This is a genomic window from Hafnia sp. (assembly GCF_036648275.1).
GTDB lineage: Bacteria > Pseudomonadota > Gammaproteobacteria > Enterobacterales > Enterobacteriaceae > Hafnia > Hafnia alvei.
On sequence record NZ_JAVXIQ010000009.1, the window covers coordinates 1 to 115,343 of the forward strand.

The following is a 115,343-nucleotide window of genomic DNA, read 5'->3' on the forward strand; positions in this document are numbered from 1 at the left end:
GCCCCGCGGTGTGCTAGCCCCGTGTATCTCGATCTCATAAACGATCGGCATTACCCTATTGAGCCTTTTTCACATCATAAAACTCAGAAAAAAAGATAAAACGCTTTGGTTAATTCGTGGAAATCGTCCGAGTAAGCATTGCGCTCATCACGAATAACCAATCGGTCTGACTGCGGTGAGGCAGGCTCCACGCCAAATAGCATCAGAGCACGATGTGGCGCTCTATTAGAAAACTCCGCAACTTCCGTATGCTGCAATAAAATCCATCCCTCGCTTGCCGCCAGTTGAATAAAATCAACGCTGATATCGCAAGGCAGAACTACCGCCATTTTTCCCTTATCAGAAGCTAACATGCGCGCATGTTTGAGCAACGTTTGATGACTCAGCTCAGAAGTATAACGGGCGGTGCCTCGGCTCGCGTTACGGCATTCTACGCCGGGCTGATAATAAGGTGGATTGGTGATAATCAGGTCATAACGTGAGGGCGTCTGTGCGGCAAAAGATTGCAGTGCGCAGTGATGTAGCGCCATTCTGCCCGCCCATGGCGACTGCGCGAAATTATCCGTCGCCTGCAACGCAGCATTATCATCGAGTTCAACCGCATCAATTTGCACTGAATCTGTGGTACGCTGCGCCAACATTAACGCTAAAAGGCCGCTACCGCTGCCGATATCCAGTATCTTTCCAGTGATATCGCTGACATCTGCCCATGCGCCCAGCAAAATACTGTCTGTACCAACCTTCATCTCACAGCGATCGTGAGCAACAAAAAATTGCTTAAATGTGAATCCGTTACGACGTAATGGCGCTGATTCTGATGGGCATTGAACCACGGTAACTCCTTATTTTTGGCCGCATAGCATAAAATATCCGCATAAATTCGCCAAGGTTGGATCGGAGTAAACATGCTAATTCCCCCGCTTTAATGGGTGAACATCTGCTCCAACCCGTCTATAATCGGCGCCCCAAGTAGAGGTAGACCATGACAGCAAGCAATTTTTCCGAACTCGAACTCGATGAACGCCTACTCGACGCACTGCGCGACAAAGGCTATGACCGCCCGACAGCTATCCAAGCTGCCGCCATTCCTCCGGCAATGGACGGTCGCGACGTTCTGGGCTCCGCGCCTACCGGAACCGGGAAAACCGTCGCCTATTTGCTGCCAGTGTTGCAGCACCTGCTCGACTTCCCGCGTAAGAAATCCGGCCCACCGCGTATTTTGGTGTTGACCCCAACGCGTGAACTGGCAATGCAGGTTGCCGAGCAAGCCATTGAATTGGCAAAACACACAAATTTAGACATTGCGACCATCACCGGTGGCGTTGCCTATATGAACCACGCTGAAGTATTCAGCGAAAATCAGGACATCGTGGTAGCAACCACCGGTCGTCTGCTGCAATACATCAAAGAAGAAAACTTCGATTGCCGCGCGGTTGAAACCCTGATCCTTGATGAAGCAGACCGCATGCTAGACATGGGCTTTGCACAAGATATCGAAACTATCGCAGCAGAAACTCGCTGGCGCAAACAAACCATGCTGTTCTCGGCAACGCTGGAAGGCGATGCCATTAAAGAGTTCTCTGAGCGTCTGTTGCAGGAGCCGGTTGAAATTGAAGCCGATCCATCGCGCCGCGAACGTAAAAAGATCCAGCAATGGTACTACCGTGCCGATACCCTTGAGCATAAGACCAAGCTGCTGTGTCATCTGCTAAAAGAGCCCGAAGTCACCAAATCCGTGATTTTCGTACGCAAGCGTGAACGTGTTCATGAGCTGGTAAGCTGGCTGCGCGAAGCAGGCATCAACTCCTGCTACCTAGAAGGTGAAATGGTACAGGCCAAACGTAACGAAGCCATGAAGCGTATGCTCGATGGCCGCGTAAACGTTCTGGTTGCCACCGACGTTGCCGCGCGTGGCTTGGATATCCCTGATATCAGCCACGTGTTCAACTTCGACATGCCGCGCACCGCAGATACCTATCTGCACCGTATTGGCCGTACTGGCCGTGCGGGTCGCAAAGGCATTGCGATTTCTTTAGTCGAAGCGCACGACCATTTGCTGTTGGGCAAAATTAGCCGCTACGTTGAAGAGCAGATTAAGTCACGCGTCGTTGACGATCTTCGCCCGACAACCAAAACGCCTAGCGAAAAGAACAAAGGCAAGCCTTCTAAAAAGACGCTGCTCAAGCGCCAAGAGAAAAAGGCTGAAGAGAAGAAAGATAAAAAGGTAAAAGTGCGCCATCGCGACAGCAAAAATGTCGGGAAACGCCGTAAGTCTAAAGAAGCTGAACAGCCGACCAAGACCGAAGAATAAATCAGCACACCGACAAAAAAACCGCCTTTATCGGCGGTTTTTTTTCGTCTTAAGCTTAGGGAATATCCCGCTCATCTACAAAAAGCACACAGCATTATGATATTTCCATTTTTTATTTCAGGCGCTTAACTTATTTATCGCCATATAATGCTAACATCATGAAATAGAATGATAATAATACCGATTATGAGATTGCTACTCATGATGATATTTTGCACCACTAAGCAAGAATCGCTTCGCTATCAGACGTAAAAAAGGAGCCTTTCGGCTCCTTTTTGCTATTTCTTTACGCCTTTAGCCTAAAATTACAGGCTTTCGGTAAAGGTACGAGCAATAACATCACGCTGCTGTTCTGGAGTCAGTGAGTTGAAACGCACTGCATAGCCAGACACACGAATAGTCAGCTGTGGATATTTTTCTGGGTGCTTAACAGCATCTTCCAGAGTTTCACGGCGCAGAACGTTAACGTTCAGATGCTGACCGCCTTCCACACGTACAGTTGGTTTGATATCCAAAGGTACTTCGCGATATTCAATTTTTCCCAGTTCGCTTACTGCAACGATCTGGTCTTCTGCGTAGCCTGCTTTTGCACATACACAACGTGCTTCGTTTTTATCTGTATCGAGCAGCCAGAAAGAGTTCATCAGGTCTGCATTATCAGCTTTAGTGATCTGAATACCTTGAATCATTTGTTGCCTCCGTCAATAGAGCAAAAAAATCTGGGATTAATTTCTTAGTTTACGGCCTTAACTTCGGCCATTTGGTAAAACCAATGTTGTCTTGATGTTTTATATACCAGTATAGAGTGGGGTTTTCTTTGATTTAAATCAATTTTTTAAAGGTGTCAATTTTACCAATTTGGGCAAATTTATGTTTTACATCAAATTTAACCCTCTTGGGATGCTTTTTCTATTTTTGTAAATTTTCAAAAAAAATTTAATTTACGCACAAAAAAACACCAGTTTGGATTGTTTTCTGAAATGGCTAAATTTTCATCACGGTTTAAATTCATCACCTGAAACGGTAAGCTACGACAAAATAATTTCCGTATAAACAAAGAGGAAGTGCAGATGACTTCTCCACAAAACTGGCACGACGTCATCGGTGCCGAGAAAGAAAAACCCTACTTTCACGACACGCTCGCTTTTGTCGCCGCAGAGCGCCAAGCCGGTAAGACCATTTATCCACCGCAAAAAGACGTGTTTAATGCCTTCCGTTTTACGGAATTTAACGATGTGAAAGTCGTGATCTTAGGCCAAGACCCCTATCACGGCCCCAATCAGGCTCACGGTCTCTCCTTCTCGGTGCGTCCTGGCATCCCTGCGCCGCCTTCGCTGATGAATATGTATAAAGAACTGAAAACCGATATCGAAGGTTTCGAAATTCCTCAGCATGGCTATCTAAAAAGCTGGGCTGAACAAGGGGTTTTACTGCTTAATACGGTATTAACCGTTGAACGTGGTCAAGCACATTCACACGCGAAGCTAGGCTGGGAAACCTTCACCGACAAAGTGGTCGCTGCGCTAAATGAACATCGCTCAGGCATTGTCTTCCTGCTATGGGGAGCGCACGCGCAAAAGAAAGGCAGCATTATTGATATCCAGCGCCACCGAGTTTTAAAAGCCCCGCACCCTTCACCACTGTCGGCCCATCGCGGCTTTTTAGGCTGCCATCACTTCTCACAAACCAATCAATTGTTGATTGAACAAGGTTTAGCTCCCATTGATTGGCAGCCACGTTTGCCAGAGAACGGCAGCGAAGAGTAAGTTTCAGGCGAAAAAAAACCAGTCAATCGACTGGTTTTTTATTTTCGGAAAAGACGTCAGGATCACGCTTTCGCTTTAGATACCGCAACCATCGCTGGACGAATCAAACGACCGTTCAAGGTATAACCTTTCTGCATAACCATCATGACGTGGTTAGGCTCGTGTTGTTCAGACTCCATTAGCGTCATCGCCTGATGCACTTCTGGATTAAACGGAACGTTTACTTCACCTACCTGCTCTACGCCGAATTTACGCACCACATCCAGCATGGATTTCAGCGTTAATTCGATACCTTCAATCATAGAGGTCAGTTCTGGGTTAGATTTATCAGCCAGATCCAGCGCACGCTCCAGATTATCAATCACTGGCAGCAGTTCGTTAGAGAACTTTTCTAAGGCGAACTTATGCGCTTTTTCAACGTCTTGCTCAGCACGACGGCGAATATTATCCGCTTCTGCACGGGCACGCATGACAGAATCACGCTCACGCTGAGCGGCTTCCTGCAACTGAGCTTCTAATTCGGCAATACGCTCATCGCGCGTATCAACGACGTCCGCCGCATCGACCTGAGCCTGTTCGTGCTGCTCTTGTCCGTTTTCCATTTCTTGTGAGGCTTGCTCATTCGACATGTTCTGTTCTTTACTACTCATGAAATTCTCCGCGGTTTGGCATTAATCTCGCTACTTGGCTTATTATGGGGATGAAAGCTGGCGATTCAAGAGAACCGCGCATAATGAGAGCCATTAAATTGCGCTCGGTAGGAAAACCACCGTATGAATAAAAAATTTGAATGTATCGGTCTGGTCGGTCACCCGCGTCATCCTGCCGCGCTGGCCACGCACGAAATGCTATTTCACTGGCTTGTCAGCAAAGGCTATCCGGTGATCGTTGAGCATCAAATTGCGCACGATCTAAAACTCGAAAACGCCGAAACAGGCAGCTTGGCGGATATAGGCCAAAAAGCCGATCTCGCGGTCGTGGTCGGCGGCGATGGAAATATGCTCGGGGCAGCCCGCATTCTGGCGCGTTATGATATCAAAGTGATTGGCGTAAACCGTGGAAATCTTGGTTTTCTTACCGATTTAGATCCCGATAATGCTAAACAACAGCTCTCAGACGTTCTGGACGGCGAGTATTTTAGTGAACAGCGTTTTTTACTTGAGGTGCAAGTTTGCCGCGAGCAACAACAAAGACGCATGAGCACCGCCATCAATGAAGTGGTTTTGCATCCAGGCAAAGTCGCGCATATGATTGAATTTGAAGTTTATATCAATGAAAACTTTGCATTCTCTCAGCGTTCCGATGGGCTGATAATCTCCACGCCGACGGGGTCTACCGCATATTCATTATCTGCGGGAGGGCCTATCCTGACGCCAACACTGGACGCCATTGCGCTGGTTCCCATGTTCCCGCACACCCTCTCAGCTCGCCCGCTGGTTATTGATAGCAACAGCAAAATTCACCTGCGGTTTAGCCATTTCAGCAACGATCTAGAAATCAGCTGCGACAGCCAGATTGCGCTACCGATCCAGCAAGGTGAAGAGGTCATGATTCAGCGAAGTCAATTCCACCTGAATCTTATTCACCCAAAAGACTACAACTATTTCAATACATTAAGCACGAAACTAGGATGGTCGAAAAAACTTTTCTGAACAGAATAATTTTTTGCGTTAGCTACTTTACTGTATAAAAAACCAGTTTATACTGTAGTTAAATACAGTTATGTAATTCCGTACAGGGGAATTTCGAATGCTGACGCAGCTGACCATTTCTAACTTTGCTATTGTTCGTGAACTTGAAATTGACTTCCAGCGTGGAATGACCGCCATCACCGGCGAAACAGGCGCGGGTAAGTCGATTGCTATTGATGCGCTCGGTTTATGCCTTGGAGGGCGCTCAGAGGCCGCTATGGTGCGTTTAAACACGCCTAGAGCCGATATCTGCGCACGCTTCTCTCTGGCAGACACGCCATCAGCACGACAGTGGCTTGAACAAAATCAGCTAGATGACAGCAATGAGTGCCTGCTACGACGCGTTATCAGCGCCGACGGGCGTTCCCGCGGATTTATCAATGGCACCGCAGTTCCTCTTTCACAGCTACGCGAGCTCGGCCAACATCTGATTCAGATTCATGGCCAGCATGCGCATCAGTTACTGCTCAAGTCCGAGCACCAAAAACACCTGCTCGATGCCTATAGCAACCAATCTGAGCTATTAGTAGAAATGCAAGCCGCCTATCGCCAATGGCATCACAGCTGCCGCCTGCTGGCTCATCATCAAAAGCAGGTTGCCGAGCGTGAATCGCGCAAACAGCTACTGCAATATCAGCTCAAGGAACTCAATGAGTTTGCTCCACAGCTTGGAGAGTATGAGCAGATCGATGAAGAGTATAAGCGACAAGCCAATAGCGGCCAGCTTCTGACCATCAGCCAGCGTGCATTAAACATGCTGTCTGACGCCGACGATGGCAATATTCTCAGCCTGCTGCACAGCGCAAAACAAAACGTGTCTGAGCTGATTAGCTACGACAGCCAGTTTTCGCCTCTGCTAGATATGCTGGAAGAAGCTTCAATTCAAATATCAGAAGCCAGCAACGAACTACGCCATTACGGCGATATGATTGATATGGATCCTGCTCGGCTTTATGAGTTAGAACAGCGGATATCCCGCCAAATTGCGCTAGCACGTAAACATCATGTTGCGCCGGAAGAACTGCCTCAGTTTTATCAGCAGCTTTTGGACGAGCAGCAGTCACTCAGCCAACAGGAGAGCGATCAAGAACAGCTGGCTGAGAACGTACACAAACATCATGAGTACGCACTTTCGCTTGCTCAACAACTGCACCAACAGCGGGTGAGTTTCGCTCAAGAGCTTTCTCAGCTAATTACACACAGCATGCATGAACTCTCTATGCCTCATGGTCAGTTTGCAATTGACGTTAACTTCATGCCAGAAGCACTCACCGCCGATGGCGCAGACCGCATTGAATTTAGCGTAACTACCAACCCAGGCCAACCACTCCAAGCGTTAGCTAAAGTGGCTTCCGGTGGTGAGCTCTCACGTATTGCGTTAGCTATTCAAGTCATTACCGCGCAGAAAATGGATACACCTGCGCTTATTTTTGATGAAGTGGATGTGGGGATCAGTGGGCCAACTGCCGCTATCGTTGGAAAAATGCTGCGCCAGCTTGGCGAATCAACGCAGGTTATGTGTGTCACCCACTTACCTCAGGTAGCCGGATGTGGGCACCAACATTTTTATGTCAGCAAACACACCGATGGTTCTGAAACTGAAACAACCATGCAATCACTGGATAAAAAAGCCCGTTTACAAGAGCTGGCGCGGCTGTTAGGCGGAAGTGAAGTCACGCGCAATACGCTGGCAAATGCAAAAGAGCTACTTGCCGCATAAAAAACATCAACTTTTTTTGATTCCTGAGGTCATATTGGGGTCTGTTGAGGTTTCCAACTGTTGCAAGGTCGATTATCATCGGCAACCTATGTCCAAAAGGAATGAGATTACTATGCGTTGTAAAATGCTGACTGCCGCTGCTGTGGTTATGGTTACGCTAACCGCAGGCTGTTCAACCTTTGAAAAAGTGGTATACCGTCCTGACATCAATCAGGGAAACTACCTGACTGCTGCTGACGTAGCCAAAATTCACAGAGGGATGACGCAGCAACAAGTCGCCTACACGCTAGGTACGCCAATGCTGCAAGATCCGTTTGGAACCAGCACATGGTTCTACGTGTTCCGCCAACAGCCAGGGCATGAGGCCGTGTCTCAAGAGACGCTAACCCTAACCTTTGATGGCAGTGGTCTTCTGACCGGAATTGAAAACACCAAGAAGCTTCCTGAAAGCAAAGAAGACTGATCAGCGCCGTGAATACGGCTGGTGTAAGAAGTTCTTAAAAAATAAGGCGCCTACGCGCCTTATTTTTTTGCTCGTTCAGCACGTAAACGGCGTAGCTCTTTAGGATCGGCGAGCAATGGACGATAGATCTCTACCCTATCACCTTCATGCACCTTATCTGATAATTTGACCGTGCGGCTATAAATTCCAACCTTGTTTTTCGTTAGGTCAATTTCAGTACGCAATGCTAACAAGCCAGATTGTTGAATCGCCTGCTCGACATTGGCACCTTCAGATAACTTAATACGACGAAGATATTGGCGCTCAGGCAAGGCATACACCACCTCCACATTGATATCAGGCACTGTAGACCTCTTTCGCGCGTGAAGTAAAAGCCTGAACCATATTCCCCGCTAGCTCTTTAAATACCTTACCAAACGCCAGTTCAACCAGCTTATTAGTAAACTCAAAGTCGAGATGCAGCTCAACTTTACACGCATCATCACTTAACGGGATAAAATGCCAGCCACCCAGTAACTTACGGAATGGTCCATCGACAAGCTGCATTTTAATGCTACTGCTATCAGCCAACGTGTTATGAGTCGTAAAAGTTTTGCTTATCCCTGCTTTTGAGACATCAACAGCAGCTGTCATTGAGTTTGGCCCTGATTCTAAAACACGACTTCCTACACAACCGGGTAAAAACGCCGGATAGGCAGAAACATCGTTGACCAATTGGTACATTTGCTTGGCGCTAAAAGGCACCAAAGCAGAACGGCTAATCTGTGGCATATCAATTCCTGAGTAACATAAAACGCACAAATAATACCATTTATCTGTGGACAGAGAGAAACGCGTTAAGCACACTGAGCTAATGTATTAAAAAACAACGACAGCTTAGGGTGAAAGGATGTTCATCCCATGACTGGTTCAGTATAATGGCAGCACTATGACAAAGAAAAAAGCACACAAACCCGGTTCAGCAACGATTGCTATGAACAAACGCGCTCGCCACGAATACTTCATCGAAGAAGAGATCGAGGCGGGGTTGGCGCTGCAAGGTTGGGAAGTTAAGTCGCTGCGCGCAGGTAAAGCTAATATCGCCGATAGCTACGTAACTTTCCGCGACGGCGAAGCATACCTCTTTGGCGCGACTATTCAGCCTCTTAATGTGGCATCTACGCACGTGGTATGCGACCCAACACGTACTCGCAAACTGCTACTGAAAAAGCGTGAGTTAGAAACGCTGTTCGGAAAAGTTAGCCGAGATGGTTTTACCGTTGTCGCGCTGTCTCTTTACTGGAAAAATGCTTGGTCCAAAGTCAAAATTGGGCTCGCAAAAGGTAAAAAAGAGCACGACAAACGCGATGACATTAAAGATCGTGAGTGGAAATTAGACAAAGCACGTATTATGAAGAACTCAAACCGCTAAGCTACTGGCTTTACGGATATATTTTCTGATACAATGCACGATAGTACTTGGGGCTGATTCTGGATTCGACGGGATTTGCGAAGCCCAAGGAGCATGCCGAGGGGCGGTTGGCCTCGTAAAAAGCCGCAAAAAAATAGTCGCAAACGACGAAAACTACGCACTAGCAGCTTAATACCCTGCTTAGAGCCTTCTCTCCCTAGCTTCCGCTCTTAAGACGGGGATCAAGAGAAGTCAAACCCAAAAGAGATCGTGTGGATACCTAGCTTGGGGTTGAAGCATTAAATCTAATCAAGCTAGTTTATTAGTAGCGTGTCTGTCCGCAGCTGGTAGGCGAATGTAAAGACTAGACTAAGCATGTAGTGCCGACGGTGTAGTAATTTCGGACGGGGGTTCAAATCCCCCCAGCTCCACCAAATTCTTGGTTGATGGTTACCAGAGCCATTCAACGAAGTCCTAGAAGCCCGCATAGCGTAAGCCCTGCGGGTTTTTTTGTATCCTTACGATCATCAGGTGAAAGCCGATATCACTTTATGTTAGTCAAACTGAATCTTTTGGGCTTATAGGTCGTTTCAGCGTAAGGTTCTATTATCTCAGCTGAATCTAGTCAAAAATATTCGCAGTTCTTATATGCAAATATTTCCACCAAAACCGCCCATGATCGTATAGAAAAATAGACGAATTTTTAATATTAAAAACCATTACAATCAAATCGTTACGTAAACCCCGCTTTAAAAAGCACAAAAAACATGTGCTGCCGATAGGCTTCGGTTTATGTTAGGATAACTAAGAATTTTGCACGCAACAAAATAAACTACAAAAATAACGAATTTGTAAATATTAACTTTTTTCAGGTAGTGTAGTGGTTATAAAATGATAATAGTTTCAGTATTAAGACAAAGCAAAGATTTCACCGCCAAACATGCTCAATGGCTAAGCAAACAAATTAAGGGACATCGCTTTATTTGCTTAACTGATGCTAAACACATCCCTGGCGTGGAAACAGCCCCCCTTTTGTACGACTGGCCGGGATGGTGGGCCAAAATTGAATTATTTAATCCTAACCACCCTATTATCGGTAAGGAAGATATTTTATATTTTGATATTGATACTGTTATTACAGGTGACATATCAGAGCTCGCAAAAGTCAAAAATTTCACTATGCTGAATGACTTTTCAGAGGCTAATTCAGAATGCCCAGCCCCGGCATCAGGCGTAATGTTCATTCCTGCCGATAAAAAGCACTTAGCATGGGAGAAATTTAATTCAGACCCCGATGCTATCATCAATAGTAATTGCCCTCCGCCATATCACGGCGATCAAGGTTTCATAGGATCTGTATATAAAAATGCCGATCGGTGGCAAAACATACTCCCTAGAAAAATAATTAGCTACAAAGTTGATATTGCAACCAAAGATATGATTGGATTCAACCCAAGTCTGTCATTCGGATCTAGTGCAGGAAAAGTTCCCCTAGATGCTGTTGTTGTTTGCTTTCACGGTAATCCACGCCCGTGGAAAACAGGCTTTAGTTGGGTTCCAACATTTAGCTTAAAAGAAAAAGTCTGCGGAAAATTAAAAGGCCTTAAGCTTAAATTAAAATCATTGAGTTTAAAAAATGACCCTATACGATAATTTAAAAGAATGTTTAACTGCTGAAATTTTAAAAAATAGAAATAAATTTTCTTGGTTTAGGGTTATTAGACGCTGCCTGTCGGAACCCAAAAAACGGTACCTATTCTGGTGGAGAATAGCAAATTACCTCTATCTAAAAGGTGGAAAAATAAATAAAAAATTATCTGCAAAAATAAACAGAAAATTAATTATAAAATATAATACCGAGATTGAACTTGGTACAAAAATCGGCGTTGGTTTGTATATTGGCCACCATGGTGGAATTGTCATATCGAATAAATCAATAATTGGTGATAATTTTACCATTAGACAATGCACGACAATAGGTATAAAAGAAGAAAATGGTAAATTTATACAAATTGGAGACAATGTCAATATAGGTGCTCATACTTGTATTATTAGCGATGGGCTCACTATCGGTAATAATGTTACAATTGGCGCAATGTCGTTTATCAATAAAGATATTCCTTCAGACGTAACTGTGTACACAGAGAAAACTAACCGCATTATATCAAAAGCATAGATTATATTTACTTGAACATATCAAACCATTCAAATAAATTTATCCACAGCAAGAGATTCACATAAAAACAGAAGGTGATTATTTCTCTTAGCCCTTCGTTTTCTTATGCTTATACAGCAACTCATCAGCTATAATTTGTGCATCGCTCAGCGTATCACCGGATTTCATCTGGTAACAGCCATATGAAAAGTTAACAATAGCATCTGTATCTACCACTTTTAATTTCTGTTTGATTAAGTCAATAGTGATAAAAGCACGCTCTACATCGCAATCGATAAGAATAATACAGAACTCATCACCGCCGAGCCTAATACCATAATCACTCTTTCTTATAGAGGTTTGTATCGCGTCTCCCAATAAAGTGATTGCCTTATCCCCCATGTGATGACCTAAAGTATCATTGATGGTTTTTAATTTATCGCAATCAAGAGCAATAATAGTGACTGGCGTATTTTTTTCAGTTAATGACTTTAAACGAGCATCAAGAGTTTGTGTCAGTATTTTTCTATTATATAACCCCGTCATTGAATCTGTTATGTTTTCCAATGAAAGAACTTCATTCTTTGATATCTGATATTTTAAATACCTGCAGAGAGCATACGTTATAAATATATATAAAATAAAAAGAAACGCGTTATTTAAAATAAAATATTGAACATCTAATTTAAGATGAACAGTATAATATCGAGTAATATCTTTATCGTAATTTAAAATATCAAATAATTGTTTATCTGGTTGATTGAAATTGATCTCTTCAGATGAATTTCTATCTATAACTGAAAGCGTAAGATACTTCCATAAGAAAGGGCGATCAAATGTATAGAATGCCTTTGCTAGCTCATTGATACTTACGTCAGTTACAATTATACCTTTAAGATTCCCACCAAAAAACAACGGCGTGATCATGCTAATTATTTTCTCACCGGTATAACCGTCATCATATATATGTGAAGTCACACTTTGCCCATCGTGTAAACTTCTCAATGCTTCATCATCAATTTTGATGCTTCTGGCATTGCTATCTACATCAATAAACTTTCCATTATATCGCAACCAATTATTGAATGCATATCGAGAGCTATCAACTAGCTTATTGATGTATATGTATTGATTTTCAAAGTCAATATAGTATCTAATGCTATCTTGCACTTTCCAATGGTAATTAGAAAAACTGTACTCTTGAGAGATTGCTTCTTCTTGACTATTAAACTTCGCAAGATATTTTATATCTCTAGCCCAATCTTCGCAGGATGAATTTTTAGTTTGTAACGTTCCAGCTAGTTTAGGATATTTATATCCAGTTAAATTCAAACCATAAATATCATTTATACTCTCCATACGGTTACAGATACTCAGCACACTTGAGTCTGCTTTTTTATTTTTATATTCAGAAATTGAAAATGACTTTATTAAATTAAGTGCTATTTTTTGATTTATATATTCTTCAGCAAATATAGCAGAACGGCCTTTATCTACCGTGTAACCTAGATAATTTTTTAAGCCTTGGTAGTCATTCCACAAAAAGAATGCCAGAACCATCGTTGTTAATGACATAGTAATAAAAATTCCCTTTTTATAACTTTTTGTCAGCAACATATTAAAACCCCTTAAGATTATTCTACAAACAATGCAACTTTGTACAAACTAACAGCCATGCACAATATATTAGCAATGATAAGAAATTTAATCTCTCTGATAGTGAAATTGTTATATAAGCATAGCGTTTTCTTTTGTCTGTGATGGCTAAATAATCACAATCGTAACAAGACTATACTTATAGCATGCAAATTATTATTTTTTTTCATTGGGATTTATTGCCCTGATTGTGTTTAAACCTTTTAAATATAATTAGATATGCAGGGGTTTAACGCTCACGTTTTGAGTAAAGAACACACCTAACATTAGGTTCACCATTTATCTACACGATGCTATTCATTGTAATCCTTACTATTTCCTCTTGAAATACGAATGAAAAAGGTTAGTGTAGCTATGTTAACTTACGCTTCGAACGATAGATATTTTCTGTCTTTGCACTTCTAGGAAGGTTCCTTTGCCCAGCCCCACGTTAAAACAGCGCAGCCTCGCCCTCTTCGTTTTCTTTTTCTTACCTGGCGTATCAATGGCGTCATGGGTAACACGAACTCCCGCAATACGCGACAAACTTGGCGCATCGACCGCAGAGATGGGCCTTGTTCTTTTTGGTCTGTCGATTGGGTCAATGGCTGGAATTCTCTGTTCTGGTTATTTAGTGCAGCGCTTTAGCACTAAACCCGTTATTGCTGCAGGAACGGGCTTAGTGATCGCCGGTATTTTGCTGGTTGCCCTCGGAGCATTTTTCTCATCGGCGATCACCGTTTCATCTGGGTTATGCTTATTTGGGGCAGGTATGGGCTCTGCTGAAATAGCCATTAACGTTGAGGGCGCAGATGTAGAACGCATATCACATCGCCCCCTTCTTCCTATGTTGCATGGCTGTTTTAGCTTAGGGACACTGGTTGGCGCTGGGGTTGGTAATGGGCTTACCTCGGTAAATTTCCCCATACAGTGGCATCTTTTATTAATTGGTGTTATTTGCGTTCCGGCAACATTGTGGGCACTAAAATCCGTACCTAAGGGGAATGGCCTGCGTCCAGTAGAACATGCGCAGAATGGTAACCAGACTACACAGGCTAAAACAACTGTTTGGCGAGATAGGCGATTGTTGCTTATTGGCTTAATTGTCCTTGCAATGGCTCTTGCCGAAGGCTCAGCCAACGACTGGTTGCCGTTATTAATGGTAGACGGTCATGGATTCAGCCCTACGTCAGGCTCGTTAATCTATACAGGCTTTGCCTTAGGAATGACCATTGGGCGCTTCTGCGGGGGATATTTCCTGCGTCGATTTGGCCGCGTTAATGTCGTTCGGGGCAGCGCTATATTCGGCGTTATCGGCTTAGGGTTAATTATTTTTGCTGAAAATACATTTTTAGTCAGCGCTTCAGTTTTATTTTGGGGCGTAGGCGCTTCACTCGGTTTCCCTCTTACCTTATCAGCCGCCAGTGACACTGGGCCAAATCCAGCGGCTCGCGTTAGTGCCGTGGCAACCACCGGTTATATTGCATTTTTGGTTGGGCCTCCCATGCTAGGTTTTTTAGGTGAGCATTGGGGATTGCGCTCCGCCATGATCGTGGTGTTAGCGTTGGTCGCTTTTGCAATTTGGCTAGCACCTGCCGTTGGCGAACCGCCAAAATCTGACGCCTAATATACCGACATCTCACCCATCAATTTCTGGCGGGTGAGAACTTAATTCCATTATATTTATTGCATTACACGTCAGATTCAATCTGTTTGGAACCACCTTCTCATTTCTCATTATCTTCGTTTGTTGTGTTTATTTAACGCTATATGCTCAACATCAAGCCTATAGCTCGCGTTGGCAATTCGATTCTACTCAGACTCAAATAACGAAACTAAGCCCTCTGGCATACTCAGGAGTGAGTCATGAAAGACTCGACCATACAGATCCTACAAAACAACATGTCATGCCTGCATCAGGTAATTAGTACTAATACTCAAAGCGGGCTACACGGTAATTTACTCGATGTACTGGCACTAAGTTTTAATCTGTTAAATATGAGCAACAATGAATTAATCCAGCTACAGCAGCAACAAGATTCACTTTCATGCCATTCAGTGGGTTTAGTTATTCAGCAGTGTAGTGCCCTATTGTGGATGGTGCTCGAATATGCCAGCGCTCAGATGGAACAATCTAGCGTGGATAAGTTAGCCGATATATATCTACATACGCATTATCTTGCGCGGTCAATATCCGGCACTCCGTGCCCATCATAAGCAAAGCTCCAGTCACTCAGTGGCTGGAGCCTTTTTGCGAGTCTGCCTCTATATTTTTATTTGCGTGATTTATAAAAACAGCGCCCAAATAAAACAAACAATAAAGAGCACCAAAGCAGCAGCAGGAACCCAAAAAGCCTGATCGGACGTTTTCACTACGTTTTTCCTTAAACTCATTTATTTCACCATGCCTTGATGAACATTCAATCTCTGCGGCAGCAGGTAGTTATGAATAAACCTTACGGAGACATAGCCAATAACTAACGTCGCAATCACTGCTTCTACCGTCGCCATCATATGCAGTTGGTGCGCATACTCCGCCGCTTGCGGGTAACTGCCCACGAGGTTTGCCATTTTATAAAGTGCGGTAGCGCCAATCGCCATAGGGAACGTAAAAGCGGCATAGCCTGGGCTAAACGGCAAGCGCATTAGGCGGAAGAAAGCACAATAAATAACTATGGTCATCAACAGTGCGATACCGAGCAACACCGCACAAATCAGCATTGAAGGCTCTTTGACAACGCTCAGATAGCCCGCTAATGACAAACTGGCCGGTGCCGCCATAATGGCAATCGTTGGTTTTGCTGCATCGGGCACTTCATCGCGAAACATGAAGCGGTAGATCATCATTGGCAGCATCAGCAGGTAACTCACCATCCCAATTGCCAATAAAATCAGTGCAAACTCAGTGTAGGCCTCACTTGGGCAAGTCACATCTGCCACAATAATGCCCACTGGCGGCACAAACCAGCTAGGAACTAGATGATGTAGCTTAGGTTCTTTCGCGCGGTGATAAATGAAAAGCGACAGCGAGACCAGATGAACAATAACAGCCCCCAGCCAAAGCATCTGGCCCGCCGTCGGCATAAAGTTACCCAGCGCCTTAGAAACCACCATTGCAGCCATTGCAAAGGTAGGAACAATGCTTCCCACCACCGGATGTTTAAGATCTTGAGTCAGCGTATCGGGATGAAAAATAAAACGAATAGCGAGAACGGCAAGCAATAGCCCAGCAATCAATGCGCCCACGTTTTGTCCCACACCGTGAAGCGGCAAAGCATTCTCTAAACACCATCCCAAACTTGCGATCCCCAGCGCTAAACCCGCTACGGGAGTTGGCAATCCGCGAACCTTATGATGTAGGTATCTCAACATGTCATCACCTCGATTTTTTCATTCTTCTGCGGTAAAAACTATAGCCATCCGCTATCATTTAAAAAATCGAGTTATTTTTTACATTAGGTTTAGAGAAACTAAACGATGAATATTACCTTCAAACAACTTTCCGTCTTTGTCGCCATCGTCCGCAGCGGCAGCATGACGCTCGCCGCAGAAAACCTGTTTATGACGAAAGGGGCCATTTCACAGACATTGGCTGAATTAGAGAGTCAGCTAGGAGTACGGCTCTTTGATCGTCAACATGCACGCTTATATATTAATCATGAAGGACAAAAGTTACTGCCTGTCGCCGACGAGCTTTTGTCTCGAATGCAGGGGGTTGAACAATTATTCGGAGAGAATAGCCAAGATACCCAGCTCAAGTTGGGATGTACCAAGACTATCGGCAGCTATCTTCTGCCTGACATGCTGAAGGGGTTTAAAGAACATCAAGGTTGGTTGCCACAATGTACTATCGCCAACACGCAAAAAATCAGCACTATGGTCAGCCATTTTGAAATTGATGTGGCGTTACTGGAAGGGCCAGCTAGCGAACCTAACCTTATTTGCGAGCCGTGGTTAGAAGATGAAATGGTCATTATCGCCGGTAAAAACCATCCGCTCGCCACGCAAGAAACGGTTTCATATCAGGTACTGAGTCAAGAACGCTGGCTGCTACGCGAGCAAGGCTCCAGCAGCCGTGCCTTTTTTGACAATCAGTTGGCACTACATTTAAGCAATCCACAAATCGCTCTTTCACTGAACGCTTTTGACGCCATTCTTTCTTGCGTTGCTCATCACTTAGGCATCACTTTTATTTCAAAGCGCATGCTACATAGCTCATTTTATACGGGGCATTTTGTGCAATTGCATACCGAGCAGCGGTTTATGCGGAAGTTCACACTCTGCTACCACAAAAGTAAGTTTATCTCGCCAACATTAGCAAGCTGGCTGAGCTTCAGTCGCTCATGGCCTCACTCCTAACTAGCTTGGCTTGTCATATTTAAATAACGACTGAACAGCGCAAATGATCGTAACAAACTGTTTTTAAATGAAAATATTTACAAAAGAGAGAAAGCTAGGCATCAGAGTGCTTTAATAGGTTTTTATGCTAATTTAGCATGATAAATTAGGCTATTTGGTCGCAAAATAAATATCAGATCATCCATACGATAAATTACCTCGCATTTTATTTCACGCCATAAAGTTAGTTTTTACCGGCATATGAATACGTTACCCTTACTGCGCTCAATATATCTCCCAACGTCATTTGAGCAGAGCTAAACGCAGGAGATAAATCCCGTTTTATGTGGTAACGAGTTAATAAAATGAAAATACGCCTTTGCGACGTAAAATTATTTCTTCTGGGAGTTTTGCTCTCGATTAATGGCTCTGCATTTGCAGCTTTAGCCCCGGTGAGTGGCGGTCAGGCAAAAGATGACTCCAAAAGCACCCTATACATTCGCGGTAATATATTTGAACCCGCCGCCTGCAAAATTAACCAAAACAATAATCTCGATGTGGACTTCAAACGCATCGCACTGAAAAAAATTGACGGCGTTGCTTTCGCCAGCGTAACTCCTGTCGATATTGTATGCAGCATCACAACGGGAGCAGCCGTGCAGCTAGAATTTCAGGGCACATCATCAGGTAAAAGCAACTACCTGACCACAACCCTCGATAATCTGGCCATTGCCCTCTCAGACGATGCGACAGGCAAAAATATCGATCTGAATACGTTCTTTACCATTCAGAAAACGCAGACTATTCAACTACGCGCGGTGCCAATAAAAATATCTGATGCGGTGGAATTAAAAGAAGGCGAATTCAAAGCCACATCCACGCTGATTACACGCTATCTCTAACAGGTGATAAATGAAACACGCTTTATTTTCAAAACTTGATGCAAAACGCCTGCTACCACTTGCGGGATTATTGTTCGCATCGTTTCATGCTTCTGCTTTTGATTGCGTTGAATACGGCACCAATGTTGTCGATAAACCCGCTATTGATATTGGCGAATTAGCTATCCCCGCTAACGTTCCCGATAAAACCAAAGTGTGGGAGTCTAATCCGATTACGGTTACCGCCTACTGCGACAATAACGTTGAGTCAAACGTAAGAGACTATGTCACTTTCTATTTCAACCCAAAATCTATGTCTCTCGGTCAAGGACTGAGGCTTGGGGTGACTTATGAAGGAAAAGATCTTGAGCAAAACGGACAAGGATTGCAGGTGCCTGGTGGCGGTCCTGTTTATAAACCCGGCTACGGTACTCCGACCTCTAAGATCGTGACCGTTACTTTCCGCCTTTATATTCGTGTAGACGGTAAACCGCCAGCTTCAGGCCACTATCAGGGAGCCGATCAATTTGTCGTATTCCAGCTCGATGGCGCCGGTGGGATAAACTTTCAGCCTAAGGCTAAAAATCTCAAATACTCTTTATCAGGTTTAACCGGAACACGTTTTTTAAGCTGCGGTGCGCAAATAAAGCTCTATCCAGAAAATCAGAATCTCGACTTTGGTGATATTGACCGAACAACGCTCAGCAGCGGTAGCGTACTCTCAAAAGAATTTAGCGTAAAAGCGGTAAAGGAAGGCGGATGCCTAGAAGATTTCTCCTTAACCTCTGAGTTCTCAACAACTGAACCCCTGCTGGATAGCACACATATTAATTTAAATAACGGCGTAAAACTCAGTTTCACGGATCAAGATAGTAAAGCCGTCGAGTTCAATAAATATACTAATTTTGGCAGTATGAAAGGTATTACTGAGTTGAGTAAAAATTACAAAGCCAGTATTTCAGTGATACCAGGACAAACGATCAAAACAGGGCCTTTCGTGGCAACGACGATCGTTAAAGTCAATTACTATTAACTGCATTTAGAAAAATCCTAATATTCTATTTTACTAAATGATATTTTTAGATTAATAAGTAGAAACGCAGACGAGGTTCCCCTCATCTGCGCTATTATTAAAACATATATTAAATTCATCTGCTGATTATTAGGATTTTTCCATTGCAAAATGCCGCAAAAATACTCCGTACATAAATATGTTCGGAGAAATGGAAATGCGACAGTCTACCCGCTAAAGGAATAAGTGCAAAAGTTAATAATCAACGATGGGGTCTAGCTCTAAATTAGCGGGTTGGAATACACCAGCGTAGAGAATTGCTACGACCAGCTCCTCCTTGATAGCAATTTACCTTGCCTTCACCGACAAGCTGCAATAGCCAGTGGCGTGTAACATAAATGCTTTCACCACTTTCTTCTGCAACTTCTCTGGTTTTTGGCCAACATGATTCAGGTAGATAAGGGTCTGTACTGCGAGTTTCCCCCATTCTGATTGAACATATTTTACCCAGGTTCATGTAGATTCTTTCTTTCTTCGTTAATTTATCCATTTCCAACTCCATTGACTCGTTATCGTTGAACGTTATGTGTCTTTGTTGTTGCTACCGCATGTGCGGCAATTCTACCGTCCCTGGCGGATACTTCTCTCATCGAGGATGAGGGTCCAAACTCAATTCCATTAAAGCGCGACAGTATGAATTAATTCCTCTTGCATACGATGTTTATTATTCAACTCAATCGCCGGCGTGTTTAAATAAAAAAGGCGGCGACGGCCAGAGACATAAGTGAGTCTCTCTTCGTAAAGTTTCATCAAAGCCAAAAGCTCTGCATCGCTATTCAAATTAAATTTATGCATAACAGAGCGTTTATGACTGCTGATGGTTTTAATATTTAATGAAAGTATCCATGCGATGCGTTCAACGCTAAAACCTAGGCATATATAACGCACTACCTTCTCTTCCTGAGGAGAAAAATAAAGCGCTTGGCATTCTTGGCAGTTGCGCACTCTTTCTTCCCCTAGTTGTGCATGCTTCCATGCCTGTAACAGTTTGAGACTCAACGAATTCAAAGTCTCTTTACGGCTGATAAACAGCACGCTTTTCAAACAATCAGGTAGCCGTGACAACGGTGGCTGCGCTGCTTCACTGCATACACCAACCAACAACGAATTTGCCTTTCGATGTAATAACTCATGGTGACAAACTTGAGCACCACCATTTTGGAATATCTTTACTACAATATCGGAAGCAACCAAGTTCTCTTGACTGGTTTCGAGTAATTCAAGCGTTCCATAATCACTTGAAGCAAAGTTTTTCTTTATAAAATGCCACAGCCCTTCACGGTAGAAGGCATTATCATCATCAATCAAAACTCTAATCATCTTGTCACCCGGAAGCTTATTATTGGATTATTGTTTCTGGCCAAAGATAGCCTTGTAAATGGCTAGCACCTGAGCGAGCAGCAATATCCCTATGCTGTAAAGTTTCAATACCTTCAATTAATACGTTAGATGTTATTTGATAACACCTTTTAACTAGTTGATTGAGCTCGAGTGGTGAAAATTGAGTACGCCAAAAGGCGTACTTATCAATCTTGATGCCATCAAAGCAAAAATTAAGCTCACACACCGTAGATAATAATGGTTCATCAAGATCGTCGAGCCAAACGGCTATATCACGTTCACGCAATCGCTCAAGGTTATTGACTAGCTGTGCTTTGTCTACATCATTCAGCCCAACTAAATTCTCTGGATCCTGTAGTTCAATCACTAACTTTTGTTCTGGAGATATCTGAATTTTATTTTCTAACTCCGAGCCCAACAGATCGCGAACAGATAAGTTTATAAAATAATGGTATTCCGCAGGATTACTCGCCACCTGTTTAACCTGTTGGTTGAAAATCGAAATTAATATATTTTCTGGTGCATGCTGAAAGTAATATTCAGAATCAACATCCTCGGTAAAATAGCTAAGCACTTCATACCCAATAATCGAGTCTGTTTTCAATTCAACGATAGGCTGAAGTTTAATTCCTGCTGGCGACTGATGGTCAAACATAGTCATTCCACCTCCCTTGACGTAATGGCTATCGAGTTTTGAAAACGAGGATCATGAGAAAATATTAGGCTAGCCTCATGGCGTTGTTTTTCTGCCTCATCTGCTTTATTGCTAAAATTCAATATGGCAATACGATAGGCATATACATTTTGATCAACATGGTGTGAAAGATAGTGCTGCGACCACGTGATATAGCTCTGTAATATCTTAGGGTCACGGCTGACGTTATATTGCAAAAGCTGGTTCACCTGACGATCATATTCAATGCGTTCTTGAAATATCCAAGGCTGCCAAAACTGTTGCTCTAATCGAGGAAAATCAATATTTACCTGTCTTAACTGTAGCTGTTCCGCCTTAGTCAACAGCACTTGGGTTTGTAATGTTGAAAGCATGATTCCAAGACCACCACACGCCCCGATCAGGGATACTGCTCGAATGGTCCCCGCAATCTTGGGTTTCGTTATCACACGCGGCTTAGAAAGCGCCGAATCCGTTAGACTCAACAACAATAAGAAAATCAGCCAGTGCCCTGTGGACATATAAAACGGATATTCCAACTGGGTATGCACCGCGAAAGGCAACATCAGAAGCCATAGCGTAAACAGGCTTTTATCCGTTTGCCGCCAAGCCAATACCATTAAGCGAAAATAGGCGATAGCCAGAAAAATATATCCCACCAGTGCCGCAACACCGCCCTCAACCCAGCCAAATAACAGCTCGTTATGTGGGTGGGTAATAACGCCCATTCCGGTTATCGGTGGCGTCATGCCAAGGGCGAAATGGGCAAAGCTGTACTCGAAACTGCCATATCCCCACCCAAGAATCGGATGGTTCATAATCATCGCCAGTGTAATCTGTAAGATTTTCCAGCGTTCCAGATTTGAACCATCATGAGAGACGGGTATAACCAGCTCAGCACCGACTAACAGCGTATAACCAAGCAAAATACCGCTGATAATTAAGCCGATAAATGCAGTCGTCCGACGTGGCTGATTCCTTACGCGTAATAAAAAGTTGATCAGCACAACGGCTATCGCACCGATATAGCCGGCACGCGACTGAAGCAAAACGAGCATCGCGGGCAACAAAACCAGCGCAGCCAACTGCTGTAGATGTATTAGCCGATGAACAACTGAACTTACTTTGCTTCTGATGTTCAGCGATTGGGGCAAATAAAGCAGATGCAACGAGCAGGCCAGCCCCGTGGCCATAAACGAAGCCATCACATTGACCTGACGAAACACGCCGGTTGGCCTAACGCCCTCATCACCCAACGCCATCAAACCTGAGAGTGGAGGCAGCAGAGTGAGCTGAATAAACCCGATGACGCTCTGCACCAACGTCGCAAACAGCAAGAAATTAAGCAGCAAGATGCGCCAGCGAGAGCTAAAGCGACATTGTAATAAGGTGAAATAAAAAATTAGCCCTGCCACTACACCTGCCATTTGCAGAAGTGCCTCTTTCAGCCATTTTTCTGATGTATAAAACAGAGGAAGTAACAGCAATAAAATGCCGATAACAATTAAATTGGATGTGGTTGTCGTAATAATGGATTGATGGCGATTAAACAGCCAATAGGCAAGAACAGATAGCGCAATAAACACCCAAGCAACAATATTTCCCGGCACTCGTAATCCGCTTCCACCCATACTTGGAATAAAGACGTGCATCGCCAATGCTAAGTAAATTAGCAGCATGACTGAAATGGCTTTTCGGTTAATCACTTGCATTCTTTACTCTTAATAACGCTTTACGCTATATCGATTGGAAACACCTTTCGATAAATATATCGACTAGGGATATTCAAGATGAAATTCTGCCGTAGTATTAAAGTCCCCTTCTGTAATGCTGTGGTCGGCAATACTTTTTGGTGACGCCTGTAAAAATGCAGCGAACTTAAAGGAGTTGGCGCCTTGAGTCAGGCTGTACTTAGCCGAACCCGTATTCAGTGGGATAAGCGTAGATGGGTTTTGAACATCACCAGATATCGACTCTATGCCGATTGCCAAACCTTTAACCTGAGCACTTTTTAAAGAGAGATACCCTTTTTGATCGCTATCTTCTGCGCCAATAAAAGACACCAACACCGTTTTCGAAATTGAAACGTCACAATTTTTAAGACCAATGCTGAAAGGTTTAGAGTCAGAGCGACCTGCTGAATAAAATGTCTTAATCGCAGTAACACCAAAATCCACACTCTGCCCATCAGAGTTTATGTCAACCTCACAAGGCTCACTGACGACTTCACCATGAAAGTTAATATCTATCGTTGCCCATGAAGTGCTTGAAAATAGCGCTAAACATAGCAAGGCTAAAAACTTCATATTTATTTTCCTCAGCATAACTACGAGCGCATATTTCTGATTAAAATGCTTTACTGGTACGAAATATTTAAATTAACCGTGGTATGAAATTCACCTTCGATCAGTTCTTCAGGAATTCGCTCCAGCATGGCATGCATCACTAAATCCATATTTCCTTGAGACATGATCAACGGCTCGCTATGTTCGCCGGGGATCAACTGACGATGTCTGTCATCTTCCAATCGCAAACCAACCCCTCGTGCTGAGCCAAATATCTTCATCAGATATTTATTATTGTCACTCTCCACGCCATTCACGGTGATATAGGAAACCAACTGTCCAGGAAGATAGGTGATATTGCCGCCGTGCATATTGTCTCGCGGTGAGTTGCCCACTACGCCGCAGTCTTTCAGTCGGATATGCACCGCTACGGGATCGGTTCGATTTCCCACCCGATTCAAACTCACACGGGAAATCGTTCCTAAATTCACCGATTGTTCTTTCGATTCCATTTCCAGTACGCAGGTCGGTTCCGTTAATGCGCCCTGTACTAGGAGCTCGCCATGCATACCAAAAACATCCCAGCCATCAATGTCTTCTGCATTAGCCAATCGCAGATCCACTGCGGTGATACTCCCTGAAAACAGGAAGAGCCACAGCGTTGTGCGAGCAAACTTTAGACATGAAGTACGCATAGCATTCACCACTAGCCTTGGTTGGCAACGGCACGGCACTCGCTACCATTACAGGTAAATTTCAGTTCAGGACGACCGCCAAAATCGTTGATATAGGTGACATATGGCGTGGCATAAACTGGGGAAACCGCCTTAAGCGTCGATTTTGGCGGCACCATCACAGGACGAAAATCATTTGCTGAATCCGACTTCGCCTGCCCAGAGATACCAATCACGGTGAGGTAATAAGGCGTTGGGTTGTGGATCTGATATCCATCACCGACTTTAGTCAGCACAACTTTTTCCTGCCAAATCACATCTGAATCGATCGCGATCGGCGCTGGTCGATAAAACAGTTTGATCTTGGTTTGCAACGCAATCTGCATCACGTTTTGTTTAGTACTACGCGGCGGGATTTCACGTACGTTGAAATAGAATACAGACTCGCGATCCTGTGGAAGTTTGGCAACCCCAGCCATAGCATTGATTCGGATCTGGCTCTTAGCACCAGGTTCAACGCGTTGAACAGGCGGCACAACCACCAGCGGGTCGGTGATCTTCTGACCATTACTATCTTCCAACCATGACTGTGCCAAATAAGGCAACTGAGTATTATCGTTGCGAATATTCAGGCTGATCGACTTTTGGCTACCGTCAAAAATAGCGCGAGTACGATCGAGAGCAATGGCTGCATCGGCTGCCTGAGCAGCCAGTAACAAGACGAAGCCTAATGATAAAGTTTGTTTTAATTTCATAATGTTATTGCTCTTCATGGATGTTATTTGTCGGTTCTAAAGCAGCGCTATCTTTCGCTACCGTGGATGTTTGGCTTTGCGCTACCGCATGACACGGCAAAAGCAGTTGCTCCTGATCTCGCAAGGTTTTAGGAATGGATATTGCGCACTGTGCTGCGCCATCCCATAACACGTCGAGTGACTCCCCGCCCTGTAGGCCGGTTAACCAGGCTATGCCGCCATCACCTACGATCGCCAATTCCTTGCCTTCACTATTTCTTATGCTGGCACCAAACGGTGGGTGGCTCCCATCTGCCAGTGCCAGTACCGCCAGCGCTTTCGCACCTTTGATTACGCCAAATTTACGGTAACCAATTGCCCCGTCGGTCAGCGCTGAGTCCACTACGGAGCGGCTAGAATCCACGTCGTCGGCCATTTTGGTTAAATCAATGCTGGTTGAATTACGGTAATAGCTGTTCATATCCGTAATCACCCCAATGCCGTAACCGTTGGTATGCACGCGGCCACCGTTAATCGGAACGCCACCAACGCCTTCGGTATCCACCATCAAACGCGTACCTCCGCTGATCCCGCCCGAATGTAACGCGGCACCTTTCGCCGTAATCGTGGCACCACCCTGCATCGTCATCCCCGCCGAGCTATAGTTGCCCTGCGAATAGGCGGCGTTGGCGCTCATATCAGCGAAATCGCCGCGATGGCTGTAGTAGCCATTAAATTGTGTACGGGTGCTCTCATCGCCGCCGCTGCTTATCCCTGTTGATACTCGGTAGTTATTGTTGTTATCAACACGGTCGTAATAGCTCACGTTCTGGCTATATCGATTGTTGCTGTACTGGCCGTCATAGCCGATTGATGCAGAATTCCCCATCGGAATAGATAGGCTCACAAATACCGCATCGTCGTTGCGTTCGTTAATCTTGCTGCGCGTGGCTGAAACGTTGAGAGACACATTTTTCAGTGAAAATAGGCTCACATACGTGCTTCCAGACAGGCTATACCGGTCATCCGTTGGCTGATCCCAATAGGTCTGGTGGCTATAGCTGAAGTAAAAACTCAGTCCCACTTCGGAGAAGTTTTTGTTCGCCGTGATGGTATAAAGCTCTTTATCGTGGCCTGAGTTTTCCTCGTGATAGCGCGCATCCAAGAATTCGCCCATCGACATATAGTCACGCTCGGAGAAGCGATAGCCCGCAAAGGTCACTTCACTATCGTACTCATCAAAACGTTTGGAATAGCTCAGACGCCATGACTTTCCTTGACGTTTCTCTTCTCCGGGTAAGCGCGCAAAAGACTGCGTCACGTCAGCAGAAACAGCCCCGAGCAAGAACAAGTCGCGCCCAATACCCATCGACGCCGAATTGTAATCACCTGCAAGAATGCTACCGCCATACAAAGACCAACTATTGGCAATCCCCCATGAAAACTCACCGGTTGCAAAAGTTGGACCTTGTATATGATGTTCGTAGGTTGACGGACGCCCCATCGCAAACTTATAACGCACCATTCCGGGGCGGGTCAGATAAGGGATCGTCGCGGTATCAACCTGAAATGTTTGAACCGTCCCATCCTGTTCCTCAACCTTTACGTCAAGCTTACCGGTCACTGCGCTACTCAAATCTTGAATACGAAATGGACCCGATGGCACCGTGGTTTCGTACAGCACACGTCCTTGCTGAGTCACCACAACCTTAGCGTTCGTTTTAGCAATCCCTGAAACTTCCGGTGCATAGCCACGCAATGCAGGAGGCAGCATTCGGTCATCGCTGCTTAAAGACATCCCGGTATAGCGCCAAGAGTCGAAAATACTGGATGAGAGATAGTTCTCCCCCACCGATAGCGTTGAACGTAGCGCCGGCAGCGCGCGATACATATAAACGCGGCTCCAATCCATATTGTGCTGGCTGCTCTGTGATGAGCCTGAAGCACGGCTATAGCTGCCCTGATAGTCACCACGTAAACGCCAAGCACCTGCGTTAGCCCCCACGGTTCCGCTTATGCTGGCATTTTGGCTATTGCTACCTTCATTAGGGCGACTCATCGAAGCATTCAGGTTGTAGTCCAGCAGCAAACCGGGGATGCCTTCATCCCAACGTGACGATGGCACCCAGTTCGGATCGCTGTACTCGATCCATGCCTGTGGAACAGAAAGCTGCAAACTTGAGTTCGATAAATCGCCACGAACTGTTGTGCCATCCAACTGACTGAAATCCGCACACTCCCCTTGATGCCAGTAGGTCACTTTATTTAAGGCGGCAGGCTTCAATCCCAATTCACTGACTATTTGCGGTGAAACGCAGGCTTCGCTGCTGTCTGCCTCGTTATCACGCGGGTAGTAATTAAAAGGATACTCACCCACGTTTTGGTCATTTACTCTCAGCGCTAACTGATACAGACCAGGCAAGATATAGTTGGCTTTTGAGAAACGAGAAAAGTCGATATTTGCCTTATCTGCGGTATCTAGCATATCCGTATTAAATTCCACGGCCTTGCTGGACATACTGGTGCTAGCCAATGCAAACGCCATGGCCAAACTGATTTTATTGATATGGAATGTAGACATTACCGTCTCTATTATTTTCTAGCCCAGATGTACCAAACAAAAACAGTTCTTACAGAAAACCATTCACCAAATGTGCGCATAACATGAAGATAAAAATCTGCCTGAAATTCGTTTTTATGCGCAAACTCCCCTTACCCAATATGAGGTAACGATGAGGAGAGTAATTATTTTTCTATAAAATCTTTTTTTATAAATATTCCACTTTGAACTTCACAATAACGCTGTAACTCCCAGCGCGTAATTCGTGCTTATTTCGCTGAATCGCCAGCTTATAATTCAAATCCATCGACCCCACATTCAGTGGAATATCCGGTAAGGCTTTCCCCGGCACAATAGTATTGCCAGCCTCATCTTTTAGTATCAGACCAATCCCGCTGGCCTCTCCATGAATACTGAGTAAATTGGCCGTATCGTCTCTCACCCCATCAAACGTGAGGTGTACGCTTTTAAAATCAGGACGCAAATTATCCTGAGAAGTCAGTTCACAGTTTTCCAATTTGATGACAAATGCTTTTTCAGGACCTTGCCCAGTACGTGCAAGCTCGCTAACGGGCAGAGTACCCAAATCAATAACCTGCTCTAATGATCCAGAAGATATGCTGCATGCGGTTGCCACTAAGGTGCCGCCCATTCTGACGCGCCCTTGCTGAACATCCATAGCTCCCGCCGTTGTTACAACTAAAACCATAAAGGCACAGAGCGTACGGACCACCATGCTATCTCTCCTGCTAAACCACTCTCTGGAAATAAGGGCGTTGTCATCAACGCCCTCATCCATGACCACAACATAATTTTTAAATAATCTTTCCTGTAATCAAGCACTCAGCATTCTCAGTGCAGTTACAGTTCCAATCATTCAAGAACAATTAGTTGTAAGTAATCACGAAGTCAGTCTGGCTGGTGAAATCACCTGCGGTGATAGCAGAACCTGAAGCACCTGTTGCCTGCACGTAGGCAGCAAAGTCAAGTGAGTTATCGCCTTGAATCAAGGTCTTAACTTCAGTTTCTTTACCCAGTTCGAAATCTTTACCGTTAGCATCGGTAATACCAACACCCACGCCTGATGCTGTGCTGCTGACAATACCTAACAGGTTGCTTGAACCCTTAGCGCTAGTACCGTTGAAAGTAATAGAAGCTTTAGGTGCAGCACCGCCGCTAACGTCGCAGCCAGTCAGCTTGATGTGGAAATCAGATGGAGTTGATTTAGCACCGTCTTTCAAGGCTTTAATTGCAATGGAACCCAGATCGATAGTCTGGTCGCTGTTATTAGGCGCGATTGAACATGCAGCATCAACAATAGAACCGTTGAATTTAATAACACCGTTGCCGCCTACTGTGCCTGCTGCATTAGCCGCCGCAGACGCAATACCCATAGTCATAACCAATGCCACAGCTAATTTATTCATTTTCATTTTTGTTTCCATAATTTAGATAATAAGAGATCCTTCGCCAGTAAAGGCGAAAATATCCATAATGTATTTATTCCCTGTGAAATTTTATTTTGTGGTTTTCAGATAAATATATTTATTAATTTATCTTATGCAAACAGGAGATTAAGCCATAACACCAGTTAAAAATTTCACTTCCCAGATAAAAATTGTGTAATCCGTACTCATATCTGGCTCCGGAAATAATAATTCCGACATTGTCATAAAAAAACAAAAATTTACACTAATAGGTTAATACGACAGTTTCACCTAAATAGGATAATTCCTATGACTTATGCGAGCTACTTTGTCGCACATTGAAAAGTTGCGATATATAATCTTTTAAAGAAAGATATTATAAAAAGTTAAATTTTATAAAGTGTAAAAATCCGGTGTTTAAAGCTAAAAACCACTGTTTTTGATCAAATCAAAAACAATAATTAAACATAAATGCAACAATGGGAGATGAAATACATATGTTGCAATAGGATTAATACCAAATAATAAATTTTATTGTTTTTAATAAACGTTCCTAATTCTGCAAATAGTTTTTTTACTTCCCGAAAAATACATTGATTTTCCTGCCAATTAGGCCTATTCGCGCTAGTAGCATGATTATTATTTTATGGAAATATATCTCTCAGGATTTGCGATGTTATAACAAAAATAATGTTGTGAAATGGTGGTGAAGCGGTAAGGAATTTACGAAGGGAAAGTGCGGCAGAGCCCCTGTACCAGAGGGATACAGGGGAAAGTGAATGTTGAGAGGAACGTTAAGCGGGAAGAACTATGTTGCTATCAGCCAAGCTGCCAATCTCGTTATAGGCTGCACATGCGGCGTCTACGATATGCATGGCAACAGCCGCGCCGCTGCCTTCGCCCAAACGCATTTCTAGCTGAAGATAAGGTTCAAGTTTCAGCTGTTCTAACGCAATACGGGCGCCTTTTTCTGCAGAAAAGTGAGAAGGGATCAGATAATCGTGAACCTGCGGTGCAATCTGGCAAGCAACCAGCGCCGAGGCGTAAGAGAGGAAGCCATCAAGCACCACCGGAAGCCCCGCTGCCGCAGCACCTAACATCAGCCCTGTCATACCCGCCAAATCGAAGCCTCCAACTTTAGCTAACACATCAATTCCATCGTCTGCGTTTGGCTGATTGCAGGCAATAGCACGGCGCACCACGCTAACTTTGTGCTGAAGTTGGTCGCTCGGGAAATTGGCTCCAATGCCGACAACGCGTTCCGGGTCGTTATCCGTCATCACACTAACAATCGCGGCGGCAGGGGTGGTATTCGCTATTCCCAATTCGCCGACACCGAGCAAGCGCACGCCACTCTCTGCCTGTTGCATCGCCAGCATTGCCGATTTAACTAATAGAGTTTCTGCCTGCTCACGGCTCATCGCGGCAGTTTGGGCAATGTTTCCACACCCTCTCCCCATACGCATATCAACCGCGCCAGGGATCGGATCGCAGTCAATGCCCGCGTCAACAATCACCACTTCGGCACCGGCATGTTTTGCCAATACGCAAACGCCCGTCACGCCATGCACCATATTCTGGGCTTGAATCGCCGTCACCGCGCGCGGAGAAACCGCCACGCCTTCTTCAAAAACGCCATGATCTGCCGCCATCACAATAATTTTCTTCTGCTCTACATTCACCGAATCTTCACCGAAAATACCGGCTAGCTGCACGGCTAACTTCTCCAGACGCCCCAAGCTGCCTGTTGGCTTTAACAGACCATCGAGTTTTATCTGGGCTTTACGCATCGCGTCTTGGTTCAGTGGTTTAATCTGAGCAATAATTTGTTCTAATGTTTGCATGGTTGTCTCTGTTGAAATGTAAACGACCGGAGTTATCAGCCTTTTATTTTTACTTCAATTCCTGAAATGACGAGGTAAACCTGCTGCGCCTGAGCTGCCAGCCGTTGATTGACGCGCCCGGCAATATCCCTAAAACGTCGCGCAAGCAGGTTATCCGGCACAATGCCCATCCCAAGTTCGTTGGTAACGATATAAATGGGAATATCACTTTTGCTACATGCCAATATCAGCGCGTCGATTTGCTGATGTATGCCTTGCTCAAGCGCGGTGAAATCCATCTCTTCAGCGGCCACGTTGCCCGCCTGTTCAAACAGCAAATTGGTGATCATCGTCGTGATGCACTCAAGCATAATGGCGTTACAGCCTTCGCCTTTCTCACTCACAACGGCGTCCAGATCGCGATAGCCTTCGTGCGTTATCCACTGTACCGGACGCGTTTGCCGATGGTTCTCAACCCGCTGAGCCATCTCGTCATCGGTTATCACCGAAGTCGCGATATATAGCACCCTTTCGCCACGTTGAGCGGCCAGTTTTTCCGCCAGCGTACTTTTCCCACTGCGCGCCCCGCCGGTAATCAAAATCATCATTGGCCCACCTGCTCAGCAACGTGTTCACGCATGATGCGATACACTGCGTCGATATCAATATTCTGGCGCATTGCCGCAGCCAGCAGATCAAACTGTTGATCCCTAAAAGCCTGATACTGGAATGCTTCTCCCACGAGCGGCGCTAAACCTTTGCGTTCTCGCAGCGCGTTCAACAAACTACGCGTGAAGTCGTCTGAATCGAAAATGCCGTGAATGTAAGTGCCGGCCACCGAACCATCGGGGCTTATTGCCCCCTCACATTGATTGATTTCTTCGCCGTTACGTTGCTGTAATAACGTCAATGGTGACGCCTGCTCACCGAGCTCGGTGTGCCCCATATGAATTTCATAGCCCGCTAACGTATGGTCTTGGCAGGCAGCAAAAATACCGCTTAACACAGGCTGAACCTTGCCAATTACGCGGGTAGTCATTTTTTGGTGTGAAAATTTAGTTTCGCAATCCAACAGCCCAAGCCCCGCCATCTGGTCAACGCCGGATTCCACGCCATCAACAATATGCCGTCCTAACATCTGAAAACCACCACAGATGCCTAGCACCGGCGTGCCTTGCTGATGCGCAAGCAAGATTTGATGCGTCAGGCCGCTATCGTGTAAATAGCGGAGATCGCTTAAGGTGTTTTTACTACCGGGTAAAATCAACAAATCGGGTGCGCCCAGTTCATCACGATGCGTGACATAGCGCAGCCGCACATCCGACTGTGCATTGAGCGCATTAAAATCGGTGAAGTTAGAAATATACGGCGTTTGGATCACCGCGATGTCCAACACATTCTCATTTTGCTGACGATATTTGCCTTTTTGCAGCGCAACGCCGTCTTCATCTTCCAACTGCACATCGATCCATGGCATCACACCGATCACGGGCACGTGAGTCAGCTCTTCTATCTGACGCAAACCCGAAGTTAATAAACTCACATCGCCGCGGAATTTATTAATAATGACGCCTTTTACCCGCGCCCGTTCAGCAGGTTCCAGCAAGGCCAAGGTGCCATAGATGGAGGCGAACACCCCGCCACGGTCGATATCGGCCACCAGAATAACGGGAACATTCACTTTCTCGGCCATCCCCATATTCACAATATCGCGATCGCGCAGATTGATTTCCGCGGGGCTGCCCGCGCCCTCCAGAACCATGATATCCACTTCATCCGCAAGGCTGTGATAGACCTGAGCAATCTGCTCCAGCAGTTGTGGTTTGAATTCGTGATAGGTCACAGCGTCCATCTGATCGGCCACTTTTCCCATCAGCACCACCTGCGCACGACAGTCGCTGGTTGGCTTGAGTAAAACCGGATTCATACGCACATCGGGCTCGATACCCGCCGCTTCGGCCTGAAAAATTTGTGCTCGGCCCATCTCGCCGCCATCAGCGGTAATCCCTGAATTCAGCGCCATATTTTGAGATTTGAACGGTGCTACACGATAACCGTCTTGATGGAAAATACGACACAGCCCAGCAACCAGAACACTTTTACCTACGTCCGATGCGGTGCCTTGCACCATGATGGATAAACCCATGATATTTTCCTATTTAACCTGTTCTGGCATGAATTCCGGCTTGAAAGCAAACAGCTCATGCTCGGTTTTAAACAACGGCAATCCCAGCTGCTGATGCATTTTCACCAGCCATGGTTGGACTAATCCCGCACGTTGTAACATCTCGCGCTGCAGGAAAACCTCATTCTCGCGGCCTTCACTCAGCAGTTTTCCCTGTGCGAGAACATACAGGTAATCGCAAACTTCATAAATTAAATCAATATCGTGGCTGGAGATCACCACGCGTTTACCCTGAGCTACAATCTTCTGAATAATATGAATCATCTGCTGACGGCCTGAAGGGTCAAGTCCGGCGGTCGGTTCATCCAACAGCAGATAATCCGCATTCATTACCAAAGCGCCTGCAATCGCCACGCGTTTTTTCTGCCCGTGACTTAAATACTGCACCGGTTTATGGCGAAAGCCGAGCGCGTCCACCAGCGTTAGAGCCTGCTCGGTGCGATGACGAATGGTGTCTTCATCAACGCCAAGATTGCGCAGGCTGAAGGCAATATCGCTGTCGATATCGGTATAAAAAATTTGCTGGTCTGGCTCTTGAAAAACCATCGCTACCTGCTGACGCAGTGCACGAAGGCTCCGTTTGTCGTAGCTCAGTTTTTCACCCTGCCACATCACATAGCCCTGCTTTGGCTGTAATATTCCCAGCAGGTTCATGAACAACGTAGACTTCCCGCAGCCGTTGGCACCTAATAAACCGGTTACCTGACCGCGATTAAAATCCAACGAGAGATCGTGCAGCACGGTCTCCCCGTCCTGATACTGAAAACTGAGGTGCTGAGTGACAAGTCCAGAAGTGCTCACAGATGAAAATCTCCGTTGTACAATTTAACTTCTAACGCGATGCTCATCTGCTTATGACGCTCCATCACGCGTGCCAGCAACATGCCGACTAACATCGACAACGAACGGTAGCCCGTGCGCAACGACACATAGCCAAAACGCAGTGACTGAGCGCGATGAATAGCAGCGGCTTCCTCAATAAAAATGAAGATAAAGCGGTAGGTCAGCAGCACTTGTTCAATCAATACCAGCGGAAGATGGCTGCGCTTGAGCAGACGCACCCACTGGCTGAAAGGCGTGGTTAGTACGAAGAGGTACGTCGCCGATAACGCCGCCAAGCTGCGACACAGCGTATTCATCCCCGTGATTAATCCACTGCGCTCAACGCCCAAGGTCAAATGGCCGATGTGAACGCTATACAACAGCGTATCCGCCTGCCACGAGAACGACAGCACCACGCCCAGTAGCCCAGTGAACAAAAATGCCAACGGTACCGCCAGCCAGCGGAGATAACGCCGTACACCCACACGCAATAAATAACAGGTGAGTCCGGCGCAAAACAGCAGCACGCACAGTTGGACCCACGGGGAACCCAACAGTGCGGTCAGCAGTAAAACCAGATACAAGGCAAACTTATGCTCTGGTTTTTTTTGGCTCCAGCGGCTGCCGTAAGAAAGCTTATCAATCTCCAGCATGAACGGTGCGACGCCCTCGGTAATAGCCCAAGATATAGAAAATCACCGCGGCACCGAAGGAGCCTTGCAGCGTGAACAATAGGCTTTCTATTTCACCGCTTGCAGGTTCATACAGCGGCTCAAACCACGGTTTATAGCTAGGTGCCATTTGAGCAATCACGCCTTCGGCCTGATCGTCTGAACCACCATATTCGCCGCCGTGATTAATGAAGAAAGGCAAAACGGCCAAAGCAATCACCAGAAAGATCAAAATCAGCGTTTTTTTCATTTTAAAGGCTCCTTGCAGCAATCAGTTGGCGCTTGCATAGTTGGTCATAAATCAGCACGGTTAACAGCCCTTCAGCAATAGCGATAGGCACCTGCGTCAGGCAGAAAATGGCCATAAATTTGGTTACCGATGCCATAACGCCTAGTTGAGGATCGGGGAAAGCTAACCCCAACTGTACCGACGTCACAAAATAGGTCACTAAATCAGCTAATGCCGCACACAGGAATACCGCTACATCACGTCGCATTCCTGCTCGAGTCGCTAATTTCCATACCACGTAGCCCGCCATCGGCCCGATAACCGCCATCGACATTCCATTCGCGCCAAGCGTAGTCAAACCGCCATGCGCCAAGAACAGGGCTTGGAATAGCAAAACAATAGCGCCGAGCACCGAAACCACCCACGGGCCAAACAAAATCACGGCTAAACCCACGCCGGTTGGATGCGAACAGCTGCCTGTTACCGAAGGAATTTTTAGCGCCGACAGCACAAAAATGAAAGCCGCACATAACGCCAGCAGAACTTTTTTATCGCTGTCATCGCGTACGATGGCTTTAAGACGCGTTGCCCCAATCACTAAACAAGGCAAGAACATCAGCCACCATGCCAAGGCCCAAAAAGGCGGTAAAAAGCCTTCCATGATGTGCATAGCAAATGCGTCTTGTGGCGCGAGCGTCAGCAGAACCGCCAGCGCCATGCCGTAGAGCGGGAGTTGTTGGAGGTTTTTCATTTTTTATCCTTAGTTAAAGACCCCACCCCAACCCTCCCCTTCGCAGGGGAGGGAGCTGTACAGAGTTAATAGCAACCTCGGAGTGCTCCTCCCCCTGCGAAGGGGGAGGCTGGGAGGGGGTTAATCACCCATAGGGGCATTCAGCTTGCCCGATTCACCAAAATCGTCGAAAAGTACGGGAGTTTGGTGTCTTCGTGGATCTCATCGAGATGATGGAAACATTGCTCATTCGGCAGCGATGCTTCAGCCATCAAAATTGCATGGTCGAGCAATCCCAGACGACGCAGCATTTCGCGTATCTGAATAACTCGGCCATACACTTTCATCATCACCACGCATTCATGGTTAAGCAGCGCTTGTTCAAGCTCATCTTCAGGTGCAGTACAGGCCACCACCGCCATAGACTGCTGCTCCATCGCCAAAGGAAACTGGGCGCGGGCGGCAATGCAGGCAAACGAGGTCACGCCGGGTATAATTTCGATATCCACGTACCCGCGTAGGCGTTCCAGCAAAAACACCCATGTGCTGAACAGCATGGCGTCACCCAGCGTAATAAAACCGACCTGAAGCCCTTGCTCTGCGTCCGTTTGCATCTCCTGCGCAACGGCGTCCCATGCGGCGCTTTTTTCTCCTTGATCGGCGCTCATCGGGAAATGGCGCTCTTTGATGTTGAGCGTAGGAGATAAAAATTCACGCACGATAGACAGCGCAAGACTATCGCCCCCTTTGCGCCCCGCGGGGGCATACAGCACATCCAGTTCACCGAGTTGCCGCGCGGCACGAACGGTAATCAAGTCGCTGCTGCCAGGACCGGTGGCAATCGCCCACACTTTTCCCTTTTTCACATGGCTCATCAGGCCGCCTCCTCTGCTTGGTGTAAAACATCGTGTAAGTGCTCAACAAACATTTGTTGGATAAGTGGATTTTCGCCCAGCCCTTGCAGCCACGGCGTGGCTTCAATACCGGCCTGAGCAAGCTGGGTTTTCCACGAATCTTCATCGTCAGAGGCCATATCGTTAATGGCGTGATCGCCAGCCACCAGCATTAGCGGCATCAAATGCACACGGCGCACGTTTTGTTGCTGTAAACGCGTCACCACATGGTGAATTTCGGGATAGCTCTCTACGGCCCCCACCATCGCGGGGATCTGGTGGATCATCAGCATATGATCGAGGCAGGCGTAAGCCGCAAAGGCATGATGCGTCGCACCATGACCCATAAATACCACGCGCTCATCTTCAGCTAGAGCAGGCATCTGTGATTTCATAGCCGCAATCAACTGCTCAAAATCGTCATGGCTACTCAGTAACGGCACGCCGATACGCAGCCGTTTAAACATCCCTGCATGAGCGCGTACCTGAGTCACAACCTTTTCATATTCATCGCCGTTGATGATGTGCAATGACTGAATGACAACGTCCTGATAGCCCTGCTCGGCCAAACGCTGCAGCGCCTGATTTGGGTTATCGATTTGCATTGCATCTCGCTTCGCCAACTTGCGAATAATCATCTCAGACGTGAAGGCGCGGAACGCATCGCGATCGGGACAGGATTCCGCTAAACGACGCTCGCAGGCATCAATGGTTTTCGCTCGTGTCTCGTGATAGCTGGTACCAAAACTGATAATTAAAATGGCTTTTTTCATAGGTATTGGCTCTTTTTATTCTGTAACCAGTCGGCTAGATAGGGTTCAAGTTCAGCCAGAGAACTCACTCGAATCTGCCCTTCAGTCATAGGCTCTGAAGGGCGACAAATCACGATGCAGGGAATATTCAGCGCCAAACAAGGAACGACTTTTTGCTGATATCCCCCTTCTGCACCAGACTCTTTGGTGATCACCACGTCAGCCTGACAATGCTGATAAGTTGCCTGATTCATCTCGGCGCTAAATGGCCCCTTCAGCGCCAGCACGTTATCTACGCCCAGCCCTAAATCCTGACACTGCAACAGGACGTCCGGCGTCGGTAATACGCGCGCAAAAAGGGTTTTGCCCGCCAGCAAACGCACAAAGTCAGTCAGCTGTTTGCTGCCGGTGGTCAATAGAACCCGCTCACCCAAACGATGTGCAACCACGCAGGCCTCTTCCACGCTCGCCACTTTGTGCAGCAAAGGATGTTCTAAAACATCAATTTCGCTAGGGCGTAAATAGCGCAACAGCGCAATGTTCTGAGTGGCGCAGGCGTGTGCGATATTGGCGCTTAACACGCCCGCGTAAGGATGTGAGGCATCAATAACCTGCGTAACCCTGCGCGCTTGCAACCATTCGCTCATCTGCGCGGCATCCATGCGCCCTACGATAATTTCACCGTTGATATTTCCCGCCAGTTCGCGCCCCGCCTCGGTTGCCACGGAAAGGCTGTAACTCAGCCCCATCTCATCAAGACGCTGACAAATATGGCGCGCATCTGACGTACCGCCAAAAACGTGCAGCATGGGTTTGCCTGCCGCTGTGGCCATATTGGCCTCGGGCGCATTGCTGCTCGAAATAGCGTTATAAAACATAGCCGCGCGGCGTAATCATCAAGCCGTCCTGACAGTAGGTGGTTTTATTGCCGACGATCACCAGACTGGTCATATCGACATTTTCAAAGTCCATCTCACCGAAGGTTGTTAGCCACTTCTCCTGCTTTTTACGCCCCGCTGCTTTGACCACTCCCACCGGCGTGCTGGCGGCGGTGTAAGGACGCATCAGGTCGAAGGCGCGAGCAAGATGATCAGCGCGGCCACGGCTGCGCGGATTGTAGAAACAGATAACAAAATCGGCCTGCGCAGCGGCAATCACGCGTTGTTCAATCACCGGCCACGGAGTAAGCAGATCGCTCAGGCTGATATGACAGAAATCGTGCATCAGCGGCGCACCCAGCAGCGATGCCGCAGCGGTACTGGCGGTTACGCCAGCAATCAGCTTGACTTCAACGTCCAGCTTTTGCTTCGTCACCAGCTCAAGGATCAGTCCAGCCATGCCATAAATGCCCGCATCGCCGCTGCTGATCAACGCAACTTTTTTGCCTTGTACCGCAAGATTCAACGCTTCCTGACAGCGCTCAATCTCTTTACACATGCCCGTTTTGATCACCTCTTTATCGGTGGTCAGGGCTTTTACTAAGTGGGTGTAAGTTTTGTAGCCCACGATAATATCTGCGTCACGAATAGCTTCGATGGCTTCCAGCGTCATCATGGACTGACTACCTGGACCAATGCCGATTACATATAACATCAGAGAGTTTCCTGAAGGGTTAGAGCCAAAGTAAGGGTGACTCCCTGCTCTCGCAGCGTCTCCCCAATGATTTCTCCGCCGCCGTACTCTTCGAGTAGCAGACATGCAGCAGGTTGAGATACGCAGCCCACGCCGACGGTTTGACGCACAAAATCCGAACACGGGAAGCGATGCTCATGCACGCGCAGCGCTTCAGGCGTAAACAGATGGAAAGGTACGCGATAGCAATGCGCCAGCTGTTGTAGCGCGGCTTCATCCTGTTTCAACGTAATGCTACCGATGGCGCGGAGCGCGAGTGGATCGATATGAAGCTCGGCAAATTTCTGCAATAGCAGCGGATGTAGCGTGGCAAACGGCGTATCTCTACGACACCCCACGCCGAGTACCACGCGCTTAGGCACCAGTTGGTAAACCGGAATCGCCGTTGGTGGCAGATCCGAGTGATAGCTAATGCATACCAGCGCAGAAAGATCGGGCAATGAATGAAGATCGGCTACGGGAATAAATCCACGTTGATCGTACTCGGTGAGTTGCACGTTAACGCGCGGATCAAGCCATAGCCCGACGCGATCGCCACTCACCAGCATTTGATTCACGCTCTTCACCGCATGCCGAAAATCCGCGATCTCCGCATCGAGCTTTTGTGCTAATAGATCCAGCGCCGCAACGCCGTTTACGTCGGTTGAGGTGGTGATCACCGGATCGGCGTTAATCAACTCGGCGATCTGCTGAGTGAGCCGATTCGCGCCGCCCATATGCCCTGAAAGCAAACTGATTGCATGTTCGCCGCGCTCATCAAGCACCACCACCGCAGGATCGATGAATTTGTCCTGTAACAGCGGCGCAATCACCCGCACTACGATCCCCGTTGCGCCGATCACCATCAGCACATCAAAGCGTTTGAACGCCTGCGCCATCGTTTCGGCAAAGGATCCGCTAAACGGTGTGAAACCGGGCGATAGCAGCTTTTCGCTGGTAAAGCATTCGCTGATGGTGGATAGCTGTGGTAGCAAAGGACGCAGGCGTTGTGCCAAGCGAACGCCACCCGGCGTCAGGCAAAACAACGCCAGCGATTCCACCTTCATCGGCTCAGGCCTGACGGTATTCATGGCTAAAGCCTGCGTCATACAACTTGGAGTAGTGGTATTCATCACCAAGGAACGCGCCCACCAGAATTAGCGCCGTTTTTCGAATACCTGCGTTGCGCACTAAGGGCGCAATGGTTTCCAAGGTGCCGCGTACCGTTTGGTGATCTGGCCAAGTGGCTTTGTAGACCACCGCCACCGGCGTGGTTGCCGGATAGCCGCCGCTCAGCAGGCGCTCCACAACATCACCAATATCTTGTACCGAAAGGAAAATCGCCATCGAGGTTTGGTGCGCAGCAAAGGATTCTAATGACTCACGCTCAGGCGTTGGCGTGCGTCCAGACATGCGGGTGATCACCAGACTTTGAGAAACTTCAGGCACCGTATATTCCACGCCAAGCTGTGAAGCGGCTCCTAAGAACGAACTCACACCCGGGACCGAGCTAAAACCAATACCCAGCTTGCCCAACTCTTCGCCTTGCTCACGGATAGATCCGTACAACGACAGATCGCCGGTTTGTAACCGCACCACCAGTTTTCCTGCACGAATGCCTTTATCCATCAGATCGATAATCTGCTGAAGGTTGAGCCCTGCGCTATCGTGGCATTCTGCCTGCGGTTTGCAGTAATTCAGCAAATCGTGATTTATCAGCGATCCCGCAAAAATCACCACATCAGCCTGCGATAAAATTCGATGGCCTTTCAACGTAATAAGCTCAGGATCGCCCGGCCCTGCACCGATGAAATAGACCTGTGCGCGATCGATAGACTCAGCCATGCGTTTGCTCCTTACGGCAGGAAATCAGATAAGTAGGATTGTTAGGTTTGAAATAGTGACCGCTGCCCAGCGCGGTAAGGCGAGAGATCTGAATCAGGCTACTTTCCAGTTCAACCACCGCACGGTTTTGCAGTTGATTGAACGCCTGCTGGTAGTTTTCCAGCAGAATGAAATTCATCACTAGGCTGCCGCCGTCGTTAAGTAATGCCAGCGCCCAATCAATGATGTCGGGGAGATTGCCACCGCTGCCGCCGATAAATACCGCATCGGCGCGCACGTCTAACGCCAGCGGCGCATCTGCCGCCACAATATCAATATTCTGACAGCCAAAATGACGGCAGTTTTCCTCAATCAGCGCCAGTGCCGCAGGATTGCGCTCGATGGCGGTGATATGCAGATCGGGATAGCGGAGTGCGGCTTCCAAAGAGACGCTTCCCGTTCCTGCACCGACGTCGATCAGACGTTTGGCAGTACGCAGATTGAGCCGCTCTAATGCCGCAAGGCGCACTTCCTCTTTGGTCATCGGCACTTTATGGCCGCGTAGAAACAGATCATCTTTCATTGAGGATCGCCACCACGTTCATTGCGTAAGCCTGCTGTACCTGCTGAGGTGGCAAAATATGAATGCGTTCATCGGGATAAGAGAGGTTTTCGCCAATCACCAGCGTCCGTTTTGCCCCACGACGTAGAATTTGCTGGGCGATTTGATACGGCCCCATGTGGTGGTCGGTCACCATCGCTACTTTTTCGTGCTGCAAAATAAAATCGAAATCAGGCTGTTTGCCGTGACAGCTGGTGATGTAGATATCGTTCATATCCACGGCGATGCGCGAGAACAGATACTGTATTGAGCTAATGCCCGACACGATATTGAGTTTTTCCAGCGGAAGATCTTGTATCAAGCGCTTGCCGATGCCGTACAGCATCGGCTCACCTGAAGCGAGAACCACGATATTGCGGTCAGCGTTATCCTGTAGCCACAACGCCATCTGAGTCAGATCGCTGCCGATGGCCAGTTTTTCACCATGAAATTCGTGGTAGGCACTTAAATGACGTGACCAGCCCACCAGCACGTCAGCCTGTGAAATTAATCTTTTTGCCAGCGGCGTGATGTAATCCTGATGCCCCGGCCCCATGCCAACAACGTGAATCATGAAGACTCCTTTTCGCAGAGAATTTCTTGGGAAATTTCGGTACGTAAATCGGCAACAATGTCGTTAACCGGGCGATTACTGCCGAGCACAATATTGTCGAATGAAAACAGCACCGCATCGCATTGCAGCGGCTGTACCGCAAAGCGCAGCATTTGATTGATACGCGCGCAAATTGCCTGCGCGATATCGTTATACACAGCCTGCAAGCCGTGCTGCTCTATCAGCTCCATCGCGGCTTCCGTCGTGCTGCATTCAAACACCGCTTGCAGTAATTCATGCGGAGCGCCCATCAGCGCGAGCCGCGTGACCAGCGTTTCCATGCGACCATCGGCAATATGGCTATGGGTATGAAAAATGCCGGCGGCCACTTTGATAAGTTTCCCTAAGTGCCCCACCAGCACCACGCGGCGAAAACCTAGGCGCTGAGTTTCTTGCAGCATATAGCCGACAAAATTACTCATAGTGACTACGCGGTCACCGCTTAACTGCATCTGTTCTTGTACAAAGCGTTCGCCGTGATTGCCCGGCACGAGGATCACGCTGGTCATCCCCTGAGCGCGCTTCATTTCAAGTTCTAAGGCCAGCGAACGTTTCCAGCTCTCTTCAGACATCGGGGTCACAATGCCGGTGGTGCCGATAATCGAGATCCCACCTAAAATGCCCAGTCGTCCGTTATAGGTTTTTTGCGCCCGCTCTTCGCCTTCTGGAGCAAAAATAACAATCTCGGCGCCGCGTTCAGGCCCGATAACTTCACGCACCGCTTCTTCAATGGTATGCAACGGCGTGCGGTTGATGGCTGAACTTCCCACCGGTAAACCAATGCCTTTACGCGTTACGGTTCCGACGCCTTCACCGCCGACAATGCTGATGCTGCCACTGTCGTTGAGCGCTACCTGAGCAAAAATCAGCATTCCATGCGTGGCATCCACGTCGTCACCGCCGTCTTTACGAATCGCCGCGCTGGCCTGCTGACCGCAAATCAAAGGCTGTTCAACGTTCAGCCGCAGCGTAACGCCCGATGGTGTAACGATAGAAACCTGATTGATCACCTGCTGGCGCAGCACCATCAGCGCAGCGACTTTCGCCGCCGCGGTGGCACAAGAACCGGTGGTGTAACCCTTACGATAGCTTTTGCCGTTATGCCACAGCGTATCCAGCCCGGTGTCACTCATTGCGCATCTCGCATGTGGTATAGAATGGCGTTAACAATAGCCGCGGCAATATTGCTGCCGCCCTTACGCCCTAAGGCTGCAATGCCGGGCAAATCGCTTTCTACCAGCGCTTGTTTGGATTCCGCTGCGCCAACAAAACCGACCGGAACACCAATGACCGCAGCGGGCGTCATCACGCCTTGTTGATGCAGTTCTAATAAGCGGAATAACGCGGTCGGCGCGTTGCCAAACACAAACAGCTTTTCTCCCTGATCCTGCGCGGCGAGATCCACCGCCGCCATCGAGCGGGTAATCCCCTGAGACTTAGCGATTGCGACCGCTCGCGGATCTGAGATATAGCACTGCCATTGGCACCCTAACTGCTCGAGCTGGGTTTTATTGATGCCTGAAAGCGCCATGGTGGTATCGGTGTAAATCGTGCAGCCACGGCGCAGAGCCTGCGTAATACGGGATAAAACATCAGGCGAAAAATGCAGGATATCCAGCCATTCGAAATCAGCGCTGGTGTGAACTGCACGTTTGATAATTTTTTCTTGCAGCTCATCGGCAAAACGGTAATCAGGGCGCTCGTCGGCGATGATCTGAGAAATGATCTCAAAGCTTTGCTGCTCAATGTTCTGGGGATTTTTGTTGTAGTTCATTGTTCATCCTGTGTGGTTGATCCAGCGTGACTTTCATATCTCTTTCTTTAAGGGCAATACCCCCTCCCGACCAAAAGGAGGGGGATATAGGTGAATTACCCCCTCCCAGCCCCCCCTTCTCAGGGGGAGGGGTATAACGGCGCCACCGGCGGCTTCCCTTTATCTCCTTGGCAAACTCAACGCCGAGCGGCTCCCTCCCCTGCCAAGGGGAGGGTTGGGGTGGGGTCAAGTTGGTCAGGTCAAAACACCACTGCCCATCTGGCGAATGCAAAAAGTGCCAACGCCAGCGCGGAAGCCGTCATCATGAGTCGAATACTGAGGCGAATGTCTTGAATGCTAATCTCGCGCTCTTCGTCGCCAATCCACGGTTTCTCAACCCATTCACCGAAGTATTTATTCGGCCCACCGAGGCGAACACCGAGCGCGCCAGCCACGGTGGCTTCAGACCACGCGCAGTTGGGGCTTTTATGCAGATAGCGATCGCGCCAGCCGATTTTGAGTGCCTGCTTGCTGTTAAGGCACAGCAGGCGAGCGGCAACGCTCAGCAGCAGCCAGCTCAAACGAGCTGGAATGAGATTGGCAAGATCGTCCATTCGCGCCGAAACACAGCCGATAGCACGGTACTTTTCCGTCCGATATCCGACCATTGAATCGAGGGTATTCACCGCTTTGTAGGCCACCATCAAAGGCACACCGCCGATGAAAAGAAAGAAAAGCGGCGCAATCACGCCATCCACGCTGTTTTCCGCCACCGTTTCAACCACTGCTCGGGTAATCTGTGGGCGATCGAGCTCAGACGTGTCGCGACCAACAATGTATGAAAGCTGACGTCGGCACTCTTCAAGCGATCCATTTTGCAGTGCCACGTACACTCCCATCGCCGCGTCACTCAGGCAACGTCCTGCCAGCAGTGTGTAAATAATCCACACCTGCGCCAGCCAGTTGAGCCATGGGTTTAGCTGCGACAAAAGCTCAAGCAGTGCGTAGGTCGCTCCCCAGCACACACCGACCACAATCAGCCATAAAAAAGCACCGCCGACATACAGCGCACCTTCCGTGCGACAAAGCGTGCGGATACCTCTCTGAACCCAAGTAATAAAATTGCCGATCCAGCGCACCGGATGCGGCCACGTTGGCGGATCACCCAAGCGTAAATCCAAGAGATAGGCCACCAGACAAGCAGAGAAACTGATCACAGCGCCTGCCCTCTTTTGAGCCAGTGGCTCAGCATTTCTGGGTGCTGGTAAAAATGAAGATGGAGATAGCTGGCGAGGGTATTCCCCATTTGATATCCCCCCAGCCAACGCTGCTGCGTCACGCCGTCGCGTTGTTTTTCAAACTGGAAAACAGGCGGGAAATCGGTATGAAAATCTGAATAGTGGAACTCATGGCCGCGAAGGGTTTCCCCTTCTGCCGCCAGTAACGTGTCATGCATCGCGGTGGCTTGGCAGTAACCAAAACGCTTTAAACGCCCTTCCATGCGGCTTTCTCCTGGGAAAATACCGGCCATCGCGTGCGTGTTTCCAGACTGATCTTTTAACGTAGTACCCAAATACATCAGCCCGCCGCACTCGGCATAAATAGCTACGCCGCGCTGATGCGCATCACGCAGCGATTGACGCATGCTGCTGTTTTTCGCCAGCGTTTCTCCGTGTAACTCGGGATAACCGCCGCCGATATAAACCATCTGACATGCAGGCAGCGCTGCATCGCGTAATGGACTGAAGCGCACGATGTTGATACCCAGCTGTTCAAGCAGCTGCAAATTATCGGGATAGTAAAAGTGGAAAGCTTCATCGTCGGCGAGCGCAAGGGTTAAGCCTCGGCCAGATTCGGGCGCAGGTAACGCAGGTGCACAGGCATTCGGCGCGGGTTGTACGTCGCTCAACGCCAACAAACGATCGAGGTCGATATGCTGTTCGAGACTATCCGCTAAGGTGTCCCATATCGCATCCATGCCCTGTTGTTCATGAGCAGTAATCAAACCGAGATGGCGCTCAGGCAAACTCACGCTGGGTAGTGTAGGCATTCGCCCGAGTACGGGAATTTTAGTGTAGGTTTCAATGGCTTGTTTCAGCAGTTGGTAATGAGTTTCGCTATTGACGCGATTCATAATGACGCCCGCGATACGCACCGCCGGATCAAAATGGCAAAATCCCATCACGGTGGCTGCCGCTGAAGTTGAAACCGCTTTTCCGTCGATGACTAAAATAACCGGACAGCCAATCTGCTTGGCCATACCGGCGCTGCTGCAATAGCTGGGGTCCGTACCATAGCCATCGTATAGCCCCATCACGCCTTCAATAACGGCTACATCGGCGGCTTGAGCACGTTGGTTATAGAGCCAATTTAAGGTGGGCTGAGGCAGCATAAAGGCATCGAGGTTACGCGACGCAACGCCAGAAACGGCGCTGTGCCAGCCGGTATCAATATAGTCGGGGCCCACTTTGTAGGGTTGCACTCGTAAACCGCGCCGCGTTAAAGCTCGGAGCAGCCCAAGTGTTAGCGTTGTTTTACCGCATCCGCTACCGGTTCCACCAATAAGAAATGCCTTCATTCATCCGCCTGCCAAACAAAAAAGCCCGTCCTTGCGGGCGGGCTTTGCGTTGTCATAGCAGATCGATGCACGGCAGCAAAAGCGCAGCATGCAGGGAAATAATGACAACTCACTTCCCACCGAAGGAGCTGAAATAGATGTTGATACCCCAATATTGGTTTTTTACAGGCTGGTCTTCTGGCTTAGCGTCATCCTTACCCACACCTTCCCGATGTTCATCAGTGGCGTCTTGTGGGCTCGTCGGCATCACAGCAGCGGGGGCTGCGGAGGAATTGTATTTTCACAATACGCACCTCCTTCCTGACGCCCTTACGGCGCGTCAAAAACCTGTATTTATACTTTTCTATATATGATCTGGGTACATAAGTTAAAGCATTCATCACAGATATACCCATTGTGAGATCAACAAAAGCCTAGAATGGAGTGTGAATGAGTTAACATATCTCAACTTTTTAGGGACCAGTGAGAATACCTATGGCCATCAGCAGTCAGCACGGCGGCAACGTGCTAGAAACCGCGCTTACTTTGGGCGTTTCTCCGCACGACATCATTGATTTCAGCGCCAACATTAATCCGCTCGGCATGCCCGAGTCGCTTAAGCACGCCATCATCGAGCAAATGTCGGTGGCTGAAAAATATCCCGATGTGGAGTATCGAAAGCTGCACGCGGCGCTGGCTCAGCACCATGGTTGCCCAGAGTCTTGGGTGATGGCAGGCAATGGCGAAACCGAGTTGATCTTTGCTTTAATTAACCAACTGAATCCAGCCAAAGCACTGCTATTAACGCCCGGTTTTGCCGAGTATCGCCGTGCGCTAACGCGGATAAACTGCGATATCGTTGATTATGCGTTGGATGAGGACGACGGATTTCAGCCTGATGCTCGTATTCTTGATGCACTGACGCCCGATCTCGATTGCCTATTTTTATGCACACCCAATAATCCCACGGGATTGCTGCCGGATAAAAACCTGCTTTTAGCTATCGCCGACCGCTGCCGCGCGCTGAATATTGCCCTAATACTTGATGAAGCCTTTCTGGATTTCGTCCCTGCAGAAACCGGCTTTATTCCTTTATTAGCGCAGTATCCTCAGCTGTATGTGCTGCGCTCATTGACCAAGTTTTTCGCCATTCCGGGATTACGGTTGGGCTATTTAGTTAGCGCAAATACCGCGTTGGTGACGCAAATGAAGCAGCAACGAGAGCCTTGGACGATCAATGCTTTTGCCGCGCTGGCGGGCGAAATTATCTTGCAGGACACCGATTACATTGAAGCGACCCATCGCTGGTTGGCACAGGAGCAACCTCGCATGTTCTCCGCACTAGCAGCATTGCCACGGCTGAAAGTATGGCGTCCCGTCGCTAACTATATCTTTATACGCTGTACCGACAGCCAGCTCGCATTGCAGCAGGCGCTATTGAAACACCATATTTTGATCCGACACTGCGCCAACTATCCGGGGCTAAACGCCAATTATTATCGCGTGGCAATTAAAAGCCAGCAGGACAACGATCGCCTGCTCGCCGCCTTAACCCAGATTCTGCATCATGGCTGAAGCTCGCTGTCCCGCGTCGTGCGGTGAGTTAATTCAAGGCTGGATCCAAGGCGGCGAAAAGCTGGTCTCTTGTCCTGTGAATTGGTTTAGCACGGTGGCGGTGAGTGATGGGGCACCGTTACCTACCGAGCGCACGCGAATGCGCTTGGTATTGCGCGCGGTATTACAGCATTTGTCGCTGCCCCCTTCGCTTGAAGCTGGGTTACGCATTGAGTTTGAATCGTCTATTCCCGTAGCCAAAGGGATGGCCAGCAGCACAGCAGACATCGCTGCCTGTGCGATAGCGACCGCGCGTCACTTTGGTATGCAACTGACTGAAAAAGAATTAGCGTCGCTGTGCGTTGGCATCGAACCGACCGACAGCACGATTTTTCAAGCGCCGACGCTGTTCGATCATCAACAGGCACTAACGCAAACGCCGTTGCATGAACGATGCCCTGAATGGGACATATTGTTGTTGGAAAGCCCGGATTGTTTGCGCACCGAAGACTATCATCGCCGCCCACGCCAAGCGCTGTTGCAGGAAAATGCGCCGCAGTTGAAACAGGCGCATCGGTTGCTCACCGAAGGAATGCGGGAAAACAACCGCCATAAAATCGGCGCAGCCACCACGCTAAGCGCCCAAGCCAGCCAAGCTTTGCTGCCCAAACCGGCATTTAATGACATTGTAGAAATTGTTGAGCAGCACGATTTATTCGGTTTGAACGTCGCGCACAGCGGCAGCGTGGTAGGTTTGTTACTCGATACGCACCTTCATGACCCAGAAAAAATAATTCACGCGATGCGCGTAAACAATATTCTTGTTTTTTATCCTCACGTTAGGCTGCTGCATACCACCTTAGGGGGTGTGTGCTGATCGGCAGAGCTGCCAAAAGCGTACACATTCACGTACATGATAAGCAACAATTGTCATACATATAAAACTCTAATTTTGTGAGGATGATCTATACTGACTCGGTACTAAACAGTTACTAGACGGCAATTTGTGAATCTATCAAGACCTTTAGGAGATGATAAAGATGAGCACACCAAAACTGGAAAAAAGCAAAGTCGGTGACGCAAAAAAACGTCAGTTCACTCCTCTAGCCACCCCAAGTGATTTGGGCGCTGAGGCCACCAAAGACATTAGCGGTGCAATGAACGCCATCCTTGCTGATATCTATGCGCTTTATTTAAAAACTAAAAACTTCCACTGGCACATGAGCGGTCCACACTTCCGTGACTATCATTTGCTATTGGACGAACAAGGCGCAGAGCTATTCGCAATGACCGATGAAATTGCTGAACGTGTACGTAAAGTCGGTGGCATGACCCTGCACTCTATCGGCCAGATCTCTAAAATGCAGCGCATTAAAGATAACAACGCCGAGTACGTTGAGCCGCTGGATATGCTGGCTGAACTGTGTGAAGACAACAAGCTGCTGGCCGCAGAACTGCGTGCAGCGCATGTGGTGTGTAGCGAACATAATGATGTTTCAACCACCAGCCTGATTGAAAACTGGGTAGATCAAACCGAACGCCGCGTGTGGTTCCTGTTTGAAGCTTGTCGCCAATCACAAACTTCTGGTCACTAGTTTTTCCTTTTGATAAATGCAAAAGCAGGCCTTTGGTCTGCTTTTTTATTTTCAGCACGTCTAATTCCGCTATAGTTACTACTCATCCCTCGCTCATTACCATCGTCTGTAGACCAGAGACTGTTTATGCACGGCGTTCCAGCCCAATTTATTGATGATAGAGATCGCGCCCAGTTTAAACACTTCGCCCACTTGCCCGGCGTTGAGGTGTATCGAGCGCATATTGAGCATCATGAATTTGAGCCGCATACGCATGAGGCCTATGGCATTGGCGCGATTGAGTACGGTGCCGAGCGTTTTCGTTATCGGGGTGTGAACCACGTTGCGCCAGCGGACTCGTTGGTATTGATGAACCCAGACGAACTGCATACCGGCCAATCAGGTACCGAAGGTGGCTGGCGCTATAGGATGATTTATCTCACGCCCGAAATTTTGGCTGAAGTGAGCGGTGAATCTGGCTGGTGGTTTAACGACGCGGTGAATCATCATCCTCAGTTTGCCCGAACCACCACTTCGCTGATAAACGCCCTATGGCAAAACGATGAACCCCTTGCACAATCAAGCTTACTGAGTGAACTGCTGACATTAACGCGCCATTGGGCCAAGGCACCACAGACACTTAAACTTGATGCTCCGCAGCGTTTTACACCGGTAAAAGAATATCTCCGTGCCCATTTAGATCAGCGTATGACCTTGCCCGAATTGGCACAGTTGGTCGATCTCAGCCCCTATCATTTTTTGCGTCAGTTTAAGGCGCAGTACCATGTCACTCCGCAGCAAATGCTAATGGCTTATCGACTGTATGAGGCTAAAAATTTGTTGACCCGAGGCTTACCGCCCGCACAGGTCGCCGCCGCCGTTGGCCTTACCGATCAAGCTCATCTTACCCGTGCTTTTAACCGCTTTTACGGCGTCACACCCGCTCGTTATCAAAAACAGGTACGCTAATTTCTTTACTGTTTTTACCTAAACAGCAATCTGCTACAAGACGCTTTTCCTTTCGCCTTCTAGACTTGCTGCATAATCCCTTTTAAGAGTTATGAAAGATGTTAATAGGCGTGCTATACGCGCTGACCGCAGGGCTGATGTGGGGGCTGATTTTCGTGGGGCCGCTTATCGTGCCGGAATACCCTGCCAGTTTGCAATCCGTTGGACGCTATCTGGCCTTCGGCCTGATTGCGCTGCCGCTGGCGTGGCACGATCGCCACCGCCTACGTCAGCTGGTACGCAGCGATTGGATTGAAGCTCTGAAGCTCACCATCGTGGGGAATTTCATTTATTACCTGTGCTTAGCCAGTGCGATCCAACGCACGGGCGCACCGGTCAGCACCATGATTATAGGCACCTTACCAGTAGTGATTTCCGTAAGCGCAAACTTGAAATATAGCCATCGGGACGGGAAATTATCGTGGCGGCATCTGGCCCCTTCGCTGCTGTTAATTGCTTTAGGATTGGGATGCGTCAACGTGGCTGAATTACAGAGCGCGCACGCACCCACTGATATGTTCCGTTACATCACCGGCTTGATCTTGGCCTTTATCGGCGTGGTGTGCTGGACGTGGTATCCGATGCGTAATGCAAGCTGGCTACGCACGCATCCCGATAAAAGCCCTACGACGTGGGCCACCGCGCAGGGATTAGTGACGCTGCCGCTGGCTGTGGTGGGATATTTGCTGGTTTGGGGGCATTCCGCCATAACCGCCGATGATTTCCCTATGCCATTTGGCCCACGTCCGGCGGTATTTATTGGCCTAATGCTAACTATCGGTTTGCTGTGCTCATGGCTGGGAACACTCTGTTGGAATCAAGCTAGCCAACGTCTGCCAACCGCTAAAGTCGGGCCGTTAATCGTTTTTGAAACCCTTGCGGGTCTGAGCTATGCCTTTATCTGGCGACACGAATGGCCTCCGCTGCTGACGCTGGCCGGTGTGGTGTGCTTGGTCATCGGCGTGATGAGCGCCATGAAAGTGAAACCCACGCCGGTGGTAATCGTTCCGCTGCACACGTCGAATGAGAGATAGCAAAGAACATTAGGCTTGTTTGTTGCCAGATGATATCGCTAGCACAACAAGCCTATCCTTCCTCATATTTATACCTAAAACCCATTACCGCCCCTAAACATTAGCCCGACTTATTTTTAAATTTAAAAACAAATTAAACCATAAAATACAGTTAGTTAAACTTAAATAACCTACAAAAAATTATCCCATTTCGTCAGTTCCAACAGTTATATTAATCCATCAAAAAAACGCCCTCGCTTTTAAAAACTTAGCTACCGATGGATAGGGATAGCTACGTAATTTTCAGCACTGGCTGGGCATGGATGTAATTTAAGAAATACAGGTCTGTGATATGCAAGGAAAGCCGCAGGATCCTCACGTCGACGTCGCTGAATGGATAGCCAACACCTCAACCAGTAGCTCGCGTCTTTATGCCGTGCTGGCTAGCACCAACGGCACCGCAGGATTAAAAGCCTATTACAAACTCGACGGGCGGCGTACCCCCGATGGATTGTATGCAGGTACGCCTTATGCCAACTGGTATCCCGTGATGCCTATGCTGGTTGAGCTTTCTCCCTACAGCGCTTTTTTATCATGGGTTAAAAATCAGGCTGAACCGGGCTGGGGCTGGTTAGCGCTTTCTCCTTTGCCTGAAGAAACCATCGTGCAGCATCTAACTGGCCTGACGCAGGTGTTCATGCCGAATGGCCAAACGGTTTTTTTCCGCTATTGGGATGAGCGTTATTTTCGCCCGCATCTTGAGTTTTTAGGCGATGACTGGCGCTACGTGTTGCCGGTTTTCTCCAACTACTGGGTGGCTGGAAAAACGTTTACCTTTACGCTGCCTGCGGACTATCCGCTGCATTCCTCTCCATGGTGGCACGTCCCCCAGCCTTTGCTCAGCCAGATACTCGCACAAAACCCAGCGCCATTGGTGCACAACCTCATGCAGTTGCTGCGCGAAAACCACCCTGAAATATACAGCGCAGTGCCAGAGCCACTGCTGCGCCGCAAAGCCGAGCAGCTATGTCGCTACAGCGATCTGCATTCAGGACAAATCGACCAGTTAATGGCCGCGCTATTAGCTTCACTGACCTCTTAACTACATGCTTTGATTGATTTCACGGACGATACACATGGACTTACTGACTGAATACGTTGCCAGTATCGATGAAGAACTGGCGATGTTTAAAAATAATACGCTCATCACTCAGGATTATCGTGATTGCGTTACTAAGTGGGCAAAAGAGAGCGCAATTTCAGGCGCGTTCGGCGGCCCAACGCTCGAAATGGAGCGTGTTATTAGCATTAACGGCACCAGCACAACCGCTTCACAAAATGATTCTGAATCCCTTAGCGCCGCCATTGTTTGTCCAAAAAATCGCAAAATCACCGTGGTGATCAAGCATGAGTCTACGCTGGATTTACCGATCCCCGATGTCAACGTTGAGCTGTTTCACAACGCTAAATTCAGCCCCGATAGCAAAGTTGGAACCAAGAAAACAGATGCCGACGGCAAGGCCGAATTTGACAATCTCACGCCAGGAGAAAGGTATTACGCCCGCACGCTCGACGATAGCCTCGAGTCACATAATCAAGAGATGTTGGCCGCCTATGACGTGTTGTCACAGGATATCTTTGCACAGCTATCCGCCTCGTGGGCCAGCGAAAAACCGCAATGGACGCTGAGCGCCATCGCGACATCGATAGCTGAAGCTTTTGCGACGGGTTTATGCAGCAGCGTGACCGATTTGTGGGACGACACCAAAGTAGCCTACAACATCATTTCCGATCCTGTCGCCAGCGCCGAAGCCCTCGGCCAAAAAGCCAGCGGTGTCATGGCCTGTATCGGAAATCTCGGCATACCGGATATCAACGGTATCTTGAACGGCAGCAAAGATCTCGCTCGCGATCTTATGGCCTTCTTTAACGATGAAGCAGCGCTTTATCTGTTTGCCCGCGCCGCGATGCTACGCCTACGAATGTTTCCTTTCGGTGATTTACTCGCCTCTATTGCAGGCATGATTGGCGATATTCTTTCCGGAGTTATTTTTGGTGCCTTGCTGTCTTTGGTCGCCGCTCCGGTAGGTGTCCTATTTTTAGCCTCCAAGTTAGGAAAACTGGTTTCTAAGGGCATAAAAATCGTTCAAGAGGTGTGGATCGCACTGAATAAAATCCTTTCCTCTATTTTCGAACTGGTAGGCAAGTTTTTCTCGCCCTCACGCAAAAAAAACCATATTCGCCAGACCAACGCCAAACTGGGCGCAGATAAAGAAACTAATCTTGGTTCTAATAACCATACTGAACTTGAAGATGAACGAAAAACACATAACAGCCCTTCGGAAGATAGCAACGGCAACCCTGAAAATAACACCACCTGCACAGAGAGCAACGGCTGCCCCGTCTCCATGGTTAATGGTGAAGAGCTTCTCAGACTAGAAGATGCTTCATTGCTTGGTATTCACCCTTTCAGCTTTGTTCGTCAGTACCGCAGTAGTTCTGTTGAGTGTGATTCCGTATTTGGCTATGGATGGAGCCACAGCCTGCAACATAGCGTTCGGTTTACCGATGAGCACATCATTTGGCTAAACCACGAAAACCTAACAACCACCCTGCCACTTCCCGACCAACAGATCCCTAGCGGCGTTAACCCTATAGGTAAAGCGGCCGTTTGGCTGGGCAGCGGCGGCGATGAATATTTATTGTCCTGCGCTGCGTTAGAAGGCTGGGTGATGCACGTCAAGCGTGCAGCCAACGGTGAACATGGCCTGATAACGGGTTTTTCTAACCAGCAACAGCACCTGAATCTGCACTACGAGAATGGGCTGCCAACGCGATTAGATAATCCGGCAGGTGCAGCGTTGCAGCTTCGCTATAGCAAAACGCCTCACGGTACACGGCTGACCAGCGTGGTACGCGTACACAATTGCCACGCGCTGATGCCTGATACGGGGCATAAATATTTCGTCCATATGCGCTATGAGTACGATACCAATGGGCAGCTTTGTGCTGCGATTAATGCAGCGGGTGAAACCGAACGCTACGCCTACCGCGACGATTACCTATTTACCCTACGACAATTAGCCGGCGGCGCAGAGTTTTATTGGGAATGGGACGGGCAAGGGAAATCGGCGCGAGCAATACGCCATTGGAGCAATCTGCCTAATCTCGACCGCAGCTATCAGTGGGATATTCCAAATGGCTGCGTCACGGTCTGTTATGAAGACGGCAACCAAGAAGTTTGGCAGCACGATATCCGTACCGCACGTTTGCTCAAAAGCATCACCGCTGATGGCGGCACCACGGAGAATCACTACGGGACACAGGGCGAATTACTGAGCACCACAGATCCGCTCGGGCAGCAAACTCAATACAGCTATAACCGTGACAACCAAGTCATCGCTGAACATCTGCCGGATGGACAGTGGCTTCGCTACCGTTATTCTCGCGGGCATCGAATTGAAAAAATCCATGTAAGCGCCGATGGTCTGGCCAAACACCATGAGCGCTGGCGCTATGACCAGCACGGCAATGTGAGCCATTATATTGATGCTGAAGGACATACCACTCAGTACGCATGGTCAAATGAAGGCGCCTTAACCCGAATTCATTTTCCTGATGATAGCTATGAGGCCTTTAGCGTTAACGCGCTAGGTCAGGTATTTGAGCATACCGCGCGCGATGGGGTCGTTACTCATTATCGTTATGATGAGCAAGGTCGGTTAGTTTTTCAGGGCGAACGCCCGCCGCACGCGTCAGACTCAAACTTGTCGCCTAACGCCACGCAGTTTGCTTGGGATAACGCTGACAGGTTGGTGGCTATTCGCTGGCCCAACGGGCAGATTAAACGCTGGCAATACAACGCCTACAACCAAATCACGCTCGAACAAGACGAGCTGGGCAATCAAACTCAATTTGAGTATCTACCCCACTCCACTCTGCTCAAACACATCATCTACGCCAATGGCACCAGCGAAGAATATCGCTATGACAATATTCACGGGCAGGTCAGCGATATTATCAACGCGCGTCACGAGCGCTATCACATTGACTACACGCCAAGTGGCCTCGTCAGTCAGGAGCAGACCTTTGACGGGCGGCGACTGTGCTGGGAGTACGACGCCAGCGGCAGCGTCGCCAAGCGTACTGAATATGGCGATAGCCTGAGCGACAACACCTCATTAGTCACCACCTATCAACGGGATGTCGTCGGTCGACTCAGCAGTAAAACCACGCCGGATGGCGTCACTGTGACCTACGGCTACGATGGTTTTGGGCGTCTCAATCTGGCCGACGATACGGTGTGGCCGCTGGCTTGGCAATATGATAAACGCGGGCGACTCACGCAGGAGCACCAATGTTTTGCCAGCCAACATTATGCGTATGATGCCGCGGGTAATCTCACCCAGATGCGCCTGCCAGACGGCCAACAGCTCGATTTTCTGCACCATAACGGGCGCACTATCCGTATCGACCTCGACGGGCAATTACTCACCGAACACGGCTGGCGCAACGGGCAGGAAATCACCCGCCGCCACGGCGAACTGGTGAGTCAGTTTATTCATGACCCGCTACAACGCCTGCAACGTCAGCAGGTACAGCGTCAGGGCGAACCAAACCTGCTAGTGCAGCGCGATTACACCTACGATGCCGTCGGTAATCTCGCTAGCATCACCGACCAGCAAAAAGGCAGCAAAACCTTCAGCCACGACGTGCGCGGGCGCTTCACGCAGGAAACCTATCGCCCGACACCGGCGCTGCTTCAAACGGGATACGCGGGCCACAACGAAATATTTGCCCCTGATGCGACTCATAACGTGTTGGGTGCTTCGGCGTCACCGGAGCTTCTGGCGCTGAAGCGCACCACCGGTAACCGACTCACGCTGCTCGGTAGCCATCACTATCGCTACGATGAATATGGCAACTGCATTCAAGACAGCTATGGTTCTGACCAACACGCCGTACGTCATTATCGCTGGGACGGCGAGCATCGGCTGGTTGGCTTTCGGGAAACCCGCCACGGCAATGAAATAACATCGTTTACCTACGACTATGATTGCTTTGGCCGACGCGTCCGTAAACACAATGTGCTCACCGGCGAAAGCCGGCTGTTCTTCTGGCAAGACGACCGCCTCATCTCTGAGTGTAACGAAAAGCTCGCCTGCCCCGGCGGGCATCCCAGCTCATTCGGCTCCGAACCGCACACCGATGCCCTCTCGGTTCGCACTTACATTTATGAACCCAACGGCAACAGCTTTCGTCCACTGGCGATGCTCGGCGGACGCGGCAAAAACGCCAAAGTGTTTTACTACATTAACGACTACTTAGGCACGCCGCAGGAGCTCGTTTCTCCCAGCGGTGAAATCGTGTGGAGCGCGGTGTACCACGCCTACGGACAGCAGGCATTTACCCTCGCTAACCACATCCCGCAGCCGCTGCGTTTTCAGGGACAATATCACGATGAAGAAAGCGGGTTGTCTTACAACCGCTATCGCTATTATGATGTCTCTGCCCTCCGATATTTATCGCCAGACCCGATAGGTTTAGCCGGCGGCGTTAATGCTTACGCCTATGTGCCAAGCCCACTGAGCTGGGTGGATCCGTTGGGGTTGGATGGGTGTCCGGATTTTGAATCTCGGAGTGCGGCATTAAGAGCAGCAAAAAGAGATGCGGGGATACCAATGGGTCAACAGCCTGATGCAATTAATAAAGTGCCAATGACTGATAAGAATGGTCATCAGGTGATGGATGCAGAGCATAAACCTATATCAACACGAGAATATCATTTCACTCGCCCTGACGGTTCTAAAATTGTAATACAAGAACACTCAACAGGCCATATATATGGCCCACCAGGGACCAGTGGAAATCAAGGGCCTCACTTTAACCCTAGAGAATATGACTATGAAACGGGACATGGTTCAAGGAACATTAGTCTCAAGAATTTACCTGAACATTACAGTTTCCCTTGAGAGGAATGATTATGTGGTTTGAAAATGCACATGGAAAAGAAAAAATCGCCTATATGTTTAATAACGAGCTTTCTTTGTCTGAAATAGAACTTGATAAATTCATTTTTCATGACATATCAAGATTAACACTAGGATTTAACATTAAAAACCTACCATCACTCACACCTGAAAAATGGGAAAAAAATAAATTCAATACTTTAGCACTTACATTAACATTCACCGAGGTCTCGACATTAAAATTTGATGGCCAAAAAATAGGATTTGAATGCACCCCAGTTATTGATGCAATTGAAAATAACACAAGACTTATTATTAATAATAAAAATTTAAATTTTTTATGCATCGCGAAATTTATGTTTATAGATAGTATTGTTCCATATTTAGACAATCGTTGGTCTAAATAACTAAACGGTATATACCTCACTGTCCAACTCCCTATAGAGCAAGGAATTAGGAAGCACGATGACATCTCGGCCCTACGGTATTTATCGCCAGACCCGATAGGTTTAGCCGGCGGCGTTAATGCCTACACCTATGTGCCAAGCCCACTGAGCTGGGTGGATCCGTTGGGGTTAAATGGGTGTAAGTTAGCTAGGGCAATGGAAAAAGCGGGGATACCAAGACCCGCCAACTCCGAAGCGCATCATATTGTTCCAGAAAGAGCCCCATCGGCTGGGCCAGCCAGAGATATACTCAATAAACACGGAATAGATATTAATGGTGCAGATAACGGGGTATTTTTGCCAAGCCGCCATAATACCGATGGTTTGCCAGGGATAAAGCATGATGGGAAACATCCCAATGGCCATATTGCTGATATATATGGAAGAATAAAAGAAGCTGATAGGCGTGGAGGTAAAGCTCAGGTACTTGAGGAGCTTGGAGCAATTAGGAGTATTCTTCTATCTGCAAAACGTAATGATAAATGGGGAACAGTGTTAAAATGAAAAAAATATATAAACTAAAATCTGACATGGAGAATTTTTGTTTGTTTATAGAAGAATATCCAAAAACTGAGGAAACTATTGTAGACAAAATTATGGATCAGCAATGGAAGAGTTTTTATTCTAATGAAAAACCAGTTGTACTTAAACAATGTAGGAGTGATACGGGGAAAAAAAACTTCCAATTTGATTTCAGCAGCATGCTATCTCCGTTTTTTGTGTTTAGTGAGACTGCAATCAACGCATTGGAGGATATTCTCTTACCTAGAGGGCAGGTGCTACCCGTAATAACCGAAAGCAAAAAGAAAAAATTCCTCGGTTACTATCCGACCAACCCGCTATCTGGCTGTTTTGATAAAGAGAAATCGAAATACAGGGAAGCAGAACGTGGACTCATTGTCGAAAGACCGGTTCTGATAGCTAAAAACATCTCTGATGAATACCTATTCTCTATTGAGGAAAGCATCCGCTGGGTTTTTGTCACTGACAAATTCAAACAGCGCGTAGAAGAAGCGGGTTTATTAGCTTTCGACTTCTCTTGGGAAATACCTACATCGTGAGAAGGAAAAGCCGAAAAGAGTGTGTATTCTTTTCGGCTATTTTACCTTCATTACGCCATCAACTCTAAAACTGATATAAAACCCAACCTAAGATAAGTTATATAATTTTAATAGCACCGCTCTCTAAACCAGTAAATAAATAACCTAAACGCTGGCAATACAACGCCTACAATCAGATCACGCTCGAACAAGACGAGCTGGGTAATCAAACCCAGTTCGAGTATCTGCCCCACTCTACCCTGCTCAAACACATCATCTACGCAAATGGCACCAGCGAAGAATATCGCTATGACAATATTCATGGGCAGGTCAGCGATATTATCAACGCCCGTCACGAGCGTTATCACATTGACTACACGCCGGGTGGCCTCGTCAGTCAGGAGCAGACCTTTGACGGGCGGCGACTGTGCTGGGAGTACGACGCCAGCGGCAGCGTCGCCAAGCGTACTGAATATGGCGATAGCCTGAGCGACAACACCTCATTAGTCACCACCTATCAACGGGATGTCGTCGGTCGACTCAGCAGTAAAACCACGCCGGATGGCGTCACTGTGACCTACGGCTACGATGGTTTTGGGCGTCTCAATCTGGCCGACGATACGGTGTGGCCGCTGGCTTGGCAATATGATAAACGCGGGCGACTCACGCAGGAGCACCAATGTTTTGCCAGCCAACATTATGCGTATGATGCCGCGGGTAATCTCACCCAGATGCGCCTGCCAGACGGCCAACAGCTCGATTTTCTGCACCATAACGGGCGCACTATCCGTATCGACCTCGACGGGCAATTACTCACCGAACACGGCTGGCGCAACGGGCAGGAAATCACCCGCCGCCACGGCGAACTGGTGAGTCAGTTTATTCATGACCCGCTACAACGCCTGCAACGTCAGCAGGTACAGCGTCAGGGCGAACCAAACCTGCTAGTGCAGCGCGATTACACCTACGATGCCGTCGGTAATCTCGCTAGCATCACCGACCAGCAAAAAGGCAGCAAAACCTTCAGCCACGACGTGCGCGGGCGCTTCACGCAGGAAACCTATCGCCCGACACCGGCGCTGCTTCAAACGGGATACGCGGGCCACAACGAAATATTTGCCCCTGATGCGACTCATAACGTGTTGGGTGCTTCGGCGTCACCGGAGCTTCTGGCGCTGAAGCGCACCACCGGTAACCGACTCACGCTGCTCGGTAGCCATCACTATCGCTACGATGAATATGGCAACTGCATTCAAGACAGCTATGGTTCTGACCAATACGCCGTGCGCCATTATCGCTGGGACGGAGAGCATCGGCTGGTTGGCTTTCGGGAAACCCGCCACGGCAATGAAATAACGTCGTTTACCTACGACTATGATTGCTTTGGCCGACGCGTTCGTAAACACAATGTGCTCACGGGCGAAAGCCGGCTGTTCTTCTGGCAAGACGACCGCCTCATCTCTGAGTGTGACGAAAAGCTCGCCTGCCCCGGCGGGCATCCCAGCGCATTCGGCCCCGAGCCGCACACCGATGCCACTAATTGCCGCAGCTATGTTTATGAGCCTAACGGTAACAGCTTTCGCCCGCTAGCGATGCTCGGCGGACGTGGCAAAAATACCAAAGTGTTTTACTACATTAACGACCATCTCGGCACGCCGCAGGAGCTCGTTTCCCCCAGCGGTGAAATCGTGTGGAGCGCGGTGTACCACGCCTACGGACAACAGGCTTTCACCCTCGCTAACCACATCCCGCAGCCGCTGCGTTTTCAGGGACAATATCACGACGAAGAAAGCGGGTTGTCTTACAACCGCTATCGCTATTATGATGTCTCAGCCCTGCGGTATTTATCGCCAGACCCGATAGGATTAGCCGGCGGCGTTAATGCCTACGCCTATGTGCCAAGCCCACTGAGTTGGGTGGACCCGTTGGGGTTGGATGGGTGTCCAAATGTTGGCGCTGCCAAACAAAAAGTTAATAATTCAAATATTGGGGATATATTAAGAACACCAAGCACCCATCCAGAGGATTTCGTTAGGATTAAGGGAGGTGATTATCGAAATAAATATATGGAATAAATCTGGAGTAAAAGCAATACCGCTCATAGTGATAAGAGTGGTGAATGGAAAGTTGGTATAGGTAAAACCGCGCCTACAAAAAGTAGAAAGATAACATTAGGTATGAGCAATGGACAAATCATCAAAATTGACAAATAAACCACTATCATTAAATGAATTCAATTTTGGAGCATTTAGTTCCTCTCCAAATTGGATTGGTTTTTTTGAACGAAAGAGCAAATTCTCAGTCAATTTAATAGACCAATCTTTAGATATTTTTAAGAATTTTTTCAAAAAAGAAAATGAAGATATAATCATAGTCACAGCATTATCTTTTGATGACAAAAGAGAGAGAAACAATGAAATCATTAATAAATACAATGTAATTTATGAAAAAATGAAAGAAAGCGGTGTTTTGTTGCCGATCACATCATGCTACGAGAGTTATTTATATGGAGATATTCCATTACCGGCTAGCGCACTTAACTTTTATTTTGATAAAAACATCTTCATAGAATTATCAAAAATAATGATGTGCCATTCAGGTATCATTGGAGATATATGCTTTTACATAAATAAGGATATAGCTGTTTACCCACACGAAGACGTAGGATTTGGATGCATGTCTTTAAATGGAGATAGAACAGCCGGAATTCAGTTTTTAAACACATGCAGTAAAAATAAAAATTTTCGCGTCGTATTCGATAAGTAAACACTTTAAATACAAATTAAATAATATTGCTAATAAAATAACATGAGAAACTATATTTCGTTAAACTTTCAATAAAACCCTATAAAACAATAAACATTAATCATATTAACATAATTTTAACCGGAAGAGTAACTCATAAATGATGTCTATTAAAATTGAGTGTTTCTTCTCGTCACGTGATGAGAAGAAGAAACTTATCATTCTAAATAAAATAAAAAACATCACAGCAAATGTTGAAAACATTATCCAGAGTGATAACCAGTATAGCTTTGTTATAAAAAAAACTGATACCCAATGGCAATATATTATTTTTAATGCAATACAAATTTGCCAGGAGATAGGATATCAATGGATATTAACTGGAGATATAGAACATGAATATAATGCTTGGTCTAATCATCCGAAAACCACAGGAATTAAGGCAATAAATGTGGTTGTTGAGCGCGCTTATTAAAATACCGAGATTGTTCGAATACAACTATCACCTAGTTACTCGGCAAGGATGGCCAAGCTAAATGTACTCACAGGCAAAAATCTAGAGTTCTGCAGGCCATCTTCATCTATGATACGAGCTGCAAGCTTATCCACCCTAGCAGTTTGATATCTTCAATTACATTATTTTTAAGCAAATGCCCCACAAACGTTACTCAACATCTTTAAGAACGACATCTATGACGTGATTATTTTGCGGCAGCGTTTTTTGCCATTATGATGTCACTCACTTTTCTTGATAGGGCTCTCCATGATTTGGTTAATGCTGGCAACGCTAGTGGTGGTATTTATTGTCGGCTTTCGGGTGCTGAACTCCGATGCGCGACGCGCATCCCAATCGCTGACGAAGCGATTAAACATTGAGCCGGTGTATGTTGAGTCGATGCTGAGCCAGATGGGGAAAACAGCAGGTGGAGAGTTTATCAGCTACCTGCTGCAGAATAATGAATCACATATGGGCAATGCCGCAGGCGTGTTGCTTATTTATCAGACATTTATCGTCGATGAATCAGATGAAAGCTTAACGTTTTGGCGTTCAGTTCTGCGCAAAGCCCATCTGCCCACTGAAATTACCCATAAGCACGTGCGTCTAGCCCTAACATTTTTGCGCGAACTTGAACCAGACCCTAATGAGATGGCGGCCTATCGTCTGCGCTACAATGCAAGATTCACGGCATTATCTACAGAAGGCGGTGCAGCCAATAGCAACGTCTACTATATGGATGGTTCGTCGGATCACGACTAGTTCGATGCCAACCTCAGAATATTTCGCCCTAAGCTCATCACTGCGAGGGCGCATAGTTATTTCTGCTATGTATCCTCATCTGTATATATACAATGCACATAAATTAGCCTGCGAATAGTTATTTTTCATTTTAATTATCCGCGGGACTATCATGCATGTATACAGTCTGATAATGTGATCGCCTTAACGATTCATACGTTTGTAGTGTCTCTAATCCAATCAAATAACGACTCAAAAATGCAAACTCATACTTCTGTTGAACAAGCCGCAGAGCCTGTTGCCACGCCATCGACATTTAAAGAAGGCGTCGTAGATAGCCTGCCTATTGTGATTGGTTACTTTCCCGTCGCCTTTGCTTTCGGTTTAACCGCGGTAAAGCTCGGGTTCTCTCCGCTCGAGAGCATTTTCTTTTCCAGCGTCATCTATGCCGGTGCCAGTCAATTTGTGATCACCGCATTGCTCAGCGCGGGGATGTCGTTATGGGTTTCAGCACTCACCGTTATGGCGATGGATATTCGTCATATTCTATATGGCCCGTCGCTACGCCATCGCATCATCACTCAAATGAGTCCAGGGAAAACCGCGCTCTGGGCATTTGGCCTAACTGATGAAGTATTTGCCGCCGCCACCAGCAAGCTCATGCGTGATAACCGCCAGTGGAGCGAAAACTGGATGATCGGCATTGCGCTTTGCTCATGGCTCTCATGGGTAATTGGCACCGCAGTGGGCGCTGTTTTCGGCAATGGTCCGCTGAAAGCCTATCCAGCTATAGAAGCTTCACTTACCTTTATGTTGCCTGCGCTCTTTTTGAGCTTTCTATTGGCTTCTTTTAAGCGTCAGCAGAGTTTTACGGTAGTTGCATCCATCGCTGCGTCTTTGGCCGCACTGCTTATTTTTTCGATACCTGCCTCCATTTTGGCCGGTATCGCAGCTGGTTGTATCGCCTCATTGTTTAGCCCTAAACCACAGTCACTCTCAGAGGTTTGCGATGATAAGTAATTTCTCCTTCAGCAGCCTCGCGATGGACTCAACGGTGATCACGATTAGCTTAGTTGTTGGTGGTGCGAACTTTCTCTTTCGTTACTTACCACTGCGACTTGGACGTGCACGCAAAAGCGATACGGCTAAACAAGGCATTGTCGCCCTTCTTTTAGACAATATTGGCATCGCCTCAATTTGCGCGTTGCTGGTGGTTTCTAGCACACCCGAGATCTTAGCCCAACATGAGCGGCTGATTCCTACCCTGTGCGGTTTTCTTGCCCTTGGAGTGTGCTTCTACCGCTCACAAAGCATCATCATGTCAACGCTATCCGGCGCAGTAACTTTTGGGCTGGTTTTTAAGATGATGATGATGTTCACGTGATTTCGCCTAAGTGATATTAACCAATCAAATTATTTTTATGGATAATGTTTCTAACAGCAATTAATAACAATTACTGCTAATTATTTATGTGTTAGATTATTTACATTATTAATCCCTGTAGTTACTATACCGCCCGAAACTAATGAGGTTATGCCCATGTCAAGTTCTATCACTCATATTGAGGAAATGCTGAAGCAACGCGCGCTCCGTCAAAAAGACTTCCCTTATCAAGAAATTTTATTGACGCGCCTGTGTATGCACATGCAAAGCAAATTGTTGGAAAATCGCAACAAAATGCTAAAAGAACAAGGGATTAACGAAACACTGTTCATGGCTCTGATCACGCTGGATGCGCAAGAGAGCAAAAGTATTCAGCCATCTGAACTGAGCGCGGCGTTAGGCTCATCACGTACCAATGCGACTCGCATTGCCGATGAGTTAGAAAAACGCGGCTGGATCGAACGTAAAGAAAGTGACAGCGATCGCCGTTGCCTGCATTTACACCTAACCGAAGCCGGTGAAGCGTTCCTCGGGGAAATTATTCCTCCGCAGCACAAATGCCTGCATTTCTTATGGTCTACTCTAAGTGCGGATGAGCAACAACAGCTCGAAACCCTAACGCGCAAGCTGCTGGGTCGCATCGAAGAAATGGAACAATCTGGCCTAACGCAGTAATCGCGTCGGGCTCTAAATCGTCAGGTATTAACCATGCAATTCCCTATTCGTAGGCAAATGACTGTGCTCGCTACGATGCTTCTGCTTGCGGGCTGCGCATCAACTAATAATATTGAACCGCAGTCTTCACTGCTGAACTCACAGCAATTGCAGTTATCCACGCCGACGAACACCGTCAAAGCGGTGAGTATTAACTGGTGGACGGCAGCCAACGACGCGCAGCTTAATGCGTTGATGACCGACGCCCTGAAAAATGCGCCGACGTTGAAACAGGCGGCGGCACGCGTACGTGAAGCCGAGAACGCGGTAGGCATGGCGAACTCGGCCAACGGCCCTAATTTGGATTTAACCGCCAATAGCCGCCGCGATCGTTTCTCCAAGAACACGATCCAGCCGCTGGCGCCTAACGTGCCCAATCCACAGCCGCTGTATGAAACCACCAATAATTTGGGCTTAAGCTTTAGCTATGAGTTTGACTGGTGGGGGAAATATCGCAATCAGGTGAATGCCGCAAAAGCTCAGGTGAATGCCGCTCACGCTGAACAGCAGCAAACGGCGTTATCTCTGACATCTGCCATTGCGTCTGCGTATTATCAATTGCAAAGTGACTATGCGATGCAGGATTTGCTCAATAAGCAGATCCAATCCTATCAAGCATTGGCTGAAATTAATGAGCAACAATACAACGCGGGCGTCATCGGCATTGAAGTGTGGCAACAGTCGCAGGCACAGGTAGATATCAATCGCCAGCTCGTGACACAAATCCAGACGCAGATTGATTTGCTGTCTCATCAAATTGCCGCGTTGACAGGGAAAAGCGCCGCCGGAAAATCTAATCTCCAGCGCGTTGCTTTGCCAGATAGCAATCTGCTCACGCCACCGACTGAGTTAACCATCAATCTGCTAGGTCAACGCCCTGATATCACGGCTCAACGTGAGTTAGTCGAATCGTATGAGCAAAGCGTTCAGGCGGCGCGTAAAGACTTCTATCCAAGCGTATCCATCAGTGGTTTTGCCGGTTTTACCACCGCCAACTTCAAAGGCACCAACCCCACATTGCTTGAGGCCGCGAGTAAAGCATGGAATTTAGCGCCAGCGATTTCGCTGCCAATCTTCCATGCCGGTGCACTACAGAGCAAATTGGGTGAAGAATCAGCGCTATACGATCAGGCGGTAGAATCTTATAACCAGACTATCCTTAGTGCAGTTCAAGATGCGGCTGATGCGATTACACAGCAACAAAGCGCAAACCAAATGTATCAGCAGGCACAGGGCGCTTCGCAGTCTACGGGGCAGGTTTACCGTGTAGCACAGGCTCAGTACCAAAGCGGGCTGACAGGACGTCTTCCGATGCTCAACAGCGAAACTCAACTGTTACAACAGCAACAGGCAGAACTGAATGCCAAAAATAATCTGTTGCAGGCAAAAATTGGACTTATTCGTTCACTTGGCGGCGGCTACCAAGCCCCAGCTGTGAATTCAAAAGCATAATATTTTAGTAAGGCGGAGATACACATGAGCGAAAGCGTGGCAGCTCAAACCACTCAGCAGCAACCTTCAAACAAAAAAAGACAGCGTAAAACGTGGCTCACGATTTTGACCGTCATTTTTGTTGTTATTGGCATTGCCTATTTGGCTTATTGGTTCCTCGTTCTGCGTCATCATCAGGAAACTGACGATGCGTATGTCACCGGTAATCAGGTGCAGATCAGTGCACAGGTTTCCGGCAGCGTAACCAAGGTTTATTTCGACGGAACCGATCTGGTGAAAGCCGGTGATATTCTGGTTACGCTCGATCGTACCGATGCTGAGCAGGCGTATGAAAAAGCCAAAACCGCGCTGGCAAACAGCGTTCGTCAAACCCACCAGCTGATTATTAATAGCAAACAGTATCAAGCTAACATCCAGCTGCGTAAAACCGAGCTGAATAAAGCGACCGATGACTATAAACGCCGCCAGGTTTTAGGCAGCGTTAACGCCATTGGCCGTGAAGAACTGCAACACGCGCAAGACGCCGTTGAAAGTGCGAAAGCCGCATTAGACGTCGCCGTTCAGCAATACAACGCTAATCAGGCATTGATTCTGAATACGCCGCTAGAAAAACAACCGGCCATTCAACAGGCTGCAGCACAGGTTCGTGATGCATGGCTGGCACTGGAACGTACTCAGATTCGCAGCCCGATTACCGGCTATGTATCACGCCGTAGTGTTCAAGTGGGCGCCCAAATCACGCCAAGCACCCCGCTGATGGCGGTTGTTCCTGATAACCAACTGTGGATCGATGCCAACTTTAAAGAAACTCAGTTAGCCGGTATGCGTATTGGCCAATCGGCTACCGTCGTGAGTGACATGTACGGTGACGACGTGGTTTATAAAGGTAAGGTCGTCGGCTTGGATATGGGGACTGGCAGCGCGTTCTCTCTGTTACCTGCCCAGAATGCGACCGGCAACTGGATCAAAGTGGTTCAGCGCTTGCCTGTACGTATTGAGCTTGATGCGAAACAGATTGCCGAGCATCCGCTACGTATCGGTTTGTCTACGCTGGTGACGGTTGATACCGCAAATGCCGACGGTTTAGTGTTGGCAAATACCGTACGTAAAACGCCTGCATACGAAAGTAATGTCCTGACGTTGAATCTGGATCCGGTGAATCAAGTGATTGCCGAGATCATTCAGGCTAACGCAAGCTAAAAACGGCAGAGGTTAACGTGCAACAAAAACCGCTTGAGGGCGCACGGCTTGCATGGATGACGGTGGCGCTAGCAATGGCCACCTTTATGCAGGTTCTGGACTCGACGATTGCCAACGTGGCGATCCCGACGATCTCCGGGAACCTAGGTGCATCTAACTCGCAGGGAACCTGGGTGATCACATCATTCGGGGTGGCAAACGCCATCTCGATTCCGATCACCGGCTGGCTAGCAAAACGCTTCGGGGAAGTTCGCTTATTCCTGTGGTCGACGATCCTGTTTGCCGTCGCGTCTTGGCTATGTGGGATCTCCTCTAGTCTGGAAATGCTGATCTTCTTCCGCGTTTTGCAGGGGATTGTCGCAGGCCCGCTGATCCCGCTTTCACAAAGTCTCTTGCTCAGTAACTACCCGCCAGCGAAGCGAAGTATGGCGTTGGCGATGTGGTCAATGACCGTGATCGTCGCGCCGATTTGTGGACCGATTCTGGGTGGTTATATCAGTGATAACTATCACTGGGGCTGGATCTTCTTTATCAACGTCCCTCTAGGGATTGCCGTTGCGCTGGTCGCGATGTCTACGTTGAAAGGACGTGAAACCAAAACCGAGATCAAACCTATCGATACGGTGGGGCTAGTACTTCTGGCACTCGGCGTGGGCTGTTTGCAGGTCATGCTGGATAAAGGTAAAGAGCTCGATTGGTTCAACTCCACCGAGATCATCGTGCTGACGGTTGTCGCCGTGGTAGCGCTGTGCTTCTTGCTGGTCTGGGAGCTTACCGATGACCATCCGGTCGTCGATCTGTCGCTCTTTAAGATGCGAAACTTTACCATCGGCGTGCTGTGTATCAGCTTGGCCTATATGCTCTACTTTGGCGCCATTGTTTTGCTGCCTCAGTTACTGCAAGAGGTCTATGGGTATACCGCAACGTGGGCCGGTTTGGCATCTGCACCTGTCGGTTTGATTCCGGTACTGCTTTCACCAATTATTGGTAAGTTTGCGCCGAAATTGGATATGCGCCGCCTAGTGACGTTCAGCTTCATTATGTATGCAGTGTGCTTCTACTGGCGTGCTTATACCTTCGAACCCGGCATGGATTTTGGCGCATCCGCGTGGCCACAGTTTATTCAGGGCTTCGCGGTGGCGTGCTTCTTTATGCCACTGACCACCATCAGCCTTTCTGGTCTTCCACCAGAACGTTTGGCGGCGGCCTCGAGCCTGAGTAACTTCTGTCGTACACTGGCAGGTTCTATCGGAACATCGATTACCACGACGCTATGGACGCGCCGCGAAGCGCTGCACCATTCACAGCTGACGGAATCGGTGAACCCTTACAATCCAATAGCGCAGCAGACATACAGTGAATTGGAAAAGCTGGGCATGAGCAGCAAGCAAGCGTCAGCCTATTTGGCAAATGAAATTACCGCGCAAGGTCTGATTATTTCGGCCAACGAGATATTCTGGATTTCTGCGGGCGTATTCCTCGCCCTGCTGGTACTGATTTGGTTTGCTCGCCCACCGTTCTCAACCGCCGGTGGCGGTGGTGGCGCGCACTAAAACGCCAACGCTCGATTTCAGATATAAAAAAGCCGCCCTTAGGCGGCTTTTTCTTGCATATTTTTTAGCGATTACTGCATCAGCAAATACAGTGAATTATCACCACGTTGGATATTCAGTGCCAGAACCGGTGGCTTGGAATCCATAATCTTACGCAGTTCACCCAAGTTAGCGACTGGCTGCTGGTTCACGCCCAGAATGATGTCGCCTTTCTGCAAACCAACGCGTGCCGCCGTTGAACCTTTCTGCACGTTATCAACCTTAACGCCTTTGACGTTACCGGTGGTCACGTTGCTCAACTCAGCACCTTCAATACCGGCAAAGACATTGCTTGACGCCACTTGGCTTTGTTGGCTCTGCTCTAAGGTTACGTCAACCGTGATTGGTTTACCGTCACGGATCAGGCCAAGTTTCAGCTTGCTGCCTACTGGCATAGTCCCGATTTCAGCGCGGAATGAAGCGAAGCTGGAAATCGCTTTACCGTTTAGAGAGACCACAACGTCACCGGCTTTAATGCCTGCTTTCGCCGCAGAAGACTTCGGCAACACTTGGCTAATGAATGCGCCACGCTGTGCATCCACCTTCATGGCCTTAGCCAATTCAGAGTTCAGCTCGGTGCCCATAATCCCCAGTTCACCGCGTTTCACCTGACCAAACTCGACCATCTGGCCGGTGAGGTTTTTCACCATGTTGCTTGGAATCGCGAAACCGATACCGATGTTGCCGCCGTCCGGTGCCAGAATTGCGGTGTTAATCCCGATCAATTCGCCGTTCAGATTCACCAGCGCACCGCCGGAGTTACCACGGTTAATTGCCGCATCCGTCTGGATAAAGTTTTCGTAGTTTTCGACATTCAGGCCACTGCGCCCTAACGCAGAAACGATACCTGAAGTCACGGTTTCACCTAAACCATATGGGTTACCAATGGCCACGGTGTAATCACCCACGCGCAGTGCATCAGAGTCGGCCATTTTAATCGCCGTCAGGTTTTTAGCGTCTTTCAACTGGATCAACGCAATATCTGTACGTGGATCGGTACCGATCACTTTCGCGTCATATTTGCGTCCATCGCTCAGTTGAACTTGGATGGAGTCTGCGTTTTCTACTACGTGGTTATTCGTCGCAACGTAACCTTTGGCTGCATCAATAATGACGCCAGAACCCAAGGCTTTGAATTTTTCTTTCGATGGGCCGTTGGCGCCGCCGCCCTGACACATCGGTGAACCGCTAAAAGGCGATCCTTCCTGACAGAAAGGCGAATTATCGCCAAAGAATTGCTGGAACTGCTGTGGCATACGCGCGTTGTTATTCACCGTCGCGCTACCTTCCACATTGATGCTGACAACGGATGGCATCACCTTCTCCAGCATGGGTGCCAGACTAGGTAGCTGCTGGCTAGTCGCAGCCGATGCCGTTTCAGCCGCGCTGGCTGACATCGGGCTTAACGCCATTCCCAAACTCAATGCTACTGCACTCAATACTAAAGTGGATTTTTTCATAGAACTTTTTTCTCTTGTATTATCAACGATAAATAATGTGAGGAACACATAACATCACTCATGATGCTCTTATCTATACCCTTCATACTTCAAGCAACTTGAAATACTTTGGGTATAACGTAGGTGTGATTCGAGCATTTTCAACGTGTTCCAACTAATCTGTTTGCTTAATCTAATCACTGGCAAATAAGCCGTGATATTTGTGCATATTAAGAGTCGGATAAAACAATGAAGTTCCCTTTGCATGAGTCAAGGAAGCGTAAAAAATTATGGCGCGTCTTTACAAAACTCGACTTTATTCATCATCTTTATTATTCCGCGGCCATTAAGCGACGGTACTCATCATAGGCATAAAGATCGGTCATGCCGCTGATATAATCTTGGATTAAACGAGCCCGGTAATAATACTCTCGAACCTCGCGTTGCTCATTAGACAGATGTTTAATCTGTTTAACGGCTTCACGATAAGCGGCAAGATGCTTCCCTGAAAGCTTATGAAATAGGCGAGTTTCGATAGGAAATTTTTTATGTTTATTATCTTCAACGAGTTTAGCAAAGTCGTCCATTGGCATATCAAGCAGGTCACTGTAAATATCTAGTAGTCCAGTGATAACGCGATATCCCTGCAGCTCAAGCTGTTCAACTTCGTGATGATTAAACACATAGCTACGCGCAACATTTTTAAACACGTCAAGCAGGCGGTTTTCTTGCCCTTCATCATCAATAAGCGGCTCATTAAAAGCGCCTTCAACGATTGACTCAAGATGATGACAGAACCGGTCAGCGGCATGCGGCACCAGTACTTTAATGACATTCACTCTCAGATACATGAAGAACGCTTCTGAGCGACCCACTTTTTGCATCCGGCAATACGCGTCGTCCACAATCGTGGCGAAGAGTTCGCCTTCTCCCTTTTTGTTCCATTCGGTCTTGAGATAGTCATACAGTTGTTCTACGGTAAAAATGTTCTTTTCTACCGCATCTTCTAAATCCGCAACGCAATAGGAAATATCATCCGCCGCTTCCATTATATAAGTCAGTGGAAAACGGTGATATTCCTTAATATTGACTTTTCGTTGTAAGGTATGGATGAAGCTTTCTTCTGCCCAATAATAGCCAGGCTTCTTCATCAAGTAACTATATTGCTTTGGTTTCTCACCAGTCCAATAGGCTGGGCGAGTATATTTAAAAACACAGGCAATTTGCGCGTAGGTTAAATTTAGTCTCAATAAGGTATGAATAAGCCGTATTGCCTGTGCATTGCCTTCAAAATTACATAAATCAATTCTAACTTTGCCACGTAAAATATTCAGATCAGTATCAGCCGCATTACGACGCAACACGACAACTTGGCACTGTAATTCATCATCTAAAAAACCTTGGCCTTCTGCAATCACACCTAAACGTCGGCTAAACCAATCGTTAATAGCTGATTCTCCAAAATGGCCAAACGGTGGATTACCGATATCATGCATCAAGCACGCCATTTCAACGATGCTCTCAAAAGAATCAAGATACAGCTCTAAACCGAGTTCGTTTATGCGGCCTGTTTTTTTCAGATGATGAATCACTTCTTTGGCAATATGCCGCCCAACCTGCTGCACTTCCATCGAATGTGTCAGTCGGCTCCGCACGGCGGCGTTTCGTTCCAGAGGAAAGACCTGTGTTTTCTGCTGTAGCCTGCGAATCGCGGCTGAATTGATAATGCGCCCACGATCGCTTTCAAAACGTCGTGCTATTTCATATCCATCGTCGAGTTCTTGGCAATCTGCGCTATAGAACCGCTGATAGCAAAATTTAGCACCTAGGTTAATATCCATTCTTTTCCAAGCCCTCAAACAACAGACAAAAAATAACCAATAAAAGAATACGCTAACAGTAATGTACTGAAAATTCATCCTTTGTGCGCCACAACCCTTGCATTAGCAGCTGATTCATAGCCAAAAGCACTTTTTACCTCCTCATGATAGACTAGGGCAGGTCTTTGAATGGCTTAAGCTTGAATAATTAACGAGCATTAACTCACAATTTTGCAGGTATTATCATGAAAGTAGGCATCATTGGTGCAATGGAGCAAGAAGTTGCTGTGCTGCGCGATCGCATTGAGAATCGTCAAACCCTGCAGCGCGCAGGCTGTGAAATCTACACGGGCACCCTTGGTGGTGTTGAAATCGCTTTGCTCAAATCTGGGATTGGCAAAGTCTCTGCCGCAATGGGCACGACCTTGCTGCTAGAACATTGCCGTCCAGACGTGGTGATAAACACAGGTTCTGCCGGTGGTTTGGCAAGCACGCTGAAAGTAGGCGATATCGTCGTTTCTGACGAAGTTCGCTATCACGATGCCGATGTAACTGCTTTTGGCTACGAGCCAGGCCAAATGGCGGGCTGCCCTGCGGCATTTGTCGCAGACGCCAACCTGATTGCGCTGGCAGAGCGCTGCATCACCGCGCTGAATCTGAATGCGGTTCGCGGCTTAATTTGTAGCGGCGATGCTTTCATTAACGGCGCTGAACCGCTGGCTCGCATTCGTGCAACCTTCCCAGACGTTGCTGCCGTTGAGATGGAAGCCGCTGCGGTTGCTCACGTTTGTCATGCATTCAATACGCCGTTTGTGGTTGTGCGTGCTATTTCTGACGTAGCGGATAAAGAATCGCACCTGAGCTTTGATGAGTTCTTAGTAGTTGCGGCTCAGCAGTCTTCACTGATGGTCGAAGCGATGTTGCAGGAATTCGCTAAACACGCCTGAGAAAATATGAGACCCCATAAATGAAACTGAAACAGCCTGTCTCACGCCTGCTTGGCGCTCTTTGGCTGCTGCTGTGTCTGCCGCTCTCTGCGGCAGACCGCGTCATTAGCCTATCGCCCCACACTACTGAAATGGCATATGCCGCAGGACTGGGCGATAAGATGGTCGCGGCCAGCCTTTATTCTGATTACCCGCCTGCTGCGGAAAAGCTCGAAAAAGTGGCCTCATGGCAAGGGATAAATCTCGAACGTATTCTCGCGCTGAAACCTGATTTAATTCTGGCATGGCGCGGAGGAAACCCTCAGCGCGTGCTCGATCAGTTAGCCGGATTCAATATCCCCATCTTTTATTCCGATCCTAAAAGCATTGATGGGATTGCCGACGATCTCGATCGCTTAGCCTCTTATAGCCCAACACCTCAGGTTGCTCACGATGCGGCAAACCATTTTCGTGACGAGGTGAAAATGCTACGTGAGAAGTATCAACGTCCAACTGCAACTCGCGTACTGATGCAGTTTGGCACTCAGCCTCTATTCACGACGTCTAAAGCCACCATCCAGAGCGATTTGTTATCGCTGTGCGGTGCCACCAATATTTTTGCGGACAGTCCAGTGCCTTGGCCTCAGGTGAGTCGCGAGCAGGTGATCATCCGTAAACCGCAGGTCATTGTGGTCAGTGGTTCGCAAGAGCAAATAGAAACGGTGAAACAGTTTTGGCAGCCACAGTTGAACGTTCCCGTTATCGCCATCAACGAAGATTGGCTAAACCGCAGTGGCCCGCGCATTATTCTGGCGGCTCAGTCCCTGTGCGAACAGTTAGATAATCTCACGCCTAAAACCGCACAGTAGCTAAAAACACTTTTCTTTATCCATTGAAGAAAAGTGTTTAATTCTGTATCCCCCCATAGAAAGTGTTCAAAATTCAATGTATCTTATTGCATCACAATAAATAAAATAACCAATTAAAACAATAAGTTAATTATATAATCACTCACTCGCTGATTTGACAGTTGTCATACATTGCAGAGAAACAGACAGGGGAACCAACCATGCTGGTGTATTGGCTGGATATTCTAGGCACCGCGGTATTTGCTATCTCAGGCGTTTTATTGGCAGGCAAGCTGAGAATGGACCCGTTCGGCGTGCTGGTTTTAGGCGTTGTTACCGCCGTTGGCGGCGGAACTATTCGTGATATGGCGCTCGACCACGGGCCTGTTTTTTGGGTCAAAGATCCTACCGATCTCGTAGTGGCGATGGTGACCTGCCTCGCAACCATCGTATTAGTGCGGCAACCCCGTCGTTTACCAAGCTGGATCCTGCCAGTGCTGGATGCGGTTGGCTTAGCGGTGTTTGTGGGTATCGGTGTTAACAAAGCATTCGCCGGCGGCGCTGGCCCGCTTATCGCCGTTTGTATGGGCGTGATTACTGGCGTGGGTGGTGGCATGATCCGCGATGTTCTCGCACGCGAAATCCCTATGATCCTGCGCACTGAAATTTATGCAACTGCCTGTATTATCGGCGGTATTGTTCACGTAACCGCGTATGCAACCTTCGGAATGGATCTGCAAAATGCCATGATGCTAGGTATGTTCGTGACGTTAGCTATTCGCCTTGCAGCCATTCGTTGGCACTTGAAACTCCCCACGTTTACTCTAGACAGCTAAATAATTTTTTAGGAGCAGCATCCTGCCGCTCCTATCCATTCACTTTCTTGAATCTATTTCTCTTCAAGCGCTATGAAATAAAGTCCTCTCTCTGTGGTGTAAACACATCGATCAACGTTCCCGCCTCTACGCATACACAGCCATGCATAACGTCCGGCTTTTTATAGAGAGTATCCCCCGCGCTGACCCGATGGGTTTCATCCCCAATCGTAAAATCGAAAACACCGGATTTTACGTAGGTACTCTGCTCATGTGGATGATTGTGCAAAGGACCAATCGCGCCTGCCTGAAAGCAAACCTCCACCATCATCATCGTGCCACCGTGAGCAAGTACCTTGCGGGTAACGCCCTCACCTGCTGGCTCAACGGCAATATTTTGGTAAAAGAAGAACATGGTTTATTCCTTTCGATATAGGCTCTTAGTGAATATATTCGCCATAGTTCAAGCAACGTTTTCTTAGTGCACGAGGCCAAACGTGTATTTAATGAAAGCAGATAAAATCGTGAAATCAGGGTCGGCGAAAGTCACCCCTGTCGCACCTAAATAGCTGAATAACGGTAAAACCAGTGCGGGAAGGAAACACAACAATAAGCCGTTAACGAAGCTGGCAATAATTGCGCCTCTTAAACCACCGGTGGCATTACCAAATATGGCGGCGGTACCTCCGCAGGTAAAACTGGCAAGAATTCCCGGTACAATAATCGGTAATCCAAGCGATGGGAAAATAGCGATACAGCAAAGCTCAGCGAAAAAGCTCACTAAAAAACCAATCAATACCGCATTAGGTGACTTGTCAAAAAGAACCATGGGATCAACGGCCGGAATTGACCCTGGGGCAATAGTTTGGGAAATACCTTTAAACGCAGGAACAATTTCTTCGGCAAATAGCACCACGCCCTTTTTAGCGATAAATAACCCACCAGCAAAAACCGCTGATTTTTCCAATAGCCAAACAAGATAAGGTTTCTTCTCCATAATGCTGACTAAATATTCATTGCTGGAGAATAGAGAAGAGACACCAAGAAGGCAGAACATAGTGAGAAACGTTGCTACGTCTGAGTTTTTCAAAAAGCTAAATTTGTCGCTGACATTAACGTGCTCAACGTTAACCGAAGTGTTACCAAACCATTTACCTAAGAAAGAAGCAATAAGGTAAGAACTCGAGGCTGCGTGAGCGATACAATAATCATTATGACCGATTATTTTCCGACTAAATCGGGACAAAATCGTTGGGAATACGGCCATGTAGACGCCAATCACAACGGAGCCAAACACTATGGAAAATAACTCGCTGTAGCCTAATCCCACCAATGCAGCCGTCACTGAAAAAGCCATAAAGACAATAAGATGTAATGACAGATAGATAGATTTAAACCGTGTATATCGCGCCAGCAGAATATTAATTATCATGGCGAAAAATAGAATAATTGCTGCGGGCCGACCTAGCCGGTCGATAGTCAGCGCCATGATCGCTTCGTTGCTGGGAACTACGCCTCTCAAGCCAAATGCATGGGTAAACAGATCGCTGAACATGGTCAATACGCCACCCAGTATTCCGCCCCCTGTTTTAATCAGAACAAAGCCTAAAAAGGCTAAAACAGTTCCTTTTATAATCGTGGTCAACTTTGCCTTTTGTAGGCAAAGCCCACAGAAAGCGATAAAAGCTATAATGATCGATGGTGTTCCAAAAACTTTTAATAAATAGTCCATGAGAAACCTTATTTTTATATTAAGTTTGAAAATCACGCCCAGCAAAAAACAGCAACACTCATCCCCTCATCAAATAGTTAATTTAATGAGCAACATTCTTTTGTATAAATAAAACAGGTTATTAAATATATTAATTTAATTCGTAAAAAGAACTTTTAATACTTTCTACGATTATTTAGTTAAATAGCCTCTAACCATTTTCACATGGCACAAAATTTATAAATTTGGCTAATGTATCTAATACCAAATGTAAAAAGACAACTGAACAAATAGGTTTATCGAATCATGCTGCTTCCCATTAATCTCTATGAAAATGAACCGGCGTTTCAAGTAGAGAGGTATTTTATCAAAAAGGAACAATGATTTTGTGACGCCGATAACTAAACCCGCGTTTCAAAAATCATAAAACCAATTTAAAAAGATTTTTGATAATGGCCATTTGCGACATAGTGCGGCGGCAGTACGCCCTATCTTCGACTAAACTTTCTGTTGCGGATTACTTTCAGCATATAATTTTTCTTACAGCGGATCTTATCGCTCAGGTACGAGGCGGTAAGATCATGAGCACTCGGTAATCCAATACGCTACCGAGGAATATATCTATGCAATTAAGTACTTATCTGTTTTTCGACGGAAACGCTGAGGAAGCCATTGCGTTCTATGCTCAAGCACTAGACGCAGAGGTATTATTCAAAATGCGTTTTGGTGAAGCGCCGGTCGATGATTCTCAATGCGCAACCACGCCACCGTTCCCTGCCGATAAAATCATGCACGCTTCGCTTAAAATCGGAGACGGTTTGCTCATGCTGAGCGATGGCAACATGTGCGAGGAAGAGAAAAAGCACGGCGGCTATGCCGTTAGTCTGCACTCAAATGATTTAACACAGGGGAAAATTTGGTTTGAACGATTATCGGAAGGGGCAACGGTGACAATGCCTTTTCAGGAAACCTTTTGGGCTTTAGGATTTGGGATGCTAACCGATAAATTCGGCATTCCCTGGATGGTGAACGTAGAAAAAACGATGGGATAGAAAGTTCTTAAAAACAAAAAAGCCCGCGATCAACACGGGCTTTTTGTACTGGCGATATTAACGCTTAAACACTGAAAGAGGAGCCACAGCCGCAGGTCGATTTCGCATTTGGGTTGGTTACGATGAAACGAGAACCTTCCAAACCTTCGGTATAGTCGACTGAACCGCCAACCAGATATTGCAGGCTCATCGGATCGACTACCAGCATCACGCCTTGCTTCTCAATGGTCATATCACCGTCGTTCACCTTATCATCAAAGGTAAAGCCGTACTGGAAGCCACTACAGCCCCCGCCAGTGATATAGACGCGCAGCTTCAAATCCGGGTTTTCTTCGTCTGCGATCAGTACTTTAACTTTATTCGCTGCAGCTTCGGTAAACTGCAACGGCAGAGCCATATCTTCACTCATTTCTCACTCCCAAACTCTGCTTTTCACAGAATGTTTCTACACAACATGGTGACACGTACATGCAGGTATCGTCAGAAAGCCATGTTGATTTATGCGGTCATTATCTAATACCTGACTAATTCGTTCAAGTATTGCTCGTCGGTAACGATGCCTTTTCCGCTTCTTGCTGAGCTGCCTGCTCCTGGGCCTGCTTTTGAGCCAGCTCCTGACGCTTGAGCGTTCTTTCTAAGATGCAAGAGTACAGCGGTTTTCCACCTAAAAACTGGGCTAATAGTGTAGCGCCAAGACAGGTAATGATCATCGGTAAAATGAGCTGATAGTTATCAGTCATTTCTAGAACCAGCACAATACCTGTGAGCGGAGCCCTGACGGTGGCGGCAAATAACGCGCCCATTCCGGCAATAGCGAACGTACCGGCCTCAATGCCGTATTGTGGAAACAGATGTGCGCTTGCCATCCCAAATGCCGTTCCGAGCAACGTCCCCAAAGCCAGCATCGGTGCAAAAATACCACCAGGCGCACCGGAACCAAAGCACAGCAGCGTAGTGACTACGCGGGCAATAAAGATAAATAGCAACATGCCCATCGTGTAATTTCCAGCAGCAGCGATGGGGATGAGATTAAAACCACCGCCCGCAGCTTCTTGCTGAATCAGTCCGAGTACGCCGCACAGTCCGCCTAAAACGCCGCCGATCAGAACCAGTTTGCGCCAATCGCCGCCGTGTAAACGCTGGAACATATCCTGAACACGGAACACGCCACGGTTAAACATCACCCCAACAACGCCAAAAACCATACCGAGCAGCAGATACAGCCACAGAGTATTGATGCCAACGTTGCCCAGCTTGCCCACTTCAATCACCGTACGTTCACCGTTGAAAAAACGGAATACCACGCAGGACATAATGACGCCAATAAAGACCGCTTTGATTGAAATCAGGCTATAGCGGAACTGCGGACGCATCTCCTCAATCACAAATAAGATGCCCGCTAGCGGTGCATTAAACGCGGCGGTTAACCCCGCAGCCGCACCGGTTGCCAGAAGGCTATGCCGTGCCTCCGTGCTGCGAGCACGAAACAGGTCAAACACCATTTGGCCAAGGTTTCCCCCCATCTGCACGGTGGGACCTTCGCGCCCGAGCACCATGCCAGCGCCAAGCGTTCCCAAACCACCGAAAAACTTCACGGGGATCACTCGCCACCAGCGCACGGGGCGTAAATTTTCTAACGCCCCTTCAATTTCGGGAATGCCTGAGCCACCCGCCTCTGGAGCAAAACGGCGCACTAAATAATAGCCAAACATTGCTAACAGCGCGGAGCCAATAAACGCCATCGGCCAAACAATAATCCAGTAATCAGCGACATGGGCCAATCCACCCAATCGCTGCTGTTGCACCCAATCAACGCTTTTTTCAAACGCTACGCCGATGAGACCCGCAAGAGTCCCGACCACCGCAGCCATCAATAAGATGGCCACTGGGGTTTTATCGCGGCGTAAAATTTGCAGCATCACGTCGCTACGACGCAAACGCGTGGCAGACGGCAGAGAAGTTTGTTGTTCTTGCTGTGTCATAATCAGTCAACTAAAGGTGTGGTTGATAAGTAGTACAAATGAAAGAGGCGTTATTCTACATGGCAAATGCCGCTAAGTCCCCTTTGCGAGTGAGAGATTGCTACTCCATAAGGATAGCGTTTATATCCACGTTGATACGATTGAATTATGTTCAACGCCTAACCTAACGTTTTTCTTCATTTCATCTCTGTGGCGACTTCTTTAGAATAGAAGCGACTTTTTACATTCAGCACAGGTCAGGAGCCGATTTATGAGTAAGTCTGAAAGTCTGTACGCTCAGGCAAAAGAGCTAATTCCGGGTGGCGTTAACTCCCCGGTTCGCGCCTTCACCGGCGTTGGTGGTGTGCCTTTATTTATTGAGCGCGCAGATGGCGCTTACCTGTACGATGCCGATGGCAAAGCCTACATTGATTACGTTGGCTCATGGGGCCCAATGGTTCTCGGCCATAACCACCCTGCGATTCGCGAAGCCGTGCTAGAGGCCGTTGGCCGTGGCTTAAGCTTTGGTGCACCAACCGAAATGGAAGTCAAAATGGCCGAACTGGTCACCACACTGGTGCCAAGCATGGACATGGTGCGTATGGTGAACTCAGGTACAGAAGCCACCATGAGCGCCATCCGTCTTGCTCGTGGCTTTACCGGCCGCGATAAGATCATCAAGTTTGAAGGTTGCTACCACGGCCACGCCGATCATCTGCTGGTGAAAGCGGGCTCGGGTGCCCTCACCTTAGGCCAGCCAAACTCTCCGGGCGTTCCGGCTGACTTTGCTAAACATACGCTGACCTGCACCTATAACGATATCGAGTCCGTTTTACAGGCCTTTAAGCAATACCCTGACGATATCGCCTGCATCATCGTTGAGCCGGTAGCAGGAAACATGAACTGCATTCCTCCACAGCCTGAATTCCTGCCAGGCTTACGTGAGCTGTGCGATCAATACGGTGCGTTACTGATCATTGATGAAGTGATGACAGGCTTCCGCGTTGCGCTGGCTGGTGCTCAGGATTATTACGGCGTGACGCCGGACTTAACCTGCTTAGGCAAAATCATCGGCGGCGGTATGCCCGTTGGCGCATTCGGCGGTCGCCGTGACGTGATGGAAGCGCTAGCACCCACCGGTCCCGTTTATCAAGCCGGTACGCTGTCTGGTAACCCTGTCGCGATGGCTGCGGGCTTCGCCTGCCTCAACGAGATCTCGCAGCCGGGTATCTACCCACAGCTGACCGAACTCACCGACAATCTGGCTTCCGGCCTGTTAGACGCAGCGCAGAAAGAAGGCATTCCACTTGTTGTGAATCACGTGGGCGGCATGTTTGGGATCTTCTTCACCGATCAGGAAACCGTCACCTGCTATCAGGATGTGACGCGTTGCGACGTTGAACGATTCAAGCAGTTCTTCCATTTGATGCTGGAAGAAGGCGTGTACTTCGCTCCTTCTGCGTTTGAAGCAGGCTTTATGTCGCTGGCGCATTCACAGGAAGATATTCAGAAAACCATCGACGCCGCGCGTCGTTGTTTTGTGAAGATGAAAAAGTAGGTTTTATTTCACGTACGCCGCGGTGCGGCGTACGGTTTTCACTAAATATCGCTTAATTAATTACGTGTTTGGATCCAGAACGCATGGATAAGCCCCGGAATATAACCCAGCAGCGTTAAGATAATATTTAGCAGAAAAGCACCGCCAATCCCCTTGTCTAACAACACCCCTAGCGGTGGCAATATAATGGTGAAAACAATTCGCCAAAATCCCATCTCACTCTCCTTAAATTGTGTTAATGAATCCCCATCATCTTGATGAGACACAATATTAAGCATAGACCGTCATCCGCAACTTGGTAAAAACTCAGATAATTAGCCATAAAAAAACCCCGCCGAAGCGAGGTTTAGTGTTTATCTATTCGCGGAAAATAATCCTAGAACGATTATTCCCACTCAATGGTAGCCGGTGGCTTGCCGGAGATGTCATACACCACGCGGGAAATACCGTTAACTTCATTGATGATGCGGTTGGAGACGCGACCAAGGAAATCGTATGGCAGATGAGCCCAATGCGCGGTCATGAAGTCGATAGTTTCTACCGCACGCAGAGAGACAACCCAATCATATTTACGACCATCGCCCATCACGCCAACGGAACGCACTGGCAGGAACACGGTGAATGCCTGACTCACTTTGTTATACAGATCTGCTTTGTGCAGTTCTTCGATGAAGATAGCATCCGCACGACGCAGCAGATCGCAGTACTCTTTCTTCACTTCGCCCAGCACACGAACGCCTAAGCCAGGACCAGGGAACGGATGGCGATACAGCATATCGTATGGCAGCCCCAGTTCCAGACCGATCTTACGCACTTCATCTTTAAAGAGCTCTTTCAGCGGTTCAACCAGACCCAGCTTCATCTCTTTTGGCAGGCCGCCCACGTTATGGTGAGACTTAATCACGTGCGCTTTGCCAGTTGCTGATGCCGCAGACTCGATCACGTCTGGGTAGATAGTACCCTGTGCCAACCACTTAACGCCCGGCTGTTTGCACGCTTCTTCATCAAAGACTTCAACGAATACGCGGCCGATAGTTTTACGTTTAGCTTCTGGATCGTTAATGCCAGACAGCGCGCTCAGGAAGCGTTCTTCTGCCTTAACGTGGATGATATTCAGGCCGAATTTATCGCCGAACATCTCCATCACCTGCTCGCCTTCGTTCAAGCGCAGCAGACCATTATCAACGAATACGCAGGTCAAACGTTTACCGATAGCACGATGCAGCAGCAGCGCGGTCACAGAAGAGTCAACGCCGCCAGACAGGCCCAGAATCACTTCATCTTCGCCCACTTGTTCACGCAGACGCACTACCGCATCTTCGATGATCGTGGCTGGTGTCCACAGAGCTTCACAGCCGCAGATGTCCAGAATGAAACGCTCCAGCATGCGCTGGCCCTGATGGGTATGAGTCACTTCAGGATGGAACTGAACGCCATAGAAACGCTTTTCGTCGTTCGCCATAATAGCGTACGGGCAGGTTTCAGTGCTGGCAACGGTAACGAAATCAGAAGGTATCGCGGTAACTTTATCGCCATGGCTCATCCAAACGTCCAGCACTGGGGTGCCGTCTTTTGTCAGAGAGTCTTTGATATCGTCAAACATTTTACTGTGCGCGGTCACTTCAACCTGCGCATAGCCAAATTCACGTTCGTTTGAGCTTTCTACATGGCCACCCAGTTGCATCGCCATGGTCTGCATGCCGTAGCACACGCCAAAAACAGGCACGCCGGCAGTGAAGACATATTCTGGTGCACGTGGGCTGTTGTTCTCAGTCGTGCTTTCAGGGCCACCGGACAGAATAATACCGCTTGGGTTGAATTCACGGATCTGCGCTTCGGTGACATCCCATGCCCACAGCTCGCAATATACGCCGATCTCACGTACGCGGCGTGCCAGAAGCTGAGTGTATTGGGAGCCGAAATCCAGAATCAGAATGCGATGCTTATGAATATTATGAGTCATGTAAGGCCTTGTTTAGAAAAATAAATAGCCAAAAAAAACGAAAAATAGGTCACTGAATATTCAGCGGCGAGAATCGGCTTTGCGCCCTCGCCGCCTGTAGAGATATTACGAACCCATGCGGTAGTTCGGTGACTCTTTGGTGATGGTCACATCATGAACGTGGCTTTCTTGAATTCCTGCGCCGCTGATGCGAACAAATTCAGCTTTGGTACGCAGTTCATCAATGGTTGCACAGCCTGTCAAACCCATGCATGAGCGTAGACCGCCCATTTGCTGATGGATAATCGCTTTCAGGTGACCTTTGTAAGCTACGCGGCCTTCGATACCTTCAGGAACCAGTTTGTCGGCAGCGTTATCGCTCTGGAAGTAACGGTCAGAAGAACCTTTAGACATCGCGCCCAGTGAACCCATACCGCGATATGATTTGAATGAACGGCCTTGATACAGTTCGATCTCACCCGGAGATTCTTCGGTACCTGCCAGCATACCACCCACCATGACGCAGCTTGCGCCAGCGGCCAGTGCTTTTGCGATATCACCGGAGAAACGGATACCGCCATCGGCGATAACAGGAATACCGGTACCTTCCAGCGCTTCAACGGCGTCAGAAACGGCGGTAATCTGTGGAACACCAACGCCGGTAACAATACGCGTGGTACAAATAGAACCAGGGCCGATACCTACTTTAACCGCGTTCACACCGGCTTCAGCCAATGCTCTAGCGCCCGCAGCCGTAGCCACGTTGCCGCCGATAATTTGCAGGTCAGGGAATTTAGCGCGAGTTTCGCGAATGCGCTGTAACACGCCTTCAGAATGGCCATGGGAGGAGTCGATCAGCAGTACGTCAACGCCGGCTTCAACCAGCGCGGCAATGCGCTCTTCGTTGCCCGCGCCCGCGCCTACCGCAGCACCTACGCGCAGACGGCCATGCTCGTCTTTACACGCGTTAGGTTTGCGCTCTGCTTTCTGGAAGTCTTTAACGGTGATCATGCCGCACAGGTGGAAGTTTTCATCAACAACCAGCGCTTTTTCAACACGTTTTTCGTGCATGCGCTGCAGAACAACTTCGCGAGCCTCACCTTCTTTCACGGTAACCAAACGCTCTTTCGGCGTCATTACCGCAGTCACTGGCTGCTCCAAATCGGTAACAAAACGCACATCACGACCGGTGATGATACCAACCAGTTCCAGCTCGTCAGTGACAACCGGATAACCCGCAAAGCCATTACGCTCGGTCAGCTCTTTCACTTCGCGCAAAGTGGTGGTTGGCGTCACCGTTTGAGGATCCTTTACCACGCCGCTTTCATGTTTTTTGACGCGACGAACTTCTTCAGCCTGACGCTCAATAGACATGTTTTTGTGGATGAAACCAATACCGCCTTCCTGTGCCAACGCAATCGCGAGGCGCGCTTCGGTAACGGTATCCATTGCCGCAGACAGCATTGGGATATTCATACGAATGGATGAAGTCAGCTGAGTGCTAAGATCGGCAGTGTTTGGCAGAACGGTAGAATGGGCTGGAACTAGGAGAACGTCATCAAACGTTAGGGCTTCTTTTACGATACGTAGCATGGGCAATATCTCACCAGGGTGGTAAATCAAATAGATTTAATATTGCCGCGGCATTATACAGGCCGAAAACGGTTGCCTCCAGTACTTTTTACAAAAAAGTCTTGCGAAGGTCATTCAAGCATGTAGTATCGACTGATTAACACCTTGATTTAGAGTTTGATCTACGTCACATGTCACTGCCATCTTCCCCACCAATTTTTACCGTTAGCCGGTTAAATCAGACCGTCCGTCAGCTGTTAGAAATGGAAATGGGGCAGATCTGGTTATCAGGCGAAATCTCCAACTTATCTCAGCCCTCATCGGGCCATTGGTACTTCACGCTTAAAGACGATCGTGCTCAGGTACGCTGCGCGATGTTCCGTAATAGCAACCGCCGTGTCACTTTCCGCCCGCAAAACGGTCAGCAGATTTTGATGCGTGCCACCATCACGCTGTACGAACCTCGTGGTGATTACCAACTGATTGCCGAAAGTATGCAGCCTGCCGGTGATGGTTTGCTGCAACAGCAATTCGAGCAGTTGAAGCAACGTTTACAGGAAGAGGGTCTGTTCGATCCCGTCCACAAGAAACCATTACCATCGCCAGCCCACTGCGTTGGCGTTGTGACTTCATCAAGCGGTGCCGCGCTGCACGATATCCTTAACGTATTAAAACGACGCGATCCGTCTCTGCCAGTGGTCATTTATCCAACCGCCGTACAGGGTGCCGATGCGCCAATGCAAATCGTGCGTGCCATTGAGTTAGCCAACCAGCGTAAAGAGTGTGATGTGCTGATTGTCGGTCGTGGCGGTGGCTCGCTTGAGGATTTATGGAGCTTTAACGATGAGCGCGTGGCGCAAGCTATTTTTGCCAGCCTCATACCTATCGTCAGTGCCGTTGGTCATGAAACCGATGTCACTATCGCTGATTTCGTTGGCGATCTGCGCGCACCAACGCCGTCCGCGGCAGCAGAGTTAGTCAGCCGCAATCAAACCGAGCTCATGCGCCAAATGCTTTCACAGCAGCAGCGCATGGAAATGGCGATGGATTATTATCTCGCTCGTCATCAGCAGCGATTTACTCGTCTGAATCATCGTCTACAGCAGCAGCATCCACAGCTACGTCTAGCTCGTCAGCACACGTTGCTGGTTAAGCTACGCCGCCGTTTGGACGAAGCGGTGCAAACACGCCTGCGCTTGGCGGAACGCCAGCAAGAGCGCACCAGCCAACGCCTTAATCAACAGCAGCCCTCTGCGCGTATTCAGCGCCATCAACAGCGCATCGAGCAGCTCCACAACCGGTTGGAATTACTCGTTCAACGTCAGCTTAGCGGCAATCGTGAACGCTTTGGCGCACTGTGTTCACAGTTAGAGGGCGTTAGTCCTCTCGCAACGCTGGCACGTGGGTTTAGCGTGACGCAACCGCCAAGCGGCGGTGTATTGAAAAGCATTAAGCAGGTGACTAATGGCGACCTGTTAAAAACCCGAGTGCAAGACGGGTGGGTTGAAAGCACCGTGACATCAACCGCAGCGCTGCCTAAAAAACGTAGCGCAAAGCATGACTCATAGGCTTAAATAGTGAGTTCTGTGATGTAGGTCACTTCGCATAATAAAAGCGGTGACCTAAATCTTGTTTATACCCACTTTCGTTATTCTGCCATCCCTTCCTTGCTTTATAGATAAAAATAACGCGTTTAAATTTCACTTTGCTTTTGATTGGTTATGAATCGAAAGCTAAATGGCGTGAAATCGACGCAAAATAAAACTGTGATCCTCAGTGCATTCTATAAACACCCTCTTTGTTTTAATTCCTCATAGCCCATTAAGGCTATTAGGGGATCATCATATTTATTAAATATCTCCTAGTTCACAGATAAAACATTATCACCATTCGTTTTTAACAATGGCGGTTTATTATCATTACCTGTTTATTGGGAGTGCCCACATGTCGGACACAAAATCTTTTAAGTCAAGGTTATGGGAATTTTTTCAAAGTCTAGGAAAGACTTTTATGTTTCCCGTTTCTTTATTAGCTTTTATGGGTTTGTTATTAGGCGTTGGAAGTTCAATTACTAGCCCCTCCACCATCAAAAGCTTTCCATTTTTAGGCAATGAATTAGTACAGCTAACGTTTGGGTTTGTTGCAACCGTGGGCGGGTTCGCTTTCACTTACTTACCTATTATGTTTGCAATGGCCATTCCATTAGGCCTTGCTAAGCGTAATAAAGCTATTGGCGCATTCTCTGGCTTTGTTGGTTATATGATAATGAATCTTTCGATTAATTATTATCTTATGAGTAGCCATCAACTTGCCGATGCAGCACATATGAAACAGGCTGGACAAGCCATGGTATTAGGCATTCAGTCGCTTGAAATGGGGGTCCTCGGTGGAATTGTCGTTGGGGTTATTACCTATTTCCTACATGAACGTTTCCAAGATACACAGCTTCATGATGCCTTTGCATTTTTTAGCGGTATTCGCTTTGTCCCTATCATCACAGCGCTTACGCTCTCTATCGTTGGACTTATCATCCCGTTTTTGTGGGAATATGTTGCCATCGGCATCACTGCCATTGGGCGATTAATTCAGAGTACTAACGTCTTTGGCCCATTCTTATATGGGGTTGGCGTTCTATTATTAAAGCCTTTTGGTTTGCACCATATATTATTGGCAATGGTAAGATTCACCCCAGCAGGTGGTACTGAATTTGTCGGCGGGCAAGAAATATCAGGTGCTCTTAATATTTTCTATGCTGAACTAAAGGCAGGTTTACCGTTTAGTCCACATGTGACGGCGTTTCTTTCTCAAGGTTTTATGCCAACCTTTATCTTTGGCTTACCGGCCGTTGCTTATGCTATTTACCGTACCGCTAAGCCAGAAAACCGACCAATTATAAAAGGGCTTTTACTTTCTGGTGTTTTGGTTTCTGTCGTCACAGGAATATCAGAGCCCATTGAGTTCTTATTCTTATTTATCGCACCTTTCTTATATGTCTTCCACGTTATCATGTCGGGTCTAGCACTGATGGTTATGGCACTGTTAGGTGTAACCATAGGGAATACCGACGGTGGAATATTAGACCTATTAATCTTTGGTATCATGCAAGGCACAGCGACAAAATGGTATCTCATATTCCCCGTCGGTATTATTTGGTTCGCCGTTTATTTCTTTGTATTCCGTTGGTATATCCTCAAGCACGATATTAAAACACCAGGCAGAGAAGATGATGATATCAGCGTAGCTGAGAAAGTAGATCAAAAAACCAAAAAGAATAAAGGCTCGAAATACGATCCCGAATTAATTCTCTCAGCGTTGGGTGGTAAGGACAATATCGACTCTTTAGATAACTGCATCACTCGCTTGCGCTTGGTCGTAAAAGATATGGCGCTTATCAATAAAGATATATTAAAGAAAGCAGGCGCGCTTGCCGTCGTGGTTCTCGATAACCACAGCCTACAGGTTATTATCGGGCCTCAGGTACAAAGCGTAAAAACCGGCATTGAAGCATTAATCTAGCCAAGGGAACCGTATGTATAATTTTGATGAGATTATCGATCGAAGCGTTGATAAATGTCGTAAGTGGGATTATGACTATGTCTGCTCACGCTTTGGGGCTGTGCCAAAAGATTTTATTCCCATGTGGATTGCGGACATGGATTTTAAATCCCCTCCGGAGGTCATCGCAGGACTGCGCCAAATCGTGGAGCACGGTACTTTCGGCTATACCTATTGTTTTGATGAGTTCTATCAGGCCGTCATCGATTTTCAAGCTAAGCAACATAATGCAGATATTGCGCGAGAATGGATAACGCTGACCTATGGCACCGTCTCAACGCTGCATTACACTATTCAGGCATTCTGCAGCGCGGGCGATGCTATTCTCATGAACACGCCGGTGTACGATCCTTTCGCATTGGCGGCAGAGCGCCAAAAAGTACGCGTCATAGCTAATCCTTTGGTTGCCGTAAATCAGCGCTATCAGCTCGACTTTGAAAAATTAGAGCAGCAGATAAAAGAGCATCAGCCAAAACTCTACCTGTTTTGCTCGCCGCATAATCCATCAGGGAGAATTTGGACAGCGGCAGAAATCCGTCGAGTCTCTGAGCTTTGCCAAAAGTATCAGGTGATTTTAGTTATTGATGAAGTCCACGCTGAACATATTTTGCATGGCACATTTATCAATGCATTAAATGAAGGTTGTGCGCATGCAGACAATCTTATTCTGCTCACCTCTCCCAATAAGGCTTTTAATCTCGGCGGGCTTAAGACTTCCTATAGCATTATTCCCGATGAAAAATTACGTGCACGTTTTCGTCAGCAGTTAGAGAAAAACTCGATTACTTCGCCAAATATGTTCGGCGTATGGGGATTAATTTATGCCTATACGCAAGGATTAGACTGGCTGAAAGCGTTGAATAGCTACTTAGCTGAAAACGAACGCTATCTCTATGAGTTTATAAGTGAGCGCCTACCAACATTAAAAATGATGCGATCCGAATCATCGTATCTCGCATGGATTGACGTTAGCGCAACAGGAATGAGTGCCTATGATTTCACTCATCAACTGGCTCATGAAACCGGCGTAGTTGTCGAAGATGGCACGCACTATGTGCAAGACGGTGAACACTATATCCGCATTAATTTTGGCACGCCGAAAGCGCTTATTAAACAAGCGATGGTACGTCTGGAAGGCTTTGTCCAACGGCACAGCGTGTAGATAGCCGTATTGAACAGCCGTAAAACTAGGCGCACGGATGCGCCTAGTTTTGATATTTACTCTTTAACCGTGTAGCTAAACACCACGCGTTTCTTGGAAATCATTCCATGGCCGTTCGTGCAAAAATAATCAACGGCTCCACATGCCTTTAACTCTTGAAGGGACTTACCGCAATCTGGGCAATCGGCATGTTGCTGGTAAGTTTGCTGACAATGCGGGCAAAAATAATCGCCCTGCTGCCACACCATTTCATGCTGACACTTAGGACAAAACACATCCATTTTAACCTCCTAAATCACACCCCAGCCACGTAGAAAATAAAGCCCCAGCGCCGTGGTGAAAAACGATCCGACGGTAGTAATCGCAATAATATTCGCCGCTAGGGTTGCGTTTCCTCCCATCGCTCGCGTCATTACGTAGCTCGCTGCGGCGGTTGGCGTAGAGGTGAACAAGAAAATAACCCCCAACGTCACGCCGCGAAATCCGAACAACCAGCCGCCCAACGTCATAAGCACCGGAACGGCAATTAGCTTGGCCGCACTAGAATAGCCCGCCACGTTAGAAGAGCTAAACATGGCATGCCAATCGATACTTGCTCCCGTGCACAGCAGCGCCAACGGTAGCGCCATCGCTGAAATAAATTTCCCAGTTGAGGACAAGACATCTGGAACCGGTAGTTTGGTCAGCGAATAGCATAATCCAAGAACAATGCCGATGATCAACGGGTTAGTTATCACCCCGCGTAAAATCTTGCCCCAGCTGATTTTCTGCTGACCGTCCGAACTCAATGTTCGGGTCAAAGTCACCACAGAAAGCACGTTAAACAAGATCACCGTCACAGCCATATACATCGACCCAACGGCAACGCCTTCGCTACCATAAGCGCTCGCACAATAGGCAAGACCCACGATGGCGGTGTTCGCACGAAAGCCCCCCTGAACGAAAATACCTCGCTCACGCGGCTCTTTTACCAATTTGAGCGCAACTAATTCCAGCAGCAAGAAACTCACCACCGTTGCCACGCCCCCATAAACAACAAAAGCTAAATTATTGCCGAGCGTCGAATGATTGGTAGCAATGCTGAAAAAGAGCAAACAAGGAAGTGAGAGATTGAAAACCAGACGGGTAGCACCATCGCAGAAAGCATCATCCAATAGGCGAAACCGGCGTAGCACAACGCCCAGCAGCAACATCAGCAAATTGGGCACCGTAACACCAAAGGCAAAACTCCACGTCTCCCACGACATACTCAAATCCTTGTTGGCGCTGAACAAATAGTTTGCAGACGAAGAGAATACACTGAAAATTCGCGGCGCTACCATAAAAAAATGGGGCGCATATTCTGCGCCCCACCATAACATTGCGTATTTGCTATACGTTATTTGCTCTTTTTAATATGAGCAAGCAGACGTTTACGTTTACGCAGCTGAGTTGGATTCAGCATGTTACGTTTACCCGCATACGGGTTGTCGCCTTCTTTAAACTGAATGCGAATAGGTGTCCCCATCACTTTAAGCGAGCGACGGAAGTAGTTCATCAGGTAACGCTTGTAAGAATCCGCAAGGTCTTTCACCTGGTTACCGTGGATCACCACAATCGGTGGATTATAGCCACCGGCATGGGCATATTTCAGTTTTACACGACGACCACGAACTAACGGCGGCTGATGGTCTTCCTGCGCCATGTTCATGATACGCGTCAGTAAGGATGTACTTACGCGGCGAGTCGCACAGTCATAGGCTTCTTGAATGGATTCAAACAGATTGCCGACACCGCTGCCGTGTAATGCAGAGATAAAGTGAATACGCGCGAAGTCTACAAAGCCTAAACGCAGATCCAGCATCTCTTTAACCTGAGTTTTGACGTCTTCAGACAGGCCATCCCATTTGTTGACCACAATGACCAGTGAGCGCCCACTATTCAGGATAAAGCCTAATAGCGACAAGTCTTGGTCTGAAATACCTTCACGAGCGTCAATCACCAGTAACGCAACGTTTGAGTCTTCAATCGCCTGCAACGTTTTGATGACGGAGAATTTCTCAACCGTATCGGTCACTTTCCCACGCTTACGCACCCCAGCGGTGTCAATCAGCACGTACTCGCGCTCATCACGTACCATTGGGATATAAATGCTGTCACGCGTTGTTCCCGGCATGTCGTAAACTACAACACGATCTTCGCCCAGAATACGGTTGGTTAGTGTGGACTTACCCACGTTCGGACGCCCAACGATAGCGATCTTGATAGGCAAATCTTGAGGATTGAAATCATCTTCTTCCTCTTCAGCCATTTCATCGGCTTCATCCGCTTCAAGCTCAGCCCAGTAGGCCGCGTTAGCTTCTTCTTCCGTCAGCTCCCGCTCTGGCTCTGGCGCATCAACGAAGGGGATCAGTGCTTCTTCAATCAGCTGAGCAACGCCACGACCATGGGAGGCTGCAATAGGATAAACTTCGCCAAAGCCTAATGAGTAAAAATCGCCGATGGCAACATCAGGATCGATACCATCAGTTTTGTTAGCAACTAAGAAAGTGGCTTTTTCACGGCTGCGCAGGTGCTGGGCAATGCCTTCATCGGCAGGCATTAAACCCGCACGAGCATCGACCATAAACAGCACGATATCCGCTTCTTCAATCGCCATTAACGATTGTTCGGCCATATGCGTTTCAACGCCATTTTCAGTACCATCAATACCACCGGTGTCGATGATAATGAATTCATTCCCATTAACTTCAGCACGGCCGTATTTACGGTCACGGGTCAACCCTGGGAAATCCGCAACCAACGCATCACGAGTGTGCGTTAAGCGGTTAAATAAGGTGGATTTACCCACATTCGGGCGCCCGACCAGCGCGACGACAGGTATCATTGTTGAAGCCTCTATTACTTAATTTAATTCCAAATACACGGGGAAAGATCGCGCCCGCGCAAGGACTTTTCAGAAGACGAAACGGCTCCTGAGGTGATCAGGAGCCGTTCCCAGACGGCTAATTCGCCGCCCTAAATAATTGTTTTATTAGCGAGTAAATGCGTAAACTTTACCGCCGCGAGCCTGAATAATCAGCTTATCGCTGGCTACCAAAGGCGCGCTTAGCAGACCAGAACTGTCTACTTCTTGCTGAGCGACAAAACGTCCATCATCGGTATTCAGCCAGTGCAGATAGCCTTCGCTATCACCCACAACCAAATAGCCGTTATACAGCGCAGGCGCGGTCAGATTACGGTGCAACAAATCGCTTTGTTTCCACAGAGAAACACCGCCATCGGCGCTTAATGCAGCAACGCGATCGTCTTGGTCAACCACATAGATACGGCCAGCATCAACGATGAAATCGTTCACTGAACCCATCTCGCGTTTCCATTGGATTTGTCCAGAACGCAGATCCAGCGCTGCCAAGTTACCGTTGTAACCCAGAGAGTATACAACACCATCGACTACGACAGGGGTAGTATCCACGTCATTTAGGCGGTCGATTTCGGTTGAACCCATAGGCTGAGCAACGCGCTGCTGCCAAATCATTTGGCCTTGCTGCATCATGATTGCGCTAACGCGACCATTGTCACCACCAACGATGGCGGCACCAAATGCCGTAGCAGGCGCTGATTCACCGCGTAAGGTCAGCGAAGGCATATCAAGGTTAACGGTCCACTTGATGGAACCATCAGCTTCATCTAACGCCTGCAGCATACCGTTGGAGGTATGGATTAATACCAGACCATCGCTAATCACTGGGCGAGAAATAGCTTCACCAGCAACCGTCGTTTTCCATGCTTCGGCACCGTCTTCAGTATTCAGCGCATACACAACGGCACGTTCTGAACCAACAAAGACTTTTCCGCCAGATACCGCTAAACCACCAGACAACAGAGCTGTTTTGTGCGAGAACCAGCCATCTTTCTCAGCCAAGTTCACAGACCAAACAACGTCGCCGCTATCCGCGTCCATTGCTTTTACAACGCCCATGCGGTCAGCCGCGTAAATGCGGTTATCTTGCCAAGTTGGACGCAGGTGGGAATAGAATTCGCCCACACCATCGCCTACTGACGTGCTCCACACCTTGTTCGGTGTGAATTGGTTTTCAACTTTTGGCAACGGTGACATGGTGACCACATCAGTTTCACTGCTGAACCACGAGCATCCGCTCAAAAACGTCACAGACAGCAATCCGACCAAGAGCGTTTTACGCAATTGCATTGATTATCCCCTTAGTTGGATAAATTGTTCAGTTTCATGCGCAGTAAACCCTGCAATGACTGGGAAGCATCAGAGGCTAAGCCTTTGCTGTATGCTTCACGGGCGCCTTTTACGTCGCCTTTCTTAACCAGTACATCGCCGCGAATATCCTGCGCCATAGCAACCCAGCCGGTCGCTTTAATTAAATCCAATGTTTTGAGTGCGTCGTCCAGCTTATTTTCCTGTAGCTGTACACGAGCTAAACGCAAATCAATCAGGGATTTCAGATTTTCGTCTTTCGTTTGACCTTGAGCCCAAGCCAGCTGCTGTTCAGCTTTGGCAAAGTTCTTCTGGTCAACTTCATGTTGCGCTAACTGCAAGGCAGCCAAAACACCATAGTTGTTAGCATTTTTTTCAATAAACTTTTCAGCCAGCGCCACGCCATCAGCTTTACCGCCGGTCAGCGCTTCACTTGCTTGCTGATATGACTGGGATGCGCCGGTCATTTCTGCCTGCTGATGATTCTGCCAGTAGCGCCAACCGAGCAGTGCGCCAATCCCAATCACGACACCAATCGCCAACGCCTTACCGTTTTCGATAAAGAAACGACGCAGGGCATCAACTTGTTCGTTCTCTGTGCTATAGACTTCCACTGTTCTCTACTCCTTACGCCAACATTGATGCTAGGAACGCCGCAACGTCGTCCTGAGCAAGAGTTTGCTGATCGCCACTTTGCAGGTTCTTAACATTCACCTGACCCGCATTCATTTCATTTTCGCCTAATACCAGTGCAACGCGAGCGCCCCACTTATCAGCACGAGCGAACTGCTTCTTAAAGTTGCCGCCGCCATAGTTAGTCATCAGTTTGACCTGCGGATACGCATCACGAATTTTTTCTGCCAAACGCATAGCAGCGCTTTGCGTGCCTTCACCAGAGGAAATCAGATAGACATCAACGGCACGCTGAGGCTGAAAATCAGGATTTACCGCCTGAACCAACAGAACCAGACGCTCTAAGCCCATGGCAAAACCAACCGCTGGCGTTGCATGACCACCAAGCTGAGCAACCAAGCCATCATAGCGGCCACCGGCACAAACAGTACCTTGCGCGCCTAAGCTATTTGTCACCCATTCAAATACGGTACGGTTGTAGTAATCCAGACCGCGAACCAAACGCTCATTAACGGTATACGCAATACCCGCTTCATCCAGCAATTTGCACAGACCTGCAAAATGCTCGCGAGATTCTTCGTCCAGATACTCTGACAGACGCGGAGCATCGTTGAGCAATGCCTGTACGTCTGGATTTTTAGAGTCCAGAACGCGCAGCGGGTTGCTATACATACGACGCTTACAGTCTTCGTCCAGCTTATCTTTAAACTGTTCCAGATAGGCCACCAGCGCATCACGATAGTTAGCGCGAGCTTCCAGAGAACCGATTGAGTTCAACTCGAGAGCAACATGCTCAGAGATCCCCAGCGCACGCCACCAACGAGCCGTCAGCAGAATAAGTTCTGCGTCTACATCAGGACCATTCAGGCCAAAAACTTCGGCGCCCAGTTGATGGAACTGACGATAGCGACCTTTTTGCGGACGTTCATGACGGAACATCGGACCGATGTACCATAAACGTTGTTCTTGATTGTACAGCAGACCATGTTCGATACCGGCACGCACACAGCCAGCCGTCCCTTCAGGACGCAGCGTCAGGCTGTCACCATTACGGTCATCGAAGGTGTACATCTCTTTTTCAACGACGTCGGTCACTTCACCGATCGCACGTTTGAATAACGGGGTCTGCTCTACAATCGGCAAACGGATTTCGCTGTAGCCGTAGCTGGTCAGGACTTGTTTGAGCGCAGCTTCAATCGGCTGCCAAAGCGCCGTGTCTTCCGGCAGGTAGTCGTTCATGCCACGAATAGCTTGGATATTCTTCGCCACGTCAATTCTCTATACTATGTAATTCAAAAAATGACCCCGATTATGGAGGATTGAAGCAATCTCATCAATCGGGAGCATTGTTTATTCAAAGCAAATGAGATTACAGGCCGCCTAAAGCGACCTGCTATTCAGTTACTTCTCGTCGATCTGGCTGACTTCGATCCGCTTGTTAACATCCAGCATCGATGCTTTGGCGCGGATCTTAGCCTCTAGCTGATCGATCATCTGTTCATTATCAAAACGCTCTTTTTGACGCACACCGTCTTCATAGAAGCCGCTCTTATTGTGTCCGCCTGTCACGCCAATCGTTGAAACCAAGGCTTCGCCTGGACCATTCACCACACAGCCAATAATGGATACATCCATTGGTGTGATGATGTCTTCTAAACGCTGCTCTAGGGCATTTACCGTACCAATGACGTCAAATTCCTGTCGTGAGCAGGTCGGGCAAGCGATAAAGTTAATCCCACGCGAACGAATACGCAGCGATTTAAGAATATCAAAGCCCACTTTCACTTCTTCAACAGGATCTGCCGCCAGTGAAATACGCAGCGTGTCACCAATCCCTTCGGCCAGCAGCATGCCTAAGCCCACCGCAGATTTAACCGATCCGCTACGCGCGCCGCCTGCTTCGGTGATCCCGAGGTGCAGAGGCTGATCGATACGGGAAGCTAACAGGCGATAAGACTGCACTGCAAGGAATACGTCTGACGCTTTTACGCTGACTTTAAACTGATCGAAGTTAAGACGATCAAGAATATCGACATGACGCATCGCTGACTCAAGCAATGCTTCAGGCGTAGGTTCGCCGTACTTCTCTTGAATATCTTTTTCCAGCGATCCGCCGTTAATACCAATACGGATGGGAATATTTTTATCACGAGCACAGTCAACAACTGAGCGAATACGTGATTCATTACCGATGTTGCCTGGATTAATACGCAGACAATCAACGCCATACTCAGCAACTTGCAGCGCAATGCGGTAGTCGAAATGAATATCGGCCACCAGCGGCACTGAAACCTGCTGCTTAATCAGTTTGAATGCTTCAGCAGCATCCATAGTCGGAACTGACACACGTACAATATCTACGCCGACACGTTCGAGTGCGCGTATTTGTTTTACCGTGGCATCAACATCCGTTGTCTTGGTGTTGGTCATCGACTGTACGGCAATCGGTGCACCATCACCGATAGGCACATTACCGACATAAATGCGGGTCGATTTTCTCCGCTTAATGGGTGACTCATTATGCATATTAATTCTCCATGAATGCCGTACTATCAATTGAAGCACGCATATTCTGCTTCCAACATTTAACCGGCAATCAGGTAAACAAAGTACTTATACTGCCAACGCTGCACAAAACAAACCGCCTTCCCCCTGCTTATTGCAGAATGTCAGAGCGGTTCATTTCGTTTTTACAGCGCGCTGCGCTCACCATAAGCGACTCTATCGAATCACTCAGCATTCAACGTCAAACGAGCAACCTGACTTGATTTAATAAAGCGGCTCAAATCAACGGGCTTACCTTGGTACGTGATATCCACGGCGGCTGGTGCACCAATTTTCAGCTTATACGGTGCCGTACCGGCTAAATCCAGTGAAGCACCAGATTTTTGCATTCCGCTGAACAGCGTTTTACCCGTTGCGTCTTTAACTTCTAACCAGCAATCAGCTTTAAATTTCATCGCTAAATTGTTGGAGGCTGACGCAGCAGAATCAACGGTCGCCCCTGCGGTTGGTAAAGTTGCACCATTCGCAGTGGAGGTGGTATCAACCGGAGCCTGACTCGGAGCAACAACGGTATTATTGCTTTGGTTTGGCTGGGTTTGAGCCGTTGCGGCTGACGCGGTAGCGGCATCAGCAGGTGCAGCAGTCGCTTGGCCATTGTCTGCCGCGGTCACTGACGAATCTGGCGGTGTACCGACAGACTCTTGAGTATCCGCAGATTGCGCAGCTTCATCAGAACCATTAGCCGATTCTGACGGTTGTAACTGACCATTTTTTGCCAGCTGAGCAGAAGACTCATCCGCCATTGTCGCAATATCTTCTTGTTGAGCTTTGTGATTTTCCCACCACCAAGAACCGGTGATGCCAATAACCACAAATACCACCAACCAGGTAAACATCATCAGCCAGCCATCGCGCTTTTTGCGTTTTTTACCCAGTGAGAAGCTTTGCATCGGCGCAACTTTTGCCGCCTTCAACGGCGCCTGCTTTTCTAACAGCGGCGTTAATTCGTCTTCCGGGATGTGGACCAGTTTTGCATAGGAACGAATATATCCACGCAAAAACGTTGAGGCCAAATCAGCCGGAGCCTTGTCTTCTTCAATATCGCGAACCGTTGAAACTTTCAGGCACAGACGTTCTGCAACAGCCTGCTGTGTAAGTTCTAACTTTTCGCGCCCTTGGCGCAGGCGTTCGCCTGTAGTCAATGGAGCTGTTTGATCTTGGGGGGCTTCAGTATTCATTCGCTAGGAACTGCTGGTACTGTTGAGATTGTGGAAAATTTCGCGCCAGTTGCTTGCCATAACGCTCTAAGTTCGTTTGGCGCCCATCTAACGCAGCGAAGCGGATTTGTAACCATAAGCTATTGGCACTCGCCGGTAGAATATGATTGTAAACATCCAACATTACTCGCGCATCTCCGCGCTTCCCTTGGTCAAATTCTCGGATAGCTTCCGCAATTAGCGAAACTCCCTTATCCGGATCGCTCTTTAAAGCGCGACTAAATAATTTTCGCGCTTCGTCAGTCTGTCCTGCTTTTAGAAAACAATAACCTGCATTTTCGAAGCTATCTGCAACCTGACCGTAATCAGGAAGATTTGCAGCTGAACTAAACTGTTGTTGTGCCGCTACATACTGCCCTAAACTACACAGAAACGCACCGTAATTATTCATCACAGTGCCATTCTGTGGCGCTAAATTCATCGCTGTTTGATAACTTTTCTGCGCAGCATTGTTATCGCCTGTGCGCTGCTGGTAAAGCGCCATGCCAAGCTGGGTTCGGTAATCGTCTGGTGCCGCATCTCGCGCCTTTTCCAGATTTTGTTGGGCGGCTTTTAAGTCGCCCTGATTCAAGTATTCCAACCCAAGTTCGAGCCTACTCTGCGACGCCGCAGCCATCTGCTCTCCTTCCGGTTTAGAGCTTGAACAGCCTACCAACAAACTCGTTGTTAGTAGTCCTATTACCCATCCCATTTTTAGCTTCATTGCTTTACCCCGTTATCCTTTTCGCTGAATCATCAAAAGATCTGACCAACAATGCTAGGGAAATCACTAATATGCATGCGCTCTGCGTCAGACCTCGCGAACCGTGATAGGTTCACCGGCCATTTTTTTCTTAATCGTACGTTTGGTGCGGTCAATAACATCACCAGCCAACTGCCCACAGGCCGCATCAATATCATCGCCACGCGTTTTACGCACAATTACGGTAAAGCCGTATTCCATCAGAACCTTAGAGAAACGATCCACGCGGCTGTTTGAGCTACGTCCGTAAGGTGCGCCAGGGAACGGGTTCCATGGGATCAGGTTGATCTTACACGGCGTATCTTTCAGACACTCGGCTAACTGATGTGCGTGATCCATGCCATCATTAATATGATCCAACATCACGTACTCAACCGTGACACGTCCTTGGTTAGCATTAGATTTCTCTAAGTAGCGGCGCACAGCCCCAAGGAAAGTCTCGATATTATATTTACGGTTGATAGGAACAATTTCGTTACGAATTTCGTCCGTCGGCGCATGCAGAGAGATGGCAAGCGCTACGTCGATCATATCACCCAGTTTTTCCAGCGCAGGAACAACCCCTGATGTTGACAGGGTGACACGGCGCTTAGACAGACCAAACCCAAAGTCGTCCAGCATGATATTCATGGCCGGAACAACGTTATTCAGGTTCAGTAAAGGCTCGCCCATTCCCATCATCACCACGTTGGTGATCGGGCGCTGGCCGGTAACTTTATGAGCGCCGATAATCTTAGCTGCACGCCATACCTGACCGATAATTTCTGATACGCGTAGGTTACGGTTAAAGCCCTGCTGGGCGGTAGAGCAGAATTTACATTCCAGCGCACAACCCACCTGCGAAGAGACACACAGCGTAGCGCGATCGTCTTCTGGGATATAAACCGTTTCTACACGCTGGTCGCCGACCTGAATCGCCCATTTAATGGTGCCATCGGTTGAGCGTTGCTCTTCTGCCACTTCTGGCGCACGAATTTCAGCGATCTCTTTGAGCTTGTTACGCAACACCTTATTGATGTCGGTCATCTCATCAAAATTATCGCAGCAATAGTGATACATCCATTTCATCACCTGATCGGCGCGGAACGGTTTCTCACCTAACTTGGCGAAGAACTCGCGCAGTTGTTGGCGATCAAGATCGAGAAGGTTAATTTTTTCCGACGGATTGGCCGGGGCAGGTTGCACAATATCAACCTGCGCAGCATTTACAGGTGCGCTAATTTCAGACAAGTTTGACTCGACGACAATAGATTCAGATATAGCATCTGAATTGGATGAATGGGGGGTAGTTGTTGGATCTTCGGACATGCGTATAGACATACTAAACTCTGGCCTCGTTGTTACACTTTGCGGCACGGTATTAAAGTGACTGACCCGACAAGCGTAGTGCCTGTTGGCGACAGATACAAACCCAGTTTGCATCTCATTCAGTCTTGCTCGGTACAACACATTAAAAACGCTTATTAAATAAAGCGGTTAGCAATGTGTCTAAAAAAATGTCCCTGAGGATAATCACTCAGGGCGCGGTATTGTACTCGGTCTGTCAACGGTATGCTATGCCATTAGGCTTAGCTTAACGAATCAATTCCCGATTTGCGTAATCAATTAACGAGTGCGCGGGCAAACTTCATTGTTTGCAAAGAAATAGGCGATTTCGCGCTCAGCCGACTCTAATGAATCAGAACCGTGAGCGGCGTTTTCAGTCAGACTATCCGCATAGTCAGCACGCAATGTGCCAGCTAAAGCATTTTCAGGATTGGTCGCGCCCATGATTTCACGATTACGACGAACGGCATCTTTACCTTCCAAGACCTGAACCATGATTGGGCCAGAAGTCATGAAATCCACCAGACCGTCAAAGAACGGACGACCTTTGTGTTCGGCGTAGAAACCTTCAGCCTGTTCACGAGTCAGATGAACCATTTTTGCCGCAACAATTTTCAGGCCTGCTGCTTCAAAACGAGAATAAATAGCGCCGATAACATTTTTAGCCACCGCATTGGGTTTTACGATGGAGAAGGTACGTTCTACTGTCATTTAAACCTCTGTCTAACTTCCAATGAGAGCCGTTATTTCCGCTAGACCATGGCATAACACCAATGATTCTAGGGATACTTTTTATGAGTTTACGAGCAGTAGGAGGCAGATGGAATATTTTTAGAGCACTAACCATTTGAATGAAAGGATTATTCTCTTAATTCACACCCCGAAAGCCGAACCCCGGCCATGAATCGCCGCCGATTATAGATGGGCGGCTAATATTTGCCTATTGAAATGAGATAAAAATGTTAAGGAAATATTACTTTTTTGATTTGAAGCACAATGCGAATTTACTCCACCTGAAAATCAGCGCTAGTCAGTTGTCCACTGTCGTCCATAACCGTTAGCTGATACCGGCCTGCACGTGTGAAGCTATAGGCAAACTGTGGTTCCTGCGAAACCAGTTCTCCGTTTAAAAACCACCAGCGTTCCCCTGTCCCACCTTGCGTCGTTAGGCGCAAATCGATGCGAGTCTTCCCCGGCGGACGGCGTAGAATCGAACCATTATTGAGCCCAATCAAAATGAGTGGTGCAGAAGCTGTCTCGACCGGTGGTGGGCAAGTTTGGCTTGCCATAGGCAAACGGTGGGATCTTTTTTCGGCCTCCGGGAGCCAAGGCTCTAGCGGCAACGGCCATAGCGCGAGCTTTTTCTCAACCGCTCCCACACATTCAGGGGCAACACGCTCGCCTTTATCGTTTAACCATTGACGCAGCCAAATTCCCTGACTGCTTTCCTGCCCCGGGGCAACGAGCGTAGGCGGAATAGTGCCATCCAGTATCCATGCGGAGCGACGTTGGCGACAGTTGGTATCCTGTGCGCTTAGCGGCTGGCCGCCAGGCCAGCAGATCACCGCATTGGAGACTGAGCTTGGCCGAGGGTCTGTCGGCCATCCATTTCCACGCAGGCGTGGGTTATTCAGCAGTAAATTATTGAGCTGAAACAGCAGCGGTATCGCCGTCGCATAGCCAAATTGCCCTGCAACCGGAGTACCGTCTGGACGTCCAACCCACACACCAATGGTGTAGCGTGCGTTCACGCCGACGGCCCATGCATCACGATAGCCAAAACTGGTTCCCGTCTTCCATGCCAGCGGAACTACCGCAGATAGGGAATCATCCGGTTCAGGCCTTGCCTGCCCTGCCAGCGTACGGCGGATAATCCATGCAGCCCCCGGCGACATCAGCGGTCGATTATGAATTTTTTGCGCGGGTACAAAACGCAAATCAGCACTTTGTCCATGCCGCGCCAGCGAGCTGTAAGCAGAAACCAGCTGATCTAGCCTAATGCCCGCGCCGCCTAGAATGAGTGATAAGTTAGGCTCAGCATAAGCGGGAAAACGTAACGTTAGCCCTGCATTGCGTAGCTCGGCGGTAAAACGTTTCGGGCCATAGGCCTCCATCAGCTGTACCGCGGGGAGATTCAACGAACGCGTGAGTGCTTCACTTGCCGCCACGGCACCATGAAACCCCGTATCAAAATTTCCCGGTCGATAATCGCCAAAACGACGCGGCACGTCCTGCAGCAGAGATTCGTTATGAATAATCCCATCATCAAGCGCAAGCCCATACAAAAACGGCTTGAGAGTGGAGCCGGGAGAACGCCACGCGCTTACCATATCCACATAGCCAAAGCGCGAGCGGTCAGCAAAGTTCAGCGATCCCAAATAAGCCTTCACCTGCATATCTGTATGATCGACAATCAGCACGCCTACTGATGTTTTCGCCGGCAGACGTGAAAGCCATCCCTGCGCTAACGTTTCAAGCTGCCGCTGTAGAGCGGCATCAATTGTTGTCTGAATGACATCCTGATGTGGATAGGTTTGCACCATGCGCCGTGCTAACAGTGGCGCTGTCTGCGGCATTTGTCGTGAAGCCAGCCAAACAGGCTCCTGCTTAACATCATCCGCCTGCTGTTTTGTCCATACTTGATACTGCACCAAACGATCGAGCACCTTGTTGCGCGCCGCCTGCGCGCGCTCTGGGTAGCGATCTGGACGTAAACGACTTGGAGCCTGAGGTAACACGGCCAGCAAGGCGGCTTCTCCACGGGTAAGCTCATCAGGCGGCCTACCTAAATAGGCCCAACTTGCCGCGCCGATGCCTTGTAGCGTGCCACCAAAGGGAGCGCGATTAAGATAGAGCTCAAGGATTTGAGTCTTGGAGAGATGCCATTCTAACTGTGCCGTACGCCAGATTTGACGCACTTTGCCACCAAAGGTGCGAGGATGGGGATCGAGTAAACGCGCAACCTGCATAGACAAGGTGCTACCACCAGAAATAATCTCACCGTGACTGAGGTCTTGCCAGGCCGCTCGCGCAATAGCAAAAGGGTTAATCCCCGGATGCTTATAGAACCAGCGATCTTCGTAAGTTAACAACGCCTGAAGGTAATACGGTGACACTTGCTCGATCGTAACAGGGTAGCGCCATACCCCCTGCCCATCAGCGAAGCGCCACAGCGGTGAACCATCTTCAGCCACAACAACCCGCGCCACTTGCACGTCGCTAAGTGGAAGCGGCCAGACCTTATCGACCAGCCACAACCCACTACAAATCAACAGCGCAAGCAGTGCGATTATCACGCACCACTTGCGTAAGCGTTTTAGTGACATCCTCAATCAGCTATCACTGGCCGATAGTCACAGTTGCAGGCGTTTCCCCAACGGCACGCCACTGAGGGATATACATTGATTCAACCTGCGGCGCTGGCAGTTGATATTTACCCGGCGTTACCGCTCTTGCCAGATACAACAGAGTCGTATGCTGACCAGACTGAATATCCACCGCGGCCACATAGCGATCGTCACGGAACTCTTGATGTTTAAGCGTGGTCTGGCGTGATGCATCCAGCAACGAAGTCACCTCGGTTGCCGCATCATCTAAGCTTGCGCTAGCATCATTCAGGTTTTGATTTTCAAGCTCAACGCCTGCGGGCAGCAAATCAACGACCAGCGCATCCGGCACATGCTCTGACGCCCACACATCCAGATGAACCAAAATTAACTGTCCACTTTTCAGCTGTGCCAAGTCAATCGGTTTGCCATCTAATCCTAAGAAATCACGTTTGATATTGAGAATATTGCTCATTGGCTGTGGCGCGCTATTGGGATAGCCAACCACGTCAAAACGCGGATAGAGCGTGGACTCACCTTGGTTATTAATCACCAAACCATTCACAAGCCAAGATTCATCATAGCTTTTAACCTGAGCTTGTTCGCCATAGGCTAAATCGACACCTTTAGCCGATGAAATCACGCCTTTCCATTCACTTTCTGGCTGCCCGATAAAACCCTTGCCAGCCATAAATACCGCGTTCTGTTCTTGGGTCGAAAGATATTCTGTGGTCGTTAATCGATCCGATAGCGAAAGTAAGCGCTGTTCCTGCGCTTTTGGATCGAGGTTAAACTCTTCCATCAGTGCCAAAATCATCGCGTCATCCCGCACTGGGCTACCGTAGTCTTCCAGCCAATAGTTCGTTGCCGAACGCTGCAATGCCAAACCTTGCTTGAGCACTTCTTCGCTGCGCGGAGTATCTCCCATCAGCTTAAGCGCAATGCCTAGCTGGATTAGAGGTAAACCAGATTCAGCCTGAGCACGACGCTCATACAGCTGGCGCAAAGCACCTAACGGTGCCTGTTTTTGCTGTGCTAAAACGAGCCCTGCGTAAGCCTGCACCGCAAAACGCGTCGCATCTGGACGTGCGCTGCTGTTAACATCGATTTGATTGCGATCTTGGAGATAGCGTAACAGGGCAGCATCCGCCTGTTTCAACCCGTCATCCTGTACGGCAAAACCGCGTTCACGAGCACGATGCAAGAAATCGGTAACATAAGCGGTTAACCAATACTCTTCTGGTCCATCACTGCTCCACAACGCAAAACTACCGTTATAGCGCTGCATACCCAGCAGACGTGTAATCCCAGTTTCAATATTCTGTCGGCGAACATCATCCGTAGAGGTTTTGATACCTAACTGCACCAACTGCTGTTGATTGGTATACAGCGATGGGAACAGGCCACTGGTGGTTTGTTCCAGACAGCCGTACGGATAGGCGTACAGTGCACGTACGTAACGCGCTATGTTCAGCGGTGGTCGGCTAGTCAGCAGAAGTGATGCTTCTGGCGCAACGAGGCCTGAAAGCTGCTCCGCATCTACATGCCAGCTGTCACCAGGTTTAATGATGCTCGCCAAATGGCGAGTTTGAGCAGGGAATGCCGGACGCACACCGATTTTCCAGCTATGTTCATAATCACTAACTTGTTCGCCCGGCAACTGCATTCCGACGATACGGATAGCAACGTTGCCATCACCAAATCCATTTTTAGCACTAACAGGAATCGTAATAGTCTTACGCTGCCCATTTTCGAGATCAACGGTTTGAGTATTGTCGCCACTCAGGCTGATAAGACCCGATGCGGTGAGAGCCACTCCCAACGTTTGCGGATGCCCAGACAGATTCGTGACATCCAGCGCCAGTTGGCTACTATCGCCCCCCGCGAGGAAGCGTGGTGTTTGAAGTTCTGCGATAACCGGTGCTGCGACCGTCATTTTACGTTCGGCGCTACCAAAGTTTTGCCCATTCCACGCTTGAGCCATAAGCCTTAGCTCACCGTTAAAATCTGGAACAGGAAGCTGAATCGTCCCGTTGCCATTTTCATCCAGCGTGATGCGTTGCAGCTGCTGCGCGACGATATTTACTTCCGTTGGGGGTTTCTTGCCACCGCGTGACAGCGCATCTTCATCTTCGCCATCACCACCAAAGCGCAGCGTCGCTAAACGCCCTGAGCCTTCGATGAGTTGTCCATAAACATCATACTGATCCGCGCCGTAGCGTTTACGACCTAAGAAGGCGTCGTAAGGATCGGGGGTTTTGAAATCAGTAATACTCAAAACACCGGTGTCCACGGCGGAAAGTAAAACGGTCACTTCTTTTTGTTTCTCACCACCGGCTCCAGCAACGCTCACCTGAACCGGCACCGTCTGGTTTGGTCTGATTTTGTCTTGCGCTGTCAGCGTGACATTCAGCTTACGTGCTTCTTCATTGAGAGGAATATGTAATAAGCCTACCGCGCGTTTTGGTGTTACCTGCTTATCTTTCTCACCGGGACGAACCACCAGCGCATTGAAATAGAGATCGTGACGACGCCATTCTTGATTGAGCGGAACCTCTACCGTGGTACCAGCTTCTGGTACATCAATTTCCTGCCACCATAAAGGCCCTTCGCCAGACTCCAGCATCAGGTATCCCTTACCGGCGGTTGGCGCGTTGATGGTCACTTTCACTTTTTCGCCAGGCTGGTAATTAGGCTTATCCAGTTTTAGCTTCACTTGATCGGGGCGTACGGCTCCCGTGCCGTCAGTATTATCCTGCCAGCGATATCCAGCCCAGAATCGAACGCTGTTGATCAGGCCGTTGGTTGGATCTTTAACCTCAAGGCGGTAAGAACCCCATTCGACAGGGAAACTCACTTTCGCACTGCCGTCAGCGGCGATATTTAGCGTTTGCTCACCAACTGGCAGATCTTTTTGATCGTATTGAGACTGCCAACCCGCCCCTTCAGACCACTGCCAGTAATAATCGCGACGCTCTTGAATCAGCGTGGCTTTCAGCCCCTGTTTAGCGAGGCGTTTCCCCTGCGGATCGGCATAGATCACATCAAAAGCAGCATCGCTATTTTCATCAACCATCGGCTGCTGACGATAGCTATTGGTTTGGTAATCATAAATATCTTGTTGGCCAAATAACGGGCGGATTGCTGACAGCTGTTTGGCTGGCCAAATATCCTGCTCGCTACGTCGAGTCACCGGACGGCCTCCGGATTCTAATAGGCTCGCTTGGAAAATCAGGCGCACTGGTGATTTAACATCGGCCCACTGACTTTCCGTTTCAATGCTTGCCGTGCCCTGCTCATCCAACGTGGTATCGACTTCATCTAAGGAGCGCTTTAGATTTTCTTCCGTAGCCGAACCAAAGCTGTAACCCGGTAATTCGGTAACCGCTTCACGCAACGGACGTAAATAAAGCTGCCCTTGAAGACGGTTCGCCGCCGCCGGAGCCCCATATAAATACCGTCCTGACACATTGAAACTGGCGCTCTGCTGCATCTCAATTGGAGATGCGCTTTCCGGTTTGATTTCCAATGCCATGCGCTCAGGCATGAAGTCTTCAACATTAATCGCGTAGTAGCGCGGCTGGTTATCGCCCAGATTGAAACGCAGCGACCATTTGCCCGTCGCCGCATTTTCAGGCAGCGCATAACGATATTGGTATAACCCATTTTCCGGTTTCCAAACAAAGCTCGACGCCACGCTATCGTCTGGACGCAACACATCGACTTTTATCGGTTGCTCAGGCAAAGGTTGCCCATCAGCATCGCGCAGCAAAGCATTCACAATCACCGTTTCACCAGGGCGATAAAGATCGCGTGGGCCAAAAGCAAACAGCTGCTTGCTGAAGCCTTCTGGACCACCAATATCAAACTCACTGAGATCGAGCGCAGGCTGTGTCAGGTCGATAATACTGGTTTGCCCATTTTGGTTAGCCAGTAACAGTTTCGCTTTTGCCGATTTGCTTAACTGCGCATGCCCCTGTGCATCGGTTTTACCTTCCGTTAGCACACGCCCTTTTTCATCTAACACCTGCAATGACACATCAGACATCGCACCCCCGCCCGCTAAGGCCTGAGTGAAGACATCCATTCGTTCGTGATAGCTGTGCAGTGAAACACCGATATCGCTCAGGGTTAGCAGCGTAGCCGGATTACTGTAGCTGTAACGCCCCGCCTGCTGCATAACGGCCAGATAAACACCGCTCTCTTGCAGAGGTTTGATATCGCTTAGGGGAAGCTGAAGCTTTTCACGCGTATTGCGCTGAGGATTGAGATCAAAGCGGCCGCTGTAGACCAAATCAGCCATTTTTAGCAGTTCATCAGACCGCCATGATTCTACCGATTGGCCGTAGCCCCACTCGGATAAAAATGCAGGCAACGACGTAGGCTTAATGCGGTAAAAATTGACGTCTACGCTGTTTACGTTGAGCGCCATCACCGGTAAACCCGCAGCCACTTTACCGGGCAATAACGAACCGCGGCTAGCAAACCCAACGCTTGGCTGAATATCTTTAGTGGCAATTTTTTGCTGTGTTTCTTTACCTAACGTCGCACCATTAAGTGCCACCAATGAAGGATCAACCGTGAGAAGTAATTTGCGCTTAGGCTCCAGATGACGCAACCGCAGTTCGCGCAGATTATCTGAAAGCTCCCATGCTCCATCGATTTTGCCTTTTTCGGTATCAACTAAGTGAACGCTATCGGCAAATTTTTGTTTAGGATCTAAAGGAATGGAAAAAGTGAGCACAAGCCCGGCCGCGCCATCAAGCTGTAGCTCTGAGGCATCGAGTAAAGTTAGCGCTTTACCCTGCGATTGTTTCGCCATTTGCGCCAAGTCGGTGTCACTCAACGCTTTCTTTTGCGTGGCGACAGCTGCGGGATCCGCTGTGGTTGTGGTTTTCACATCGCTGTTATCACAGGCAGAAAGCGCAGTAATAAGTGCTGCCACGACGAGTACACTCCGGCGCAGCATGCGGACAGAGCGGCAGTTTTGTGACTGAGATAATCCTTGGCGCATAACGTTTTCCATTTTTAATCCGAATAGCACTATTATCCGTGACAAACAATGAAAGTGAAATGGCGAAGACTTAATTCAGATTATGCTAGGCCTAAAATGACAAAGAGAGCCTTGCGGCTCTCAACGTTATTTCGATATTAGGCAGTTCCGCTGGAAGGAATGCTGTTGCGGAGCCAACTGCCCCAGCGCCGCTGATAAAACGGTTGGGTATGCGTTTTCAGATAATGACTCACGGCATCCCCTTTTTCATCGGTGACGAGGCAAAGATCTACCGGCTCATCTTCTGGCGCAGTTTCGCTCGCCAAGCTGCCCGTTTCTTGAATGAGCAAGTCGATCTCTTCATCGGTGCCATCAATTTCTAACCCAATCAGTAAATTAGGTTTTTCATCAACCGCCTGATCCTGAAATATCGCTAAATAGGCATTACGTACGATCTTACGTTGGGTAAACAGCGTGGTTAACGCATCCACCATGGCAGACGGATACGCTTCAGGCTGTCCAAGCAAAATTTTGCTTCCGCCATCAACCACTTGCTCCATCGGCTGTGCCATACCGCCCGTTTGCAGCAACATTGCAACTTCCTGCGCGTAGAAAGCTTTGCCATATTCACATTTTGGATTCAAAAACAGCTGAGCGCCTTTGGTCATCGCAAACAGATCGCGAACCGGTAACGCCATAAACGGTTGTTCTTCGTCTTCTACCGCCTGCTGCAACATCTTCAACGAAGAGAAAAACGGGATCGTCGAGAGTCCGTCTTGCATTTCCCAATGCTGTACATTCAGCTCACCGTTAGGAGCAATAATAAGCTCGCCTTTATCCTGAACGCCGCTTTCAGCCAGAATATAAACGGTAGAGTCCAGCAGCGTGCGGTAAAACAAAGTGCGATAAGCGGGATCTTTTACCGCCTTTTCCAAGCTTTTTTCAAGCTGCTCTTCTGGGGTGTCATGGTGGTGATCGTGATGATAAGAACTCATCGGGTGCTCCAAAGTGATCGGTATATCCCCCTCCCAGCCTCCCCCTTCACAGGGGGAGGGGCAGACCGTGCTCGATAGTACATTAGACAATGATCGATCCCCTCCCCTGCGAAGGGGAGGGTTAGGGAGGGGTCTGTTAATTACGCTTTCGCTTTTTCCAGCAGTAAATTAGCCAGCGCACGCACGCCTAAACCGGTTGCGCCCGCGGCCCACTGATCGACAGCGCTTTTGCGATAGGTTGCCGAGCAGTCAATATGCAGCCAGCCTTGACGGTATTCTTTAACGAAATAAGACAGGAACGCCGCTGCTGTACTTGCGCCGGCGCCGTATGCCGCACCGGCAATGTTATTGAGCTCAGCAAAGTTAGATGGCAACTGGCTGCGGTGGAATTCAGCCAGCGGCAAGCGCCAGAAAGCTTCATTCTCTTGCTCAGCGCTTTGCAGCATGTCAGCAGCCAAGGCGTCATCAAAGCTAAACAGGGCATGGTAATCATTACCCAGCGCCGTTTTAGCCGCACCGGTCAAGGTTGCACAGTCAATGATCATCGCCGCATTTTGCTCGGAAGCATCAATCAGGCCATCAGCCAAGACTAAACGCCCTTCCGCGTCGGTATTCATAATCTCAACGGTTTTACCGTTGCGATAGGTAATAATGTCGCCTAGCTTGAACGCATTGCCGCTAACCAGATTATCCGCGCAGCAAAGATAAAGTTTTACACGCTGATTCAAACCACGAGAAACCGCCAGCGCCAACGCTCCGGTGACCGTAGCTGCGCCACCCATGTCTGATTTCATAGAATCCATGAAGGCGCTTTGCTTCATGCTGTAGCCGCCGGAGTCAAAGGTGATACCTTTGCCCACCAAACAGGCCAGAACAGGAGCGTCAGGATTTCCCGTTGGGTTGTAATCCAGAGCCAACAGCACAGGAGAACGCTCCGAGCCGCGACCCACCGTGTGCAAGCCCATATAGCCTTGCTCGCGCAGATCTTCACCTTTGGTGATACGGTAGCTCACATTGTCACAGGCAACGCTGCACATCAGATCAACCGCGCGCTGTGCCAGCTGAGATGGCCCCACTTCTTCGGCTGGCGCATTGATCGTGTCACGCACCCAATCGACGATCTTCAAGCGACGATCTAATTCAGCGCGATCGGATTCGCTCAGGTCGGGCCACTGCATTTGACGCGATCCTTTTGGCCCACGATAACCCTGCCAAAAAGCCCAGCATTTTTCCAAGTCCCAACCTTCACCGGCAAGATGAACCTGTTTGATGCCCTGTCCGTCAAGCTTGCGCGCAGCGCGCTGAACGGCAACAAGCTCGCCATTACCGTTCAAATGAATAACCATCCCTTCGCTACCGGAACTCAGCAATGCTTTTTCGCCCCAGCGCGCATCGGCTGGCTGATGGGATAGGCTTACGGGCATAAATTCGGTCGACATAAATCTTCTCCTGATATACCCAGCGTATTTGCAGCGACACGTCGTTGTATGGCAGCTCGAATAAGCGCGGGTATCATTATTAATCGTTAGTTTTTCAGTGAAATTGATTTGCGATTAGCGTGTTCTATCAATATCTGGATTGTAGTAATTTGGATTGTAGTAAAAGGGCCACCTTCACAGGTAGCCCTTTAATTTTCACTCTGCTTCATCTAACCAGACTAGCAGGATAGCTTCCAGAATTTTTTCGTTCGATTTTGTAGGGTCATCGTCGAAATCTTCTAAATCGCAAATCCATTGGTGCATATCGGTGAAGCGAACGGTTTTAGGATCGATATCCGGAAACGCATCATACAGCGCTTCGCCAATCTCGCGGCTGTCTTGCCACTTCAGACCCATAATATTCTCCCAAACAAGCGTTATCGCTTATTTTTAATGCTCGCGAGCGTGGTTAACGGTATAACGCGGGATCTCAACAACCAGATCCTGATCCGCCACTTTTGCCTGACAGCTCAGACGGCTTTCCGGCTCTAAGCCCCAAGCCTTATCCAGCATGTCGTCTTCCAGCTCGCTGCTTTCATCCAGCGAGTCAAAACCTTCGCGAACGATGCAGTGGCAGGTTGTGCATGCGCAAGACTTTTCGCAGGCATGTTCAATTTCGATTCCGTTACGTAGAGCAACGTCGAGAATCGTTTCGCCTTCCTGAGCTTCAAGAACTGCGCCTTCAGGGCAGTGCTCCTGATTAGGAAGAAATACGATTTTTGGCATTTTTAAACCTCATCCACAGAATGACCAGCCAGCGCTCGGCGAACAGATGCATCCATCCGGCGCGCAGCAAATTCTTGCGTTTGTGCATCAAGCACTTTAATCGCAGCTTCAATATCTCCGGCAACATCACCCGCAGCGGCCTGCTCTAATGCAGCTACAGCCTGTTTAATGTTGCTCAGCTCTGACTCACTTAACAGCGCAGAATCTTCTGCCAAGGCACCGGTCAGACTCTCAAGCACGCGTGCCGCTTCAACTTTTTGTTCTGCCAGCATACGCGCGCTGATATCCCCACTGGCATTAGCCATGGAGTCTTTAATCATGGTGATGATTTCGTCATCGCTCAAACCATATGAAGGCTTGACCTGAATCGACGACTGAACGCCGGTGGATTTCTCCATCGCGGTAACGCTCAGCAGACCATCGGCATCAACTTGGAATGTCACACGGATATGTGCGCCACCCGCAGGCATTGCCGGAATGCCACGTAGTGTGAAACGCGCCAGAGAGCGGTTGTCTTGCACCAGCTCACGCTCGCCCTGTACCACGTGGATCATCATGGCATTTTGGCCATCTTTGAAAGTGGTAAATTCTTGCGCTCGCGCCACTGGGATGGTGGTATTACGCGGGATCACCTTCTCAACTAAACCGCCCATGGTTTCTAAACCAAGCGACAGTGGGATCACATCTAACAGCAACATTTCTGAGTCGGGCTTATTACCCACCAGAATATCGGCCTGAATAGCTGCGCCAATCGCCACCACGCGGTCAGGGTCGATAGAGGTCAATGGCGTACGACCAAAGAACTCCCCGACCAGCTCACGAACCAACGGAACGCGCGTTGAACCGCCAACCATAACCACTTCAATCACTTCATCAGCGGTCACGCCTGCATCTTTCAGCGCACGGCGGCATGACAGCAAAGTACGTTTTACCAACGTACCAATCAGTTCATCAAACTTTTCACGAGTCACGCTGCCTTTCCAACCCGCAACTTCAACGTCGACTTTTTCAGCATCGCTGAGTGCGATCTTGGCCTCAACCGCCACGTCAAGGAACTGGCGTTGAATACGCGCATCGCTGCGATCGGCATAGCCTGATTGTTCGCGCAGGAAATCGGCTAACAGGTGATCGAAATCATCGCCGCCCAGCGCGGAATCGCCGCCGGTTGCCAGCACTTCAAATACGCCACGGCTTAGGCGCAGGATAGAAATATCGAAGGTGCCGCCGCCCAAATCGTAGACCGCAATAACGCCTTCTTGGCCGGAGTCTAGACCATAGGCAATCGCTGCCGCCGTTGGCTCATTGAGCAAACGCAACACGTGCAGGCCGGCTAAACGAGCAGCGTCTTTGGTTCCCTGACGCTGAGCATCATCAAAATAGGCAGGAACGGTAATGACCACGCCATCAAGCTCACCTTCCAAGGTCACTTTGGCGCGTTCAGCCAACGCTTTTAAGATCTCGGCAGAGACTTGGATAGGGTTAACCGAGCCCCCTTCCGTGATCATCATCGGCAAACCATTTTCGCTCGCCTCAAACTGATACGGCATATGCGGATAGCGCGCCTGCACATCAGCCAAAGAGCGTCCCATGAGACGCTTAGCGGAGCTGATGGTATTAACCGGATCTTGCGCTGCCTGTTGGCGAGCTTCGTAGCCAACCACAATGTCATCTTTCAGATAATGAACGACAGAAGGCAGCAAATGACGGCCCTGCGCATCGGCCAGAGTTTCTGCTTGGCCGCTGCGCACGGTCGCCACCAATGAATTGGTAGTACCTAAATCGATACCCGCCGCTAAACGGCGTTGATGCGGAGCAGCACTCAGCCCCGGCTCACTAATTTGCAATAAAGCCATCTTGAGCTTCCGTTAAACAAGATTTGTCAGAACAATTTCTGTTTGAAAACATCAATTGAATCAACGCAATCAAAAATCGGTTATAGGCCCAGCAGTTTTTCTTCGAGTTGTTCCACTTGCTGCTGTAGCTTGTCGAGAAAACGTAGCTTACGCACGGTGTCTGCGGCTGATTCCCACTGCTGTTGATCCAGTTCGGAAAGCATTTGCGCACTGCGCGTTTTGGTCATTTTAGCGATCCGCGCAGAAAAGGCCATGAGCGCCTCTTCAGGATCGGTATGCCGCGTAATACCATCCAGCTCTTCACGCAGTTCAAGTTGTTCCATCAGGAACGACGTATCGCGCATAGTGTGCTGTTCATTGCCTAAGTCAAACCCTTGTAACAACAGCATATACTCTGCGCGCTTAAGGGGATGTTTTAACGTTTGATAGGCATCATTGATGGTGGCAGCTTGTTGAATAGCCTGCATACGCTCGCGTTCAGGTTTAGACGCATAGCGATCGGGATGGAATTGGCGCTGCAATTCCTGATAGCGTGAAGCAAGAAGGCTGCCGTCCACTGGGTAGCGAACCGGCAGCCCGAATAATGTGAAGTAATCCATGCCGTGCTCTGATGTTGGTCTGTGGATGAGGTATCCCAAAATACCTCATATACCCTAAATAATTCGAGTTGCAGGAAAGCGGCAAGTTTGTGGAACCCTAGAAATTGGCTAGGATGAACAAACGTAGCCAACGCACATGCGGCTCGCATTATGACGGATATACAAAACGTTGCGATACGTCAGCAGCCCAGCCAATCAGACGTTAAAGCTTTCGCCGCAGCCGCACTCGCTAGTCATGTTTGGGTTGTTGAATTTGAAGCCTTCGTTCAAGCCTTCTTTCACGAAGTCCAGCTGAGTACCGTCAAGGTACGCCAAGCTTTTACCATCAACGATCACTCTTACGCCTTTGTCTTCAAACACCACATCATCTTCGTTAGGTGCATCAACAAATTCCAGTACATACGCCATTCCCGAACAGCCAGAAGTTCTCACTCCCAGACGTAAGCCATACCCTTTACCGCGGTTAGCCAAAAATGTCTGTACGCGCTGTGCGGCAGCGTCGCTCATGCTAATAGACATACAACAACCTCAATTCTTGTTAAGCGTTTCTCTGATAACGGCTACTGGCGATTCAGTCTTAAATCGCCAGCCCTGAAACTCACTGAAAAACGTCTACAAATTACTTAGCGGAATGCTTCGTTTTATAATCTGCAATAGCCGCTTTAATGGCGTCTTCAGCCAAAATCGAACAGTGAATTTTCACTGGTGGCAGAGCCAGCTCTTCGGCAATATCCGTATTTTTGATAGCCTGAGCCTGATCGAGAGACTTGCCTTTTACCCATTCGGTAACCAGTGAACTTGATGCGATTGCTGAACCACAGCCATAAGTCTTAAAGCGAGCATCTTCAATGATACCCTCATTGTTGACTTTAATCTGCAACTTCATCACGTCGCCACACGCAGGTGCGCCGACCATGCCGCTGCCAATGGTTGGATCTTCGTTATCGAAAGAACCAACGTTGCGCGGATTTTCATAATGATCAATAACTTTGTCGCTGTAAGCCATAACGTTACTCCTTAAATTTGAATCCTGAGATTAATGAGCAGCCCACTCTATGGTGCTGATGTCTACGCCCTGCTTGAACATATCCCACAGCGGAGACAGGTCACGCAGACGGCCAATAGACTTACGAACCAGAGCAATGGCGTAGTCGATCTCTTCTTCCGTGGTAAAGCGACCCAATGAGAAACGAATTGAGCTGTGTGCTAAC

The 115,343-nt window shown here is 48.3% G+C and carries 108 protein-coding genes, 1 other RNA gene, 1 pseudogene and 1 riboswitch (1 of these 111 running past the window's edge); of the genes and pseudogenes, 43 read left to right on the forward strand and 67 right to left on the reverse strand.

What is annotated here, in order from left to right; all coding sequences use genetic code 11:
* Positions 1–83: 83 nt before the first annotated feature.
* The gene (locus tag RSC70_RS10220) at positions 84–746 is read right to left on the reverse strand and encodes a tRNA1(Val) (adenine(37)-N6)-methyltransferase (RefSeq protein WP_442904287.1); all 663 of its coding nucleotides are present in this window, start codon (positions 744–746) and stop codon (positions 84–86) included.
* 236 nt (positions 747–982) lie between these two features.
* Between RSC70_RS10220 and srmB the strand changes: the two genes are divergently transcribed.
* The gene (gene srmB, locus RSC70_RS10225) at positions 983–2,311 is read left to right on the forward strand and encodes an ATP-dependent RNA helicase SrmB (protein ID WP_040046812.1); all 1,329 of its coding nucleotides are present in this window, start codon (positions 983–985) and stop codon (positions 2,309–2,311) included.
* Between the two features lie 305 nt (positions 2,312–2,616).
* Here the strand turns inward: srmB and grcA are convergent, their stop codons facing one another.
* Positions 2,617–3,000 carry an autonomous glycyl radical cofactor GrcA gene (gene grcA, locus RSC70_RS10230; RefSeq protein WP_025800524.1) on the reverse strand — a complete coding sequence of 128 codons (384 nt, stop codon included), beginning with the start codon at positions 2,998–3,000 and terminating at the stop codon, positions 2,617–2,619.
* A 381-nt stretch (positions 3,001–3,381) separates the two neighbouring features.
* Here grcA and ung point away from each other — a divergent pair, with 381 nt between their 5' ends.
* Positions 3,382–4,077: a uracil-DNA glycosylase gene (gene ung / locus RSC70_RS10235; RefSeq protein WP_332542347.1), complete on the forward strand. Its 696-nt coding sequence runs from the start codon at positions 3,382–3,384 to the stop codon at positions 4,075–4,077.
* Between the two features lie 62 nt (positions 4,078–4,139).
* Here the strand turns inward: ung and grpE are convergent, their stop codons facing one another.
* Positions 4,140–4,727, reverse strand: a complete 588-nt coding sequence (gene grpE, locus RSC70_RS10240; RefSeq protein WP_025800522.1) for a nucleotide exchange factor GrpE — start codon at positions 4,725–4,727, stop codon at positions 4,140–4,142.
* Positions 4,728–4,850: 123 nt separating this feature from the next.
* Between grpE and nadK the strand changes: the two genes are divergently transcribed.
* The 3 genes from nadK to bamE all read left to right on the forward strand — a co-directional run bounded on the left by nadK (position 4,851) and on the right by bamE (position 7,951).
* Complete coding sequence (gene nadK, locus RSC70_RS10245; protein ID WP_025800521.1) at positions 4,851–5,729, forward strand: NAD(+) kinase; 879 nt, start codon at positions 4,851–4,853, stop codon at positions 5,727–5,729.
* A 97-nt stretch (positions 5,730–5,826) separates the two neighbouring features.
* Positions 5,827–7,488, forward strand: coding sequence for a DNA repair protein RecN (recN, locus tag RSC70_RS10250; RefSeq protein WP_332542348.1), 1,662 nt, complete (start codon positions 5,827–5,829; stop codon positions 7,486–7,488).
* Positions 7,489–7,600: 112 nt separating this feature from the next.
* The gene (gene bamE, locus RSC70_RS10255; protein WP_040046809.1) at positions 7,601–7,951 is read left to right on the forward strand and encodes an outer membrane protein assembly factor BamE; all 351 of its coding nucleotides are present in this window, start codon (positions 7,601–7,603) and stop codon (positions 7,949–7,951) included.
* A 59-nt stretch (positions 7,952–8,010) separates the two neighbouring features.
* Here bamE and RSC70_RS10260 read toward each other — a convergent pair whose 3' ends face one another.
* Positions 8,011–8,295 (reverse strand): RnfH family protein, encoded by a 285-nt coding sequence (locus tag RSC70_RS10260; protein WP_025800518.1) that lies wholly within the window; start codon positions 8,293–8,295, stop codon positions 8,011–8,013.
* Positions 8,288–8,722, reverse strand: a complete 435-nt coding sequence (locus RSC70_RS10265) for a type II toxin-antitoxin system RatA family toxin (RefSeq protein ID WP_025800517.1) — start codon at positions 8,720–8,722, stop codon at positions 8,288–8,290. The genes RSC70_RS10260 and RSC70_RS10265 overlap by 8 nt, the downstream gene beginning before the upstream one ends.
* Before the next feature lie 157 nt (positions 8,723–8,879).
* Between RSC70_RS10265 and smpB the strand changes: the two genes are divergently transcribed.
* From smpB to RSC70_RS10285, 4 genes are all read left to right on the forward strand, one after another.
* The gene (smpB, locus tag RSC70_RS10270) at positions 8,880–9,362 is read left to right on the forward strand and encodes an SsrA-binding protein SmpB (RefSeq protein ID WP_025800516.1); all 483 of its coding nucleotides are present in this window, start codon (positions 8,880–8,882) and stop codon (positions 9,360–9,362) included.
* 49 nt (positions 9,363–9,411) lie between these two features.
* Positions 9,412–9,775, forward strand: a transfer-messenger RNA (tmRNA) gene (gene ssrA / locus RSC70_RS10275).
* Positions 9,776–10,232: 457 nt separating this feature from the next.
* Positions 10,233–10,994: a hypothetical protein gene (locus RSC70_RS10280; RefSeq protein WP_332542349.1), complete on the forward strand. Its 762-nt coding sequence runs from the start codon at positions 10,233–10,235 to the stop codon at positions 10,992–10,994.
* Positions 10,978–11,517, forward strand: a complete 540-nt coding sequence (locus tag RSC70_RS10285; protein WP_332542350.1) for a serine acetyltransferase — start codon at positions 10,978–10,980, stop codon at positions 11,515–11,517. Before RSC70_RS10280 ends, RSC70_RS10285 begins: the two co-directional genes overlap by 17 nt.
* Positions 11,518–11,604: 87 nt before the next feature.
* Here RSC70_RS10285 and dgcJ read toward each other — a convergent pair whose 3' ends face one another.
* Entirely contained in the window at positions 11,605–13,113 is a 1,509-nt protein-coding gene (dgcJ, locus tag RSC70_RS10290) for a diguanylate cyclase DgcJ (RefSeq protein ID WP_332542351.1), read from the reverse strand.
* Positions 13,114–13,567: 454 nt separating this feature from the next.
* On the opposite strand from dgcJ, the gene RSC70_RS10295 reads away from it, so the two are divergent.
* Together RSC70_RS10295 and RSC70_RS10300 are read left to right on the forward strand one after the other, a co-directional pair.
* Positions 13,568–14,758 (forward strand): MFS transporter, encoded by a 1,191-nt coding sequence (locus RSC70_RS10295; RefSeq protein ID WP_063585751.1) that lies wholly within the window; start codon positions 13,568–13,570, stop codon positions 14,756–14,758.
* Positions 14,759–14,997: 239 nt separating this feature from the next.
* Positions 14,998–15,348 carry a hypothetical protein gene (locus RSC70_RS10300; RefSeq protein WP_332542352.1) on the forward strand — a complete coding sequence of 117 codons (351 nt, stop codon included), beginning with the start codon at positions 14,998–15,000 and terminating at the stop codon, positions 15,346–15,348.
* 177 nt (positions 15,349–15,525) lie between these two features.
* Here the strand turns inward: RSC70_RS10300 and RSC70_RS10305 are convergent, their stop codons facing one another.
* The gene (locus tag RSC70_RS10305) at positions 15,526–16,503 is read right to left on the reverse strand and encodes a TDT family transporter (RefSeq protein ID WP_332542353.1); all 978 of its coding nucleotides are present in this window, start codon (positions 16,501–16,503) and stop codon (positions 15,526–15,528) included.
* Positions 16,504–16,608: 105 nt separating this feature from the next.
* Between RSC70_RS10305 and RSC70_RS10310 the strand changes: the two genes are divergently transcribed.
* From RSC70_RS10310 to RSC70_RS10320, 3 genes are all read left to right on the forward strand, one after another.
* Positions 16,609–17,490, forward strand: a complete 882-nt coding sequence (locus RSC70_RS10310; RefSeq protein ID WP_130998085.1) for a LysR substrate-binding domain-containing protein — start codon at positions 16,609–16,611, stop codon at positions 17,488–17,490.
* A 344-nt stretch (positions 17,491–17,834) separates the two neighbouring features.
* Positions 17,835–18,371, forward strand: coding sequence for a fimbrial protein (locus RSC70_RS10315; protein ID WP_130998084.1), 537 nt, complete (start codon positions 17,835–17,837; stop codon positions 18,369–18,371).
* 10 nt (positions 18,372–18,381) lie between these two features.
* Positions 18,382–19,383: a fimbrial protein gene (locus RSC70_RS10320; RefSeq protein ID WP_130998083.1), complete on the forward strand. Its 1,002-nt coding sequence runs from the start codon at positions 18,382–18,384 to the stop codon at positions 19,381–19,383.
* A 265-nt stretch (positions 19,384–19,648) separates the two neighbouring features.
* On the opposite strand, the gene RSC70_RS10325 is transcribed toward RSC70_RS10320, so the two are convergent.
* From RSC70_RS10325 to RSC70_RS10465, 29 genes are all read right to left on the reverse strand, one after another.
* Positions 19,649–19,912: a FaeA/PapI family transcriptional regulator gene (locus RSC70_RS10325; protein WP_071889956.1), complete on the reverse strand. Its 264-nt coding sequence runs from the start codon at positions 19,910–19,912 to the stop codon at positions 19,649–19,651.
* A 128-nt stretch (positions 19,913–20,040) separates the two neighbouring features.
* The gene (locus tag RSC70_RS10330) at positions 20,041–20,742 is read right to left on the reverse strand and encodes a LuxR C-terminal-related transcriptional regulator (RefSeq protein ID WP_332542354.1); all 702 of its coding nucleotides are present in this window, start codon (positions 20,740–20,742) and stop codon (positions 20,041–20,043) included.
* A gap of 19 nt (positions 20,743–20,761) precedes the next feature.
* Positions 20,762–21,424, reverse strand: coding sequence for an EAL domain-containing protein (locus RSC70_RS10335; protein ID WP_227741619.1), 663 nt, complete (start codon positions 21,422–21,424; stop codon positions 20,762–20,764).
* The gene (locus tag RSC70_RS10340; protein WP_332542355.1) at positions 21,421–23,148 is read right to left on the reverse strand and encodes a PglL family O-oligosaccharyltransferase; all 1,728 of its coding nucleotides are present in this window, start codon (positions 23,146–23,148) and stop codon (positions 21,421–21,423) included. Before RSC70_RS10340 ends, RSC70_RS10335 begins: the two co-directional genes overlap by 4 nt.
* A 63-nt stretch (positions 23,149–23,211) precedes the next feature.
* A complete protein-coding gene (locus RSC70_RS10345) occupies positions 23,212–23,742 on the reverse strand; it encodes a fimbrial protein (protein WP_063585755.1) in 531 nt (176 codons plus the stop codon).
* A 50-nt stretch (positions 23,743–23,792) separates the two neighbouring features.
* Complete coding sequence (locus RSC70_RS10350; RefSeq protein ID WP_040046797.1) at positions 23,793–24,416, reverse strand: fimbrial protein; 624 nt, start codon at positions 24,414–24,416, stop codon at positions 23,793–23,795.
* Positions 24,417–24,427: 11 nt separating this feature from the next.
* A complete protein-coding gene (locus tag RSC70_RS10355) occupies positions 24,428–25,150 on the reverse strand; it encodes a fimbria/pilus periplasmic chaperone (protein ID WP_025800498.1) in 723 nt (240 codons plus the stop codon).
* Between the two features lie 4 nt (positions 25,151–25,154).
* On the reverse strand, positions 25,155–27,710 hold the full coding sequence (locus tag RSC70_RS10360; RefSeq protein WP_332542356.1) for an outer membrane usher protein: 2,556 nt from the start codon (positions 27,708–27,710) through the stop codon (positions 25,155–25,157).
* Between the two features lie 187 nt (positions 27,711–27,897).
* Positions 27,898–28,425, reverse strand: coding sequence for a fimbrial protein (locus RSC70_RS10365; protein ID WP_234618921.1), 528 nt, complete (start codon positions 28,423–28,425; stop codon positions 27,898–27,900).
* 151 nt (positions 28,426–28,576) lie between these two features.
* Positions 28,577–29,122: a fimbrial protein gene (locus RSC70_RS10370; protein WP_025800496.1), complete on the reverse strand. Its 546-nt coding sequence runs from the start codon at positions 29,120–29,122 to the stop codon at positions 28,577–28,579.
* Between the two features lie 788 nt (positions 29,123–29,910).
* Positions 29,911–30,960 carry a nicotinate-nucleotide--dimethylbenzimidazole phosphoribosyltransferase gene (gene cobT / locus RSC70_RS10375; protein ID WP_332542357.1) on the reverse strand — a complete coding sequence of 350 codons (1,050 nt, stop codon included), beginning with the start codon at positions 30,958–30,960 and terminating at the stop codon, positions 29,911–29,913.
* 35 nt (positions 30,961–30,995) lie between these two features.
* Entirely contained in the window at positions 30,996–31,544 is a 549-nt protein-coding gene (cobU, locus tag RSC70_RS10380) for a bifunctional adenosylcobinamide kinase/adenosylcobinamide-phosphate guanylyltransferase (protein WP_332542404.1), read from the reverse strand.
* A complete protein-coding gene (locus RSC70_RS10385; protein ID WP_332542358.1) occupies positions 31,544–33,085 on the reverse strand; it encodes a cobyric acid synthase in 1,542 nt (513 codons plus the stop codon). Before RSC70_RS10385 ends, cobU begins: the two co-directional genes overlap by 1 nt.
* Positions 33,086–33,094: 9 nt before the next feature.
* Entirely contained in the window at positions 33,095–33,925 is an 831-nt protein-coding gene (locus RSC70_RS10390; protein ID WP_332542359.1) for an ATP-binding cassette domain-containing protein, read from the reverse strand.
* Positions 33,922–34,599 (reverse strand): energy-coupling factor ABC transporter transmembrane protein, encoded by a 678-nt coding sequence (locus tag RSC70_RS10395; protein ID WP_332542360.1) that lies wholly within the window; start codon positions 34,597–34,599, stop codon positions 33,922–33,924. Before RSC70_RS10395 ends, RSC70_RS10390 begins: the two co-directional genes overlap by 4 nt.
* Complete coding sequence (locus RSC70_RS10400; RefSeq protein ID WP_040046791.1) at positions 34,586–34,867, reverse strand: energy-coupling factor ABC transporter substrate-binding protein; 282 nt, start codon at positions 34,865–34,867, stop codon at positions 34,586–34,588. The genes RSC70_RS10395 and RSC70_RS10400 overlap by 14 nt, the downstream gene beginning before the upstream one ends.
* 1 nt (position 34,868) lies before the next feature.
* Positions 34,869–35,597 (reverse strand): energy-coupling factor ABC transporter permease, encoded by a 729-nt coding sequence (locus RSC70_RS10405; RefSeq protein WP_332542361.1) that lies wholly within the window; start codon positions 35,595–35,597, stop codon positions 34,869–34,871.
* A 140-nt stretch (positions 35,598–35,737) separates the two neighbouring features.
* A complete protein-coding gene (locus RSC70_RS10410; protein ID WP_332542362.1) occupies positions 35,738–36,451 on the reverse strand; it encodes a cobalt-factor II C(20)-methyltransferase in 714 nt (237 codons plus the stop codon).
* Positions 36,451–37,242: a sirohydrochlorin cobaltochelatase gene (gene cbiK / locus RSC70_RS10415; RefSeq protein ID WP_063585762.1), complete on the reverse strand. Its 792-nt coding sequence runs from the start codon at positions 37,240–37,242 to the stop codon at positions 36,451–36,453. Before cbiK ends, RSC70_RS10410 begins: the two co-directional genes overlap by 1 nt.
* Positions 37,239–38,054 carry a cobalt-precorrin-6A reductase gene (locus RSC70_RS10420; RefSeq protein WP_332542405.1) on the reverse strand — a complete coding sequence of 272 codons (816 nt, stop codon included), beginning with the start codon at positions 38,052–38,054 and terminating at the stop codon, positions 37,239–37,241. Before RSC70_RS10420 ends, cbiK begins: the two co-directional genes overlap by 4 nt.
* A gap of 34 nt (positions 38,055–38,088) precedes the next feature.
* Positions 38,089–38,814, reverse strand: a complete 726-nt coding sequence (locus tag RSC70_RS10425; RefSeq protein WP_025800485.1) for a precorrin-3B C(17)-methyltransferase — start codon at positions 38,812–38,814, stop codon at positions 38,089–38,091.
* On the reverse strand, positions 38,814–39,923 hold the full coding sequence (locus tag RSC70_RS10430) for a cobalt-precorrin 5A hydrolase (protein ID WP_332542363.1): 1,110 nt from the start codon (positions 39,921–39,923) through the stop codon (positions 38,814–38,816). The genes RSC70_RS10425 and RSC70_RS10430 overlap by 1 nt, the downstream gene beginning before the upstream one ends.
* Complete coding sequence (locus RSC70_RS10435; RefSeq protein WP_282814532.1) at positions 39,904–40,677, reverse strand: cobalt-precorrin-4 methyltransferase; 774 nt, start codon at positions 40,675–40,677, stop codon at positions 39,904–39,906. The genes RSC70_RS10430 and RSC70_RS10435 overlap by 20 nt, the downstream gene beginning before the upstream one ends.
* Positions 40,670–41,239 (reverse strand): decarboxylating cobalt-precorrin-6B (C(15))-methyltransferase, encoded by a 570-nt coding sequence (locus tag RSC70_RS10440; protein ID WP_130933563.1) that lies wholly within the window; start codon positions 41,237–41,239, stop codon positions 40,670–40,672. The genes RSC70_RS10435 and RSC70_RS10440 overlap by 8 nt, the downstream gene beginning before the upstream one ends.
* Positions 41,229–41,831 carry a cobalt-precorrin-7 (C(5))-methyltransferase gene (locus RSC70_RS10445; RefSeq protein WP_063585766.1) on the reverse strand — a complete coding sequence of 201 codons (603 nt, stop codon included), beginning with the start codon at positions 41,829–41,831 and terminating at the stop codon, positions 41,229–41,231. The genes RSC70_RS10440 and RSC70_RS10445 overlap by 11 nt, the downstream gene beginning before the upstream one ends.
* A complete protein-coding gene (cbiD, locus tag RSC70_RS10450) occupies positions 41,828–43,003 on the reverse strand; it encodes a cobalt-precorrin-5B (C(1))-methyltransferase CbiD (protein ID WP_103009093.1) in 1,176 nt (391 codons plus the stop codon). The genes RSC70_RS10445 and cbiD overlap by 4 nt, the downstream gene beginning before the upstream one ends.
* The gene (locus tag RSC70_RS10455) at positions 43,000–43,644 is read right to left on the reverse strand and encodes a cobalt-precorrin-8 methylmutase (protein WP_282808044.1); all 645 of its coding nucleotides are present in this window, start codon (positions 43,642–43,644) and stop codon (positions 43,000–43,002) included. Before RSC70_RS10455 ends, cbiD begins: the two co-directional genes overlap by 4 nt.
* Positions 43,645–43,883: 239 nt before the next feature.
* Complete coding sequence (gene cbiB, locus RSC70_RS10460) at positions 43,884–44,837, reverse strand: adenosylcobinamide-phosphate synthase CbiB (protein WP_332542406.1); 954 nt, start codon at positions 44,835–44,837, stop codon at positions 43,884–43,886.
* Positions 44,837–46,201 (reverse strand): cobyrinate a,c-diamide synthase, encoded by a 1,365-nt coding sequence (locus tag RSC70_RS10465; RefSeq protein WP_332542365.1) that lies wholly within the window; start codon positions 46,199–46,201, stop codon positions 44,837–44,839. The genes cbiB and RSC70_RS10465 overlap by 1 nt, the downstream gene beginning before the upstream one ends.
* 150 nt (positions 46,202–46,351) lie before the next feature.
* Positions 46,352–46,547: riboswitch (cobalamin riboswitch) on the reverse strand.
* 128 nt (positions 46,548–46,675) lie between these two features.
* Between RSC70_RS10465 and cobD the strand changes: the two genes are divergently transcribed.
* The 21 genes and pseudogenes from cobD to emrB all read left to right on the forward strand — a co-directional run bounded on the left by cobD (position 46,676) and on the right by emrB (position 69,069).
* Positions 46,676–47,755 carry a threonine-phosphate decarboxylase CobD gene (cobD, locus tag RSC70_RS10470; RefSeq protein WP_332542367.1) on the forward strand — a complete coding sequence of 360 codons (1,080 nt, stop codon included), beginning with the start codon at positions 46,676–46,678 and terminating at the stop codon, positions 47,753–47,755.
* Positions 47,748–48,611 (forward strand): GHMP family kinase ATP-binding protein, encoded by an 864-nt coding sequence (locus RSC70_RS10475; protein ID WP_282814535.1) that lies wholly within the window; start codon positions 47,748–47,750, stop codon positions 48,609–48,611. Before cobD ends, RSC70_RS10475 begins: the two co-directional genes overlap by 8 nt.
* Before the next feature lie 163 nt (positions 48,612–48,774).
* Positions 48,775–49,329: a Dps family protein gene (locus RSC70_RS10480; protein WP_025800474.1), complete on the forward strand. Its 555-nt coding sequence runs from the start codon at positions 48,775–48,777 to the stop codon at positions 49,327–49,329.
* Positions 49,330–49,455: 126 nt separating this feature from the next.
* The gene (locus RSC70_RS10485; protein ID WP_063585772.1) at positions 49,456–50,277 is read left to right on the forward strand and encodes an AraC family transcriptional regulator; all 822 of its coding nucleotides are present in this window, start codon (positions 49,456–49,458) and stop codon (positions 50,275–50,277) included.
* Positions 50,278–50,375: 98 nt separating this feature from the next.
* Positions 50,376–51,350: a DMT family transporter gene (locus RSC70_RS10490; RefSeq protein WP_130998065.1), complete on the forward strand. Its 975-nt coding sequence runs from the start codon at positions 50,376–50,378 to the stop codon at positions 51,348–51,350.
* 331 nt (positions 51,351–51,681) lie between these two features.
* Positions 51,682–52,431 (forward strand): DUF4123 domain-containing protein, encoded by a 750-nt coding sequence (locus RSC70_RS10495; protein ID WP_332542368.1) that lies wholly within the window; start codon positions 51,682–51,684, stop codon positions 52,429–52,431.
* A gap of 34 nt (positions 52,432–52,465) precedes the next feature.
* Positions 52,466–57,301 (forward strand): RHS repeat-associated core domain-containing protein, encoded by a 4,836-nt coding sequence (locus RSC70_RS10500; RefSeq protein ID WP_332542369.1) that lies wholly within the window; start codon positions 52,466–52,468, stop codon positions 57,299–57,301.
* Positions 57,302–57,312: 11 nt separating this feature from the next.
* Positions 57,313–57,705, forward strand: a complete 393-nt coding sequence (locus RSC70_RS10505; RefSeq protein WP_332542371.1) for an Imm50 family immunity protein — start codon at positions 57,313–57,315, stop codon at positions 57,703–57,705.
* Between the two features lie 63 nt (positions 57,706–57,768).
* Positions 57,769–57,864 (forward strand): annotated as a pseudogene (locus RSC70_RS10510) (RHS repeat-associated core domain-containing protein); the annotation flags it as partial.
* A 36-nt stretch (positions 57,865–57,900) separates the two neighbouring features.
* Complete coding sequence (locus tag RSC70_RS10515) at positions 57,901–58,248, forward strand: AHH domain-containing protein (protein WP_332542373.1); 348 nt, start codon at positions 57,901–57,903, stop codon at positions 58,246–58,248.
* Positions 58,245–58,805, forward strand: a complete 561-nt coding sequence (locus RSC70_RS10520; protein WP_332542374.1) for a hypothetical protein — start codon at positions 58,245–58,247, stop codon at positions 58,803–58,805. The genes RSC70_RS10515 and RSC70_RS10520 overlap by 4 nt, the downstream gene beginning before the upstream one ends.
* A gap of 551 nt (positions 58,806–59,356) precedes the next feature.
* Complete coding sequence (locus tag RSC70_RS10525) at positions 59,357–60,859, forward strand: RHS repeat-associated core domain-containing protein (protein WP_442904285.1); 1,503 nt, start codon at positions 59,357–59,359, stop codon at positions 60,857–60,859.
* A 109-nt stretch (positions 60,860–60,968) separates the two neighbouring features.
* Positions 60,969–61,550 carry a hypothetical protein gene (locus RSC70_RS10530; protein WP_332542375.1) on the forward strand — a complete coding sequence of 194 codons (582 nt, stop codon included), beginning with the start codon at positions 60,969–60,971 and terminating at the stop codon, positions 61,548–61,550.
* Positions 61,551–61,689: 139 nt separating this feature from the next.
* A complete protein-coding gene (locus tag RSC70_RS10535; RefSeq protein ID WP_332542376.1) occupies positions 61,690–62,004 on the forward strand; it encodes a hypothetical protein in 315 nt (104 codons plus the stop codon).
* Between the two features lie 288 nt (positions 62,005–62,292).
* Positions 62,293–62,787 carry a DUF1198 family protein gene (locus RSC70_RS10540; RefSeq protein ID WP_332542377.1) on the forward strand — a complete coding sequence of 165 codons (495 nt, stop codon included), beginning with the start codon at positions 62,293–62,295 and terminating at the stop codon, positions 62,785–62,787.
* 237 nt (positions 62,788–63,024) lie between these two features.
* Positions 63,025–63,786, forward strand: a complete 762-nt coding sequence (locus RSC70_RS10545; protein ID WP_103009080.1) for an AzlC family ABC transporter permease — start codon at positions 63,025–63,027, stop codon at positions 63,784–63,786.
* Positions 63,787–63,808: 22 nt separating this feature from the next.
* The gene (ygaH, locus tag RSC70_RS10550) at positions 63,809–64,150 is read left to right on the forward strand and encodes an L-valine transporter subunit YgaH (RefSeq protein WP_040046842.1); all 342 of its coding nucleotides are present in this window, start codon (positions 63,809–63,811) and stop codon (positions 64,148–64,150) included.
* A 156-nt stretch (positions 64,151–64,306) separates the two neighbouring features.
* The gene (gene mprA, locus RSC70_RS10555) at positions 64,307–64,825 is read left to right on the forward strand and encodes a transcriptional repressor MprA (RefSeq protein WP_040046775.1); all 519 of its coding nucleotides are present in this window, start codon (positions 64,307–64,309) and stop codon (positions 64,823–64,825) included.
* Positions 64,826–64,858: 33 nt separating this feature from the next.
* Positions 64,859–66,316, forward strand: a complete 1,458-nt coding sequence (locus RSC70_RS10560) for an efflux transporter outer membrane subunit (RefSeq protein ID WP_040046774.1) — start codon at positions 64,859–64,861, stop codon at positions 66,314–66,316.
* 24 nt (positions 66,317–66,340) lie between these two features.
* Positions 66,341–67,516: a multidrug efflux MFS transporter periplasmic adaptor subunit EmrA gene (emrA, locus tag RSC70_RS10565; RefSeq protein ID WP_040046773.1), complete on the forward strand. Its 1,176-nt coding sequence runs from the start codon at positions 66,341–66,343 to the stop codon at positions 67,514–67,516.
* Positions 67,517–67,533: 17 nt separating this feature from the next.
* A complete protein-coding gene (gene emrB, locus RSC70_RS10570) occupies positions 67,534–69,069 on the forward strand; it encodes a multidrug efflux MFS transporter permease subunit EmrB (protein WP_040046772.1) in 1,536 nt (511 codons plus the stop codon).
* Between the two features lie 71 nt (positions 69,070–69,140).
* On the opposite strand, the gene degP is transcribed toward emrB, so the two are convergent.
* On the reverse strand, positions 69,141–70,568 hold the full coding sequence (degP, locus tag RSC70_RS10575) for a serine endoprotease DegP (RefSeq protein ID WP_025800454.1): 1,428 nt from the start codon (positions 70,566–70,568) through the stop codon (positions 69,141–69,143).
* A gap of 311 nt (positions 70,569–70,879) precedes the next feature.
* Positions 70,880–72,388, reverse strand: a complete 1,509-nt coding sequence (dgt, locus tag RSC70_RS10580) for a dGTPase (RefSeq protein WP_332542408.1) — start codon at positions 72,386–72,388, stop codon at positions 70,880–70,882.
* Positions 72,389–72,612: 224 nt separating this feature from the next.
* Between dgt and mtnN the strand changes: the two genes are divergently transcribed.
* The 3 genes from mtnN (at position 72,613) to RSC70_RS10595 (ending at position 74,977) form a co-directional block, all read left to right on the forward strand.
* Positions 72,613–73,314, forward strand: coding sequence for a 5'-methylthioadenosine/S-adenosylhomocysteine nucleosidase (mtnN, locus tag RSC70_RS10585; protein WP_130998062.1), 702 nt, complete (start codon positions 72,613–72,615; stop codon positions 73,312–73,314).
* 20 nt (positions 73,315–73,334) lie between these two features.
* Positions 73,335–74,162 carry a vitamin B12 ABC transporter substrate-binding protein BtuF gene (btuF, locus tag RSC70_RS10590; protein ID WP_332542380.1) on the forward strand — a complete coding sequence of 276 codons (828 nt, stop codon included), beginning with the start codon at positions 73,335–73,337 and terminating at the stop codon, positions 74,160–74,162.
* Positions 74,163–74,362: 200 nt separating this feature from the next.
* Positions 74,363–74,977: a TRIC cation channel family protein gene (locus tag RSC70_RS10595; protein WP_025800450.1), complete on the forward strand. Its 615-nt coding sequence runs from the start codon at positions 74,363–74,365 to the stop codon at positions 74,975–74,977.
* A 70-nt stretch (positions 74,978–75,047) separates the two neighbouring features.
* On the opposite strand, the gene RSC70_RS10600 is transcribed toward RSC70_RS10595, so the two are convergent.
* Both RSC70_RS10600 and RSC70_RS10605 read right to left on the reverse strand, forming a co-directional pair.
* Positions 75,048–75,371: a cupin domain-containing protein gene (locus RSC70_RS10600; protein ID WP_046359193.1), complete on the reverse strand. Its 324-nt coding sequence runs from the start codon at positions 75,369–75,371 to the stop codon at positions 75,048–75,050.
* A 63-nt stretch (positions 75,372–75,434) separates the two neighbouring features.
* A complete protein-coding gene (locus tag RSC70_RS10605; protein WP_332542409.1) occupies positions 75,435–76,724 on the reverse strand; it encodes a PTS ascorbate transporter subunit IIC in 1,290 nt (429 codons plus the stop codon).
* A 566-nt stretch (positions 76,725–77,290) separates the two neighbouring features.
* Here RSC70_RS10605 and yjdN point away from each other — a divergent pair.
* Positions 77,291–77,719 carry a VOC family metalloprotein YjdN gene (gene yjdN, locus RSC70_RS10610; RefSeq protein ID WP_234618758.1) on the forward strand — a complete coding sequence of 143 codons (429 nt, stop codon included), beginning with the start codon at positions 77,291–77,293 and terminating at the stop codon, positions 77,717–77,719.
* A 64-nt stretch (positions 77,720–77,783) separates the two neighbouring features.
* On the opposite strand, the gene erpA is transcribed toward yjdN, so the two are convergent.
* Both erpA and clcA read right to left on the reverse strand, forming a co-directional pair.
* Positions 77,784–78,128 carry an iron-sulfur cluster insertion protein ErpA gene (erpA, locus tag RSC70_RS10615; protein WP_025800446.1) on the reverse strand — a complete coding sequence of 115 codons (345 nt, stop codon included), beginning with the start codon at positions 78,126–78,128 and terminating at the stop codon, positions 77,784–77,786.
* A gap of 124 nt (positions 78,129–78,252) precedes the next feature.
* The gene (gene clcA, locus RSC70_RS10620) at positions 78,253–79,701 is read right to left on the reverse strand and encodes a H(+)/Cl(-) exchange transporter ClcA (RefSeq protein ID WP_040046766.1); all 1,449 of its coding nucleotides are present in this window, start codon (positions 79,699–79,701) and stop codon (positions 78,253–78,255) included.
* Positions 79,702–79,951: 250 nt separating this feature from the next.
* Here clcA and hemL point away from each other — a divergent pair, with 250 nt between their 5' ends.
* Positions 79,952–81,238 (forward strand): glutamate-1-semialdehyde 2,1-aminomutase, encoded by a 1,287-nt coding sequence (hemL, locus tag RSC70_RS10625; protein WP_025800444.1) that lies wholly within the window; start codon positions 79,952–79,954, stop codon positions 81,236–81,238.
* 56 nt (positions 81,239–81,294) lie between these two features.
* Here hemL and RSC70_RS10630 read toward each other — a convergent pair whose 3' ends face one another.
* The 3 genes from RSC70_RS10630 to guaB form a co-directional block, all read right to left on the reverse strand.
* Complete coding sequence (locus tag RSC70_RS10630; RefSeq protein ID WP_038502005.1) at positions 81,295–81,453, reverse strand: YqaE/Pmp3 family membrane protein; 159 nt, start codon at positions 81,451–81,453, stop codon at positions 81,295–81,297.
* A 170-nt stretch (positions 81,454–81,623) separates the two neighbouring features.
* A complete protein-coding gene (gene guaA / locus RSC70_RS10635) occupies positions 81,624–83,201 on the reverse strand; it encodes a glutamine-hydrolyzing GMP synthase (protein ID WP_332542383.1) in 1,578 nt (525 codons plus the stop codon).
* 105 nt (positions 83,202–83,306) lie between these two features.
* A complete protein-coding gene (guaB, locus tag RSC70_RS10640; protein WP_118936429.1) occupies positions 83,307–84,773 on the reverse strand; it encodes an IMP dehydrogenase in 1,467 nt (488 codons plus the stop codon).
* Between the two features lie 170 nt (positions 84,774–84,943).
* Between guaB and xseA the strand changes: the two genes are divergently transcribed.
* The 3 genes from xseA to RSC70_RS10655 all read left to right on the forward strand — a co-directional run bounded on the left by xseA (position 84,944) and on the right by RSC70_RS10655 (position 89,469).
* Positions 84,944–86,320 (forward strand): exodeoxyribonuclease VII large subunit, encoded by a 1,377-nt coding sequence (gene xseA, locus RSC70_RS10645; protein ID WP_332542384.1) that lies wholly within the window; start codon positions 84,944–84,946, stop codon positions 86,318–86,320.
* Positions 86,321–86,696: 376 nt separating this feature from the next.
* A complete protein-coding gene (malX, locus tag RSC70_RS10650; RefSeq protein ID WP_332542385.1) occupies positions 86,697–88,268 on the forward strand; it encodes a maltose/glucose-specific PTS transporter subunit IIBC in 1,572 nt (523 codons plus the stop codon).
* Between the two features lie 13 nt (positions 88,269–88,281).
* Positions 88,282–89,469 (forward strand): MalY/PatB family protein, encoded by a 1,188-nt coding sequence (locus RSC70_RS10655; RefSeq protein ID WP_332542386.1) that lies wholly within the window; start codon positions 88,282–88,284, stop codon positions 89,467–89,469.
* 56 nt (positions 89,470–89,525) lie between these two features.
* Here the strand turns inward: RSC70_RS10655 and RSC70_RS10660 are convergent, their stop codons facing one another.
* The 22 genes from RSC70_RS10660 to RSC70_RS10765 form a co-directional block, all read right to left on the reverse strand.
* Positions 89,526–89,750, reverse strand: a complete 225-nt coding sequence (locus tag RSC70_RS10660) for a zinc ribbon domain-containing protein (RefSeq protein WP_332542387.1) — start codon at positions 89,748–89,750, stop codon at positions 89,526–89,528.
* 9 nt (positions 89,751–89,759) lie between these two features.
* Positions 89,760–90,716 (reverse strand): AEC family transporter, encoded by a 957-nt coding sequence (locus RSC70_RS10665; protein WP_130933584.1) that lies wholly within the window; start codon positions 90,714–90,716, stop codon positions 89,760–89,762.
* A 131-nt stretch (positions 90,717–90,847) separates the two neighbouring features.
* A complete protein-coding gene (der, locus tag RSC70_RS10670; RefSeq protein WP_043491279.1) occupies positions 90,848–92,335 on the reverse strand; it encodes a ribosome biogenesis GTPase Der in 1,488 nt (495 codons plus the stop codon).
* 147 nt (positions 92,336–92,482) lie between these two features.
* On the reverse strand, positions 92,483–93,661 hold the full coding sequence (bamB, locus tag RSC70_RS10675; protein ID WP_063585783.1) for an outer membrane protein assembly factor BamB: 1,179 nt from the start codon (positions 93,659–93,661) through the stop codon (positions 92,483–92,485).
* Between the two features lie 11 nt (positions 93,662–93,672).
* Entirely contained in the window at positions 93,673–94,293 is a 621-nt protein-coding gene (locus RSC70_RS10680) for a YfgM family protein (RefSeq protein ID WP_043491273.1), read from the reverse strand.
* 13 nt (positions 94,294–94,306) lie between these two features.
* Entirely contained in the window at positions 94,307–95,581 is a 1,275-nt protein-coding gene (gene hisS / locus RSC70_RS10685) for a histidine--tRNA ligase (RefSeq protein WP_025800432.1), read from the reverse strand.
* 132 nt (positions 95,582–95,713) lie between these two features.
* A complete protein-coding gene (ispG, locus tag RSC70_RS10690) occupies positions 95,714–96,838 on the reverse strand; it encodes a flavodoxin-dependent (E)-4-hydroxy-3-methylbut-2-enyl-diphosphate synthase (RefSeq protein ID WP_025800431.1) in 1,125 nt (374 codons plus the stop codon).
* A gap of 203 nt (positions 96,839–97,041) precedes the next feature.
* Positions 97,042–98,055: a cytoskeleton protein RodZ gene (gene rodZ / locus RSC70_RS10695; protein ID WP_282814548.1), complete on the reverse strand. Its 1,014-nt coding sequence runs from the start codon at positions 98,053–98,055 to the stop codon at positions 97,042–97,044.
* Positions 98,045–98,797, reverse strand: coding sequence for a type IV pilus biogenesis/stability protein PilW (pilW, locus tag RSC70_RS10700; RefSeq protein WP_046458690.1), 753 nt, complete (start codon positions 98,795–98,797; stop codon positions 98,045–98,047). The genes rodZ and pilW overlap by 11 nt, the downstream gene beginning before the upstream one ends.
* Positions 98,798–98,884: 87 nt before the next feature.
* Positions 98,885–100,144, reverse strand: coding sequence for a bifunctional tRNA (adenosine(37)-C2)-methyltransferase TrmG/ribosomal RNA large subunit methyltransferase RlmN (locus RSC70_RS10705; protein WP_046359275.1), 1,260 nt, complete (start codon positions 100,142–100,144; stop codon positions 98,885–98,887).
* 297 nt (positions 100,145–100,441) lie between these two features.
* The gene (gene ndk / locus RSC70_RS10710; protein WP_025800427.1) at positions 100,442–100,873 is read right to left on the reverse strand and encodes a nucleoside-diphosphate kinase; all 432 of its coding nucleotides are present in this window, start codon (positions 100,871–100,873) and stop codon (positions 100,442–100,444) included.
* 293 nt (positions 100,874–101,166) lie between these two features.
* Entirely contained in the window at positions 101,167–103,488 is a 2,322-nt protein-coding gene (gene pbpC / locus RSC70_RS10715; RefSeq protein WP_332542389.1) for a peptidoglycan glycosyltransferase PbpC, read from the reverse strand.
* A gap of 13 nt (positions 103,489–103,501) precedes the next feature.
* The gene (locus RSC70_RS10720) at positions 103,502–108,457 is read right to left on the reverse strand and encodes an alpha-2-macroglobulin family protein (RefSeq protein ID WP_332542411.1); all 4,956 of its coding nucleotides are present in this window, start codon (positions 108,455–108,457) and stop codon (positions 103,502–103,504) included.
* Positions 108,458–108,639: 182 nt separating this feature from the next.
* The gene (gene sseB / locus RSC70_RS10725; protein ID WP_332542390.1) at positions 108,640–109,476 is read right to left on the reverse strand and encodes an enhanced serine sensitivity protein SseB; all 837 of its coding nucleotides are present in this window, start codon (positions 109,474–109,476) and stop codon (positions 108,640–108,642) included.
* 140 nt (positions 109,477–109,616) lie between these two features.
* Positions 109,617–110,915, reverse strand: coding sequence for an aminopeptidase PepB (gene pepB, locus RSC70_RS10730; RefSeq protein ID WP_130998050.1), 1,299 nt, complete (start codon positions 110,913–110,915; stop codon positions 109,617–109,619).
* A 195-nt stretch (positions 110,916–111,110) separates the two neighbouring features.
* Positions 111,111–111,311: a Fe-S cluster assembly protein IscX gene (iscX, locus tag RSC70_RS10735; RefSeq protein ID WP_025800422.1), complete on the reverse strand. Its 201-nt coding sequence runs from the start codon at positions 111,309–111,311 to the stop codon at positions 111,111–111,113.
* A gap of 33 nt (positions 111,312–111,344) precedes the next feature.
* Positions 111,345–111,680 (reverse strand): ISC system 2Fe-2S type ferredoxin, encoded by a 336-nt coding sequence (gene fdx / locus RSC70_RS10740; RefSeq protein WP_025800421.1) that lies wholly within the window; start codon positions 111,678–111,680, stop codon positions 111,345–111,347.
* A gap of 2 nt (positions 111,681–111,682) precedes the next feature.
* Positions 111,683–113,533, reverse strand: coding sequence for a Fe-S protein assembly chaperone HscA (gene hscA, locus RSC70_RS10745; protein WP_282807919.1), 1,851 nt, complete (start codon positions 113,531–113,533; stop codon positions 111,683–111,685).
* Between the two features lie 80 nt (positions 113,534–113,613).
* Entirely contained in the window at positions 113,614–114,132 is a 519-nt protein-coding gene (gene hscB, locus RSC70_RS10750; RefSeq protein ID WP_332542391.1) for a co-chaperone HscB, read from the reverse strand.
* Between the two features lie 195 nt (positions 114,133–114,327).
* On the reverse strand, positions 114,328–114,651 hold the full coding sequence (iscA, locus tag RSC70_RS10755; protein WP_025800418.1) for an iron-sulfur cluster assembly protein IscA: 324 nt from the start codon (positions 114,649–114,651) through the stop codon (positions 114,328–114,330).
* 100 nt (positions 114,652–114,751) lie between these two features.
* Positions 114,752–115,138, reverse strand: a complete 387-nt coding sequence (gene iscU / locus RSC70_RS10760; protein WP_004847471.1) for a Fe-S cluster assembly scaffold IscU — start codon at positions 115,136–115,138, stop codon at positions 114,752–114,754.
* 30 nt (positions 115,139–115,168) lie between these two features.
* A protein-coding gene (locus RSC70_RS10765; RefSeq protein WP_004847473.1) for an IscS subfamily cysteine desulfurase crosses the window boundary here: on the reverse strand, positions 115,169–115,343 show its 3' end. The gene runs 1,040 nt beyond the window's last position; 175 of the gene's 1,215 nt are visible here — the last part of the coding sequence; the start codon falls outside the window, past its right edge; it ends in the stop codon at positions 115,169–115,171.

Excerpts from the sequence above, each read along its gene's own strand:
- RSC70_RS10220 (WP_442904287.1), bottom strand. The coding sequence starts at position 746 with ATGAAGGTTGGTACAGACAGTATTTTGCTGGGCGCATGGGCAGATGTC.
- srmB (WP_040046812.1), top strand. The coding sequence starts at position 983 with ATGACAGCAAGCAATTTTTCCGAACTCGAACTCGATGAACGCCTACTC.
- grcA (WP_025800524.1), bottom strand. The coding sequence starts at position 3,000 with ATGATTCAAGGTATTCAGATCACTAAAGCTGATAATGCAGACCTGATG.
- ung (WP_332542347.1), top strand. The coding sequence starts at position 3,382 with ATGACTTCTCCACAAAACTGGCACGACGTCATCGGTGCCGAGAAAGAA.
- grpE (WP_025800522.1), bottom strand. The coding sequence starts at position 4,727 with ATGAGTAGTAAAGAACAGAACATGTCGAATGAGCAAGCCTCACAAGAA.
- nadK (WP_025800521.1), top strand. The coding sequence starts at position 4,851 with ATGAATAAAAAATTTGAATGTATCGGTCTGGTCGGTCACCCGCGTCAT.
- recN (WP_332542348.1), top strand. The coding sequence starts at position 5,827 with ATGCTGACGCAGCTGACCATTTCTAACTTTGCTATTGTTCGTGAACTT.
- bamE (WP_040046809.1), top strand. The coding sequence starts at position 7,601 with ATGCGTTGTAAAATGCTGACTGCCGCTGCTGTGGTTATGGTTACGCTA.
- RSC70_RS10265 (WP_025800517.1), bottom strand. The coding sequence starts at position 8,722 with ATGCCACAGATTAGCCGTTCTGCTTTGGTGCCTTTTAGCGCCAAGCAA.
- smpB (WP_025800516.1), top strand. The coding sequence starts at position 8,880 with ATGACAAAGAAAAAAGCACACAAACCCGGTTCAGCAACGATTGCTATG.
- RSC70_RS10280 (WP_332542349.1), top strand. The coding sequence starts at position 10,233 with ATGATAATAGTTTCAGTATTAAGACAAAGCAAAGATTTCACCGCCAAA.
- RSC70_RS10285 (WP_332542350.1), top strand. The coding sequence starts at position 10,978 with ATGACCCTATACGATAATTTAAAAGAATGTTTAACTGCTGAAATTTTA.
- dgcJ (WP_332542351.1), bottom strand. The coding sequence starts at position 13,113 with ATGTTGCTGACAAAAAGTTATAAAAAGGGAATTTTTATTACTATGTCA.
- RSC70_RS10300 (WP_332542352.1), top strand. The coding sequence starts at position 14,998 with ATGAAAGACTCGACCATACAGATCCTACAAAACAACATGTCATGCCTG.
- RSC70_RS10305 (WP_332542353.1), bottom strand. The coding sequence starts at position 16,503 with ATGTTGAGATACCTACATCATAAGGTTCGCGGATTGCCAACTCCCGTA.
- RSC70_RS10310 (WP_130998085.1), top strand. The coding sequence starts at position 16,609 with ATGAATATTACCTTCAAACAACTTTCCGTCTTTGTCGCCATCGTCCGC.
- RSC70_RS10315 (WP_130998084.1), top strand. The coding sequence starts at position 17,835 with ATGAAAATACGCCTTTGCGACGTAAAATTATTTCTTCTGGGAGTTTTG.
- RSC70_RS10320 (WP_130998083.1), top strand. The coding sequence starts at position 18,382 with ATGAAACACGCTTTATTTTCAAAACTTGATGCAAAACGCCTGCTACCA.
- RSC70_RS10325 (WP_071889956.1), bottom strand. The coding sequence starts at position 19,912 with ATGGATAAATTAACGAAGAAAGAAAGAATCTACATGAACCTGGGTAAA.
- RSC70_RS10330 (WP_332542354.1), bottom strand. The coding sequence starts at position 20,742 with ATGATTAGAGTTTTGATTGATGATGATAATGCCTTCTACCGTGAAGGG.
- RSC70_RS10335 (WP_227741619.1), bottom strand. The coding sequence starts at position 21,424 with ATGACTATGTTTGACCATCAGTCGCCAGCAGGAATTAAACTTCAGCCT.
- RSC70_RS10340 (WP_332542355.1), bottom strand. The coding sequence starts at position 23,148 with ATGCAAGTGATTAACCGAAAAGCCATTTCAGTCATGCTGCTAATTTAC.
- RSC70_RS10345 (WP_063585755.1), bottom strand. The coding sequence starts at position 23,742 with ATGAAGTTTTTAGCCTTGCTATGTTTAGCGCTATTTTCAAGCACTTCA.
- RSC70_RS10350 (WP_040046797.1), bottom strand. The coding sequence starts at position 24,416 with ATGCGTACTTCATGTCTAAAGTTTGCTCGCACAACGCTGTGGCTCTTC.
- RSC70_RS10355 (WP_025800498.1), bottom strand. The coding sequence starts at position 25,150 with ATGAAATTAAAACAAACTTTATCATTAGGCTTCGTCTTGTTACTGGCT.
- RSC70_RS10360 (WP_332542356.1), bottom strand. The coding sequence starts at position 27,710 with ATGTCTACATTCCATATCAATAAAATCAGTTTGGCCATGGCGTTTGCA.
- RSC70_RS10365 (WP_234618921.1), bottom strand. The coding sequence starts at position 28,425 with ATGGTGGTCCGTACGCTCTGTGCCTTTATGGTTTTAGTTGTAACAACG.
- RSC70_RS10370 (WP_025800496.1), bottom strand. The coding sequence starts at position 29,122 with ATGAAAATGAATAAATTAGCTGTGGCATTGGTTATGACTATGGGTATT.
- cobT (WP_332542357.1), bottom strand. The coding sequence starts at position 30,960 with ATGCAAACATTAGAACAAATTATTGCTCAGATTAAACCACTGAACCAA.
- cobU (WP_332542404.1), bottom strand. The coding sequence starts at position 31,544 with ATGATTTTGATTACCGGCGGGGCGCGCAGTGGGAAAAGTACGCTGGCG.
- RSC70_RS10385 (WP_332542358.1), bottom strand. The coding sequence starts at position 33,085 with ATGGGTTTATCCATCATGGTGCAAGGCACCGCATCGGACGTAGGTAAA.
- RSC70_RS10395 (WP_332542360.1), bottom strand. The coding sequence starts at position 34,599 with ATGCTGGAGATTGATAAGCTTTCTTACGGCAGCCGCTGGAGCCAAAAA.
- RSC70_RS10400 (WP_040046791.1), bottom strand. The coding sequence starts at position 34,867 with ATGAAAAAAACGCTGATTTTGATCTTTCTGGTGATTGCTTTGGCCGTT.
- RSC70_RS10405 (WP_332542361.1), bottom strand. The coding sequence starts at position 35,597 with ATGAAAAACCTCCAACAACTCCCGCTCTACGGCATGGCGCTGGCGGTT.
- RSC70_RS10410 (WP_332542362.1), bottom strand. The coding sequence starts at position 36,451 with ATGAGCCATGTGAAAAAGGGAAAAGTGTGGGCGATTGCCACCGGTCCT.
- cbiK (WP_063585762.1), bottom strand. The coding sequence starts at position 37,242 with ATGAAAAAAGCCATTTTAATTATCAGTTTTGGTACCAGCTATCACGAG.
- RSC70_RS10420 (WP_332542405.1), bottom strand. The coding sequence starts at position 38,054 with ATGGCCACAGCGGCAGGCAAACCCATGCTGCACGTTTTTGGCGGTACG.
- RSC70_RS10425 (WP_025800485.1), bottom strand. The coding sequence starts at position 38,814 with ATGTTATATGTAATCGGCATTGGTCCAGGTAGTCAGTCCATGATGACG.
- RSC70_RS10430 (WP_332542363.1), bottom strand. The coding sequence starts at position 39,923 with ATGAATACCGTCAGGCCTGAGCCGATGAAGGTGGAATCGCTGGCGTTG.
- RSC70_RS10435 (WP_282814532.1), bottom strand. The coding sequence starts at position 40,677 with ATGGCTGAGTCTATCGATCGCGCACAGGTCTATTTCATCGGTGCAGGG.
- RSC70_RS10440 (WP_130933563.1), bottom strand. The coding sequence starts at position 41,239 with ATGAAAGATGATCTGTTTCTACGCGGCCATAAAGTGCCGATGACCAAA.
- RSC70_RS10445 (WP_063585766.1), bottom strand. The coding sequence starts at position 41,831 with ATGATTCACGTTGTTGGCATGGGGCCGGGGCATCAGGATTACATCACG.
- cbiD (WP_103009093.1), bottom strand. The coding sequence starts at position 43,003 with ATGAGTGACACCGGGCTGGATACGCTGTGGCATAACGGCAAAAGCTAT.
- RSC70_RS10455 (WP_282808044.1), bottom strand. The coding sequence starts at position 43,644 with ATGAACTACAACAAAAATCCCCAGAACATTGAGCAGCAAAGCTTTGAG.
- RSC70_RS10465 (WP_332542365.1), bottom strand. The coding sequence starts at position 46,201 with ATGAAGGCATTTCTTATTGGTGGAACCGGTAGCGGATGCGGTAAAACA.
- cobD (WP_332542367.1), top strand. The coding sequence starts at position 46,676 with ATGGCCATCAGCAGTCAGCACGGCGGCAACGTGCTAGAAACCGCGCTT.
- RSC70_RS10475 (WP_282814535.1), top strand. The coding sequence starts at position 47,748 with ATGGCTGAAGCTCGCTGTCCCGCGTCGTGCGGTGAGTTAATTCAAGGC.
- RSC70_RS10480 (WP_025800474.1), top strand. The coding sequence starts at position 48,775 with ATGAGCACACCAAAACTGGAAAAAAGCAAAGTCGGTGACGCAAAAAAA.
- RSC70_RS10485 (WP_063585772.1), top strand. The coding sequence starts at position 49,456 with ATGCACGGCGTTCCAGCCCAATTTATTGATGATAGAGATCGCGCCCAG.
- RSC70_RS10490 (WP_130998065.1), top strand. The coding sequence starts at position 50,376 with ATGTTAATAGGCGTGCTATACGCGCTGACCGCAGGGCTGATGTGGGGG.
- RSC70_RS10495 (WP_332542368.1), top strand. The coding sequence starts at position 51,682 with ATGCAAGGAAAGCCGCAGGATCCTCACGTCGACGTCGCTGAATGGATA.
- RSC70_RS10500 (WP_332542369.1), top strand. The coding sequence starts at position 52,466 with ATGGACTTACTGACTGAATACGTTGCCAGTATCGATGAAGAACTGGCG.
- RSC70_RS10505 (WP_332542371.1), top strand. The coding sequence starts at position 57,313 with ATGTGGTTTGAAAATGCACATGGAAAAGAAAAAATCGCCTATATGTTT.
- RSC70_RS10515 (WP_332542373.1), top strand. The coding sequence starts at position 57,901 with ATGGAAAAAGCGGGGATACCAAGACCCGCCAACTCCGAAGCGCATCAT.
- RSC70_RS10520 (WP_332542374.1), top strand. The coding sequence starts at position 58,245 with ATGAAAAAAATATATAAACTAAAATCTGACATGGAGAATTTTTGTTTG.
- RSC70_RS10530 (WP_332542375.1), top strand. The coding sequence starts at position 60,969 with ATGGACAAATCATCAAAATTGACAAATAAACCACTATCATTAAATGAA.
- RSC70_RS10535 (WP_332542376.1), top strand. The coding sequence starts at position 61,690 with ATGATGTCTATTAAAATTGAGTGTTTCTTCTCGTCACGTGATGAGAAG.
- RSC70_RS10540 (WP_332542377.1), top strand. The coding sequence starts at position 62,293 with ATGATTTGGTTAATGCTGGCAACGCTAGTGGTGGTATTTATTGTCGGC.
- RSC70_RS10545 (WP_103009080.1), top strand. The coding sequence starts at position 63,025 with ATGCAAACTCATACTTCTGTTGAACAAGCCGCAGAGCCTGTTGCCACG.
- ygaH (WP_040046842.1), top strand. The coding sequence starts at position 63,809 with ATGGACTCAACGGTGATCACGATTAGCTTAGTTGTTGGTGGTGCGAAC.
- mprA (WP_040046775.1), top strand. The coding sequence starts at position 64,307 with ATGTCAAGTTCTATCACTCATATTGAGGAAATGCTGAAGCAACGCGCG.
- RSC70_RS10560 (WP_040046774.1), top strand. The coding sequence starts at position 64,859 with ATGCAATTCCCTATTCGTAGGCAAATGACTGTGCTCGCTACGATGCTT.
- emrA (WP_040046773.1), top strand. The coding sequence starts at position 66,341 with ATGAGCGAAAGCGTGGCAGCTCAAACCACTCAGCAGCAACCTTCAAAC.
- degP (WP_025800454.1), bottom strand. The coding sequence starts at position 70,568 with ATGAAAAAATCCACTTTAGTATTGAGTGCAGTAGCATTGAGTTTGGGA.
- dgt (WP_332542408.1), bottom strand. The coding sequence starts at position 72,388 with ATGGATATTAACCTAGGTGCTAAATTTTGCTATCAGCGGTTCTATAGC.
- mtnN (WP_130998062.1), top strand. The coding sequence starts at position 72,613 with ATGAAAGTAGGCATCATTGGTGCAATGGAGCAAGAAGTTGCTGTGCTG.
- btuF (WP_332542380.1), top strand. The coding sequence starts at position 73,335 with ATGAAACTGAAACAGCCTGTCTCACGCCTGCTTGGCGCTCTTTGGCTG.
- RSC70_RS10595 (WP_025800450.1), top strand. The coding sequence starts at position 74,363 with ATGCTGGTGTATTGGCTGGATATTCTAGGCACCGCGGTATTTGCTATC.
- RSC70_RS10600 (WP_046359193.1), bottom strand. The coding sequence starts at position 75,371 with ATGTTCTTCTTTTACCAAAATATTGCCGTTGAGCCAGCAGGTGAGGGC.
- yjdN (WP_234618758.1), top strand. The coding sequence starts at position 77,291 with ATGCAATTAAGTACTTATCTGTTTTTCGACGGAAACGCTGAGGAAGCC.
- erpA (WP_025800446.1), bottom strand. The coding sequence starts at position 78,128 with ATGAGTGAAGATATGGCTCTGCCGTTGCAGTTTACCGAAGCTGCAGCG.
- clcA (WP_040046766.1), bottom strand. The coding sequence starts at position 79,701 with ATGACACAGCAAGAACAACAAACTTCTCTGCCGTCTGCCACGCGTTTG.
- hemL (WP_025800444.1), top strand. The coding sequence starts at position 79,952 with ATGAGTAAGTCTGAAAGTCTGTACGCTCAGGCAAAAGAGCTAATTCCG.
- RSC70_RS10630 (WP_038502005.1), bottom strand. The coding sequence starts at position 81,453 with ATGGGATTTTGGCGAATTGTTTTCACCATTATATTGCCACCGCTAGGG.
- guaA (WP_332542383.1), bottom strand. The coding sequence starts at position 83,201 with ATGACTCATAATATTCATAAGCATCGCATTCTGATTCTGGATTTCGGC.
- guaB (WP_118936429.1), bottom strand. The coding sequence starts at position 84,773 with ATGCTACGTATCGTAAAAGAAGCCCTAACGTTTGATGACGTTCTCCTA.
- xseA (WP_332542384.1), top strand. The coding sequence starts at position 84,944 with ATGTCACTGCCATCTTCCCCACCAATTTTTACCGTTAGCCGGTTAAAT.
- malX (WP_332542385.1), top strand. The coding sequence starts at position 86,697 with ATGTCGGACACAAAATCTTTTAAGTCAAGGTTATGGGAATTTTTTCAA.
- RSC70_RS10655 (WP_332542386.1), top strand. The coding sequence starts at position 88,282 with ATGTATAATTTTGATGAGATTATCGATCGAAGCGTTGATAAATGTCGT.
- RSC70_RS10660 (WP_332542387.1), bottom strand. The coding sequence starts at position 89,750 with ATGGATGTGTTTTGTCCTAAGTGTCAGCATGAAATGGTGTGGCAGCAG.
- RSC70_RS10665 (WP_130933584.1), bottom strand. The coding sequence starts at position 90,716 with ATGTCGTGGGAGACGTGGAGTTTTGCCTTTGGTGTTACGGTGCCCAAT.
- der (WP_043491279.1), bottom strand. The coding sequence starts at position 92,335 with ATGATACCTGTCGTCGCGCTGGTCGGGCGCCCGAATGTGGGTAAATCC.
- bamB (WP_063585783.1), bottom strand. The coding sequence starts at position 93,661 with ATGCAATTGCGTAAAACGCTCTTGGTCGGATTGCTGTCTGTGACGTTT.
- ispG (WP_025800431.1), bottom strand. The coding sequence starts at position 96,838 with ATGCATAATGAGTCACCCATTAAGCGGAGAAAATCGACCCGCATTTAT.
- rodZ (WP_282814548.1), bottom strand. The coding sequence starts at position 98,055 with ATGAATACTGAAGCCCCCCAAGATCAAACAGCTCCATTGACTACAGGC.
- pilW (WP_046458690.1), bottom strand. The coding sequence starts at position 98,797 with ATGAAGCTAAAAATGGGATGGGTAATAGGACTACTAACAACGAGTTTG.
- RSC70_RS10705 (WP_046359275.1), bottom strand. The coding sequence starts at position 100,144 with ATGTCCGAAGATCCAACAACTACCCCCCATTCATCCAATTCAGATGCT.
- ndk (WP_025800427.1), bottom strand. The coding sequence starts at position 100,873 with ATGACAGTAGAACGTACCTTCTCCATCGTAAAACCCAATGCGGTGGCT.
- pbpC (WP_332542389.1), bottom strand. The coding sequence starts at position 103,488 with ATGTCACTAAAACGCTTACGCAAGTGGTGCGTGATAATCGCACTGCTT.
- RSC70_RS10720 (WP_332542411.1), bottom strand. The coding sequence starts at position 108,457 with ATGCTGCGCCGGAGTGTACTCGTCGTGGCAGCACTTATTACTGCGCTT.
- sseB (WP_332542390.1), bottom strand. The coding sequence starts at position 109,476 with ATGAGTTCTTATCATCACGATCACCACCATGACACCCCAGAAGAGCAG.
- pepB (WP_130998050.1), bottom strand. The coding sequence starts at position 110,915 with ATGTCGACCGAATTTATGCCCGTAAGCCTATCCCATCAGCCAGCCGAT.
- iscX (WP_025800422.1), bottom strand. The coding sequence starts at position 111,311 with ATGGGTCTGAAGTGGCAAGACAGCCGCGAGATTGGCGAAGCGCTGTAT.
- fdx (WP_025800421.1), bottom strand. The coding sequence starts at position 111,680 with ATGCCAAAAATCGTATTTCTTCCTAATCAGGAGCACTGCCCTGAAGGC.
- hscA (WP_282807919.1), bottom strand. The coding sequence starts at position 113,533 with ATGGCTTTATTGCAAATTAGTGAGCCGGGGCTGAGTGCTGCTCCGCAT.
- hscB (WP_332542391.1), bottom strand. The coding sequence starts at position 114,132 with ATGGATTACTTCACATTATTCGGGCTGCCGGTTCGCTACCCAGTGGAC.
- iscA (WP_025800418.1), bottom strand. The coding sequence starts at position 114,651 with ATGTCTATTAGCATGAGCGACGCTGCCGCACAGCGCGTACAGACATTT.
- iscU (WP_004847471.1), bottom strand. The coding sequence starts at position 115,138 with ATGGCTTACAGCGACAAAGTTATTGATCATTATGAAAATCCGCGCAAC.